At 40.4% G+C, this 87552-nt stretch carries 90 protein-coding genes (1 of these 90 cut by a window edge); 41 read left to right on the top strand and 49 right to left on the bottom strand.

The genetic code is table 11. The features are described from left to right. Nucleotides 1-424: 424 nt before the first annotated feature. On the bottom strand, nucleotides 425-1627 hold the full coding sequence (locus Q0058_RS10355; RefSeq protein WP_298223595.1) for a serine hydrolase domain-containing protein: 1203 nt from the start codon (nucleotides 1625-1627) through the stop codon (nucleotides 425-427). Nucleotides 1628-1823: 196 nt separating this feature from the next. On the opposite strand from Q0058_RS10355, the gene Q0058_RS10350 reads away from it, so the two are divergent. The 3 genes from Q0058_RS10350 (at nucleotide 1824) to Q0058_RS10340 (ending at nucleotide 7142) form a co-directional block, all read left to right on the top strand. Then, nucleotides 1824-3026: an NAD(P)-dependent oxidoreductase gene (locus tag Q0058_RS10350; RefSeq protein WP_298223593.1), complete on the top strand. Its 1203-nt coding sequence runs from the start codon at nucleotides 1824-1826 to the stop codon at nucleotides 3024-3026. Nucleotides 3027-3200: 174 nt separating this feature from the next. Then, on the top strand, nucleotides 3201-5300 hold the full coding sequence (locus Q0058_RS10345; RefSeq protein ID WP_298223592.1) for a glycoside hydrolase family 97 protein: 2100 nt from the start codon (nucleotides 3201-3203) through the stop codon (nucleotides 5298-5300). 186 nt (nucleotides 5301-5486) lie between these two features. Continuing rightward, nucleotides 5487-7142 carry an MFS transporter gene (locus Q0058_RS10340; RefSeq protein ID WP_298223590.1) on the top strand — a complete coding sequence of 552 codons (1656 nt, stop codon included), beginning with the start codon at nucleotides 5487-5489 and terminating at the stop codon, nucleotides 7140-7142. 72 nt (nucleotides 7143-7214) lie between these two features. On the opposite strand, the gene Q0058_RS10335 is transcribed toward Q0058_RS10340, so the two are convergent. The 4 genes from Q0058_RS10335 to Q0058_RS10320 form a co-directional block, all read right to left on the bottom strand. Beyond that, complete coding sequence (locus tag Q0058_RS10335; protein ID WP_298223589.1) at nucleotides 7215-7715, bottom strand: hypothetical protein; 501 nt, start codon at nucleotides 7713-7715, stop codon at nucleotides 7215-7217. Between the two features lie 15 nt (nucleotides 7716-7730). Beyond that, nucleotides 7731-9077, bottom strand: coding sequence for a cell envelope integrity protein CreD (gene creD / locus Q0058_RS10330; protein WP_298223587.1), 1347 nt, complete (start codon nucleotides 9075-9077; stop codon nucleotides 7731-7733). A 72-nt stretch (nucleotides 9078-9149) separates the two neighbouring features. Then, nucleotides 9150-9446, bottom strand: coding sequence for a transcriptional regulator (locus tag Q0058_RS10325; RefSeq protein ID WP_298223585.1), 297 nt, complete (start codon nucleotides 9444-9446; stop codon nucleotides 9150-9152). Between the two features lie 4 nt (nucleotides 9447-9450). Further along, on the bottom strand, nucleotides 9451-10074 hold the full coding sequence (locus Q0058_RS10320; RefSeq protein WP_298223583.1) for a hypothetical protein: 624 nt from the start codon (nucleotides 10072-10074) through the stop codon (nucleotides 9451-9453). A 117-nt stretch (nucleotides 10075-10191) separates the two neighbouring features. Here Q0058_RS10320 and Q0058_RS10315 point away from each other — a divergent pair, with 117 nt between their 5' ends. Beyond that, nucleotides 10192-11550, top strand: coding sequence for a M28 family peptidase (locus Q0058_RS10315; protein ID WP_298223581.1), 1359 nt, complete (start codon nucleotides 10192-10194; stop codon nucleotides 11548-11550). Nucleotides 11551-11596: 46 nt separating this feature from the next. Here the strand turns inward: Q0058_RS10315 and Q0058_RS10310 are convergent, their stop codons facing one another. The 5 genes from Q0058_RS10310 to Q0058_RS10290 form a co-directional block, all read right to left on the bottom strand. Next, nucleotides 11597-11860: a hypothetical protein gene (locus tag Q0058_RS10310; protein ID WP_298223579.1), complete on the bottom strand. Its 264-nt coding sequence runs from the start codon at nucleotides 11858-11860 to the stop codon at nucleotides 11597-11599. Between the two features lie 78 nt (nucleotides 11861-11938). Then, nucleotides 11939-12784, bottom strand: coding sequence for a hypothetical protein (locus tag Q0058_RS10305; protein ID WP_298223577.1), 846 nt, complete (start codon nucleotides 12782-12784; stop codon nucleotides 11939-11941). A 12-nt stretch (nucleotides 12785-12796) separates the two neighbouring features. After that, nucleotides 12797-13615: a 3-deoxy-8-phosphooctulonate synthase gene (gene kdsA / locus Q0058_RS10300; protein WP_298223575.1), complete on the bottom strand. Its 819-nt coding sequence runs from the start codon at nucleotides 13613-13615 to the stop codon at nucleotides 12797-12799. A gap of 167 nt (nucleotides 13616-13782) precedes the next feature. Further along, nucleotides 13783-14232, bottom strand: a complete 450-nt coding sequence (locus Q0058_RS10295; protein ID WP_298223573.1) for a 2-dehydro-3-deoxyphosphooctonate aldolase — start codon at nucleotides 14230-14232, stop codon at nucleotides 13783-13785. Continuing rightward, nucleotides 14222-14716, bottom strand: coding sequence for a DUF4199 domain-containing protein (locus Q0058_RS10290; protein WP_298223571.1), 495 nt, complete (start codon nucleotides 14714-14716; stop codon nucleotides 14222-14224). Before Q0058_RS10290 ends, Q0058_RS10295 begins: the two co-directional genes overlap by 11 nt. 95 nt (nucleotides 14717-14811) lie before the next feature. On the opposite strand from Q0058_RS10290, the gene Q0058_RS10285 reads away from it, so the two are divergent. From Q0058_RS10285 to Q0058_RS10275, 3 genes are all read left to right on the top strand, one after another. Continuing rightward, nucleotides 14812-15369, top strand: coding sequence for a YeeE/YedE thiosulfate transporter family protein (locus Q0058_RS10285; protein WP_298223569.1), 558 nt, complete (start codon nucleotides 14812-14814; stop codon nucleotides 15367-15369). A gap of 2 nt (nucleotides 15370-15371) precedes the next feature. Beyond that, nucleotides 15372-15785 carry a DUF6691 family protein gene (locus Q0058_RS10280; protein ID WP_298223567.1) on the top strand — a complete coding sequence of 138 codons (414 nt, stop codon included), beginning with the start codon at nucleotides 15372-15374 and terminating at the stop codon, nucleotides 15783-15785. 74 nt (nucleotides 15786-15859) lie between these two features. After that, complete coding sequence (locus Q0058_RS10275) at nucleotides 15860-16126, top strand: heavy metal-associated domain-containing protein (protein ID WP_298223565.1); 267 nt, start codon at nucleotides 15860-15862, stop codon at nucleotides 16124-16126. Nucleotides 16127-16191: 65 nt separating this feature from the next. Here the strand turns inward: Q0058_RS10275 and Q0058_RS10270 are convergent, their stop codons facing one another. From Q0058_RS10270 to Q0058_RS10240, 7 genes are all read right to left on the bottom strand, one after another. Further along, nucleotides 16192-16467 carry an ATP-dependent Clp protease adaptor ClpS gene (locus Q0058_RS10270; protein ID WP_298223563.1) on the bottom strand — a complete coding sequence of 92 codons (276 nt, stop codon included), beginning with the start codon at nucleotides 16465-16467 and terminating at the stop codon, nucleotides 16192-16194. A 13-nt stretch (nucleotides 16468-16480) separates the two neighbouring features. Then, complete coding sequence (prmA, locus tag Q0058_RS10265) at nucleotides 16481-17317, bottom strand: 50S ribosomal protein L11 methyltransferase (protein WP_298223561.1); 837 nt, start codon at nucleotides 17315-17317, stop codon at nucleotides 16481-16483. A gap of 71 nt (nucleotides 17318-17388) precedes the next feature. Next, entirely contained in the window at nucleotides 17389-18141 is a 753-nt protein-coding gene (gene tpiA / locus Q0058_RS10260; RefSeq protein WP_298223559.1) for a triose-phosphate isomerase, read from the bottom strand. Next, a complete protein-coding gene (locus tag Q0058_RS10255) occupies nucleotides 18141-18635 on the bottom strand; it encodes a TlpA disulfide reductase family protein (protein ID WP_298223558.1) in 495 nt (164 codons plus the stop codon). The genes tpiA and Q0058_RS10255 overlap by 1 nt, the downstream gene beginning before the upstream one ends. Before the next feature lie 89 nt (nucleotides 18636-18724). After that, a complete protein-coding gene (locus Q0058_RS10250; RefSeq protein WP_298223556.1) occupies nucleotides 18725-19069 on the bottom strand; it encodes a hypothetical protein in 345 nt (114 codons plus the stop codon). 9 nt (nucleotides 19070-19078) lie between these two features. Further along, a complete protein-coding gene (locus Q0058_RS10245) occupies nucleotides 19079-20179 on the bottom strand; it encodes a BT_3928 family protein (protein ID WP_298223554.1) in 1101 nt (366 codons plus the stop codon). A 47-nt stretch (nucleotides 20180-20226) separates the two neighbouring features. Continuing rightward, a complete protein-coding gene (locus Q0058_RS10240; protein WP_298223552.1) occupies nucleotides 20227-20769 on the bottom strand; it encodes a DUF1599 domain-containing protein in 543 nt (180 codons plus the stop codon). 114 nt (nucleotides 20770-20883) lie between these two features. On the opposite strand from Q0058_RS10240, the gene folP reads away from it, so the two are divergent. Next, on the top strand, nucleotides 20884-21708 hold the full coding sequence (folP, locus tag Q0058_RS10235; RefSeq protein WP_298223550.1) for a dihydropteroate synthase: 825 nt from the start codon (nucleotides 20884-20886) through the stop codon (nucleotides 21706-21708). A gap of 18 nt (nucleotides 21709-21726) precedes the next feature. On the opposite strand, the gene rlmH is transcribed toward folP, so the two are convergent. The 15 genes from rlmH to Q0058_RS10160 all read right to left on the bottom strand — a co-directional run bounded on the left by rlmH (nucleotide 21727) and on the right by Q0058_RS10160 (nucleotide 40530). Further along, complete coding sequence (gene rlmH, locus Q0058_RS10230) at nucleotides 21727-22200, bottom strand: 23S rRNA (pseudouridine(1915)-N(3))-methyltransferase RlmH (RefSeq protein WP_298223548.1); 474 nt, start codon at nucleotides 22198-22200, stop codon at nucleotides 21727-21729. A 3-nt stretch (nucleotides 22201-22203) separates the two neighbouring features. Next, nucleotides 22204-22386 carry a hypothetical protein gene (locus Q0058_RS10225; RefSeq protein ID WP_298223546.1) on the bottom strand — a complete coding sequence of 61 codons (183 nt, stop codon included), beginning with the start codon at nucleotides 22384-22386 and terminating at the stop codon, nucleotides 22204-22206. A 74-nt stretch (nucleotides 22387-22460) separates the two neighbouring features. Beyond that, the gene (locus Q0058_RS10220) at nucleotides 22461-22901 is read right to left on the bottom strand and encodes a GNAT family N-acetyltransferase (RefSeq protein ID WP_298223544.1); all 441 of its coding nucleotides are present in this window, start codon (nucleotides 22899-22901) and stop codon (nucleotides 22461-22463) included. Continuing rightward, nucleotides 22898-23371: a nuclear transport factor 2 family protein gene (locus tag Q0058_RS10215; protein ID WP_298223542.1), complete on the bottom strand. Its 474-nt coding sequence runs from the start codon at nucleotides 23369-23371 to the stop codon at nucleotides 22898-22900. Before Q0058_RS10215 ends, Q0058_RS10220 begins: the two co-directional genes overlap by 4 nt. Then, entirely contained in the window at nucleotides 23371-23901 is a 531-nt protein-coding gene (locus Q0058_RS10210; protein ID WP_298223540.1) for a hypothetical protein, read from the bottom strand. Before Q0058_RS10210 ends, Q0058_RS10215 begins: the two co-directional genes overlap by 1 nt. Before the next feature lie 119 nt (nucleotides 23902-24020). Then, nucleotides 24021-24557, bottom strand: coding sequence for a hypothetical protein (locus Q0058_RS10205; protein ID WP_298223538.1), 537 nt, complete (start codon nucleotides 24555-24557; stop codon nucleotides 24021-24023). A gap of 105 nt (nucleotides 24558-24662) precedes the next feature. Next, nucleotides 24663-27065 (bottom strand): thiamine pyrophosphate-dependent enzyme, encoded by a 2403-nt coding sequence (locus Q0058_RS10200; protein ID WP_298223535.1) that lies wholly within the window; start codon nucleotides 27063-27065, stop codon nucleotides 24663-24665. A 176-nt stretch (nucleotides 27066-27241) separates the two neighbouring features. Beyond that, a complete protein-coding gene (locus Q0058_RS10195; RefSeq protein ID WP_298223533.1) occupies nucleotides 27242-30073 on the bottom strand; it encodes an aminopeptidase in 2832 nt (943 codons plus the stop codon). Nucleotides 30074-30126: 53 nt separating this feature from the next. Further along, entirely contained in the window at nucleotides 30127-30855 is a 729-nt protein-coding gene (locus Q0058_RS10190) for a TIGR00730 family Rossman fold protein (protein ID WP_298223531.1), read from the bottom strand. Between the two features lie 206 nt (nucleotides 30856-31061). Continuing rightward, the gene (locus Q0058_RS10185; protein ID WP_298223528.1) at nucleotides 31062-32516 is read right to left on the bottom strand and encodes a T9SS type A sorting domain-containing protein; all 1455 of its coding nucleotides are present in this window, start codon (nucleotides 32514-32516) and stop codon (nucleotides 31062-31064) included. A gap of 123 nt (nucleotides 32517-32639) precedes the next feature. Continuing rightward, entirely contained in the window at nucleotides 32640-35468 is a 2829-nt protein-coding gene (gene uvrA / locus Q0058_RS10180; RefSeq protein ID WP_298223526.1) for an excinuclease ABC subunit UvrA, read from the bottom strand. A gap of 305 nt (nucleotides 35469-35773) precedes the next feature. Beyond that, the gene (locus Q0058_RS10175; RefSeq protein ID WP_298223524.1) at nucleotides 35774-37558 is read right to left on the bottom strand and encodes a chloride channel protein; all 1785 of its coding nucleotides are present in this window, start codon (nucleotides 37556-37558) and stop codon (nucleotides 35774-35776) included. Nucleotides 37559-37598: 40 nt separating this feature from the next. Continuing rightward, entirely contained in the window at nucleotides 37599-38267 is a 669-nt protein-coding gene (locus tag Q0058_RS10170; protein WP_298223522.1) for a DNA alkylation repair protein, read from the bottom strand. Nucleotides 38268-38269: 2 nt separating this feature from the next. Beyond that, nucleotides 38270-39949 carry a gamma-glutamyltransferase gene (gene ggt, locus Q0058_RS10165; RefSeq protein ID WP_298223520.1) on the bottom strand — a complete coding sequence of 560 codons (1680 nt, stop codon included), beginning with the start codon at nucleotides 39947-39949 and terminating at the stop codon, nucleotides 38270-38272. Further along, nucleotides 39946-40530 (bottom strand): acyl carrier protein phosphodiesterase, encoded by a 585-nt coding sequence (locus Q0058_RS10160; RefSeq protein ID WP_298223518.1) that lies wholly within the window; start codon nucleotides 40528-40530, stop codon nucleotides 39946-39948. The genes ggt and Q0058_RS10160 overlap by 4 nt, the downstream gene beginning before the upstream one ends. A 118-nt stretch (nucleotides 40531-40648) precedes the next feature. Between Q0058_RS10160 and glmM the strand changes: the two genes are divergently transcribed. Then, the gene (glmM, locus tag Q0058_RS10155) at nucleotides 40649-42037 is read left to right on the top strand and encodes a phosphoglucosamine mutase (protein ID WP_298223516.1); all 1389 of its coding nucleotides are present in this window, start codon (nucleotides 40649-40651) and stop codon (nucleotides 42035-42037) included. 166 nt (nucleotides 42038-42203) lie between these two features. Here the strand turns inward: glmM and Q0058_RS10150 are convergent, their stop codons facing one another. Together Q0058_RS10150 and Q0058_RS10145 are read right to left on the bottom strand one after the other, a co-directional pair. After that, nucleotides 42204-43106 (bottom strand): hypothetical protein, encoded by a 903-nt coding sequence (locus Q0058_RS10150; protein ID WP_298223514.1) that lies wholly within the window; start codon nucleotides 43104-43106, stop codon nucleotides 42204-42206. Between the two features lie 2 nt (nucleotides 43107-43108). Then, nucleotides 43109-43525, bottom strand: coding sequence for a DM13 domain-containing protein (locus tag Q0058_RS10145; RefSeq protein ID WP_298223512.1), 417 nt, complete (start codon nucleotides 43523-43525; stop codon nucleotides 43109-43111). Nucleotides 43526-43717: 192 nt separating this feature from the next. Between Q0058_RS10145 and Q0058_RS10140 the strand changes: the two genes are divergently transcribed. Beyond that, nucleotides 43718-45214 (top strand): aminotransferase class V-fold PLP-dependent enzyme, encoded by a 1497-nt coding sequence (locus Q0058_RS10140; protein ID WP_298223612.1) that lies wholly within the window; start codon nucleotides 43718-43720, stop codon nucleotides 45212-45214. 3 nt (nucleotides 45215-45217) lie between these two features. On the opposite strand, the gene Q0058_RS10135 is transcribed toward Q0058_RS10140, so the two are convergent. Continuing rightward, nucleotides 45218-46090, bottom strand: a complete 873-nt coding sequence (locus tag Q0058_RS10135) for a lysophospholipid acyltransferase family protein (RefSeq protein WP_298223510.1) — start codon at nucleotides 46088-46090, stop codon at nucleotides 45218-45220. A 105-nt stretch (nucleotides 46091-46195) separates the two neighbouring features. Between Q0058_RS10135 and Q0058_RS10130 the strand changes: the two genes are divergently transcribed. From Q0058_RS10130 to Q0058_RS10120, 3 genes are all read left to right on the top strand, one after another. Continuing rightward, a complete protein-coding gene (locus Q0058_RS10130; protein ID WP_298223508.1) occupies nucleotides 46196-46837 on the top strand; it encodes a rhomboid family intramembrane serine protease in 642 nt (213 codons plus the stop codon). Nucleotides 46838-46887: 50 nt separating this feature from the next. Further along, complete coding sequence (locus Q0058_RS10125) at nucleotides 46888-47625, top strand: SIMPL domain-containing protein (RefSeq protein WP_298223506.1); 738 nt, start codon at nucleotides 46888-46890, stop codon at nucleotides 47623-47625. Nucleotides 47626-47829: 204 nt separating this feature from the next. Then, on the top strand, nucleotides 47830-48702 hold the full coding sequence (locus tag Q0058_RS10120) for a T9SS type A sorting domain-containing protein (RefSeq protein WP_298223504.1): 873 nt from the start codon (nucleotides 47830-47832) through the stop codon (nucleotides 48700-48702). A gap of 54 nt (nucleotides 48703-48756) precedes the next feature. On the opposite strand, the gene Q0058_RS10115 is transcribed toward Q0058_RS10120, so the two are convergent. The 6 genes from Q0058_RS10115 to Q0058_RS10090 form a co-directional block, all read right to left on the bottom strand. Beyond that, entirely contained in the window at nucleotides 48757-49137 is a 381-nt protein-coding gene (locus Q0058_RS10115) for a hypothetical protein (RefSeq protein WP_298223502.1), read from the bottom strand. A 220-nt stretch (nucleotides 49138-49357) separates the two neighbouring features. Further along, nucleotides 49358-49939 (bottom strand): Maf-like protein, encoded by a 582-nt coding sequence (locus Q0058_RS10110; RefSeq protein WP_298223500.1) that lies wholly within the window; start codon nucleotides 49937-49939, stop codon nucleotides 49358-49360. Continuing rightward, nucleotides 49932-50861, bottom strand: coding sequence for a geranylgeranylglycerol-phosphate geranylgeranyltransferase (locus Q0058_RS10105; protein WP_298223498.1), 930 nt, complete (start codon nucleotides 50859-50861; stop codon nucleotides 49932-49934). The genes Q0058_RS10110 and Q0058_RS10105 overlap by 8 nt, the downstream gene beginning before the upstream one ends. Nucleotides 50862-50898: 37 nt before the next feature. After that, a complete protein-coding gene (locus Q0058_RS10100; protein ID WP_298223496.1) occupies nucleotides 50899-51807 on the bottom strand; it encodes a hypothetical protein in 909 nt (302 codons plus the stop codon). 10 nt (nucleotides 51808-51817) lie between these two features. Next, entirely contained in the window at nucleotides 51818-52345 is a 528-nt protein-coding gene (locus tag Q0058_RS10095; RefSeq protein ID WP_298223494.1) for an HAD family hydrolase, read from the bottom strand. Next, complete coding sequence (locus Q0058_RS10090) at nucleotides 52338-53087, bottom strand: Rossmann-like and DUF2520 domain-containing protein (protein ID WP_298223492.1); 750 nt, start codon at nucleotides 53085-53087, stop codon at nucleotides 52338-52340. The genes Q0058_RS10095 and Q0058_RS10090 overlap by 8 nt, the downstream gene beginning before the upstream one ends. Nucleotides 53088-53251: 164 nt before the next feature. On the opposite strand from Q0058_RS10090, the gene ccsA reads away from it, so the two are divergent. Next, nucleotides 53252-56389: a cytochrome c biogenesis protein CcsA gene (ccsA, locus tag Q0058_RS10085; protein ID WP_298223490.1), complete on the top strand. Its 3138-nt coding sequence runs from the start codon at nucleotides 53252-53254 to the stop codon at nucleotides 56387-56389. 77 nt (nucleotides 56390-56466) lie between these two features. Here ccsA and Q0058_RS10080 read toward each other — a convergent pair whose 3' ends face one another. After that, nucleotides 56467-57252, bottom strand: a complete 786-nt coding sequence (locus Q0058_RS10080) for an anti-sigma factor (protein WP_298223488.1) — start codon at nucleotides 57250-57252, stop codon at nucleotides 56467-56469. After that, entirely contained in the window at nucleotides 57252-57785 is a 534-nt protein-coding gene (locus Q0058_RS10075) for a sigma-70 family RNA polymerase sigma factor (protein ID WP_298223486.1), read from the bottom strand. The genes Q0058_RS10080 and Q0058_RS10075 overlap by 1 nt, the downstream gene beginning before the upstream one ends. 392 nt (nucleotides 57786-58177) lie before the next feature. On the opposite strand from Q0058_RS10075, the gene Q0058_RS10070 reads away from it, so the two are divergent. After that, nucleotides 58178-58756, top strand: coding sequence for a glutathione peroxidase (locus Q0058_RS10070; RefSeq protein WP_298223484.1), 579 nt, complete (start codon nucleotides 58178-58180; stop codon nucleotides 58754-58756). A gap of 3 nt (nucleotides 58757-58759) precedes the next feature. Further along, on the top strand, nucleotides 58760-59059 hold the full coding sequence (locus Q0058_RS10065) for a hypothetical protein (protein WP_298223482.1): 300 nt from the start codon (nucleotides 58760-58762) through the stop codon (nucleotides 59057-59059). A 40-nt stretch (nucleotides 59060-59099) separates the two neighbouring features. Here Q0058_RS10065 and Q0058_RS10060 read toward each other — a convergent pair whose 3' ends face one another. Further along, the gene (locus Q0058_RS10060; RefSeq protein WP_298223480.1) at nucleotides 59100-59597 is read right to left on the bottom strand and encodes a GNAT family N-acetyltransferase; all 498 of its coding nucleotides are present in this window, start codon (nucleotides 59595-59597) and stop codon (nucleotides 59100-59102) included. Nucleotides 59598-59603: 6 nt separating this feature from the next. Further along, nucleotides 59604-60791, bottom strand: coding sequence for a thioredoxin fold domain-containing protein (locus Q0058_RS10055; protein WP_298223478.1), 1188 nt, complete (start codon nucleotides 60789-60791; stop codon nucleotides 59604-59606). Nucleotides 60792-60918: 127 nt separating this feature from the next. On the opposite strand from Q0058_RS10055, the gene menD reads away from it, so the two are divergent. The 3 genes from menD (at nucleotide 60919) to ygiD (ending at nucleotide 64510) form a co-directional block, all read left to right on the top strand. Further along, a complete protein-coding gene (gene menD / locus Q0058_RS10050) occupies nucleotides 60919-62580 on the top strand; it encodes a 2-succinyl-5-enolpyruvyl-6-hydroxy-3-cyclohexene-1-carboxylic-acid synthase (RefSeq protein WP_298223476.1) in 1662 nt (553 codons plus the stop codon). A 65-nt stretch (nucleotides 62581-62645) separates the two neighbouring features. Further along, nucleotides 62646-63500 carry a S1-like domain-containing RNA-binding protein gene (locus tag Q0058_RS10045; protein WP_298223474.1) on the top strand — a complete coding sequence of 285 codons (855 nt, stop codon included), beginning with the start codon at nucleotides 62646-62648 and terminating at the stop codon, nucleotides 63498-63500. 173 nt (nucleotides 63501-63673) lie between these two features. After that, on the top strand, nucleotides 63674-64510 hold the full coding sequence (ygiD, locus tag Q0058_RS10040; protein WP_298223472.1) for a 4,5-DOPA dioxygenase extradiol: 837 nt from the start codon (nucleotides 63674-63676) through the stop codon (nucleotides 64508-64510). On the opposite strand, the gene Q0058_RS10035 is transcribed toward ygiD, so the two are convergent. Then, nucleotides 64507-64935 carry a PH domain-containing protein gene (locus Q0058_RS10035; RefSeq protein ID WP_298223470.1) on the bottom strand — a complete coding sequence of 143 codons (429 nt, stop codon included), beginning with the start codon at nucleotides 64933-64935 and terminating at the stop codon, nucleotides 64507-64509. The genes ygiD and Q0058_RS10035 overlap by 4 nt on opposite strands. A gap of 124 nt (nucleotides 64936-65059) precedes the next feature. Here Q0058_RS10035 and Q0058_RS10030 point away from each other — a divergent pair, with 124 nt between their 5' ends. The 11 genes from Q0058_RS10030 (at nucleotide 65060) to priA (ending at nucleotide 77105) form a co-directional block, all read left to right on the top strand. Next, nucleotides 65060-65893, top strand: coding sequence for a 1,4-dihydroxy-2-naphthoyl-CoA synthase (locus Q0058_RS10030; protein ID WP_298223610.1), 834 nt, complete (start codon nucleotides 65060-65062; stop codon nucleotides 65891-65893). A 98-nt stretch (nucleotides 65894-65991) separates the two neighbouring features. Continuing rightward, nucleotides 65992-66507, top strand: coding sequence for a PH domain-containing protein (locus Q0058_RS10025; RefSeq protein ID WP_298223468.1), 516 nt, complete (start codon nucleotides 65992-65994; stop codon nucleotides 66505-66507). Beyond that, nucleotides 66508-68007 (top strand): PH domain-containing protein, encoded by a 1500-nt coding sequence (locus Q0058_RS10020; protein WP_298223466.1) that lies wholly within the window; start codon nucleotides 66508-66510, stop codon nucleotides 68005-68007. It begins immediately after the preceding gene. Between the two features lie 114 nt (nucleotides 68008-68121). Further along, complete coding sequence (menA, locus tag Q0058_RS10015) at nucleotides 68122-69072, top strand: 1,4-dihydroxy-2-naphthoate octaprenyltransferase (protein WP_298223464.1); 951 nt, start codon at nucleotides 68122-68124, stop codon at nucleotides 69070-69072. 90 nt (nucleotides 69073-69162) lie between these two features. Beyond that, nucleotides 69163-69843 carry a metal-dependent hydrolase gene (locus tag Q0058_RS10010; RefSeq protein WP_298223462.1) on the top strand — a complete coding sequence of 227 codons (681 nt, stop codon included), beginning with the start codon at nucleotides 69163-69165 and terminating at the stop codon, nucleotides 69841-69843. A gap of 97 nt (nucleotides 69844-69940) precedes the next feature. After that, nucleotides 69941-71137 (top strand): hypothetical protein, encoded by a 1197-nt coding sequence (locus tag Q0058_RS10005; RefSeq protein WP_298223460.1) that lies wholly within the window; start codon nucleotides 69941-69943, stop codon nucleotides 71135-71137. Beyond that, on the top strand, nucleotides 71138-72169 hold the full coding sequence (locus Q0058_RS10000) for an o-succinylbenzoate synthase (RefSeq protein ID WP_298223458.1): 1032 nt from the start codon (nucleotides 71138-71140) through the stop codon (nucleotides 72167-72169). Nucleotides 72170-72236: 67 nt separating this feature from the next. Then, on the top strand, nucleotides 72237-73094 hold the full coding sequence (gene nadC / locus Q0058_RS09995; RefSeq protein WP_298223456.1) for a carboxylating nicotinate-nucleotide diphosphorylase: 858 nt from the start codon (nucleotides 72237-72239) through the stop codon (nucleotides 73092-73094). Between the two features lies 1 nt (nucleotide 73095). Next, entirely contained in the window at nucleotides 73096-74025 is a 930-nt protein-coding gene (locus Q0058_RS09990; RefSeq protein WP_298223454.1) for a YihY/virulence factor BrkB family protein, read from the top strand. A 164-nt stretch (nucleotides 74026-74189) separates the two neighbouring features. Then, on the top strand, nucleotides 74190-74627 hold the full coding sequence (locus tag Q0058_RS09985) for a DUF2147 domain-containing protein (RefSeq protein WP_298223451.1): 438 nt from the start codon (nucleotides 74190-74192) through the stop codon (nucleotides 74625-74627). 27 nt (nucleotides 74628-74654) lie between these two features. Then, complete coding sequence (gene priA, locus Q0058_RS09980) at nucleotides 74655-77105, top strand: primosomal protein N' (protein WP_298223449.1); 2451 nt, start codon at nucleotides 74655-74657, stop codon at nucleotides 77103-77105. On the opposite strand, the gene Q0058_RS09975 is transcribed toward priA, so the two are convergent. Further along, nucleotides 77102-77797 (bottom strand): LytTR family DNA-binding domain-containing protein, encoded by a 696-nt coding sequence (locus Q0058_RS09975; protein ID WP_166337326.1) that lies wholly within the window; start codon nucleotides 77795-77797, stop codon nucleotides 77102-77104. The two genes, priA and Q0058_RS09975, sit on opposite strands and share 4 nt — an antisense overlap. A gap of 169 nt (nucleotides 77798-77966) precedes the next feature. On the opposite strand from Q0058_RS09975, the gene rpsF reads away from it, so the two are divergent. From rpsF to Q0058_RS09930, 9 genes are all read left to right on the top strand, one after another. After that, nucleotides 77967-78311, top strand: a complete 345-nt coding sequence (gene rpsF, locus Q0058_RS09970) for a 30S ribosomal protein S6 (protein ID WP_298223445.1) — start codon at nucleotides 77967-77969, stop codon at nucleotides 78309-78311. 2 nt (nucleotides 78312-78313) lie between these two features. Beyond that, on the top strand, nucleotides 78314-78610 hold the full coding sequence (gene rpsR, locus Q0058_RS09965) for a 30S ribosomal protein S18 (RefSeq protein WP_136152299.1): 297 nt from the start codon (nucleotides 78314-78316) through the stop codon (nucleotides 78608-78610). A 12-nt stretch (nucleotides 78611-78622) separates the two neighbouring features. Next, nucleotides 78623-79066: a 50S ribosomal protein L9 gene (gene rplI, locus Q0058_RS09960; protein WP_298223441.1), complete on the top strand. Its 444-nt coding sequence runs from the start codon at nucleotides 78623-78625 to the stop codon at nucleotides 79064-79066. A gap of 166 nt (nucleotides 79067-79232) precedes the next feature. Continuing rightward, nucleotides 79233-79706, top strand: a complete 474-nt coding sequence (locus tag Q0058_RS09955) for a DUF6495 family protein (protein ID WP_298223439.1) — start codon at nucleotides 79233-79235, stop codon at nucleotides 79704-79706. A 74-nt stretch (nucleotides 79707-79780) separates the two neighbouring features. Next, entirely contained in the window at nucleotides 79781-81793 is a 2013-nt protein-coding gene (ligA, locus tag Q0058_RS09950; RefSeq protein ID WP_298223437.1) for an NAD-dependent DNA ligase LigA, read from the top strand. Next, the gene (locus tag Q0058_RS09945) at nucleotides 81777-82454 is read left to right on the top strand and encodes a lysoplasmalogenase family protein (protein ID WP_298223435.1); all 678 of its coding nucleotides are present in this window, start codon (nucleotides 81777-81779) and stop codon (nucleotides 82452-82454) included. Before ligA ends, Q0058_RS09945 begins: the two co-directional genes overlap by 17 nt. A gap of 79 nt (nucleotides 82455-82533) precedes the next feature. Further along, a complete protein-coding gene (locus tag Q0058_RS09940) occupies nucleotides 82534-83259 on the top strand; it encodes a lysoplasmalogenase family protein (RefSeq protein WP_298223433.1) in 726 nt (241 codons plus the stop codon). Between the two features lie 16 nt (nucleotides 83260-83275). Then, the gene (locus Q0058_RS09935; protein ID WP_298223431.1) at nucleotides 83276-83995 is read left to right on the top strand and encodes a hypothetical protein; all 720 of its coding nucleotides are present in this window, start codon (nucleotides 83276-83278) and stop codon (nucleotides 83993-83995) included. Beyond that, the gene (locus tag Q0058_RS09930; RefSeq protein ID WP_298223429.1) at nucleotides 83985-84665 is read left to right on the top strand and encodes a lysoplasmalogenase family protein; all 681 of its coding nucleotides are present in this window, start codon (nucleotides 83985-83987) and stop codon (nucleotides 84663-84665) included. The genes Q0058_RS09935 and Q0058_RS09930 overlap by 11 nt, the downstream gene beginning before the upstream one ends. Here the strand turns inward: Q0058_RS09930 and Q0058_RS09925 are convergent. Together Q0058_RS09925 and Q0058_RS09920 are read right to left on the bottom strand one after the other, a co-directional pair. Beyond that, nucleotides 84641-85552 carry a bifunctional UDP-sugar hydrolase/5'-nucleotidase gene (locus Q0058_RS09925; protein WP_298223427.1) on the bottom strand — a complete coding sequence of 304 codons (912 nt, stop codon included), beginning with the start codon at nucleotides 85550-85552 and terminating at the stop codon, nucleotides 84641-84643. The two genes, Q0058_RS09930 and Q0058_RS09925, sit on opposite strands and share 25 nt — an antisense overlap. Before the next feature lie 101 nt (nucleotides 85553-85653). After that, the gene (locus Q0058_RS09920) at nucleotides 85654-86433 is read right to left on the bottom strand and encodes a 5'-nucleotidase (protein WP_298223424.1); all 780 of its coding nucleotides are present in this window, start codon (nucleotides 86431-86433) and stop codon (nucleotides 85654-85656) included. A 48-nt stretch (nucleotides 86434-86481) separates the two neighbouring features. Between Q0058_RS09920 and Q0058_RS09915 the strand changes: the two genes are divergently transcribed. Beyond that, nucleotides 86482-87000: a hypothetical protein gene (locus Q0058_RS09915; protein ID WP_298223422.1), complete on the top strand. Its 519-nt coding sequence runs from the start codon at nucleotides 86482-86484 to the stop codon at nucleotides 86998-87000. A 1-nt stretch (nucleotide 87001) separates the two neighbouring features. After that, nucleotides 87002-87552, top strand: partial view of a 4-hydroxy-tetrahydrodipicolinate synthase gene (gene dapA / locus Q0058_RS09910; RefSeq protein ID WP_298223421.1) — the 5' portion only. Its footprint extends 325 nt past the window's final position; only the first 551 of its 876 coding nucleotides appear in the window; the start codon lies at nucleotides 87002-87004; the stop codon falls past the right edge of the window.

Raw genomic sequence — 87552 nt, 5'->3', positions numbered from 1 at the left:
GATAATTGATAATTGATAATTGATAATTGATAATTGATAATTGATAATTGATAATTGATAATTGATAATTGATAATGAAGCTGCAAATATACTATAAACAGTTGGAGTTGTAGGTCTAAAGAATCGTTAAATTCTGCAAAAACTAATTATCAATTATCCAATTAGCTCCGCTCAGTTCGGCAAAAGCCTCGGGTGTTAATTATCAATTAATTCAGGAGCCGGGAACCTGCTGTCCGATACAATCTTTTGCGTCGAACGCCACCGCAAAAGGATTTCCACTACCATCAGGGCTAGGGTTACATCTTATTCAGAACACTTACATTAAAAAGTAAATCCAAAACATACAATAAACAAAGAAGTTGTTTATAGAAGAATCGTTCAATACACCGTAAACTAATTATCAATTGTTAATTATCAATTAAAATCAATCTTCATCCCCAAACTCAAAAGGATAATCCCCAAAAACAGGAGCCAATTTCCGAACCGAATAAACATTCTTATTCGACTTGTTCGTGATCGCAATGATTGTCACATTTTCTTTGGTCAAAGTAATATACGATGACATATTCCCATGCCACCAACCATTGTGAAAATAGTATTTCTGCCCGGTTTCCCATTCAATCATACGCATGCCCAAACCATAATTCTTCGTGCCTTTGTGCTCGTTGCTGTAGCCTTTGTATATCTGGCAGCACAATTTAGGTTTCAAAAATGTCGGAGCCTTGCGCGCCATATCAAATTTCAGCAAATCCCTCGGTGTCGAATAAATGTTTTTATCGCCATACACCGCATCGAGATAATCATAAGCCAAACGCATATTGCTTGCTTTGTATGACGGCATTGCGGTTTGAAGGTCGCGGTCAAATTCAAAAACATAAGTGTTGGTCATACCCAGCGGTTTGAAAATCATTTCCTCCATGGCCTGCGGATAGCTGACTCCGGTAATCTTCTCGATAATCAAAGCCAGAATCGCATAGTTGGTATTGCAATAAGCGAATCGTGTATCCGTCGGAAATTCCAAACCGATATTTTTTTCTGCCAATAAGTTGGCAACATCTTGGTTCGTCAGTGTTTTGTGTCGGTCCCAAACGCCTTTGTCTTCCGTAAAATAAGCGTAGTTCCTTAATCCGCTTCTGTGATTCAACAAAGTACGGATTGTGATTTCCGGGTAAGGGAAATTATCAATAATCGTATTGACTTTCTGATCGAGATCGATTTTACCATTGTCAACTAATAATAATATCGCCGAAGCTGTCAACACTTTACTCACCGATGCAATATGCAAAGGTGTGTCGCTCGTAATCGGAATTTGTTGTTCTCTGTTGCCGATGCCTTGATAACGCTCGTAAATGATTTCTCCATTCTTGGCCACCAAAAAACTGAAATTGTTGTTTTCATTACTCCAATATTTGTTGCAGTATTTTTCTACCGCTGCCTTTTTGGTATCAATAAAATCAGCATCAACCTTGGCATACTTTACCTGTGAAGGTTGCATCGTAGGCAAGCCGCTGGCACTTAACACCGTTTCGGCAATGCCATCTTCTGACTTTTCCTGTCGAGAACACGTCAGGAATACGATACAGATTAAAAAAAGTTTTATATATAGAGTGTAAGACTTCAATGTCATAGGGAAAAGCTTTATTGACAAATATAGACAAACAAAGGTATGGCATTAAAAACCCGAAAAATGGGTTATAAACATTTTATTAACTATATAAAATGCCACAAATCAGGCATTACTCCGAGGATTATTTTTAAGAAAAAAAGTTTTGAAAACGTTGTAGTTATAGTTTACATTTGCGACCGTAAAAATATCCCCACACATGAAATTTGGCCTCATCAAAGAAAGAAAAAACCCACCTGACCGCAGGGTAGTATTCACCCCCGAAGAAGTTGCAAGACTCCAAAAAGAACATCCCGAAGCGCAAATTAAAGTTGAAAGCTCTGATATCCGTGTGTTTACCGATGAGCAATACAAAGCGCTTGGCATTGAAGTCACGGAAGATGTCTCGGATTGCGACGTATTATTTGGCGTAAAGGAAGTTCCAGTCGATTCGTTAATCCCGAATAAAAAATATTTCTTTTTTTCACATACTATAAAAAAGCAAGCCCACAACCGCAAACTGTTGCAGGCTATTCTCGATAAAAAAATAGATTTATACGACCACGAAACGATAGTTGATGCGCATTATAAAAGACTCATTGGTTTTGGCCGTTACGCCGGAATTGTCGGAGCTTACAACGGCATGCGCGCGTTCGGGCTCAAATTCGAATTGTTCTCAATTCCCAAAGCCGAAACCTTAGTAAGTAAAGACGATTTAGTCAACAAACTCAGACGCCAGGTGTTGCCACCAATCAAAATCGTTCTGACCGGACACGGAAAAGTGGCCATGGGCGCCAAAGAAATCCTCGACGGCATGCGCATCAAGGAAGTTTTGCCTGAGCATTTCCTTACCAAAATATATTCAGAGCCGGTCTACACGCAGATCGACGTGATGGATTATTACCAACGCAAAGACGACCAACCCGCTTCAAAAGAAGATTTCTATAAAAACCCAACCCAATACACTTCGAATTTTGAGCGTTTTTCCAAAGTGTCCGATATTTTCATGGCGGGACATTTCTACGGAAATGAAGGCCCTGAAATCCTATCCCGAGAAATGCTCAACGCGCCTGATTGCAAAATCAAGGTCGTAGCCGATATCTCGTGCGACGTGGACGGCCCGATTGCCTGCACCATTAAAGCTTCGACGATAGCCGATCCGTTATTTGGTTATTTGCCAAGTGAAGACAAAGAAGTTCCGTACACGCATCCGGCCGCAATTGTCGTGATGTCGGTGGATAACTTGCCTTGCGAATTGCCTAAAGACGCGAGTGAAGGATTTGGCGAAATGTTTATGCAACACGTGATTCCCGCATTTTTCAATGGAGATAAAGACGGCATTTTAGACCGCGCCAAGATGACCGAAAAAGGCAAGCTCACCAAAAGATTCGAATACCTTCAGGATTACGTGGACGGAAAATAGATTTTTTGAAAAAGTGGATTTGTGGATTTGGTTATTCGGTTATTTGATGACACGAATAACCGAATAACCAAATCCACAAATAACCAAATACCAGCTACAACGTTGTCGTAGTTTTAAGGCTGTTTTTTTCAAAAAGTAAAAGCTTAATTTTATCTTTAGCAAAATTTAAGCAGCATGAAAAAAGCACTCTCGATTGTATTCCTATTCTTGGTATTCTTCACTAACGCCCAATCCGTCCAATCGCCTTCCAAAGCCATTACGCTTGATTTTAAATTAGGCGAATCCGGGAAACCAACCTATAGCGTAACCTATAAAAACCAACCGGTGATTCTGCAAAGTGACCTTGGGGTCGTGATGAAAAACCTAGGCGACCTCGCAACAAACTTTACTGTAGAAGGCTCTAAAATAACTGCTTTCAGCGAAAACTGGAAACCTGTTTTAGGCGAACAATCGAGCATCAAAAACCAATACAATGAACTAACGGTTTCATTAATCCAAGCCAAAACCGGACGAAAAATCAATATTATTTTCCGCGCGTTCGACGAAGGTATAGCTTTCCGCTACGAATTCCCAAAGCAAAAAGACTTAAATTATTTTATCATTTCCGATGAAGTTTCCGAGTTCAACCTCACTGGAAACCACAAAGTATTCTGGATTCCGGGCGATTTCGACAGCAATGAATACGAATACAACGAAACGACATTCTCGAACATCGACACCAAAAAAATTAACCTTGATAATGGTATCGGCGTCAAAAGTATTGCCGGACAATACACCATCCAATCGCCTTTGATGATGAAAAGTGTCTCGAATTTATACCTCAATATTTTCGAAGCCGCTGTAGTCAATTATCCATTAATGCACCTCGATGCTGATGTAACAAATTATAAACTTAAGGCTCATTTGGTGCCGAATGCGATTGGCGATAAAGCGTATTTGCAAGCGCCTTGTGTTTCGCCTTGGAGAACGATTATGGTCAGCAGCGACGCCCGCGATATCGTGGGTTCCAAAATGATTTTAAACCTGAACGAACCTTCCAAACTCGATGATACTTCCTGGATCAAACCGATGAAATATGTCGGTGTCTGGTGGGAAATGCACGTCGGGAAATCGACTTGGGATTACGCAGGTTCACAAAATGCGCAGAACCAGAAAACGCAGGATCTGATTCCATCGGGAAAACACGGAGCGACCACAGCCAACACCAAACGCTATATTGACTTCGCCGCCAAAAACGGTTTCGATGGCGTACTCTTAGAAGGCTGGAACGTCGGTTGGGAAGATTGGTACGGCAACTGGAAAGAAGAAGTGTTTGATTTCACGACGCCTTATCCTGATTTTAATTTGAAAGAAGTGAACGCTTACGCCAAATCCAAAGGAGTCAAAATGATCATGCACAATGAGACTTCAGGTTCCGTAGGCAATTACGAAAGGCATCTCGACCGCGCTTTTGATTTGTCTCAGCGTTACGGTTATCCGGCAATCAAAACTGGTTATGTCGGAAGAATCATTCCACGCGGAGAATTCCATGACGGGCAGGCGATGGTCAACCATTTCAATTACGTAGCAAGACGCGCCGCCGATTATAAACTGATGATCAACTCGCACGAAAGTTCGCGTCCGACAGGTTACAGCAGAACTTATCCGAATTACATCGCTGCAGAAGCCGCACGCGGAAACGAATTCAATGCTTGGAGCAACGGAAATCCGCCGATGCACGAAACGATTTTACCGTTCACCAGATTGTTAGGCGGCCCGATGGATTACACGCCCGGCATCTTCGAAATCAAAATGAACGTTTACGACAAAACCAAAACCGCACAAGTGCATACGACTTTAGCGAAACAATTGGCACTTTACGTGACGATGTATTCGCCGTTGCAAATGGCTGCCGATTTGCCTGAAAACTACGAGAAATACCCCGATGCGTTCCAGTTCATTAAAGACGTTGCCGTAGATTGGGACGACAGCAAATACCTCGAAGCCGAACCCGGCGATTACCTCACGATTGCGAGAAAAGCCAAAGGTTCTGATAATTGGTTCTTGGGCGCGATCACCGATGAGAACCCGAGAAACACCGAAATCAAACTCGATTTCCTGACGCCGGGCAAAAAATACAAAGCGATCATTTATCAGGACAGCAAAACAGCGCATTGGAAAAACAACCCGATCAGTTACGAGATCAAAACGATTGAAGTCACTTCAAAATCAAAACTCCAACTGATTTTGGCCGCCGGTGGTGGAACTGCGGTCAGCATTATGCCGGTGAAGTAATTTTTCAGGAGCTGTTCCTGCTATCCACTCCCAATCTTATACGCCGAACAACGGCGTATAAGGATTTCCGTTACTATCAGGGCTAAGGCAGTAGTGCTGTTCATTACTTGTTGACTAAATAGAAATGGTGGTTGTTAGAGGTAAAATTATTTACACTATTTTTAGCCAAACTAACAAAACCTAACCATGAACTCAAACCAAGTAAAAACCAATTACCCAGCGCTGTATACTTTAATCAGCGTGTTCTTTTTCTGGGGATTTATCGCAGCGAGCAATGGCGTGTTCATTCCGTTCTGCAAAAGCTATTTCAACCTCGACCAGTTCCAGTCACAGCTCATCGACTTCGCGTTTTATGGTGCTTATTATCTCGGCGCTTTAGGATTGTATGTGTTCAGTTCGCTTTCCGGGAAAGATGTCGTCGGGCTTTGGGGTTACAAAAAAAGTATCGCTTACGGTTTGCTGTTTTCTCTGATTGGAGCCGTATTAATGATTCTTGCGGTCAACTTCGGAGGCTTCACAGCAATCCTTTTTGCTTTGTTCATTGTCGCTTTAGGTTTCTCTTTGCAACAAACTGCAGCGCAACCATTTGCAATTCTACTTGGTGATCCGAAAACTGGAATCACACGCGTCAATCTCGGTGGTGGAATCAATAGTTTCGGAACTATGATTGGGCCTATTGTCGTGACTTTTGCGTTGTTCGGAGTAGCGAGCGTCAGCGACGAACAAATCAAACATTTAGGCTTGAATACAGTAAGTTATTTATATGCCACTGTCGGCGGATTGTTTCTGATTTGCGCCTTAATCATTGGTTTGTCTAAAAGCGTTCCGGCCGGAATCAATTCCGAAAAAGTCGAACAAAGCAACAAAGCCATGACTACTTTGGCGATTATTACTTTATTATTGTTGGTGTGTTTTGCTCCGATTTTCGCAAGTTACTCGAACCTCAATCCTAATATTTCAGCACAAGAACTAGCGGATTTGGAACATTATAGAATGTATTGGCTCATCGGAGCTTTGCTTGTAGTTGTTGTCGGATTGTTGTTCGCCAACCAAAAAGCACAGAAGCAAAGCGAGGGCTGGGGTGCGATGCAATATCCGCAACTTGTTCTTGGGATGTTAGCAATCTTCACGTATGTTGGAGTAGAAGTGGCCATCGGAAGTAACTTAGGCGGCTTACTAAAAACTCCGGAATTCGGTAGCCTTCAAGCGTCAGACATCGGTCCGTATATTTCGATGTATTGGGGAAGTCTCATGATCGGGCGTTGGGCCGGAGCAATCAGCGCTTTCGATTTTAAAAACGACACCAAAAAATTGTTATTGATTTTGATACCTGTTGTGGCTTTTGGGATTATACTCGCCGTCAATTTCATCACAGGAAAAGACATCAGACCGTTATACTATTACATCATTTGCGTATTCATTCAGATTGGCGCGACTTTCCTTTCGAAAGACAAACCCGCCAGAACCTTACTCATTTTTTCCATTTTCGGAATTGCTGCCATGCTGATTGGTTTATGTTCTAGTGGCATGATTGCGATTTATGCTTTCTTAGCGGGCGGTTTGGCTTGCAGCATCATGTGGCCCGCGATTTTCAGTTTGGCCATCATCGGTCTTGGAAAGCACACCACACAAGGTTCCGCTTTCTTGATCATGATGATTTTGGGTGGTGGCATCATTCCGCCTTTGCAAGGAAAATTGTCTGATATCATCGGCATTCACCAATCTTACTTTATTCCTGTGTTGTGTTTTGCTTATCTTGCTTTGTTTGCGATTGTCGTGAAAGGCATCTTGAAAAAACAAAACATTGATGTGGATGCGATTGAAGTAGAAACTTCACATTAAAAGACAAACGCCATCAATATAAAAACCCCGAAACTCATAGGCATCGGGGTTTTTCTTTATTCAATCAAATCATCAGTCGCTTACTTTTTCAAAAACGAGATTGTCATCGCTGTTGGGATTGTTATTGGTGATGAATTTAAGTTTATAATCCATCAGGCCTTTGCTTATTTTCGCCACAGAGGAATGATGGTTACACGTAAACCAAATTTCGTTATCATACGAATGATACCTTCCTTTTTCGCACAAAACACGATTGATGTTGGACGTTTTTTCAAATACACCGTTTTCATACAATCTTAAAGTGGTTTTTCCATTTTTTGCAGCGCTGGAACTGGTAAGTTCATAATACCCCAGCAAATCATTTTCGTTTGGCTTTATGACAAGGTTCCAGAAGACATGATGGATTGCTACCGAAGCTATAATCGTAAATGGAATTATGAACATTTTAAACCCCAAACGGATCTGTTTTTTATTTTCCCAAAAGAATCCTGCAAACATCAATATTGGGCCAGCGATGAGCAGCAATAAGAGAATGAATGCGATTAAAAGTTGTAGTAAGATGAGTATCGGCATTTGATTTTTATTTGATTATTTACTCCAGTCAATTTTTCTCGAACAATACATAATCGCTCCTAAAATCATAAACAAACCTATGCTTCCGACCATCAGCGCATAGTTTTCAAGCTGGATGATGATGTAAATGAAACTGTATAAAACCGATAGCGATGCTCCGATAAACATCGGGAATTTCCGGTTCTTCAAAATGGCAATCGAATACAGGCTGATCATCAATACTACAGCAATCGCGGCGATCATGTAAGCGGTCGAAAAACTGCTGTGTTCCGTGATCGAAATCAGCAAAGTGTAGAACATGATCAAAGCCAAACCAATCATAGTATACTGAAAAATATGGATGCTGATTTTGCTGATCGATTGTATCAAAAAGAAAATTAAAAACGTCAGGCCAATCACGAGAAACCCATATTTGGCGGCACGTTCGTTCTGCTGGTATTGGTCTACGGGAATCACAAAATCGACCCCGAAAGCGAAAGGGCTCAGATTCGGCAGCGTATCAAAAACCTGTTGCGCAAAGGCGCGGTTGATGTGCAGGATTTTCCAATTCGCCTTAAAACCTTTGGCCGTGATTTGTTTGGTTTTGTCGTCGGGTAAAAAATTTCCGGTGAAGCTCGGTGACGCCCAGTTCGATTGCATTGCCACTTGGGTTGTTTTTCCAATCGGCACCATTTTGATCTGTTTGCTGCCGTTATAAGTGATGTCGAAATGGAACTTGGCGCCCAAAGCGAGCTGCTTTTTCAAATCGATGTAACCGGTTTCAAGCGATTCGGTGCTGTCGTTTGCGTTGCCACTGTAGACGGGTTCGAAAGTATAATCGCTGTTGCCCAGACGGATTTTGACTTCATTCTTGATACTTTTGAGATTCGTGGTTTGCACGACAATTGTCGCTTTATCCCATTGGATGTTTTCGTCGGCAATGTCGCGGCTGCTGAAATCGGGCTGTACGTAATGCCCGTCGAATTGCATCGCGCTGTTGAAAACCGCGGATTCGTAATTGTTCCTGTTGAGCACTTTGGTCGAAACATTCGCTTTTGCCTGAAGCGTTTCAGGAAAGAAATAGGCGTAACTCGTAAACACTTTTTTCTCCTTGACGCTTTCTTTGGTTTTCTCGTTGATCGAAACGGTTTCTTCAAAATTGGTGTACGGAATTTTGAGGATCGGTCCATAAAAGTAAACGCTTTTTCCCCATTTGTCATTGATTTCGGTTTTGACTTCTTCTTGGCGTTGTGATCTTTCTAAAATTAGGTTCTTCACAAATTCGAGCGGAATCAGTAAGACGAGTGTCAGCATCCCGACGAGCATCATTTTGGCGGTATTCGATTGGAAGATGGAGGTGATGGTGTTTTTTTGTGTTTCCATGTTTTTGTTTTTATTGGTGATTAATATTTAAAAAGTACTTTGTATTTCAAAGTTATTGTATAAAAAAATAGACTAACTTTTCTGGATTAATTTTTCGAGTGCTTCTATATGTTCCTGGAATGCTTTCCTGCCCGAAGCCGTGATGCTGTATTTGGTGTTCGGTTTTTTCGCAATGAATTGCTTCTCGACACTAATGTATTGCTCAAGTTCCAGCGCTTTGATATGCGAAGCAAGGTTGCCATCTGTTACGCCAAGCAATTCCTTAAGCGTATTGAAATCGGCGTTTTCATTAACCATCAAAACCGACATCATACCTAACCGTATTCTGTGGTCAAAAGCCTTGTTGATATTTTTTAGGATGTCTTTCACGATTTTAGTTTCTATCGTATTTGAAATACATGATCGAACCGTAAAGAATGTGTCCGACGCCAAATCCGATTGCCCAGAACAGTAAGCCATAACCTAAAAACCAAAGCGACAATAAGCCGAGTGCAATTTGCATCAAGCCCAGATAACGGATATCACCGAGCGTATATTTACTCGCATTGACACAACCCAATCCGTAAAAAATTAAGGTCAATGGAGCAACTAATCCAAAAATTTCTTTCTCAATTAAATACAGAATGAAAATTCCTCCGGTCGCAATCGGAATCGCAAAATTGATGACCAACCGTTGCGACACATTATTCCAAACGGGTTGATGCTGTTTTGCGGCCTTTCTGTAACTCAACACAATTCCGGTAACAATAGATAAGACAATCACGGCAACAGCAATACCAATCAATTTATAAACGGCTTCCTGCGAAATCACTAAATTGCTGTAATTCCCCATAGTCGAAGTGTCAAAATAAATGGTTTTGTAGGCAAACCAAGCTCCGATCAAAGAGTAGCCTCCCGCTAAAATTCCTGAAAGCCCACTCAAAGAAATAAAACGTGACGATTGCTCCATCATCGATTTGATGTCCTGTATGTCTTTTAAATAATCTTTTGTTTCCATTTTTAAAGTACTTTGAAAAACAAAGTAAATTAAAACCATTCGAATAAAAAAATAAAACTTCACTTTTTTTCAAAGCGAAGGAAATCTGGTTTATTTTTATGACATTAAATCTAAATAATGAAAAAAATTATTCTCACTGTTTTGCTGCTTCAAACTGGTTTCACTTTTTCCCAAAATCAAGAGAAAACCATCCGTGAAATCTACGACAACGCCTTAGCCCATTCCAAATGCTATAGCTGGCTTGACGATTTGTCGAATAAAATAGGAGCGAGGCTTTCGGGTTCCGCAGGCGCTCAAAAAGCCGTGGATTATACAAAACTGCAACTCGAAACTTTAGGTCTTGACCGCGTCTATCTTCAGGAAGTTATGGTGCCGCATTGGGTTCGTGGCGAAAAGGAAACCGCCTACATCAAAAGCATTAAAGAGAAAATCAATGTACCGATTTGTGCTTTGGGTGGATCGGTTGCTACGTCCAAAATCGGGCTTTCAGCGGAAGTTATTGAAGTGCATTCCATTGAAGAACTGGCTAAACTCGGAGCCGAAAATATCAGAGGGAAAATCGTGTTCTACAACCGCGCTTTCGAAACCGGAAACATCGAAGCCATGACATCTTATGGTCATGCGGTGGATCAGCGTTATGTCGGCGCACGCGAAGCTTCCAAATTTGGCGCTGTCGGAACGATTGTGCGTTCGATGAATTTCCGCCTCGATGATTATCCGCACACTGGAGCCCAGAGTTATGGCGACATTCCAAAATCGCAATACATTCCAACCGCCGCAATCAGTACTAACGGAGCGGAATTGTTGAGTAAGAAACTCAAAGAAAATCCAAAACTGACTTTTTATTTCAAGCAATCGTGCCAACAGTTTGAAGATGTTTTATCGTATAATGTGATTGGCGAAATCAAAGGCAGCGAGCATCCCGAAAACATCATGGTTGTGGGCGGTCATCTCGATTCGTGGGATTTGGCCGACGGTTCGCATGACGATGGGGCAGGCGTGGTGCAAAGTATGGAAGTGTTGCATTTGCTCAAAAGCATCAACTACAAACCCAAAAATACGATTCGCGCTGTTTTGTTTATGAATGAAGAAAATGGCGGACGCGGCGGGAATAAGTATGAAGAACTGTCAAAAGCCAATAAAGAAAACCACATTTTCGCACTCGAAAGTGATTCGGGCGGTTTCTCACCAAGAGGTTTTAACTTTGAAGGTGATGACGAAAGCTTCCAAAAAATCTTAAGCTGGAAACCGTTGTTCGAACCTTATATGATCCACCTTTTTGAAAAGGGACATACTGGTTCAGATATTACACCACTCACCGGAACAAAACTCGTAAAAGCCGGATTAAGACCGGATTCGCAACGCTACTTTGATTACCATCATGCAGCGACTGACAAATTTAATGCGGTCAACAAACGGGAACTTGAACTCGGAGCCGCCGCCATGACGACTTTAATTTATCTTATGGATCAATAGTAATGAAACAAAAAAAAGCCACTCCTAAAAGTGGCTTTTTAATGATTTATTTTTGTTTGTATCGTTTGTCCGGAGTTCCGTCTTTTTTCAAGACAACTTCTTTCGCTTCCTTATATCTTTTGTCCGGAGTTCCGTCTTTTTTCAGAACAACTTTAGTTTCTTTGGCTTTTGCATCGGCTTTCTTGACTTCTTTTTTGGCGTCTTTAGCAACAGCTTCTGTCTTTTGAACAGCTTTCTTAACGCCTTCTTGTGCTGAAGCAGTAAAGGCAAAACCTAAAACTGCAATCGCAGCTAAAAATACTTTTTTCATTTTTCTATAGTTTAAGATTGTATCGCTAATGTAGCAAACTATTTTTAATCGCAGACTTATCAAACGCTTAAAAAAATCTTAAACTTTGAAGATACCGCCAAACGCAATAATTCTCTGGAAAAAGAAAAATTCCTGAGACGCGCGATCCGCCGGATCCTTGGTCGTACGGATATCAGGCATGTTGATGTAACCGCCTTTGAGTTCGCCCTGAACATAGAAGTGCTTTAAGAAAGTCACATTGATTCCTGCCTTCAAAGAAACGCCATAACCCGACACATGGAAATCATCATGACGGTCTTTCCCCAAAAGTTTCGTATTGGTTTTAGGATATAAAAAACCACCGCCAACGCCTTCAGTGAGATTCACTTGAATTTTATCCGTATTGTTGATGTGGAAAATTTTCGACATATCGTCAAACCTTGAAAATTCCGTGTTCACGTAATTCAATCCGTCAGTATGTTCAAAGGTTAAGAATTTTTCGGTCAACAAAACCTGATCGTTGGGTAAGGTTTCATCATAAGTTCCCGCATTCGGATAATAACCGTTGATGTCGACCGCTTTGAGTTGGTAGATCACATATTTCATATGATCCAATCCAATCGTAATGCTGTAATGGTCGTTGAGGAAATAACCCAATCTTAAATTGGTTTCCGGAATAGTCATTCTTGCCGGATTCACATAATCAATATGCCATCCTTTAGGTTTGTCGTGCGCCGTAACGTCATAAATTGTAAAATCATAATCATCACCACGGAAATTGATATTTGATTTGGAATAACTATCGCGGTTGCCGCCCCAAGAAACGAAGAATTTCCCTTTGTTGTGCGCGGTATATTTCTCCTGAACTTTAATAGCTTCCTGAGCGTTACTTTTTAATGAAACGAACCCAAGAAGCAAAACGAATAATAGTAACGTTTTTTTCAATGTATGATGCAATTAGAATGAATTAATCGTTTTTCGAATCGCCACCAACCGCGTCATCAAGCCTTCAAAAAGATCGAGGTGCAGCATATTGGCGCCGTCGCTTTTCGCATGCGCGGGATCAAAATGGGTTTCGATGAAAATCCCGTCCACGCCTACAGCGATTCCGGCTTTTGCAATGGTTTCAATCATATCAGGTCTTCCGCCGGTTACGCCGACCATTTGATTCGGTTGTTGCAAGGAATGCGTCACGTCTAAAACGGTTGTTGCATAGTGTTGCATCGTAGGAATGCCGCGGAAATCCACAATCATATCCTGATAGCCGAACATTGATCCGCGATCCGTCACCATCACATTTTCATTATGACAATCAAGTACTTTCTGCACCGCGTGTTTCATACTTTCCGGGCTCATGAATTGTCCTTTTTTGAGGTTCACGGTTTTTCCGGTATTCGCAGCCGCCACGACTAAATCAGTTTGACGTACTAGAAATGCTGGGATTTGCAACACATCCACGTATTGCGCGGCCATTTCAGCATCTTCATTTGTATGAATATCCGTAACCGTCGGAACGTGAAAAGTCTCGGAAACTTTGCGTAAAATCTTGAGCGCTTTCTCATCGCCGATGCCTGAGAAACTGTCAATTCTGGAACGGTTGGCTTTCTTAAACGAACCTTTAAAAACGTATGGGATTTCGAGTTTATCGGTAATGCCTATGAGCTTTTCAGCAATGCGCATCGCCATCTCTTCGCCTTCAATCGCACAAGGGCCGGCAAGTAAGAAAAAGTTGCCACTGTCGGTGTGCTTAATTTGCGGAATATGTTGTATGTTCATAATCAGTTTTTAGTGCCGCAAAGATACTATAGGTTTGATGAATTTCAGATGAAGTTTTGGTTTTTTTTAGGAGCTGATCCGGCTATACGTTCCCAATCTTTTGCGGCGAACAACGCCACAAAAGGATTTCCACTGCTATCCGGGCTAGGGCAGACCGTTACAAAGAATTATTTCTTCAAAGTCAAACCCACGGGAACCATCAAAGTGCTTTTTTCGAGATAGTTCAAATGCAGTCGCACAGGTTCTCTTTGGCCTTCCCAAGTGATTTCATAAACATCGAGCAGGCCAACACCCATTTCAGTATTTTTGGTCGGGAACGGACAACAGGTTTCGATTTTCTTGTAAGTGATTTTTTCGCCTTTCGGTCCGGCCAAAGCGTTCAGATAACGTTGTTGGTTGATGTTTTCATCCTTAGCGTTTTTATAGAAAACGTTGATCGGATAATCCTTATCGTAACCGTATTTCGGGTCTTTGCTGAATTCGGTAATCACAAACGTATTGTTAGCATTGAGTTTCGGAATCAACGCGTGTTCATCCACATTTTTCAAAGTCGATTTGGTGCTTACACACGAACACATCAAAATCAGTAATGCGAAAATCAAAAGTTTATTTTTCATGGCGATAATCTTTAGTTTTAACTACTAACGCAACTAAGGCCGCGGTTATTACACCCATCGACAAAGCGCCGAAAATGCCTTGCAGGATATAACTTTTCATATTGAAAAAAGTATCCGCCTGTACCTGCGTCTGAATTTTATGCGACACCGCGTATCGAATAATATTCTCAAAGTAACGCGGTGTAATATAAGTGAAAGTGATGTATTGCACGAGCGGACTCAAAACCGCCACCACAGCCGAAAGCACCAATCCGCTGAGGAATCCTTGTTTCCAATCCATTTTGCCTTTGTAATAATTTTTTTTCTTGTCGAGCAATGCCAGAAAGTAAATCAAAATGGCGATGATTCCAAAGAAGTTCGTGTATATCGCTTGTTTGCTGATGTATTGGTCGTGCAGCCCAACAGTTTTCTCGATGATCATCCAGACCAAAGTGAGGATGCTGAACTGGATCGCCCAGCGGATTTCGATGGTAAATTTCTTCATAAAACGTAAGTCGGTTTCGAACTCAAAATTACTAGTTTATTTATATTTAACCCTAAAAATCAATTGAATTATTACATTTGTAAAAAACAAAAACTATGGATTTTTTATTTCATACGTGGCATTGGGCAGTTACCGGTTTTCTGATCGGGATCATCATGCTGACGCTCAATTATTTTGGGAAGGTTTTCGGGATGTCATCGAACCTCAGAAGTTTGTGTACGATAGCGGGCGCGGGCAAATTTGCTGATTTTTTCCGCTTCGATGTCAAATCGCAATACTGGAACCTGATGGTGCTTTTGGGCGCGATGATTGGTGGTTTTGTAGCGGTGCATTTTATGAGCGATCCTTCCAATGTCGATATCAATCCACAAACCATTGCGCAATTGCAAACCATGCACATCGATGCACCGAACGGGAAATTATTACCTGACGCCATCTTCGGAAATGCCGCTTTCGAATCCCCAAAAATGATTTTCATCTTGCTGATTGGTGGCCTTCTCATCGGATTTGGTTCGCGTTACGCCGGCGGCTGTACTTCAGGGCATGCGATTGCCGGAATGAGCAACCTACAACGCCAATCGCTTAAAGCGGTCATCGGATTTTTTGTCGGCGGGCTCATCATGGCGCACTTTATTTTCCCTTTAATTTTTTAATGATGAAGACACTCAAATTTATACTTGTAGGTTTTGTTTTTGGTGTTGTGCTTACAAAATCGGAAGCCGTTTCCTGGTACCGCATTTATGAAATGTTCCAGTTTCAGTCGTTCCATATGTATGGGATTATCATGGTCGCGATTGCGACCGGCGTGATTGGTTTGCAAATCATCAAAAGAAACCAGCTCAAAAATACCGATGGCGAAGTGATTAAAATTGCCGACAAAGAAAAAGGCTCTTTCCGCTATTGGATCGGCGGTTTGTTTTTTGGACTAGGTTGGGCGTTGGTCGGCGCTTGTCCGGGACCCATTTTCATATTACTTGGCGCAGGTTTTTTGCCGGTAATCTTGATATTGATCGGAGCTTTGTTAGGCACTTTCCTTTACGGCTTGGTGAAAGATAATTTGCCGCATTAATTATAATGTGATATGATATTTGTCAGTTCCCAGTTGCAGTAAAGCTGGTAACTTTGTACTATATCATCAGTATCATGAAAACTACGCTCAAAATCCAGAACTTAAAATGCGAAGGTTGTACTACAACGATAGCCAAAAAGCTCAGTGCTTTGCATGGCATTCACTATGTGAAAGTCAATTTGGGAACCAGCGAAGTGACTTTCGATTATGACAGCGAACTCAACCTGCTCGACGCAAAAGAAACCTTAAAAATTATCGGATATCCCGAAAGCGGAACTGAAAACCCTTGGAGTACCAAAGCGAGATCTTATATGAGTTGCGCTATGGGAAAAATGGGTTGACCTATTTTAAACTCAATTTCAGTGTAGCACTTTCAGCAATGGAAGTGCTATTTTTTTGTTTAAATCTAAACAATTTCTGCGCTCAAACCCGCTTCTAACAACTGCGTGCATTGCGGTTTCAATTCGTCAAACGATCCGGTTTTTACGGTACATTTTCCCTTGTAATGCACTAGTATCGCGCATTGTTCGGCCTGCTCTGAAGTATGGTTGCAGACGCGGATTAACGTATCGATAACGTGGTCAAAAGTATTGACGTCGTCGTTATACAAAACAATCTCATGGTTGATTCCGATGGCTTCTAAGACCGAGGTTTCGTCTTGTGTTTTTTCTATGGTGGCCATGTCTGAATTGGTTTTATTCATTTGCATATTTCAACGAGACCCAGTTGTTTCTCTGGAATTTCTTCACATAAGTCAATCCTTTTTCGGTACATGATGCATCGATGAACGGAATGTCTTCCTCATAAAATCCGCTCAAAAGAAGGATGCCTTTTGGCAGCAGACAGTTCACATAACTTTGCATGTCATTCAAAAGAATGTTGCGGTTGATGTTCGCGATGATCAGATCGTATTTCTGGTCAATCAGCATTGAAGCATCACCTTCATAAACGGTAATGTGTTTGCAGTTATTGCGCTCGGCGTTTTCAATCGAATTCAGATAACACCAGTTGTCGATATCTATTGCGTCAATCGGTTGGGCGCCTTTCATTTCAGCCAAAATCGCCAGAATCGCGGTACCGCAACCCATGTCTAAAGTTTTCATTCCGGCAACGTCGATTTCAAGCAAATGCTGGATCATCATGTGTGTCGTTTCGTGGTGGCCGGTTCCGAAACTCATTTTAGGTTCAATCACAATGTCAAACTCAGCGTCGGTTTTCGGGTGAAAAGGTGCGCGGACGTGACACTTTCCATCGACATCAATCGGTTCGAAATTCTTTTCCCATTCTTCGTTCCAGTTGACCTGTTCGATTTCTTCGATCGTGTAGGAAATGGTAAACTGTGGGGAATTCAATAAGTATAAATCATCCAAAATCGCTTCGTGCCACAATGGTTTCTGGATGTAAGCCGTAATCCCGAACTCACTTTCCACGAAACTTTCAAAAGGCAGTTCGCCCAATTCGGCAATAAGGATTTCTGAACCCAATTCCTTTGGCTCAATCGTAAAATGATAACCTAAATAAACGTTTGACATGGTTTTATTTTTAAAAAAATAGAGACTTGAATGGCGTCAAATCTCTATGCATCATAGTAGTTTCTTATATTTTAAATCGCATTGACAATTGCGGCAAAGTCTTCTGCTTTTAATGCGGCACCTCCAATTAATCCGCCATCAACATCAGGTTTTGAAAAAATTTCTTGTGCATTGTCGGGTTTCACGCTACCACCATACAAAATCGAAACATCTTCAGCAACATCACTTCCGTAAGTTTTTCTGATGGTTTCGCGGATGAATTCGTGCATTTCCTGTGCTTGCTCCGGGCTGGCCGTTTCGCCGGTTCCGATCGCCCAAACGGGTTCGTAAGCCAACACGATGTTTTCCCAAGCTTCTTTATCTAAATGAAATAATCCGTCGCGCAACTGGTTTTCAACGATATTAAAGTGTTGGTTGTTCTGTCTGTCTTTTAACTCTTCGCCGAAACAGAAAATCACACGCATTTGATGTTGTAAAGCCTTATCGACTTTAGCGGCAATGATTGCATCGGTTTCATGAAAAATCGCACGGCGTTCAGAATGGCCTAAAATCACGGTGTTCACGCCAATACTTTTGAGCATGTCGGCTGATATTTCACCTGTAAAAGCACCGTTTTCGCTTTGATGCATATTCTGTGCAGCGACACTAATATTAGTGAATTGCAAGTGTTCAACGGCAGAAGCGAGGTTGATGAAAGTCGGCGCCACAATAATCTCAACCGCTTTATCATTAGGCAATTTATCGATTAATGCGTTGAGTAAATCTTCAGTTTCCTCGGCATTTTTGTTCATTTTCCAGTTTCCGGCAACGATGTTTTGTCTCATTATTTTAGGGTTTTTAAAGTCGAATCTATTTTGTCAAAGTCCGTTTCGATGGCGCGGTACAATACAATTTTACCTTTTTTATCGACGATGATGTAACGTGGAATCCAATCTAAGTTGATGGCGGTTCCGAAAGCGCCTTTCATGCCGTCATTGACCATATAGTGATCGCCTTTCAGGTCGTGTTTTTCTATACCGGCTTTCCATTTGTCGGCGGTTTTATCCATCGAAATGAATACATAATCCACTTCTGGATGTTCGGCTTGCAATGCTTTCATTTTTGGCATCGCTTTCACACAATCGCCGCACCACGAAGCCCAGCATTCGATGACCACGGTTTTGCCTTGGTGTTTCGAAAGTACTTCCTGAAACGAAACCTGAGTGTCATTTGATGCAAGTAATTTCTCGCCTAATGCGTCTTTGGAAAATGAAGACTGTGCATTGATACACGAAATGGCAGCGATGAGTACGCAAACTGAGGCCAATATCTTTTTCATAGTTGTAATTTTATGGTGCAAATTTAAGCATCACATGGCGAAACAATCATAAAATAATGTTAGGATTCTTTTGGAAGTATAATCTAGCATTAGGGATTTTTTTCTTTTTCAGGCTGCTTTTCGATTTCCAGAAGTTCATCCAGAAATACGTGCTGTGTTCTTTTTCTTTTTTTAGGAAAATACTGTTTTTTGATGGTATAGATAAGCACCAGTATGGAAACCGCAATAATGGTACAGCCTAAAACGATGTTGAATGTGGCTCCGATCGGTGGTCTTTCCAATGCGGCCACGTAATTCAAGATATAATAACCCAGAAAAAAGGCCATAATACAAACCAGAATGATCCGGTTGTTTCTTTTTTTTCTTTCCCTTCTTGATCTTTCAATGCTGGCCCTGCTTTGGCTTCTTCTTTTGCTGATTGGTTGTTCAGTCATTGGCGTGAATTATAAATTTAAAATGGAGCTGTCGTTATAATGTACTTTCTGCACAATGGTTCCTTTGTTCAAAATAACGATACTCGGGTTGGCTCTTTCAATGGTTTTAAGCGTGGTTCCGTCGCAAAAATAGAAGTCGAAAGTATAGCCGAATTCTTTTTTGGCTTTTTCAATTTCTGCAGCGCCTGATGCGGTCATCGCGATGACTTTGTAGCCTTTGGCTTTGGCTTTCTGGTTCAAACCTTCCAAAATCTCCATGCCTTTTTTATCGGATTTCGCTAAATCATACGCTACGAACAGGAGTAATTTAGGTTCTTGCAGCAATTCGTCTTTGTAATCTGAGCCGTCAAGTTCCATCGTGAAATCATGGATTGGCGGTTTGTAGCCTTCCGAGATCACTTTGTCGATGCGTTCCACGAAAGTGGCTCCGGCTGGAATATTCATCAGATCTTTTTCGGTGAAATTCTTATTGACGCCATTCACTTTATACACGAAGACCATTTCCACGACTGATTTTGGCGCACCTTCAGGAATTTCCATTGCTTTTTGGATGTTGGTTCCTACTTTATACGCGCGGAAATCTTTCAGCGGCAAATGATACAAAACCCAATAGCCCATAAACGCACACAATACGACGGTCAAACTCACCAACGCATTGCGGAAATTCGCATTGAACAGCGGTTTTACTTTTTTGATGTTGAAGAACAAAATCAAAATGAAAAACAGTAAAACGACATCTTTGGTAAACGATTGCCAAGGCGTCAGTTTTAAAGCATCGCCGAAACAACCGCAATCGGTCACTTTGTTGAAATAAGCCGAGTAGAAGGTAAGGAACGTAAAAAAGACAATCATCAAAAGCAAACTCCAGATTGTAAATTTAGGTTTGAAACCGATCAGCAACATAAAGCCCAAAACGGTTTCGAAAATGACGATGAATACTGCAATCGCTAATGAAAATGGGATGAATACAGGTAAGTTTAAAACGGTTTCCCCAAAATATTCCGCGAGTTTATAAGAAAATCCGACAGGATCATTAAGTTTGATTAAACCGGAAATGATGAACAATAATCCGACAAAAATTCTTGAGAATTGCACGAGTACGTTTTTCATAAATAGTTGGTTAGCGGTCCGTAAATATAAGGTTTTTTATAAGAATGTTAAGCGGCGTTTCCCATAAGGATCAAAGCGAAAACTGCGTAATTGATCATGTCCTGATAATTGGCGTCGATGCCTTCCGACACGAGTGTTTTGCCTTTGTTGTCTTCAATCTGCTTGACACGCAATAGTTTCTGCAGAATTAAATCGGTTAATGAACTGATTCTCATCTCGCGCCAGGCCTCGCCGTAATCGTGGTTTTTGGCTTCCATCAAGGCTTTGGTTGTGGCTATTTTTGCGTCGTATAAAGCGGTGGCTTTTTCGGTATCGAGATCGGGTTGGTCGGCGATGCCCAATTCCAATTGGATCAAAGCCATGATCGAATAGTTGATGATGCCGATGAATTCGCCTCTTTCGTCCTCGTCAATCTTGCGGACTTCATTTTCCTGCAGGCTTCGGATGCGTTGTGCTTTGATGAAAATCTGATCGGTCAGCGATGGCAATCTCAAAATGCGCCAAGCACTTCCGTAATCAGTCATTTTATTGATAAAAAGGCTACGACAAATGGCAATCACCGTATCGTATTCCTGGGCAGTATTCTTCATTATTATTGCTGTATATTTGTAATCGAATTTTTTAACCACGTTCGGTATGGCCTAACGGCCTCGCGTCAAAAATAGTTTTTTTTTTTGAATGTTTGTCGACTAAAACGAATAACCATGACAATTAATTGCCTCGGCCAGCTCATCGATTTAACCCGCCCTAAAGTGATGGGGATTCTCAATGTGACGCCTAATTCTTTTTACGATGGCGGTCAGTATGTTACGGAAAAAAATATACTGGAACAAGTCGAAAAAATGCTGGTCGAAGGCGCTGATTTCATCGATCTTGGTGCCTATTCAAGCAAACCCAATGCGGCTTTTGTAACGCAAGATGAAGAATTGGAACGGCTACTTCCGGTCGTAAAATCCGTTTTGAAACATTTCCCGCAAACCTTACTTTCTATAGATACTTTCAGAAGCGAAGTGGCGAAATCCGCGCTCGATCATGGTGCCGCGATAATCAACGATATTGCTGCCGGAACTCTCGATGAGAAAATGATGAAAGTCGTTGCTCAATATCAAGTTCCGTATGTGATGATGCACATGAAAGGCACGCCGCAAACCATGACAACCCTCGCACAATATGAGAACATCGTCAAAGAAATGTTGTTTTATTTTTCGGAGAAAATCGCCGCCGCCAGAAGTTTCGGAATTAATGATTTGATTGTCGATCCCGGATTTGGTTTTGCGAAAACGCTCGACCAGAATTATGAAGTGCTGCAAAAACTAGAGTTGTTTCAAATATTGGAACTGCCAATTTTGGTTGGTGTTTCCCGAAAATCGATGGTTTATAAAGTACTGGAATCTTCGGTTCAGGAAGCGCTCAACGGAACCACGGTTTTGAATACAATTGCTTTAACAAAAGGCGCCAAAATCCTTAGAGTTCACGACGTTAAAGAAGCAATCGAAAGTGTAAAATTGTTCAATCGATTAGAGATTTAATTATCAATTGTCAATTAATTATTGGTGGTGATAAGGTTCGTTTTTCAAAATCGTAAAGCCGCGATACAATTGCTCAATAAAAAACAAGCGCACCATCTGATGCGAAAACGTCATCGGTGACAATGAAATCTTGCCTTGCGCTTTATCATAGACCGCTTGAGAAAATCCGTATGGACCGCCAATGACGAATACTAAAGTCTTGATTCCGGAATTCATTTTCTTTTGCAATTCGGCTGCAAAATTTACGCTTGAAAAGGTTTTTCCGTTTTCGTCAAGCAATATCAATTGATCGGTTGCCGAGATTTTGGCTAAGATGAGTTCGCCTTCTTTTTCTTTCTGCTGGGCTTCTGAAAGGTTTTTGACGTTTTTGATGTCGGGAATGATTTCGAGATCGAATTTGATGTAGAACGACAAACGTTTCTGATATTCGTCCATCAAAGCCTGAAGTTGGTTGTGATCGGTTTTCCCGACCGCGATGAGTCTGATATTCATAGCTTATTCGTCGTCGTTATCTTTTCCGAAAACTTCCCTGACCAATAAAGCTGACAAAGCTCCAATGGCAAATATCGATAGGAATTCAACGGTTCTGATATTTTCCGTGCCTTGCAAGCGGCCATAATTTCCCAGTGCAAGCAGCAGCAAAACCGTGAGGATGATTTTTCTTTTCTTAGCATTCATGTGGATGAAATTTCCCCAAAAGTACTAAAGATTAAACCAACTTAAATAAGGTTTTCCTTAAATCCTTATGCTTTTTAATCTTGCGAATGCCAAGAATCAAAAGTTATTTCAAATTTAATTTCGCCTTTGCCGTGCGTTCCGGTTTCAATCCAGCCGGCTTTTCTGTAGAAACCTTCCGCTCTCGATTTTGGCTCGGTGCCCAACCAAACCGTAGTTTTTGTCTGTTTGAAATACCAGTCGAGCATCACGTCATGAAGTTTTCTGCCGATGCCTTTTTTCTCAAAATCAGGATCGATGAACAGCGCCCAAATATTATGGTCTTTGAGATCAACAATGGAGAATCCGACGATGGTGTTTTCCATTTCGCAAACCCAGCCTTTGCCGCGTTGTGTGATAAATTCGACGCAATCTTCCTGCGTGACCAAATCCGGATTTGAAAGCGTGTTTTCTTTAACGGCCAGACGTATTACCATAATCCGAGGAATGTCGTCGATTAAAGCTTCTCTAATGATCATAAATATTTCTTTAAATATTGTTCCAAGCTTATTTGCGCTTGTTGTTTGATTTTTTGTTGCATGAATGCCGACCAGCCTAGCAGTAAACCTTTAAATCCGAAAGCTTGACGCGACCATTTCCACAAATCGAAAGTATCGGTGTGTTTGATGATCAGACCGTCTTTGAATTCAAAATAGGCGTGAATCACATTGATCACTTTGCGGTTGGTTTTGCTGAACAGGTAAGTGGCAACCCAAGTCACGGAACCTGAATTTTCATTGGCCTTGACATTGTGAAATTCAATTTTCAGATTGCCTTTGCTGCGCTCGATGAGCATTTTCCACATCAATGTAGCTTTCTCGAAATTGAGCTTTCCGAAAACCGGATCTTCAAAAAGCAATTCCTCATGATAACACTGCGCCATAGTTGCCGTGTCTTGATTCGCAAACGCCGTGTAGAATTTTTCGATAAGTGCTTTGTGGTTGTTCATTATTGATGGTATAATGCAGTAATGTCCAGATTCGTCTCGTAACTTTTTTTGGAGTTGTCATAAACCGTTGCAAAATACTTCTTTTTATTGACAGCCGTAAAGTATCCATTTTGACCCGAAAATTTGCTTTTTTTGCCTTTGATTGAAAATCTTATGGCTTGTATTTCCGTTTTTTTGAGGCGGTTCATTTCAGCTGTCGTCAAAATATAATACGAAATGATCTTATTGCCGTTGGTTTCACGGATGTTTTTGTCGGTGCAGACCAACGCAGTCAAATCGGCAAGATCGATATAAACATTACCGGCGATGGCATACGATTGTTCATTGGTTTCAACCACTATTTTTAGCAAACCGCCTTTTTCCGTTTTGGCGATTTGAATTTGGGTGATTCCTGAATAGGCGTAGTTTTCACAAATGAAATCCCAGATTGGCGTTGCCGTGTAAGATTTGGCATGCAACACCATCGTTTCTTGTCCGAATGCTATGGACGATAGGAAACAACAAAAAAGAAGTATTATTTTTCGAATCATGAATGTATCGGAATTTGACGTGAGGCATTTCTGTTTCAAATTTATAAAAACAAAATTTTTAGCCACGGATTCCGCGATTTTATAACTTAAATTTATAATTTGATTCGGAAATACGCGTCTTAGCTTGTTTTTTTATTTTCGGATTTTTTCGGATCGGGTTTTGCTTTTGCCGCATCAGCTTTCAAAAAATCATCTTTCCAGTCTTTTGAATTCACAGCTGAAATCTGGTTGTTTTCATTGACTGTAATCCGGAGTTCCTTATGGGCAATTTTCTTTTCGTAGAGCGCTTTATAGCGGTAGATGATTTTGTTTTCGGGATAATTCCTGTAGGCTTCCACAAATTGCAAATCCTTGAAGTCACCGTATTTTAATTTGAATTTCAAACAGGTTTTCGTCAATCGCTCGATGGTCATGTTTTTGCGGACTTCGGGCGTGGCTTCTTTATCAGACAACGGCTTGAATTTAGAAGTGTTGCACGTCATCAGGATTTGTTTGCCCAAAGCGGTCATCCTTTCTTTCTGTTCGACATCGACCTTGTCATCGAGAATTTTCTCCATTTTATATTTGGGCGCCGTTTCTGTTTTTGAAACCGAGTCTTTCTTTGATTTACAGCCGATCAAAAAACATAAAGTCAGTAAAAGCAGTATATTTTTCATAGCCTTCCATTTTTGGTTCAAGGTATAAACGGCTTTCCGGGTTTTATATTGGTCATTGTTCAAAAAAAATCCCAAACTTTCGAATGGGATTTAAGATTTATGAGGTTAATATAACGCCGGATATTGTTTCGGATTCATCTCGCTCATCATCGCATAGACTTTTTCATAAATATCCTCGACCGATGGTTTGGAGAAATAATCGCCGTCAGTTCCGTAAGCAGGTCGATGTTCTTTAGAAGTAAGCGTTTGCGGTTTGCTGTCGAGATAATCGTACGCATTCTGAACTTCGAGAATATGTTGCATAATGAATGCCGAAGCGCCACCGGGAACATCTTCATCAATGACCAAAAGTCGGTTCGTTTTCATGATGCTTTTGACGATATCGTGATTCACATCAAATGGAAGCAAAGATTGTACGTCGATGATTTCACAATCGATGCCTTTTTCGAGCAATTCCTTAGCGGCTTGTTCGACCAATCGCAACGTCGAACCATATGAAACCAAAGTGATGTCGTTACCTTCTTTCAAGGTTTCCACGACACCGATTGGTGTTTTGAATTCGCCAAGGTTGTTTGGCATTTTTTCTTTCAATCGATAACCATTCAGACATTCAATCAATAAAGCAGGTTCGTCGGTTTGTAATAAAGTATTGTAAAAACCTGCCGCTTTGGTCATATTTCTAGGCACCAAAACGTGGATACCACGCAACGCATTGAGGATCATTCCCATCGGAGAACCCGAATGCCAGATGCCTTCGAGACGATGGCCGCGTGTTCTGATGATTAGTGGTGCTTTTTGGTTTCCAAGCGTTCTGTATTGTAAAGTCGCCAAATCATCACTCATAATCTGGATCGCGTACAACAAATAATCAAGGTATTGGATTTCCGCAATCGGGCGCAATCCACGCAATGCCATTCCGATGCCTTGCCCTAAAATCGTAGCTTCACGAATTCCGACATCGGCTACGCGCAATTCGCCATATTTTTCCTGCATGCCATCGAGGCCTTGGTTGACATCGCCAATGTTTCCGGCATCTTCGCCAAAAACAAGTACTTCGGGATATTTCGAGAAAATAGCATCGAAGTTGTCGCGCAAGACCATTCTTCCGTCGGCATCTTCAGGATTTTCGTCGTAAGTTGGTAGTACCTCTTTAACGGAAAATACATTTTTATTGGAAGTCGAATATAAATGCGAACTGAATTTCGGCTGGATTTTCTCTGAGTAGTTTTTAATCCAGTTCGATAGCGAAGGTTTGCCGCTTTCGTTGGAAATCATACGCAATACTTTACGCATCGCCACCAAAATATCTTTGCGGTTCGGCTCTTTGATCGCTTTTAAATCGTCAGCAAATTTCTGGATGAAAACTTTATTATCGCTGGAATTGGCAATCGATTCCAACAAATCACAAGCTTCTTTCTGCTCGTCTTTGATTGGATTTAAATAGGCACTCCAAGCGGCTTTTTTGCCTTCGAGTACTTCTTTTTTGGCGTTAGCGTCAATAGCGTCAAGTTCGGCTTCTGTTGCGATATTATAAGTGACCATCCAGGATTTCATTTGTCGGATGCAATCGAATTCGGCTTCCCATTCCAGACGCTCGGTATTTTTATAACGTTCGTGCGAACCGGATGTGGAATGCCCTTGCGGTTGCGTCAACTCCACAACGTGAATCAAAACCGGAACGTGTTCTTCGCGTGCCATCTGCGATGCTTTTTCAAATGTTGAAACCAAGTCAGCATAATCCCAACCTTTTACGGTCAGGATTTCATAGCCATTATGGTCTTCATCACGCTGAAAACCTTTCAGGATTTCGGAAATACTTTCTTTTGTAGTCTGGTGTTTGGCATGCACGGAAATCCCGTATTCATCGTCCCAAACGCTGATGACCATCGGAACCTGCATCACGCCGGCCGCATTGATTGTTTCAAAAAATAAACCTTCTGAAGTACTGGCGTTGCCAATCGTTCCCCAAGCCACTTCATTACCATTCACTGAAAAATTCGAAGTGTCGATGCCGCTGACGTTGCGGTATATTTTGGAAGCTTGCGCCAATCCCAAAAGTCTTGGCATTTGGCCTGCCGTTGGAGAAATATCAGCGCTTGAATTTTTTTGTTGGGTAAGGTTTTTCCAGGAACCGTCTTCGTTGATGCTTTTCGTAGCGAAGTGTCCGCCCATTTGTCTTCCGGCTGACATCGGATCAAAATTGATATCGGTGTGGCCATACAAACCGGCAAAAAACTGTTCAATGTTGAGCTCGCCAATGGCCATCATAAAGGTTTGGTCGCGGTAATAACCCGAACGGAAATCGCCATTTCTGAAAGCTTTCGCCATCGCCAATTGCGGCACTTCTTTTCCGTCGCCGAAAATACCGAACTTGGCTTTGCCGGTCAATACTTCGCGGCGGCCCAAAAGGCTGCATTCACGGCTAGTAATGGCAATTTTATAATCATTCAGTACTTCTTTTTTGAAGTCTTCAAAAGACAGCACCGGACTGGTTTCAACTTGTGTCATAAAGTGATTTTATTTCTTAGGAAAACAAATTTAGTTAAAAAAGGCTGTCGTTTTGACTTTACCTCTAAAAATATATTTTTTCGATATTCTCAAACTCGCAATGGAATTTCAAGCCTGTATTGGTTATAATGCAAAGAAAATTTAGATTGATTGATAAATCAACACAGATTTAATTCTTAAAACCATTTTCTTGTAAACAAATTCACTAAAACTTTTGGGTCTAGAGTGAACACAATCCTGATTTTTTGGCTGTATTGCGATTGCGTAATTTCCCAGCCATTGTTGGAGTAGACGGGAAAATAAAATTCAAAATAATCAGGGACAAGATTCAATCGGATCCCGCTGTCATACACCCATTTTTCTGCAATATCGCTGTTTTTGACCAATCCTAAATCGCCGTAGACTTCAATCCAGTTCCAAACGTTGAAACTCGCATTGGTAGTCACGAGCCATTTATTGACGTTAGCCGGCATTATTTTCGACTTAAATCCGCCTTCGCCCATGATAAACTGCTGGCTGAAAATGCCGCTTTTCTCCGATCTTCCGAGCAATTCTTGTTCAAAAAGGTAATCGTTGACACCCGACAATCCGAAATCGAAAGTATTGTTATTATTGGATTTGTTGTATAAAAATGATCCGGCATACAACCTCAAATTAATCTGACGGTTGTTGTTGAACAATCTTCTGTATTGGATTTCACCTGACAATTTCCCAAAAGAACTGGAAAGTTGTGTATCGGTCAGGTAACTAAAAGTATTCACCAATTCCTGCTTGCTGTTGATGTATTTGAAACTAAACACTGAGTAATCCTCCAATTTATTGTCAACGATGTATTTCGTTTCCTGCTTCTGCACAATATTATATCTAAAAAGCAATGCCTGACGGTCGTTTTTTCTGAAATCGTTATCGCGAATATTTAATGTGATGCTCGGATTGATTTTAAAATACGAAGCATCAGGAGCATAATTGAAATGGGAACCGTTCAATCCATATCTCACGTAATACAAACGGCTGTCTCGGATATACTGGCTGAAAGCGACTGATGATGTACCACGTAAAGAACCCGTATTTGGCGAATAAACCGGATTCACATCATAATTGAAAGGCTTGGCCAGCAAGGTTTTATTGTGAAAACGCAAGCCCGGCGCCAAACCATCGTAGTAATTGTAAGTGATCGACGGTACGAAAACAATCTGATTGTAGTCTGGGTTTTCCAAATCTTTAAAAAAGTTGAATTTATACGGACGGTCGTTGCCTAAAAAGCTGTGCAGCGATTTCCAGTTGTTGCGGCGGTTGAATTCGGGCACTTCATTCTCATAATTCAAAACGAGTTTGTCAGCGCCTTGTCTTTCAATCGTGAAAGTGCTGTCTTTGCTGATGTTTTCAAACCATTTCTTGAAGATGATTTTTTTGTTTTTGATGCCGTAAACCGGAATCGGCACGTTGGTTCCCGTTTTGTTTTTGATCGTGAACGTAACGCTGTCTTGGGTTTTTGAAGCTTTCCCAAACGTATAATCTACAATGTCGCGCGTGTCGATGATTGTTTTGAAAAACCAGTCGATGTCTTTGGGCGTTTGCTGTTTCAATAAGGATTCAAAGTCTTTTGAGGAGCGCAATTGTTCCGTATTCAAAGTGTAAAAATTGCGGATTGATTTGGGTACGATGGAGTCATTCAAAAAGCGGTCAAGATATTTCAGACTTAATCCTGCGCGGTATTTGGAAGCGATTTTTTCATTGAAACGGATCAAGGTTTCTTTTGAATTGCCGAGTGGCTGGTCAAGGTTTTTGCGCGCCATCAGCAGGTAATAATAGCTGTATTGCTCATTGAAATCCTGATTGATGATGTTGAAGCTTTTAAGCAATTTGAGCTTCGATAAACCGCCCATCATCTTCATCTCCGGACGAAATTCATCAATATAATTCATCATCGTATACACTTGAATCCCGTCGTAAATCCATTGGTCTTTTCTAGGATCGAGGTGCATAGCATTCTTAAGATAATTGTTGAGATAGGTTTTGAGGAACTTGAGTTCGTAGACAAATTCGTCCTGAAACACATTGATGAACGAAGGCAATTGGTTGAGCCCGTAATATGGATTGCGTTCGTAATCGACTTCGGAAACAGTGATTTTTTCGTAAGGATATTTACCGATATTTTCATTCACGTAGCCTACAATCCGATCAATCAACAATGCTTTTTGAATATCGTTTAAGTTGTTGTCTTTCAAATTTGTAACAACTTCTACCTGATCGTTTTTATAACTGTAAAATTTTGATTTTGGTTCGATGTATAAACTGAAATCCGTGCGTTGTTTTCCGCTTAAAATGAGTTTGGTAACTTCACCGCTTTTCACTTTACTGATTTCATTCAAATCAGAATTCAAATCATACTCGTTAGGAATTTCAATCGCAAGTTCATAATCGCACAATCCGTTCGCGGCATCATCCAAATCGGCATTGCTATACTTCGCGAACTGATGGTTTTCATAACGCGCCGGACTCAAATACCATTGTTTTAAGATAAAACCTTTTTTGTCGGTATAGCCATACCGCGTAAAACGGTCGCTTGGAATTTTAACGTAATAGGTGAGATGAAGGTTTTTCTTTTGGAAAGGCAGCAACTTTTCAGGAAGTGGAATTTCAATCAAATCGACTTGGTTTTCCGAACGCCGCCACGATAATGCAGCATTTTGGGTATCTAAAATCACTACGTTATTGGTACCGCCCAATTCTTTTTCACTAGCAAAATGAAAAGCACGCACAAATTCATCCGAAAACCTCCGGCCTAGAAGCGAATTCTTATAGGAATAGGCGTTATTCCAATCGTTGAGCACCAAAGTACTGATAGTGTCGTTGGTCTGATTGAAATAGGTGAGTTCCTGACTTACCAGAAGCGTATTCGTTTTCACGTCAAGCTTTGCGTTGAGCTTTGATATATGCTGTGCGTATTGCCGGCACGAAGCCAGCAACAACAAGCAGTACCATAAGAATTTAAAGTATGATTTCAATTATAAAGGTTCAGAATTAGGATGTTCATAACGAAATCAAACGCAGAATAGCGCTAAAAATTGGGACTCAAGTCGTATTTTTTGTAGAATTTATCCAGCACGTCAAGCACTTCGTCTTCCGTATCTACGATTTTAAACAGATCAAGGTCTTTTTCGCTGACGGTTTTTTCGCGTTCCACCAAAACCGTTTTGACCCAATCAATCAATCCTGCCCAAAAAGCAGTTCCAACCAAAATGATAGGAAACTTAGCAATTTTCTTAGTCTGAATCAACGTCATCGCCTCAAACATTTCGTCTAAAGTTCCGAAACCGCCCGGCATCACGACAAACCCTTGCGAATATTTGACGAACATCACTTTGCGCACAAAGAAATAATCAAAATTCAGATTCTTATCGCGGTCGATATACGGATTGTAATGTTGCTCAAAAGGCAACTCAATGTTCAAACCTACCGAAGTTCCACCACCGAAATGCGCGCCTTTGTTGCTCGCTTCCATAATTCCGGGGCCACCGCCGGTAATGACGCCATAACCAGCCTTGCTGATTTTGAACGCAATTTTTTCAGCCAAAAGATAATACGGATCATCAGGTTGCGTGCGCGCCGAACCGAAAATCGAAACACACGGCCCGATACGGCCCATACTTTCATAACCATTGACAAACTCCGCCATAATCTTGAAAATCGCCCAGCTGTCGTTGGTGCGGATCTCATTCCACGTTTTTTGTTTCAGTTTGTCCTGAATCACTTTATCCTCGTCATTGTCAAAATCTTGTAATCTCATGTTTTTAATTGATAATTGATAATTGACAATGGATCATTGACAATTATGGTGTTTTAATTATTTTTAGTAGCTATTCCAGCTATTCACTATATCTTTTGCGCCACCCGAGCCTTGGCGAACTGACGAAGTAAACGCCGGCACAAAAGGATGTCGTTGCTATCTGGGCTAGGGCTTCCGCGTTAATCGAGAAGCGTGTGCTAAAGTAGTTATTTTTTTAAAAATTTGATTACTTCGCTCGCATTTCCTTCATCAAGTACCAGATTGTATACTCCAGAGGTTAAATCCGAAACATCAACCGCAGCAATATTACTTCCATTTTGCGACTTAACGAGCTGCCCTAAAGTGTTGTATATCTTGATGGATTTTGCATCACTACCGGGAATCAAAGAAAAATTTAAAACCGAACCCACCGGATTTGGAAATACCGAGGTCACGGGCATTTCAAAAGTATTGTTGGCGAGCATTTCAGCAGAGAACTTAGCCACAAGAAAATCGTCAGAATCGTGATTTACACCGCCACCTTCAAGCATATCGGAAGTCGAATAGCCTACGGCCAAAAAGCCATGGTCTGGCGTTTGCCGTATATCGTTAAACAGGTCAATACCCATTGCACCTATATATTTCTGCCATAGTAAATTCCCTTCTGCATCCACCCTAAAGAGCCATGCATCATCATTTGGGTGCGGTCCGATAATGTCACCGTCATTATTAGAACCCGTGAAGCCCGAAGCTATAAAACCGCCATCAGGTAAAGCGGCGACGCTTTTGACAAGGTCGGTGTTTGAGCCACCATAAGTTTTTTGCCAGAGCATTTCACCATTGGGAGTGGTCTTGATCAGCCATGCATCATCAGTATTGCTATGGCCTGCTAAAATACAGTTTCCGTCTGCGGCAATCCGCATGTCATAAATCCTATCGCCCAAAGCGCCACCGATGTTTTTTTGCCAAATCAAATCCCCATTAGCCTCTAATTTTAAGATTGTAGTGTCAAAAGAAGACATTTGGCGGTCCATAAAAGCTACCAGATATTCGCCTTCGTTGGTCTGCATGACGCTTAAGGCTTCTTGCTCGTAATTCCCTCCAAAAATCTTCAACCATTGTTGGTTGCCATTCGAATCTACTTTTAGGACGATGGCATCACAATCTCCACTATTGACATTAGTCTTTCCAGCGATCACATAACCGCCATCCGCCGTGTTCTGGATGTCAATGCCGTAATTTATTCCGTAAGTTTTTTGCCATTGCAGGATTCCTGAGCCATTGAGTTTCATCACCCAAAGGCTGTCATTGTTATCCTCACAAACAACATCGCCATTGCAACTCCCGACTGTTCCGGTTATCACATAACCGCCGTCATTACTGAGTATGATGCTTCCGGGATAATCGGTATTGTTACTTCCTAAAGTTTTTTCCCAAGTGATATTGCCTTGTGCATCAAGTTTTACAACCCAAAAATCGATATAACCCGGCGTATCGGAAATATCGCCATCATTTGAAGATGTGTCGCCTAAAATAATGCAGCCGCCGTCAGGAGTAATCTGGACTGACAGTGCTTCTTCCGGACTCGAGCCGCCTAAACACTTTGTCCATTCAAGGGTTGGGGCTTGTGCCCATAAAATTGGGGATAAAAGCAACGAGAGAAATAAGTAAACGTTTTTCATGCAGTAAACTTAAAAAAGTAATTCCTTTTTCAAACAATCCACAATGAATTTTTATTCCGGTCATTTTCAATAACCCTAAAAACGGCAATGCGCCTAATCCGTCAAATCCGTGGCTAATTTTTATTATAGCTCTTTTTTCAAAAACGCCGCCGTATAACTTTTCTTATTTTTAGCCACTTCTTCCGGGGTGCCTTCAGCCACAACAGTTCCGCCGCCTTTTCCGCCTTCCGGGCCAATATCGATGATATAATCCGCAAGTTTGATGACGTCCATATTATGTTCGATGATTAGGATCGTGTTGCCTTTATCGACGAGTTTGTTGATGACTTCCATGAGTACGCGGATGTCTTCGAAATGCAAACCTGTTGTAGGTTCGTCGAGAATGTAAAACGTATTTCCGGTATCTTTTTTAGACAATTCCCCAGCGAGTTTGATGCGTTGCGCTTCACCGCCCGAAAGCGTTGTGCTTTGCTGTCCGAGGGTAATGTAGCCCAAACCGACATCCTGAATTGTTTTAATCTTGCGATGAATTTTCGGAATGTTTTCAAAAAAAGGAACCGCTTCATCGACGGTCATATTCAACACATCAGAAATCGATTTGCCTTTATATCGGATTTCCAAAGTTTCCCTGTTGAATCGTTTGCCTTGGCAAGTTTCACATTCCACATACACATCGGGAAGGAAATTCATTTCGATGGTGCGCACACCGGAGCCTTCACAGGTTTCGCAACGCCCGCCTTTGACATTGAAACTGAAACGTCCGGCTTTATAACCACGAATCATGCTTTCCGAAGTCATCGTAAACAAAGTCCGGATTTCAGAAAACACTTCAGTATAAGTCGCAGGATTAGAACGCGGCGTTCGTCCAATCGGGCTTTGGTCAATGTCGATCACTTTATCGATATGTTCCAAACCTTCGATTTTTTTGTACGGTTTTGGTTTCTTGACGCCGTTGAAATAAAATTCATTCAGAATCGGATATAAAGTCTCATTAATCAACGTCGATTTTCCGCTTCCCGAAACGCCTGTCACGCAAATCATTTTCCCTAACGGCAGGTTGATTGAAACGTTTTTGAGGTTGTTTCCCGTGGCTCCTGAAAGTTTTAGGAATTTTCCGTTGCCTTCACGTCGTTTTTTCGGGATTTCTATTTTACGCTCTCCGTTCATGTATTGCGCGGTCAGCGTATGGTGTTTTAAAGTTTCGGCTGGCGTTCCGATGCTGATGATTTCGCCACCGTATTTTCCGGCGCGTGGGCCAATATCAATCACGTAATCGGCGCGTTCAATCATGTCTTTGTCGTGCTCCACAACAATTACGGAATTGCCAATATCGCGCAGTTGTTCGAGTGAACGAATCAGTTTTTCGTTGTCTCGTTGGTGCAAACCGATGCTAGGTTCGTCTAAAATGTATAAAACCCCAACTAGTTGCGAGCCGATTTGCGTAGCCAAACGAATACGTTGCGCTTCGCCGCCGGAAAGCGATTTGGAACTTCGGTTGATCGATAAATAATCCAAGCCGACATTGACTAAAAAGTGCAAACGGTCTTTGATTTCTTTGATGACTTCCGTCGCAATTTGCTTTTGTTTTTCGGACAACGATTTTTCGAGTTTGTCGAACCAATTAGTTAAATCTGAAATGTCCATCGCCGATAAATCATTGATGTTTTTTTCATTAATTCGAAAATACAGCGATTCTTTTTTAAGCCTTGAGCCTTCACAAACCGGACAAGTCACTTCATCCATAAATTCCTTCGCCCAACGTTTGATGCTCGTCGAGCCGCTTTCGTCGTGTTGGTTTTTGATGAAATGCGAAATGCCTTCGAACTCAATTTTATATTCTTTGGTGATGCCCATCGTTTTGGATTCGACCGCGAATTTTTCCTTGCCGCCATGAAGGATGATTTCCATCGCTTCTTCGGAAATTTTTTCGATCGGATCGGTAATCTTGAAGTTGAATTTCTCGCCTATGATTTCGAGTTGTTTGAAAATCCAGGAACTTTTGTATTCGCCAAGCGGAGCGAAACCGCCATTTTTGATAGACAGTTTCGGGTTTGGGATGATCTTTTTAATATTGATTTCATTGATCGTACCCAAACCGTTGCAATGGTCGCAGGCGCCTTTGGGAGAATTGAACGAAAACAAATTAGGCTCCGGATTCTGATACGAAATTCCCGTAGTCGGGCACATTAAATTCCTGCTGAAAAAGCGTATTTCCTGCGAATCATGTTCTAAAATCATTAAGATGTTTTCGCCATGATGCATCGCAGTTTGGATGCTTTCGGCAAGGCGTTTTTCATTTTCGGCAGTAGCTTCCACCAACATTCTGTCAATCACAATCTCGATGTCATGGGTTTTGTAGCGGTCGAGTTTCATGCCCGGCGTGATGTCTTTAATCTCGCCGTTGATGCGCACTTTGAGGAAACCTTGTTTGGCAATCTGCTGGAACAATTCGCCATAATGCCCTTTTCTGGCGCGAATCACGGGCGCTAAAATATTGATACGTTTTCCTATAAAATTTTCAGTGATCAGCTCCTTAATCTGGTCATCGGAATACGACACCATTTTTTCATTGGTGTTGTAACTGTAGGCGTCGGCGGCACGTGCGTAGAGCAATCGCAGGAAATCGTATATTTCTGTAATTGTCCCAACGGTAGAACGCGGGCTTTTACTTGTTGTTTTTTGCTCAATGGCGATGACTGGTGACAATCCGTCGATTTTGTCTACGTCCGGGCGTTCCAATCCGCCGAGGAATTGTCTTGCGTAGGCAGAGAAAGTTTCTACGTAGCGGCGTTGTCCTTCGGCGTAAATCGTATCGAAAGCCAACGATGATTTTCCCGAACCAGAAAGTCCGGTAATCACCACGAGTTTTTCCCTCGGAATCGAGATGTCAATGTTCTTGAGATTGTGGACGCGTGCGCCTAAGACTTCTATCGTATTTTCGGTATCTAGCATGATTTTTTGGCAAAACGCAAAGGTAGGTTTTCAATTGATAATTGACAATTGATAATTGATAATTAAAAGAGAACGATCAATAAATTAACAATTAATATTTTTCAGGAGCTTAATCCAGCTGTACACTCTTATCTTTTGCGTCGAACGCCGCCGCAAAAGGATAACCGTTTCCATCTGGGCTAGGGCAATAAACTACAACGAACCCCTGTTTTCCAATTATCAATTATCAATTATCAATTATCAATTATCACCCGAGGCGCAGCCGAATTGTGCGGAGCGTAGCGGAGCAAATTATCAATTATCAATTACTCAATAGTCATCGCTCTCAATTTTTCGCGATAAGCTTCAAGCGCATTGGCTTTGGAAATGAAGCCGTAGTATTTCCCGTTCTTTAAAACCGGCAAGTAATTGACCTGCGTCTTTTCGAATTTTTCCATGACGGTTTCCATGTTGTCGGTCGGGTAAACGATATCGATGGGCGGAATCATGACTTCTTCTACGGGCGTATATTTGACTTTGAAATTGCTGAAGATAATCTCACGTATGTCATTGAAATGCACGATGCCCAGCAGTTTTTTGTCTTTGTCAATGACGGCAAAAATCACTTGGTTGGAATGTGAAATCAGATCGACAAGTTTCTCTAAATTTGCGTCTAACGTGATCGTGAGATAATCGGTTTGGATGATCTGTTCGGTTTCCAGCGTGGAAAGGATATTTGTGTCTTTATTGTTGGTAAAAGCTTGTCCTTTTCGCGCGAGATTTTTGACGTCTAAGGAATGTTTTTCGAATTTTTTTGAAATGGCAAAACTAATCGAAGAGACCATCATCAGCGGAATCATCAGATCGTAACCGCCGGTAATTTCAGCAATGAGGAAAATCGCGGTCAAAGGCGCATGGAATAATCCGCTTAGAATTCCCGCCATGCCGACTAAAGTAAAATTACTAATCGGCAAATGTGTAAGACCAATGGTGTTTAAAGTTTTGGAAAAAAAGAAACCTGCGTACGAACCTAAGAATAGAGAAGGAGCGAAGTTCCCTCCATTTCCGCCGCTTCCGAGCGTAATTCCCGTAGCAAAAACTTTGAGCATCATCGTGAGCCCGATGAAAATAATCAAGGCCCAAGTGTTGTGTCTGAAACTGCTGAACAAGGTATTTTCAAGCAATTGCCCGGGATCGCTTTCGGATAAAGTTCTGATGCTTTCGTAACCTTCGCCAAAAAGCGTCGGAAACACAAAAATGATGACCGCTAAAATTGAAGCGCCAAATAATGCTTTTTTGTAAGGTTTGAAACGAAGCCGTGTAAAGAAATGTTCAACACGTTGAAAGTTTCTCGAATAATACACCGCAATAAAACCCGTAAACAATCCCAATAAAACGTAATAAGGAATATTGTGGTAATTGAACGATTGTTCTTGGTTGAAAGTTAATAAAACCGTCTCGTCTAAAGTAATTGCCGAAACCAAAGCGCCTGTAGCTGCTGCAATCATGATGGGTGTGAAAGCGGAAATGCTCACATCGACAAGCAATACTTCGATGGCAAACAAAACTCCGGCTATGGGTGCGTTGAACGCTGCTGCAATTCCGGCTGCGACGCCACAACCAATCAGAAGTGTTCTGTCTTTATAGCTTAGTTTGTAACGTTGTGCGTAATTCGATCCGAAAGCTGCTCCGGTAATGACAATCGGGCTTTCCAAACCTGCGGAACCGCCAAGACCAACGGTTAAGGAACTCGTGACGATTTGCGCATACATTTGTTTTCTCGGGATGATACTTGCTTTTTTTGCGACGGCGTAAAGAATTTGTGAAGTACCTTTTTCGATCGAGCCGCCGAGTAATTTCTTGACGACAAAAACGGTAAGCAGAATCCCAACGATGGGCAGAATACTATTGATGAAACTCAATTTGAGGATGCCATTCACGGAAGTGGCAATCGAGAACACCTTATGGGCAAACGATTTCAGGATGATCACCGCAAACGCCGCAGAAATCCCGACCAAAACACTCGACAGGAAAATGAACTGCTTGTTGGTCAGTTTGGTTTGTGACCAGGCAATGATGCTTTCAATTTTGAGAATGAGTTTTTTAACCATTGTGTTTTGAAGAAACGGCTAATTTACGACTAAATTGACTTTACGAAATATTTTTTAAGGCTTCTTTTGCACTTAACGGCTTTAATTGGTTTTGTGTCACAAAGGTTTTGACGGCTTCTGGATAAAATCTTCCGTATTCGCGCAACGCCCAACCAATGGCTTTCTGGAGGAAAAATTCTTTGGAATGGGAATGTTTGACGCATTCATCGAAAAGAAATTTTGCGTCGGTTTTCTGTTTGTAGCCCAATTGAAATAAAATCGCCGCGCGGTTGAGCCACATATTTTGGGAATCCGAAAATCGTTTGATGACGCTTTTGGTTTGCTCAGGAAATTCTAGTAAATATTGGCCTAAAATAAACTTGGAAATCGTGTCGACAGAATCCCACCAGGAATGCGTTGTGATGAGTTTTTCAATCAGATGAATGTCGTCTTTCTGAAAGTTTTTCTTGAGGTTTTTGATCAGGATTTCTATGCCGCAATAATGCATTTCGCGTTGCGGAAACGTATACAATTGTAAGGCAATCTCACGGGAATTTTGCTTGACTTCTTCATGATTGGCTTTCCAAACCTCGTGAAACAACAAGCGCCTTTGATCAGTTTTGATGCCGTAGAACTGAAAATGGTTCTTCATGTAATTTTCCATAGGAATGGCCAGTTCGCGCGAACTATTTTCCTTGAAAACGTTTTCTAATTCGGTAATAAATGTCATAATTAAAATCCTTTTGCAGTATCATCGCCTCTTGGGTCTGCGCCGCCTTCAAATTTTCCGTCAGGCCATTTTAAAATAGCATCGACTTTTCCGATCACCGGCGCGCTCTTTTCATTGGTAAAATAGCCTTTTTTGCGAAGATTGAACAATAAATTTGGAGCAAAGCAATTAGGCTCGAACAATATTTCATCAGGCAACCATTGGTGGTGGAATCTCGGCGCGCTGACCGCTTGCTGCATGTTCATTTTAAATTCTGATACATTCAATATCGTTTGCAATACCGAAGTGATGATTGTAGAACCGCCCGGCGAACCTAAAGCCATAAAGAATTTTCCATTTTTCTCTACGATGGTGGGCGTCATGGAACTCAGCATCCTTTTTTGCGGCGCAATGCTGTTGGCTTCCGCACCGACCAAACCGTAGGAATTAGGAACGCCTGGTTTTGCACTGAAATCGTCCATTTGGTTGTTGAAGAAAAAACCCAGTTCGTCAGAATATAATTTCGAACCGTAAGCGCCGTTCAAAGTTGTGGTCGCTGCAATGGCATTTCCTTCGGCATCTACAATAGAATAATGGGTCGTTTCATTGCTTTCAGAAATCGTAATGTTGCCATGCGAAATTTCAGAGGATTTGGTGGCTTGTTTCCAATTGAAATTTTTCATTCTTTGTTTTAGGTAGTTTTCGCTAACCATTTGATTTTTAGGAATCGAAATAAAATATGGATCGCCTAAAAAATAGTTTCTATCGGCATAAGCACGACGTTCGGCTTCGGTCAACAATTGGATGTATTTTTCGCTGTTGTGCCCGTATTTTGCTAACGGATACGGTTCAATCATCATCATGATTTGTTGCAATGTAATACCACCAGAAGAAGGCGGCGACATCGATATGATCTTTAAATCCTTATACTTAAAAATAACGGGTTTGCGCCACACGGCTTCATACTTCGATAAATCTTCCGGAGAAATAATGCCGCCTTTTTGCTGAAGAAAGGCTACTATTTTTTGAGCAGTTTCGCCTTTGTAGAATTCGTCTTTGCCGTTTTTTAGGATGCGTTCCAAAGTATTGGCGAGCGCCGGATATTTGATCGTGTCGCCAATTTTATATGGCTTCGCATACAAAGTCTGGTTGCCACTAACCGCAATAATGTCTTTTTGGTTGTTTTGAATTTGTTTCAGTTGCCTTGCAGTGACAACAATTCCTTTTTTTGCTAAAGCGATCACAGGCTGCATAATTTCTTGCATCGAAAGTTTTCCGAATTTCTCATGAACGGCAAAAATTCCGGCAATCGTTCCGGGAACACCAACCGCCATAGCTCCATTGACACTAAGGTTTGGGATCACTTCGTTGTTTTTGTCGAGATACATATTCTTACTCGCTTGCATCGGAGCTTTTTCACGATAATCCAACGCGCCGGTTTCGCCATTATTTAAGCGATAGACCATAAATCCGCCACCGGCAATATTTCCCGCATACGGATAAGCGACCGCTAAAGCCAATTCCGTAGCGACCATAGCATCAAACGCGTTACCGCCTCTTTTCATGATGTTAACGCCGATTTGAGAGGCTTCTTCGCGGGCAGAAACCACCATCGCTTTTGAAGCTATCAAGCCTTGTTGTGCTAGAAGAATAGAAGTAAAGCCAATGAAGGCAAGGAGAATGAATAGTAACTTCAATTTCATAACTCCAATAGTTTTTGATCGACATGTACTTTCAAATTGACGAAGAACGTTTTAAATTCCGATTCGAAATCTTCATAAAATTCCTTTAATTCTTCGACTGAATATTGCATTTTAGAGACATTATTGGTGCGACGGTCCATTTGGTATAAAATCCGCGCGATGCCTTGTTCGTATTGATAGTTTACTAGCCAGTTATGCTCGATCATATAAGGCATCAAGCCTTTGGTTTTGTCGGTTAAATGTTCGTAGTGAATTTCAAGCGATTTATAAAAGCGCGATACAAAATCCTCGAGTTTTTCATCAGAATATTCCGACCAGTTCTTGGCTAAAAAATGATCGTAAAAAACATCGACAATCACGCCAGCGTAATGATGGTATCTGGCATGCAACCGGTGTGTGCTTTTACGGAATTCAGGATGTGCATCGGTAAACGTATCAATCGCTCGATGCAAAACAATGCCTTTCTGAATGGCTGCAGGCAAATGTTCGTAATGTTTCCCGCGAATCCCGTCCGCCATAAAGTTGCCGATTTTGATCAGGTCGTTGTCGCCGGAAAGATAGATGTGTGCGAGGAAATTCATACGCCCAATTTAGGAATTTTAAATGATGAATTTTAAATTTTAAATGACTTTTAAACCTCAATGATTATATTTGCTGACAATTCAAAATTTGACATTCAAAATTCAAAATAATTTTCAAATGACATTAATCAAATCAATCTCGGGAATCCGAGGAACCATAGGCGGTAAAGTTGGCGATAATTTAACTCCGGTGGATGCCGTAAAATTTGCTTCGGCTTACGGAACATTCATGAAAACAAACAGCAAAAAAGAAAAACTCACCGTGGTTATCGGCCGTGACGCGCGTATTTCAGGGCCGATGATTCACAATTTGGTGGTGAATACTTTAATTGGTTTGGGCATTGATGTCATTGATTTGGGATTGTCAACTACACCAACGGTGGAAGTGGCTGTTCCTTTAGAGAAAGCCGATGGCGGTATCATTCTGACGGCTTCGCACAACCCGAAACAATGGAACGCTTTGAAATTGCTCAACGAAAAAGGCGAGTTCCTAAGCGGTGCCGATGGTGCGAAAATCCTCGAAATTGCCGAAGCGGAAGCTTTTGATTTTTCCGATGTGGATTCGTTGGGTGACATTACGATCAACGATGCTTACATGGATATCCACATTGATGAAGTTTTGAACTTGCCTTTGGTCGATGCGGAAGCGGTGGCGAAAAGAAAATTTAAAGTGGTTGTTGATGGCGTGAATTCATCTGGCGGTATTGTAATTCCGAATTTATTGGAACAAATGGGCGTTGAAGTCGTGAAATTATACTGCGAACCGAACGGCCATTTTCCGCACAATCCCGAACCTTTGAAAGAACATTTGGGCGATATCTGCAAATTGGTCGTAGAAGAAAAAGCTGATTTCGGAATTGTTGTCGATCCTGATGTTGACCGTTTGGCCTTCATTTCCAACGATGGCGAAATGTTCGGCGAAGAATATACTTTGGTGGCTTGTGCCGATTACGTATTAAGCAAAACGCCCGGAAATACGGTTTCCAATATGTCGTCTTCAAGAGCTTTGCGCGACATCACCAATAAATACAGCGGTAGTTATCAGGCAAGCGCTGTCGGCGAAGTGAATGTAGTCGAATTAATGAAGAAAACCAACGCAATTATCGGTGGTGAAGGCAACGGCGGAATTATTTATCCCGAATTGCATTACGGTCGTGACAGCTTGGTGGGTGTGGCTTTGTTCCTGACACATTTGGCTAATTTAGATGTTACGGTTGCAGAACTCAGAGCGAGTTATCCGCAATATTATATGAGCAAAAATAAAATCGAACTGACGCCACAAATTGAAGTCGATGCGATTCTGGAAGCCATGACCGAGCAATACAAAAACGAAGATATTTCCACGATTGACGGAGTGAAAATCGATTTTGCTACGGAATGGGTACATTTGAGAAAATCGAACACCGAGCCGATTATTCGTATTTATACCGAAGCGCCGACACAAGCACAAGCCGATAAATTGGCGTTGAGAATCATTGATGAAATCAAAGCAATAGCTGGAATTTAGGAGATTGTAAGACTGTGAGATTTTAGGATTGTAAGATTAGGAGTTCATGAAAATCAGGTGCCTAGCCCTGATGGAAGTGGTTATCCTTTTGTGCTGTTGTTCAGCGCAAAAGATAAGAACGTACAGCAGGTTCCCGGCTCCTGAAAAATCTCAAAATCTCACAGTTCTAAAATCTAATTTTATATATCACACCAGCCGTAAACGAACGCGTCAAACCGTCGGGGCGAATGTCGCGGACGACAAATGGTGTGGCTACAGTAAATTCGAGCGCGTTGTTTTTATTGAAATGGTATGCGCCGATCAAATTCCCATTGATCGTTAATCCGTCTGAACCTTCTATGTTTTCACGTTTTCCGAAAATGCTTTCAAAGCTGTCTTCTCCTAAATGATAAAGGAATAAAACATTAGGTTTGAAACTCCATTTTTTATCGTGTGTTTGGTAAGTGTAAGTCGTGCGGAACAAAGCATCAGGTTTTCGCCTGAACAAATTCGTCGACGGAAAATCATCGGTTCCGGAATATTCCTTAAAGTAAGAATTGCTGTTGATATTAAAAACCGGCAATTGCAAACCGGCGTTGAAATCCCAGTTTTTGTAGTTTAAATTCGTCCCTAGAATCAAATCGAAAGTGCCCAAACTCGCCTGATAATCGAGCGGTAACGAATAGCCGTTGATTTTCAGATTCGATCTTGTAAACGGAAATTTCGCCCCGAAAAGCGTACTCCATTTGGTGGTTTTTTTTGTTTTCCAGAGGTAATTTCCAATCAGATAAGCATCGCCAAATTGTCCGCGCTTTCCGAAATTACCGCTCGCTAACGAATAAGTGACTTTGGTGCTCAATGCGAATTGCGCATTCCATTGGCGTGTGTAAGTCACGTAAGGGGAAAAATACTTGACGTCTGCTTCTCCGGCTCCGAAGATGCTTCCGAATTCCAAGCTGTTTTTTGGTGCTTTTTCGATATCCTGAAAGCTGTTTCCAACCGAACAGATGCCGGCATCGCTGCAACCTTGTGCTTTGATTGTTCCGATATTCATCAAAAATAATACGGTGAGTAGAAGGGTTTTTTTCATGATTAATTCGAGGTTAAAGGAGCAATGGCAAACAAATGATTGTATTGCTGACAATGGATCAGCACGTGCGAATAATCGCTTACATTCACTTGTTGCGGCACATCATAAACCGTCGCGGAAGTTAAATTGCCAAGATTGACAAATTCGCTCGGAACGGAAGATTTTGACAAATAGACTTTTAAATCCGGGCCACTGGAAACGTCGAAATTTTCTAGTTTTACACGATATTGCGTGCCTTCCAGATAGATTTTCGCCTGACCGCTTACGTTGATTCCCGAAGTAGGGGAAAAATCACCGGAATATTTGAGGATGGAAGTCATTTCAATAGGTTTGATAACTTTGTCGTGCGTGAGTGCGCCTTCTTCCTGACAAGCGGTGAAAGCCAGGAGCAGCGTTGCAATTAAAATGGTTTTCTTCATAACTTTTCAATTTTTATTCAAAGTTATTTAGGCGACGCTTTGGGTTTTGTCGTGTAGTTTACATTTCAATGAAAGTTTTTAAAAATAATCTTGTGACCTTATAATATGATAATCTTTTAAAAAAAAATCAAACGTTTTCGTTGGCGCCAAAAATCTAAAAAAAATGTATCTTTGGCATCAAATATCATCGCTATGAATGCCAACGCAACAGCCACTTTGCCTACAGAATTAGAGCAGTATTTCCAGGAATTCCGCAAGAACATCGTCGGAATCGACCAGGAATTTCTTTCGCCTTTCGGAACCAAGAAAATCATCTATACCGATTGGACTGCGAGTGGTCGTTTGTACCGTCCGATTGAGGAAAAAATGCTGCGTGATTTCGGACCTTTCGTAGCCAACACGCATACTGAAACCACCGTTACCGGAACCGTAATGACTTTGGCTTATCATGAAGCGCGACATATCATTAAGCATCACGTGAACGCCAATAACGATGATGTGTTGATTACGGATGGAACGGGAATGACAGGCGTTGTGAATAAATTTCAGCGCATTTTAGGATTGAAAGTTCCTGAGAATTTAAAACCACATACCAAAGTGCCACAGGAAGACAAACCGATTGTTTTCATTTCGCACATGGAACACCATTCGAACCAGACTTCATGGCTTGAAACGATTGCTGATGTTGTTGTGATTCCTGCTTGTGAAAAAGGCTTGTTTTGTCTTGATCAGTTTACGGCTCAGGTCAATAAATATCAGGATCGATCTATAAAAATTGCTTCCATTACTTCCTGTTCGAATGTGACCGGAATCAAAACGCCGTATCATGAAGTCGCTAAAATCATGCACCGAAACAACGGATTGTGCTTTGTAGATTTCGCTTGTTCGGGGCCGTATGTCAAAATCGATATGCATCCTGAAGATCCTGAGAGTTACCTCGATGCGATTTTTTTCTCGCCGCATAAATTCCTTGGCGGACCGGGAACTACTGGTGTTTTGGTGTTCAATAAGAAATTATACCGCAATATGGTGCCCGATAATCCTGGTGGAGGAACAGTGGCCTGGACGAATCCTTGGGGCGAACACAAATTCATCGAAAACATCGAAGACCGCGAAGATGGCGGAACACCGGGTTTTCTGCAAGCCATCAGAACGGCTTTGGCGATCCAGCTCAAGGAAAAAATGGGTATCGATAACATCCTTAAAAGAGAACACGAACTCGTCGATTATATTTTTTCTGAATTGGGCAGCATTCCGAATATTAAAATACTGGCGGGTCAACACCAAAATAGATTGGGCGTGATTTCGTTTTATATTGATGATTTGCATTTCAATCTTGGCGTGAAATTACTCAATGACCGTTTCGGAATCCAGACACGTGGCGGTTGCAGTTGTGCCGGAACTTACGGGCATTACTTATTGAATGTCGATCAGGAAACCTCGCATACTTTGGTCTGTCAGATTGATTCAGGTGATCTGATCCAGAAGCCGGGTTGGATTAGAATGTCGATTCATCCCACAACTACAAATGCTGAAATTCAATATGTTTGTGACAGCATCAAAATATTGGCGGCAAACCATGAAGTTTGGGGTAAAGAGTATCAATACAACAAAAACTCCAACGAATTTTTACATAAAAATGCGCAACCACTTGAAAAAGCCATGGTGAAAAAGTGGTTTGAATCTTAATTCTTAATTTCTTCTGTGTTTCCAGCGTTTGTGCGTCCATAAGTAAAATTCGGGCGCTTCATAAATCTGTTGTTCGACGAGCGTCAGGAACTTGTCTGTGATCTGGTAATTAGGAACAGATTTCACGTCTTCGGAAAGCAGTTCAAAGCTCGCTTCATAAAAACCTCTTTTGACTTTTCGGGTTCTGAGGAAAATGACATTCATATCGTATTTCTTGGCCAGCATTTCGGCGCCGGTATGCACGGGAACTTCAATGCCCATGAATGTTCCCCAATGATAAGTTGAGGAAATTTTAGGCGATTGGTCGCTTGCAAAACCGTAAATACTCAATACTTTATTCCTGTAATTGTTGCTGATGACCGGAATGGTTTCTTTGGTGGTGATCAGATGTGCTTTGAAACGCGAACGGATGTCTTTGACCAGTTTGTCGAAATATTTGTTGCTGATGCGTTTGTAGATGCCTACGCCTTTGAATTCGATATGGTGGTTCATCGAAACGGCCCATTCGTAACTCGCGTAATGGGCGCACATTAACGCGATACTTTTCTGTTTGGTTTCGAGTTCCTTGTAAACTTCAAGGTTGGTGAATTTATAACGGCGCTCGATTTCCTTTCTCGAGATGGTCATGGTTTTGGCCATTTCAAGGAACAGGTCGCACATGTGGTGGAAAAATTTCTTTTCGATGACACGTCGTTCTTTGTCTGACAAATGTGGTAAGGCAATTTTCAAGTTTTCACGGACCGTTTTTTTGCGGTAGCCTATTACATAATAAACCAAAGCGTAAATGCAATCTGATAAAAAGTAGAGCAACCGAAAAGGCAGCATCGAAATTGTCCAGAGAATCGGATAAATAAGAATATAGACTAAAAACTGCATCAAGTGGATAATTTCGACAAAGATACATTTAAAACGACATTTAAAAAACCGGGTTTAACAAAAGCTATAGAAACAATTTCTATTTTTACCAAAAAATAACCCATCATGAATTACACACTTCTTCTCATCATTGTCATCAATCTGTTGGTCAGTTTCAAAGGTTTCGGTGATGAATATTTTTTTAGGAAGTACGAATTTCACATCGGCAGTATCCGCGCAGGCGAGCACATTCGCATGATCACATCGGGATTTTTGCATGCTGATTTCGGGCATTTGTTTTTCAATATGTTTACGTTGTATATGTTTGCGCCGGTCGTGATCGGGTATTTCGGCAGTTTTTCATTTCTGATTGTTTATCTGGGCAGTCTGATTTTCGGCAGTTTACTCACGTTGCTGTTTCACAAAGACGATTACAGTTACCGTGCTATTGGCGCTTCAGGAGCTGTCACAGGTGTTTTATATTCGGCAATTTTGTTGCAGCCTGATATGAGTTTGTATTTGTTTTTCATTCCGATTGCAATTCCCGCGTATCTTTTTGGAATCGGTTATTTATTGTATTCGATTTATGGCATGAAAGCCAAGAACGACAACATCGGGCATACCGCGCATTTCGGCGGCGCAATCGGCGGTTACCTGATTACAATTCTCAAGCAACCCGATATGCTGACCAACAATACTTTTATGGTGGTTTTGCTGGCCATTCCGATTGTGATTCTTTTTGCATTAGCCAAAGCCGGAAAGCTATAATGGCATACGTTTTGGTAAACCCGAGTTTCAAAATTTTAAAAACCTTTATTATGAAATCGCAGATTCACGAAAACAAAAAAGACAATTATTTAAGCTTGAGTAAAAAATCAGCCTTAATTTTATTCGCATTATTTACAACAATGATCCATTCTCAAGAAATGAAACAAATCCCAACCATTAATGTTTCCGGTGAAGGAAAGATTAAAGTAACTCCAGATCAGGCCGCCATTTCCATTTCCGTGGAGACCAAAGGCGCTAAAGCGGTAGACGTCAAGAAAGAAAACGACACTAAGATTGATGCCGTTTTGAAATACATCAAGAAAATGACTATCGCCAAGGAAGATTACCAAACCCAACGCGTTTCGTTGTATCCGAATTACGATTATGAAAAAAAGAAAACCAGTTACATCGCCACGCAAACCGTATATGTGTTGTTGAAAGACCTTAATAAATACGATGTGTTGATGGACGGTTTGGTTGATCTAGGCATCAACAGGATTGACAACGTCGAATTCAAATCCTCTAAAATAGACCAATTGCAATCCGATGCTAGAAAGTTAGCCATCAAGGACGCGAAAGCCAAAGCGGAAGATTTCGTTTCGGTATTGAACCAAAAAGTAGGGAAGGCATTGACGATTTCAGACAATTCGCAAGTCAATTATCCGCCGAGACCAATGTATGAAATGAAAACCATGGCGATGGCCGACGGCGCGGCACCAAGAGAAACCTTAGCTACAGGAGAAATCGAACTGGTGGTCAATGTCAGTGTAAGTTTCGTTCTGGAATAATCAAAAAAAATATATTTTAAAAAACCGTTTCATCATTTGAAGCGGTTTTTTTTGCTTTATGATTTTAGTCGATGCCTCTTAAAAATGCTGTTCAACGTTTTTCTAAGTTAGTTGCAGAAAAAAAAAGGTTAGTCAGATTGTTGTCTTTAATATTGTACTCACAAATCAGGAAGATCCCAAGTCTACTTATTTAAAACTTAAATTATGAAAGCTAAACTAACCTTTACGGCTATTTTGTTATGCGCTTTTTTGCAAGGCGCTTTTTCCCAGAGCTACATTCCGATGCTCAACAATTCCACCTGGATTCTTAAAGATTTCGTTTCGTGCTGCAGGCCATCGGAAACCAAAACCATTGAGGCCGGTGAAGATGTTGTGATCGGTTCAAAAACCTACAAAAAATACATCGACCCGTTTTCAGCTCCGGGCAACAGCAATCATGTTGTTTATTTGAGGGAAAATAAAGAGGACAGAAAAGTATACACTTTAATCAACGGAACTGAAGTATTGCTTTACGACTTCAATTTGTCTACGGGAGATACTTTCGGAATTTTTGACGTCACTTCAGATTATGTTATGCTCAACGGAGAAAATCACAAAAGAATCCAACTGAGTCATTTTGATGAAAACTACCAGATTACTTTAACGCAAACCTGGATTGAAGGCGTGGGCAGTATCGCACATCCGTTCCGACCTGCGTTCAATATGTATAACGGTTTATCCGCAAGTGGTGGGCATTCCGTGAATCTGGTTTGCAGTTTCCAGGATGGGCAGCATGTTTACGGTAATGAAGATTGCACTTTACAGTTTTTAAGTACCTATCAAAATGTTGTTTCAGCTGCGGCGATTGCATTTTCTCCAAATCCATTAATTAGCGAACTTACGATTAGTTCAGAGTCGTCGCTTCAGAATGCCACGTTCAAACTTTATAATATTCAAGGGCAATTGGTAAGGGAAATCAATAATCTTTCAGGGAATTCGATTACTGTGAATAGGGAAAATCTAAGTTCAGGATTGTATTTCGTTCAACTGTTCGAAAACAACAAATTGATAAAAGACACAAAATTGTTGGTGGAATAAAAAGACTATCCGACTCAAAAATAAAGAATGGTTCTCCTAAGAAAAAATCAATTATTAATTCTTAGAGAGGGCCATTTTTTTGACGCGCTCATTGGTGATGTAAGGGTATTTTTTCTTGTGTATCTCCACAAACTGGCAAGGATAATCATCATCATAATCTGTAATGTATACGGTTGATTTGTTGTAAATTGAATAACCTCTGTAACCTTCCGGTATTTCTTCAGCCGTGATCCATTCACCATTTTCTTTGTAATAATAGATGTTTTTGAAAGTGTCAAAATAGGCCTCAAGATTCGGAAAATAATAGTACCTCAATTGACAATTCGTAACTGGATTGAAAAGTGGTGTTGAATCAGTCTCAGTTTTTGCTTTTTGAGCGAAACCAGATTGGAAACATAACAGCACTATAACAATCATCGATAGTGTTTTTTTCATGATACTTGTTTTATTCGGAAAACCGAAATTGGTTTGATGCAATGTATCGTTCCTTTTCATAACTAATTGACGATGTAAAAATAATTAAAAATTTTAATAAAAATAGATAAAGTGTAAAAAAATATCGATGAAATGCATTTTTTTTAATTTAAAGTAATCTTAATATTACAATTTAACAATATTATGTTTACTCCTTTATGTTGTATTCATTGAAGTGGATTTATAATTGCTTCAGGTATTGATAGACTTTATCGACCGGCATTCCCATCACATTCGGATAAGAGCCTTCAATTTTGGCGACGCCGATATAACCAATCCATTCCTGGATGCCATAACTTCCGGCTTTATCATAAGGTTTGTATTTATTCAGGTAATATTCGATTTCCGCATCTGAAAGCGCATACATCGTAACTTTAGTGACTTCAGAAATGACTTCCGTTTTGTGTTTGGTCTTAAAACAAACCGATGTAATGACCCAATGGGTTTTGTCAGATAATGATTGCAGCATCTTAAAAGCATCGTCATAATCTTTGGGTTTCCCGAGGGCTTTGTTTTCATGCCAGACAATCGTGTCGCTGGTCACGAGGATTTCATGGTCGTTGAGTTCACCTTCAAAAGCATCACTTTTAAGCACGGCTAGATAATCTGTAATGTCTTCTTCGGTCAGGTTCGGCGGATAAATTTCCTCGACTTCCTTGAGCCGGATTTCAAAATCGAGATCCAGGTCTTTGAAGAATTGTTGCCTTCGCGGAGAGCCTGAAGCCAGTATGATCTTGTAATTTTTGAGTTTTTCTCTAAGCATGGTGTTTAATATTGTATGCCACGACAGCAATGGAAATTATGCCAAACAAAAGCACCAGTTTTAAAACTTTGCTCAAATGCTGAAAATCCTTTTTGGTTTTGGCTGACCAGGATTTGATTGTAAAATAGAGTAGTGGCCCGACCACACATAATAAAGTGTAAATCATCGTCGCGTATAAATTGCCCGCGGCGAAGTATTCATTCGTATAATATAAAAGCACTACGAGTGGAATAAAACTCAAACCGAATACGACACGCGAGGTTCTTTGCACACCCAAAACAATAGGCAACGTAGTCATGCCTTGGTTGTAATCGCCATTGACATCTTCAAGATCTTTGACGATTTCGCGGATGAAATTGATCATGAACGCAAAAATCGCATAGTCGATCAAAATCGAAAACAATACCGACATTTCTCTTTGATTGCCTTCGTAAGTCGCCGGGAACAAATCATAAATCCCAATGATGATTACGCTGAATGAAAGCAACAACGCAATAATAATGTTTCCAATCAAAAGCGTTTGTTTCAAGCTCGTCGCATACAAGTAAAGCATTGCTGCAATCAGTATAAAAATCGTCGCAAATCCCGGTTTCATAATCACATTAGATAAATAGAAACCGATACCAACACCAGTAATGTTTAATGCTACATATATATTGTATGCCGCAGCTTCTGAAATTTTATTGCCAATAATGATTCGATTCGGCCTGTTTTCGGAATCGGTATCCTGATCAAAAACATCATTGATGACATAACCGCCAGCCGCAAGGAGCAAGGTCGAAAGTACCAACAATATATATTGCCAGTCGGCCAATGACAAAGGAACATTTTGCCATTTCAGAAAACCGTAACGGAAAAGCAATTGCATGAACGCCAGCATCAAAAGATTCTGGTAGCGTATGAGTTTGAAAAATGAAAACATTATTTAATGATATTTTTTTGAGTAAATAAAACAGCAATTATTCCCATATATAATTTAAAGTCATATAATTTGGATCATTTGGAAACTCACTAAAAACTATTGATAGCGGATAATTGTCAGCATCAAAGGTGTAAGCATAGGTTTGTTTGTAAGAATAATCGTTGAATTGATACCATTCTATTTGTGTGGCATATTTGTTTCCCTGATTTTTAACCAATGCTTCACGAAAGTTATCAAAACTGGCAGATCTCGATAGAAGGTCATGATAAAAAGTAACCGTGCTGTTCAGATCGATTTTCAGGGTATTACCATAAATAACAGATAAGTTGATGTTATCCGTTGTCCTGTCGAACGAACCTTCATTGATAGGACCAGACCCTGAAATGCAATTGCCATCAGCATCATAACCAAAGGTCATATCATCGCACAAAATACCGTTTCGGGTAATTTTAATAGAGCTAACTTTTCCTTGCGGATTCAATCCGAAAACTACGATTTCAGGGTATGAATCTGATCGCGTGCGTGTTATAGTGTTAGCGCTATAAGTAATGTCAAAGGTTCTGCTGTATGAAGGCAATCCGGTTTCCGTAGTTTCTTGAACAACCGTTGCGATTTTACCATCCGTATTGTAGGTGTAACTGGTAATTTTCTTTTCGTCCAGAGTATTCGTTGCGGTATACCAATAGGATTCTTCACGCTCCAATTGGTTTGACGCATTGTAAACATACTTTTGAGCAACATTTCCCGTAGCATTGTCGTTGATCTCAGTAATGATTCCTTCAGTATCGTAGACAATATCCTGAGTATAAACGCTTCCGTCTGCATTATGATAAACCAATTGGCTGACCCGCTTGGGTGCCGGATTGTTATTGGTACTCGAATCATCTGACGAACACGATAAAAATAACCCAAAACAAACGGCGAATAGTAAATTTAATTTTTTCATAAAATGTTATTTAGTCGTGTTTTCCATCGTAATACAAATGCCATTTGCCCTGCACTTTCATCACTTGTTCGATGACTTCACGCACCGCGCCCCGACCTCCGTTTTTGTGCGAAATGTATTTCGAGATCGCTTTAATTTCCGGACTCGCATCTTGCGGACAAGTCGGTAAACCCACGAGTTGCATCACATGGTAATCGGGAATGTCGTCGCCCATATACAAGACTTCTTCCGCTTTGATGCTGTACAATTCAATATATTCCTTGAAAGTTTCGACTTTGTTCGGTGACGCCAAATGAATATCCGTAACGCCAAGATTTCTCAAACGAATTCTCACACCTTCATTGTTTCCACCCGAAATGATGCAGACGTTGTAACCGCTTTCGAGAGCCGCTTTCATCGCAAACCCATCGCGAATGTTCATCACACGCAACATCTCACCGGTTGGCGTTACGTGCACGGAACTGTCGGTCAAAACGCCATCAACGTCAAAAATAAACGTCGTGATCTGGTTCAGGATTTCCTTATAATTCTTATTCATGTTGTTGTATGGATTGGGTCAATAAAGTATAAATCGCTTTTTGATTTTCGTCATTCAATAAGGCCAAATGGCTGTCAATCGTTTGCTGGTCTTTTCTCTTAGCTGGGCCAGTTTGTGCTTCAGCGGGCGAAAGTACTAATATTTTTGCTGCCGTTTCTTCAATCAATGGTTTTAAAATATCGAAAGACAATTGATGCTCGTTACAAAGATCTGCGCCAATCTGATAAAGATGGTTCGTAAAATTGCTTACAAAAACCGCCGCTACATGCAAAGCTTTGCGTTGAACAGAATCCATCACAAAAACATGATTTGAAATGGATTTCGCTACCGAAGAAAGGATTTTAAAATCATCTTCGTTTTCACTTTCAAGACCAATCGGAATGCTACTAAAATCAACCGCTTTATTTTTTGAAAAAGTCTGCACCGGATACAAAACCGCTTTCCGGTTGTTGTCGGCCAATGCACTCATGGGAACGCTTCCCGATGTATGCGCAACCAATTTATTGGCAAAAGGAATTTTTTTGGACACTTCAGCAATCGCTTGGTCAGTAACAGCAATAATGTATAAATCCACTTCGCGCAGTTGTTGGAAATCCGTAATGATTTCAACCGATGGAAAATTTCCGATACTTTCAGGATGCCTTGCCAAAACCTGAACCAACGCCACCGCTTCAGTTTTCACAAAAGCCGAAATCAGATGTTGCGCGACATTTCCGGAGCCGATAATGCTGACTTGAATCATGGCGCAAAATTATCGAAAAAAGTTTATTTTTCAGTATTTAAAAGCAGTTTTGTATTTGGGTCTACAAATCTTAAATATCCCTTAAAACCTCATAAAATCAAATTTGTTACTCAACATTTTTACCTACTTTTGCGTGACTTTTTTAATACACTAATTCCAACCCAATGGAAAAAAAGATGCTTTCCTTTTTGTTCTCTACACGTTTGATGGCTTTTTTGTTTCTGGCTTACGCTGTAGCGATGGCTACCGGAACTTTTATTGAAAGTGAATACAACACTGATACCGCGAGAATACTAATCTACAATACCAAATGGTTCGAAGCGATTCATGTGTTTTTCCTGATCAATTTTATCGGGAACATCAAAAGATATCAGTTGCATAAAAAGGAAAAATGGGCGACATTGTTGTTGCATTTGTCTTTTATTTTCATCATCATCGGTGCCACGATTACAAGATACATCAGTTATGAAGGCATGATGCCCATCCGAGAAGGCGCTACAGAAAATAAAATCTATTCCGACAAAACCTTCCTGACCATTTTCGTCGATGGCGAATATAAAGGCGCGATGAAACGCAGGATTTTCGAAAACCCGCTGTTGCTTTCACCAGTTACCGATAATAGTTTTTCGATTGATGAAGAATTTGCTGATATTCCATTCGAAATCAGTTACAAGAATTACCTGATGGGCGCGACGGAAACTATTAAGGAAGATGCCAAAGGAAACGTTTACCTCAAAATGGTCGAATCGGGCGGCGGTTCCAGACACGAACATTACCTTCAGGAAGGCAAGATCGAAAACATCCACAACACGCTTTTCAGCTTAAATAAATTTGTAAAAGGCGCGGTTAACGTTAACACCACTGGAAAAGAATACACGATTCAGACGCCATTCGACGGACAGTTTATGCGCATGGCGGATAAAATGCAAGGCAAAGTCATTAAAGATGCGACACAACCTTTAATGCTTCGTTCTTTATATAACGTAGGCGGAAGCCAGTTCGTGTTTCCTGAAGCCGCAATGAAAGGGTTCAAAATCTATAAATCGAACAACGATTTCAAAGCGAAGAAACATGACGATGCTTTGATTCTGACTGTTAAATCACAAGGTAAAGAAAAAGAAATTACACTTTTAGGAGCCAAAGGAAAAGCCGGAGAACCGCAAGTATTCAGTTTAGGTAAACTCGATTTTACGTTAAGTTTCGGAAGCAAAGTATACGATTTGCCGTTCCAAATCAGACTGAATGATTTCATCGCGAGCAAATATCCCGGAACCGAGAAAAGCTACGCCGCGTTTGAAAGCAAAGTTACGGTAATCGATAAAGCCAAAACTACCGACGCCCGAATTTACATGAACCACATTCTCGATTTCGGCGGCTATCGTTTCTTCCAGTCGTCGTTCGATCCGGACGAAAAAGGAACCGTACTTTCTGTGAACCACGATTTCTGGGGCACATGTATTACTTATGCGGGTTATTTCATGTTGTTCTTTGCGATGCTGGCGATTTTGTTCACCAAACATTCGCGCTTTGCCGATATCAAACGCAAACTCGAAGTCGTCAAAAGCAAAAAATCCAAACTGATAACAATCCTGTTACTGTTTTTAAGCTTTAACGTTTTTTCGCAAAACCATGCAAGTCATGCGCCGACGATGCAGCAGATTGATTCGTTGCTTACAAGATATAAAGTAACCGAAGCACACGCCGCAAAATTCGGAAGATTGGTGGTGCAGGATGAAGGCGGACGTATGAAACCCGTGAATACTTTTTCTTCGGAATTGTTACGCAAAGTCAGTAAGAGCGATACTTATAAGGATATGAATTCCGATCAGGTTTTTCTTTCGATGGTGCAATTTCCGCGGGTTTGGTTTGAAGTGCCGCTGATTTACATCAAAAACGGAAACGACAGCATTCGCAAAATTATCGGTTTGGATGCCAAAGAAAAATACGCTCCGTTCATCAAATTCTTCGATGATAAGGGCAATTATAAGCTTACGCCTTATCTTGATGAAGCCTACAAAGCCGCCACACCAGATCAATTTCAGAAAGATTTCATCGAAACAGACAGGAAAGTCAATTTGCTCAATTCAGCTTTGAGCGGAGCTATTCTGAAAATTTTCCCGATTCCGAACGATCAAAACAACAAATGGATTTCTTATCTCGAACTCGATCACGCGAACATCCACGGCATCGATTCGACGTTCACCAAGAACATTCTTCCATTATATATGAGTGCTCTCGACAGCGCGACCATCAGGAAAAATTACGTTAATGCGAATTTCTTTTTGCAAAGCATCGAAAATTACCAGAAGAAATTCGGGAAAGCGGTGCGTCCGAGCGAACAAAAAATCGATTCTGAAATTACTTACAACAAATACGACATTTTCAAGAAACTCTACTATTTGTATATGCTGACGGGCGTTTTGATGCTGCTTTTCACTATCGTCAACATCTTTTTTGAAAAGAAAGGGATCCGATTAATCATCAACGGTTTCCATATTTTGATTGGTGTTTTGTTTCTACTGCATACCGCCGGACTTGCCGCGCGCTGGTATATTTCAGGCCATGCGCCGTGGAGCGATGCTTATGAAAGTATGATTTATGTGGCTTGGGCGACGATGTTTTTTACGCTGGCTTTTGATATCAAATCGAAATTGACGGTAGCTTCGGGTACTTTCGTAGCGTCGATGATTTTGATGATCGCGCACTGGAACTGGATGGATCCTTCGATTGCGAACCTGCAACCCGTTTTAAATTCGTATTGGCTGATGATCCACGTGGCGGTAATTGTCGCGAGTTACGGGCCTTTCACTTTAGGAATGGTACTAGGCGTTGTTTCTTTAATACTAATGCTGTTCACGAATGAAAAGAACAAAGTCAAAATGGATCTGAACATCAAGGAAATCACTTACATCAACGAAATGGCTTTAACCATCGGACTTGTAATGCTTACGATTGGAAATTTCCTTGGCGGGCAATGGGCCAACGAAAGTTGGGGAAGATACTGGGGTTGGGATCCGAAAGAAACTTGGGCGCTGATCAGTATTATGATTTATGCTTTCGTAATCCATGCGAGATTTGTTCCGAGTTTGCGCGGTAAATGGATTTTCAATCTGATGAGCATCGTAGCTTTTTATTCGATCATGATGACGTATTTCGGAGTGAATTTTTACCTGACCGGAATGCATTCCTACGCGAGCGGTGATAAAGTAGTGACACCATCTTTTGTATATTATTCCGCAGCTTGCGTCGCGATTTTAGGCTTGTTTTCGTACTTCAGTTACCGAAAGTATTGGAAGAAATAATTTTTTGATTCACAAAAAAAGGTTCCATTTGGAACCTTTTTTAATTATCAATTATCAATTGTTAATTATCAATTAATCTAGACTTTTCCTAAAGTATACAATTGCTCCATAGTCGGCGATGCGCTTCCGCCAGCCGGCTCTAAAGTAATTCCGAAAGCTTCGGCGCCATTGGCTTTGCTAACTGCAAATATCTTTTGACTGTCTTTTGAGAAGTCGGCTAACAAACCGATGCTGGTTGGTGTTAACGGATTCAGTTTTAAAGCCCAAACCTGATATACTTTTCCTTCCGGTGGTTCCGGTAAACCCGCGGCATCTACATAAACCACTTGGGTTTCTTTGTTGTAATACACTTTCGCGTAAGATTTCGGAGAAACGGCTTGTCCGCCCAAAGTCACTATAGTATTTTTCACATCGCGAACTACTGCTAAAGCATCTTCAGTTTGCTTGTATTTGATTTCTGAATTGACGAGTGCTTCCTGCAGTTTCATTTTTTCGCCTTCGACGGTCACAACCTGCATTTTCGTTTTGTTCAAAGTGGTGTATTGATAACCAACACCGAATAATAAAACGACCGCTGCGGCCCAGCCGATGTATTGGAACCTGTTGTTTTTGGTTTCCAGCGGGATGACTTTGCTGTGTTTTAGTTCGAGTTTGGTTTTGATTTTTTCAAAGTTTTCTACCGATAAGAACGGACAAAAACTTGAGGAAAGATTCACTATCGATTTCTCGATCGCAATGATTTCGTTATCGATTTCTTTATGCTCTTTGGCCAGTTTCGCGATTTCCTCGTTTTCACTTTCGCTGAGCAAGCCGTAAACATAAAGTTCTAAAGTACCTGATGCAATGTATTCGTTTGGGGTCATTATACAATTTTTAAAAAAATTCGTAGATCATTGATGCAATTCCGGTTCTGGGTTTTTACCGTTCCTAAAGGAATCTGCAGTTCTTCCGAAGCTTCTTGCTGCGTGTAACCTTTAAAGAACAATAAGTCAATCAAAGCGATGCATTTGGGTTTGAGTTTCTTGACAAATTCCTGAATGCCGATCGTGTCGATCTTGTGGGTCAATTTGTTGCTGTCGTCGAGTAGATGTACGAAATTATCCGCAGACAGGTTTTTCTGACTGTTGTTGTAACCTTTGGAACGCAGCTTGTCAATCGCGGAATTTCTCGTGATGTTGATCATCCACGTATACAAACGGCCTTTTGATTCAGAATAACTGTCGATGTTTTTCCAGATTTTAACGAACACTTCCTGCAAAACGTCTTCGGCTTCTTCGCGATCCTTGATCAGATTGGAAATCACGGCAAAAAGACTTTTGGAATACATGTCATAGAGCATCGTATAGCCTTTTTCGTCCTTTTTATGGATTAAAATTAAAACTTCTTCTTGTGTCATACCTATTTTTTTGAAACACAAAGCTAAACAAAGTTTTGCTAGCATGATTCACCGCATTATAATTATGTAATGTTCAGCAATAATTTCATGGCTTTTTAAAACCGTAAAGACAACAATACCGTATTTCAAATAGTAACACAGAAGTTAAGCGCTATGAAGCAAACTCAATAAAACCCGATTTGTTCCAATATAAGCTCATGATTTTAAATGAATCATAAAAACCTAAGTGGATGGATTTCCACAAATTATAAACTCTAAGATTGTGTTTTGTTTGTTTTATTGTGTTGGATGAAAGCCCGGGATTTTTTTCTGGGCTTTCTTTTTGGCATAACTTTATCAAATGTGAACCCTGACTTTATCCCTTTTTAATTAATTTTAGAAAAAAATTACTCATGAAAACATTATTCTTAGCGGCAGCCAGTGCTTTATTGTTTCTGAATTGCCAAGGCCAACCTAAACAAACCTTCCAATCCACAGCAAAAGTCATGGAAAAACAAAACATTTATCAGTTTAAAGTTGATGATTTATCAGGCAAAACATTAGATTTCAGCAGTTTGAAAGGAAAGAAAATCCTGATTGTCAATACAGCATCCAAATGCGGATTGACGCCGCAATACAAAGAACTCGAAGCGCTCTACAAAAAATACAAAGCCCAGAATTTTGTAATCGTCGGTTTTCCAGCGAACAATTTCGGACAACAAGAACCCGGAACTAATAAAGAAATCAGCACGTTCTGCGAATTGAACTACGGCGTGACTTTCCCGATGATGTCAAAGATTTCTGTCAAAGGAAATGATATGCATCCGTTGTACCAATTCCTGACGCAAAAATCTAAAAACGGATTGCAGGATTCAGAAGTCGAATGGAATTTTCAAAAATATTTAATCAACGAAAAAGGCGAATTGGAGCAAGTCATCAAGCCGCAAACCTTACCAAGCGATCCGGCGATTGCGAAGTGGATTCAGGGATAAAAAATGAAGCAACACAAAAAGAACATTCCGCACATTCTCAATACTTCTGCGACTTTACTGGGTTTGTGTTTTGTGGTTTTGACTTCATTGAAAGTAAACAAGTTCAGTGAAGGATCGATCATCGACGAATTGACTTCTTTCGCCATCATCATGTTTTTGGCGAGCTGTGTGTTTTCTTATCTTTCGATTCGAAGTACCGATTTGTCGATGGTGAAATTTGAAAAAGTGGCGGATACCGTTTTTCTTTTAGGCCTTTTATTGCTGTTCGTGATTACGATGCTGATCACGTTCAATTTTATATAATCACCATTGATGCAGTTTCAACAATTGTATCAGTGGTTTTTTATTTCAAAATCAATTGCATGAATTGTAAGTCGAGCCATGTTCCGAATTTGAAACCGACTTCTTTCAAAATCCCATTTTCAGTGAAACCGAATCTTTTGTGAAATGCGATGCTGTCTTTGTTGGCTGCATCAATTCCGCCAATCATCACATGATAACCTTCAGATTTTGCAAGTGCAATCAGTTCGGTGAGCAGTAAAGTTCCGATGCCTTTTCCAATGAATTCCGGCGCCACATACACAGAATGTTCGACCGTATATTGGTAACCGATTTTTTCCCTGAAAGTGCCGTAAGTGCCGAAACCAATCGCGTTTCCGTTTTCAACCGCTACAATGATCGGGAAATTTTTAGACTGTTTATCCTCAAACCATTTGATTTGCTCGTCGAGCGTTTGCGCTTCATACAAATAATTCGAAGTGGTGTGTAAAATAGCATGGTTGACAATGCCCAAAATATTAGGAACATCTTCCAAAGTCGCTTTTCTAATTTTGATGCCCATAGGAAATTATTTCTGAGTCAATTCGGTCAACAAATCATCAGCTTCTTTGGTTTTCCAGCCTAAAGCAGCATTTCTGTCTCTGGCTTTGGTCGCCCAGATTAAGGCTTCTTTATTCTCTTTAATCTTCTGATACAATCTTGCTAATATGACTTGCGTATCGTAAGTATCGTTGAGCGCTAAGGATTGGTGTGCCCAGCGGATGGCGTATTTGAGGCTTTCGGTATCGGCGACGTGTTTCCAGTAATTAGCGGCAATTTCCATTAGTGTTTTGGCATCCTTTGCCGCGAATTCATCAGCGGATGCTTTGGTGACGGTTTTGTATTTTTTCCAATTCAGTGTTTTCTCAGCAATACGCATATCAAAATCGAACAACAGCGAATCATTCTTTCTCGTATGAATCGTTTGTGCAATGAGACGCTTTTTTTCATAACCGATTGTATCTTTAAATTCTACAGGTAACGTCAGTAATTCCGTAACAATGTTTTCGATTTTGCGCTGTACGCGTTTGGGCGAGGCGACGGCTTCGAATTCCTTCTGGTGCTGCAACACATATTGAAATTCACGCGATTGAATATCCGTAACACCATTGGCGATGATTTTCCAATTCGTACTGCTGACGAGTTGCGCATCGCTTTGTGTAGCTAAATATTTTTGTGCGATGGGCGACAATAGAGAACGATCACGTCCTTTATTAAGCGCCGACAGATAAGCCAGACATTTATCGCCATTGCTGACGTCCGCGAGAAACTGCTGTTCCAAATACACGATTTGTTTCTCTTTGGTCAAAGCGTTTTTGGCTTCGGTAACAAAAGCTTCTGATTTGAATTCGCCGCTCGTGTTGTAAAGTTCTTTGCCATCTTCATCGAGAAACAAAAAAGTAGGATAGAAGCGGATGCCGAATTTTTTCTTGAAGAAATCGCCTTCGCCTTTTTCGACGTCCTGCCAGGCCGGAATGAAATTTTTATTGATAAAATTGACGACCAAAGTATCGGTGAACACTTCGCTTTTCATCTTGTTGCAATGCGCGCACCAAGTGGCATAAAGCATATAAAATACAGGTTTGTGTTCTTTTTTGGAACGTTGCAACACTGATTGGTATCCACTTTCGTCAAACTGAATTTTGTTTTGGGCACTCAAATCAGTGGCTAAAACCAACGCAAGAAAAGTAAGGAGCAATGATAGTTTAATTTTCATTTGTGGTGATTTTCAATTTCAAAAGCGGTTTCATGCGAACAAATATATTTGGTTTTTTTAGAATCTACGTCTTAAAGAAGTGCTAAATTAGCGGCTTTGTTGTAAATTTGTTTTCACTTTATCCATAATGAATTATCCAAAAATACCTTTAGCCCAAAGCATCATCCAGATTTGTCTGGCTAAAGGCGTTACACAAATCGTGATTTCACCGGGTTCTCGCAACGCACCGCTGACTTTAGGTTTCGTAAGCAATCCTGAATTCACTTGTTACAGTATTGCCGACGAACGTTGTGCCGCATTTTTTGCGATGGGAATGGCCCAACAGATCAACAAGCCTGTGGCATTAGTTTGTACTTCGGGTTCCGCAGTTTTGAATTATTATCCTGCTTTTGCTGAAGCATTTTACAGTCAGATTCCATTGATTGTGATATCTGCGGATCGTCCATTTAGTAAAATTGATATTGGTGATGGACAAACCATCCGTCAGATGAATGTATTGCAGAACCATTCGTTGTTCAACGCCAACTTGACCGAAGGTGAAACGGATGAGAATGATTTCAAAATCAACGAGGCGATTACTATTGCACACAGACAAAAAGGACCAACCCATATTAATGCGCCATTTGAAGAACCTTTGTATCAAATGACACGGAAGTTGACGGTCGATCCGACGATTTCGGCTTTTGGTAAAGTGTTCAAAAATATTTCGATTGAAGATATTATCGCCTGTACGAACATTTGGAATTCTGCCAGAAAAAAACTGATCCTGATTGGTGTTAATGGTCCTAATGAAATTGAGCAGGAAACCATTGATATTCTGGCAAACGATCCTTCTATTGTTGTGATGACTGAAGCGACATCGAATGTAAATCATCCAACTTTTTTGAATCATATTGATACCATCATTACGCCTTTTAAAGAAAAAGATTTTTTGGCGTTCCAACCTGAAATCTTAATCACTTTTGGCGGCATGATTGTGTCGAAACGCATCAAAGCCTTGCTCAGGACTTATCGCCCGGAACACCATTGGCACATTGATCCGTTGCGTGCTTACAATACGTTTGGTGCTCTGGCGCATCATTTTGAAGCGAATCCTAATGATTTCTTTCACCAGATTTTGCCTTTCACCAAAACGGTAAAAAGTGATTATGCGCAAACGATGCAGAAAATTAAAAATGCGCGTGAAGTCAAGCATCAAAAGTATATGGAGAAAGTGGGTTTTTCAGATCTCAAGGTTTTTGAAATCACGTTGTCTGCTTTGCCGAAGCAATCGGTTTTGCAATTGAGCAACAGTTCGGCGATTCGTTATGCGTTGCTGTTTGATTTCGATCCTAGCATTTCGGTATTTTGTAATCGCGGTACGAGTGGCATCGACGGAAGCACATCTACAGCGATTGGAGCAGCGGTAGGCAATAAGAAACAGACTACTTTAATCACCGGTGACATTGGTTTTTTATACGATAGCAACGCCTTATGGAATCAATACATCCCGAAGGATTTCAAAATCATTTTGATTAATAACGGCGGCGGCGGCATTTTCAGGATCCTGCCCGGACATCAGGAAACCAAAGTTTTCAATACTTTTTTCGAGACTTCACATTGCTTAACGGCCGAACATTTGGCGAAAATGTACGGTTTCGATTATACGATTGCGAGCGATGAAGCCAGCCTGAAATCGGGATTGACGGCATTGTTCGACCAAAATTCAAAACCAGCCATCTTTGAAGTTTTCACACCAACACTCGATAACGATAAAATTCTCCTGCAATATTTCAAGGAATTGGTGTAGTTACTTCCTACCTTTGCAGCGCTGACCTCAAAAGCTTAGCACCTCAGAACTTAGCACTTTTCAAAATGATTGAAATAGGAAAATACAATACGCTTACCATATTGCGCGATACCAAAGTGGGTTTGTTTTTAGGCAATCCGACGGAAGATCCTGATGGAATCCATGATATTTTATTGCCGAATAAATACGTTCCGCATGAGTTTGAAATTGGCGATGAACTTGCGGTTTTCGTTTACTTAGACCATGAAGAACGTCCGGTTGCGACGACTTTGGAACCTTACATTTTGTTGAATGAATTTGCGTTACTGCGCGTCAATTATGTGAATCAGGTCGGCGCATTTATGGATTGGGGCATGGAAAAAGACATCCTCGTTCCGTTCAAAGAACAAGCGCGCCCGATGGAAAAAGGCAAACGCTATCTAGTGTTTTTATACATGGATGAAAAAACCAACCGACTTGTTGCTTCTAGTAAAACCAACCAGTTTCTATCCAATGAAAACCTGACGGTCGAAAGAGGCGAGGAAGTTGATTTGATCGTATCGCATATTACCGAAATCGGCATCAATGTCATCATCAACGAATTGCATAAAGGTTTGGTGTATAAGGATGAAGTTTACGACGATGCCATTAGAACCGGAGATCGTCTCCGAGGTTATATAAAAACGATCCGCCCTGATAATAAAATTGATGTTTCGCTGCAGAAATTAGGCTATGAGAATATCGAACCCAATGCGCAGAAAATTCTCGACGAACTCAAAGCCAGCCGGGGTTTTCTGAGACTCAACGATAACAGCCATCCTGAAGATATTAAGACCGTTTTGAAGATGAGCAAGAAGACGTTCAAAAAAGCGATTGGCTCTTTATATAAGGACAAATTGATTGCTATTAAAGATGACGGAATTTATCTCGTCTCAGAATAGTATTTGATTCTTCTGAAAATAAACGCCAATTGTTCAAACTGCAATTGGCTTTTTTTATTTAATATTATTTTAATTGGGAATGATTTCTCTAAAATAATTTTATATTTGTATATACAAATGTTTGGGTTTTGGAACGAAAAGATTTTATAAAAACACTAATAGGAGGCATGGCCATGGCATCATTACAACCGTTCTATAACTGGACGAAAGATTTGACCGAAGAAGAAACTAAACTTCCTGTATTGTTTATTGGCCACGGTTCGCCAATGAACGGAATCGAAGACAATGAATTCTCAAGAACCTGGATGAAATTCGGAAAGGAAATCCCAAAACCTAAAGCCGTTTTAGTAATTTCGGCGCACTGGCTCACCAACGGAACTTATGTCACCGCGATGGATTATCCGAAAACGATTCACGATTTTGGAGGTTTTCCACAAGCTTTATTTGATGTGGAATATCCAGCAAAAGGAAACCCAGAATTAGCAGAATTTACTTCAAATCTGATCACTTCCACAAACGTTGGTTTAGACCACGATTGGGGTTTAGACCACGGTACCTGGACTGTCGTTCGTCATATGTATCCCGATGCTGATATTCCGGTGCTGCAGTTGAGCATTGATTACAACAAACCGCCGCAATACCACTTTGATCTGGCCAAACAGTTGCAAGCGTTGAGAAAAAAAGGCGTTTTGATTATCGGAAGCGGTAATATGGTACACAATCTCGGCATGGTCGCCTGGGACAAATTGCAGGAACCAGAATACGGCTTCGATTGGGCGCTAGAAATGAACCAATTGTTCAAGGAAAAAATTGGCAATCGCGATTTTCAATCGTTGATTCAATATGAAAAACTCAATGCCGCTGCAAAACTAGCCATACCAACGCCCGATCATTATTATCCTTTGCTTTATACTCTAGGATTACAGGATGACAAGGATGACATTTCGTTCTTCAATGACAAAGCTGTCGGCGGTTCGCTGACCATGACTTCGGTAAAATTTGGGACTTAGTTTGTAACCTCGATGTTAGGATTGATTTTCAACAATTCGTTGAGGAAAACATCACTTTTGTCAGGCGATACGTATACATCTTCGTATTGGTCATAAGTAATGATGAAACCTTTGGTGTCAAGCGCCGGTTTCATGGTTACCGGAACATGCAAACCTGAAAAATATTTGATTTTCTGGATTTTTTCAATGTCAATTCTACCACGAAAGGGTCCCGAACGATACAAAAGAAAATGTTGTTTGATGACATAACGCGTGTCGAGCAATATCCATACAATCAAAGCGATCACGAGTGAAAGCAATACAATTGGCAACGTCGAAAGATGTTCCTTTTCTAATCCGATGGCTAAAAGAACAATCATGCTAATCACAATAAACCAAAGAATGGCTACGGTGTAAATGTTTTTGGTAGAAAGAAATCGATTCATGGGGTTTGAGTGGTTTTCATTCGTAAATAATCGGTTGCGGACGATTCATTTAAATTTTTTAAATTCAGGGTCAAATATAAAAAATCCTTTATTTTTACGCTAAATTAATACAAATACTGATATGATTGACTGGAAAACGGTAAAAGAATTTGAAGATATCACTTATAAAAAATCGAATGGCGTGGCGAGAATCGCTTTCAACCGCCCGAATGTGCGCAATGCCTTCCGACCAAAAACGACTTCTGAGTTGTATCAGGCTTTTTATGATGCGCAGGAAGATACGTCGATTGGCGTAGTTTTGCTTTCTGCCGAAGGACCGTCCACTAAAGACGGCGTTTATTCTTTTTGTAGTGGAGGCGACCAGAACGCACGTGGCCATCAGGGTTATGTAGGCGATGACGGACAACACAGATTGAACATTTTGGAAGTTCAAAGGCTTATTCGTTTTATGCCAAAAGTGGTTATAGCGGTGGTTCCGGGTTGGGCAGTTGGCGGCGGGCACAGTCTTCATGTGGTTTGCGATTTGACGTTGGCGAGCAAGGAACACGCGATATTCAAACAAACTGATGCTGATGTGACCAGTTTCGATGGCGGATATGGTTCTGCTTATTTAGCCAAAATGGTCGGTCAGAAAAAGGCGCGTGAAATTTTCTTTTTAGGCCGTAATTACTCCGCTCAAGATGCTTTCGACATGGGTATGGTAAACGCTGTGATTCCACATGAGGAACTTGAAGATACGGCTTATCAGTGGGCGCAGGAAATTTTACAGAAATCGCCGACCTCAATAAAAATGCTGAAGTTCGCTATGAATTTAACCGATGACGGCATGGTCGGACAACAAGTGTTTGCTGGCGAAGCCACGCGTTTGGCCTATATGACGGAAGAAGCCAAAGAAGGGCGTAATGCCTTTCTTGAGAAGCGGAAACCAAATTTTGGCGATAATAAGTGGCTGCCTTAAAATAAAACAATCATTTCATAGGATGTCATAAATATATTTGTGTAAATTCGTCAAAACACCATCAGACTTTCAAAAGAATTGCAGCAACGCTAGACCCAATGGAAAATTTCACCAACGAAACGATTGATACGACTCAGCTTCCCAAGTTTGAGGAAGTTGTGCTTTCTAAATTGCATCCCGCTTACTGGAAAATCATCTTAATTCAGATTGCTTTGGTATTCATAATCATTAGTGTTGGTTTTCTTCTTTTGGTCAATAATGCTGAAGAAACTATTCCATTTCAATGGCAGATTGGTCTGGGAATTTTGTGCTTCTTTTTGCTGGTTGTGTTATTTTCCAGAATCGGATTCAACAAAAAAGGATTTGCTTTTCGCCAGCACGATGTACTTTTTCGTCATGGCATTATTGCTACTAATACACTTGTAATTCCTTATAATAGAATACAACACGTCGCTTTACATGAAGGCATCATTTCTCGTTATTATGGCTTGGCAAAGATCGAGATTTTTACTGCAGGTGGAAATTCAAGCGATATTGAAATTCCTGGTATTGAAAAAGAACAGGCAGAAAACATCAAACAATTGCTGATGGGCAAAATTCAAAAGGAATTGTAAATGGAACTCTTCAATCAACCACAAAAGCAATCCCCGGTCGGAATATTGGTGCTTTTTTTCGATACGCTTTACCATTACCTGCGGGCGATTTGGCCGATTTTGGTCGTTTGGGTTTTTAAGTTTGATGAAGTGAATAAAACCTATTTGCTGCTGGGTATCGCAGCGGTTGTGTTGCTCGTTGCAGTGATCGCTTATCTCAAATACCTCAATTTCACGTTCTACATCGATGCCGATAAAGAGGAATTCATCATCAAAGAAGGCATCTGGAGCAAAACAAGAACTACTATACAACTTCACAAAATTCAACAGGTTAACATTACGCAATCCTTGATTCAGCGCGTTATCGGTGTTTATGCACTTGATGTTGATACCGCTGGAAGTGATGTCAAGGAAGGAAAAATCAAAGCTATTTCGCACGAACTCGCCTTAGCCTTAAAATCAAAATTGCTTCATAACGAAAGAAGAAGAAATACCGTTAACCCTCAAACAATTCCAACTGAAGCGAACCTTGAGCAAAGCCATCCGTTCATCAGCATCAGTCTTTTGAGTCTAATTAAGATGGGAATCACTTCCAATTATGTCAGAAGCTTTTCACTGCTTTTGCTTTTTTTCTTCACCGTACTGGATTATGCCGAAAAAATATTGGGTGTGAGTATCTGGGACGAGAAGGATTTTGAGCATTATGTCGATACCGAACTGCTGATCCGAAGTTTTACCTTAGTGCTTTTGTTTTTGTTTCTTGTAATTATCATGATTAATTTAGCACGGATTATCATCAAATATTTCGATTATAAAATTACCCGGCAACAAGGTTCGCTTTTGATTTCTTTCGGATTGCTTAACACCAAAAGCACCATCATCAAACCTGAAAAGGTTCAGATTACGGCGGTTTCACAGAATTACTTTCAGAAGAAGATGAATATTTTGCATCTCAAAATCAAGCAAGCATCACACAACGAAAAGGAAGAACGCAATGCAGCTATAGAAATCCCTGGCTGCAACCGCAATGAGAAAGACGCCATCCTGAAACTGCTGTTTCATAAAATCCCACAAAAAGGCGTCATGCTTAAACCCAATTACCGAAAGCTAGTTTTTGCCATTTTTCTTACGATTGGCTTGCCTCTGATGGGTTATCTCATTTTTAGAAATAATATTCCGACACTCGCAAAAGAATACGATTATGGTGCCTGGATTTATGTTATTTTTGTAAGCACGATTCAGTTCTTCAAATTCAGAAATAACAGGCTGTTCATTCACGATGATTTTATCATCCGACAAAGCGGTGCCTGGGATATCAGCAATGAAATCATCGAACCGAGTAAAATACAAGCCATCACAACCTCACAATTGTTCTGGCATAAAAGCGTCAACATCGGCTCGATCATATTGCATACAGCAGGCGGAAATATTGCTTTTCAACTTGGGAATTATACAGCAATCAAACAATATGTAAACCTTTGGCTGTATGAACTCGAAAGATCGGACAGCAACTGGATGTAGTTCAATGAAAAATGAATAGTTAATAATGAATAATTGAACGCTCCGAATTATAAATAAACTCAAACCTTAACAATTGACAATTATTAATTGTTAATTATTAATTATCAATTAAATATGAAACATTGGATTGAAGCCGCAAGAGTCAGAACTTTACCGCTCTCAGTATCAGGAATCATCGTCGGAAGTATGTATGCTTTGTCTTATCCTACCGATGAAGTGCTGACGCCCACACAAGTATTCAACTGGCGCCTTTTTAGTTTTGCGATCCTGACCACTTTGGGTTTGCAGATCTTATCCAATTTCGCCAATGATTACGGCGATGGGATGAAAGGAACTGACAACGCAGACCGCGTCGGGCCCAAACGCGCCATTCAAAGCGGCGTGATTTCTCCGCAGGCCATGAAACGGGCCATCATGATCACGGCAATATTGACGATGCTTTCGGCCGCATTGCTGGTTTATTTTTCTTTCGGAGAAAACTATCCGGTATATTCCATTTTCTTTCTTACGCTTGGTGCGGTAGCTATTGCTTCGGCAATCCGTTACACCATCGGTAATACCGCTTATGGTTATAAGGGTTACGGCGATTTGTTTGTTTTCGTATTTTTTGGACTGGTAAGCACTTTAGGTGTCAATTTTCTTTACTCCAAACAACTCGATTATGTGTTGGCATTGCCTGCAACCGCTATAGGATTCTTAAGCGTGGCGGTGCTCAATCTCAACAACATGCGCGACGAAGCTTCTGACAGAAAAGTAGGGAAGAATACGATTGTAGTCAAGATTGGCGGTGCGAAAGCTAAAATCTACCATTATTTTCTGATTGTTTCGGCTATGGTTCTGATGTTGGTTTTTGCGGTTCTGAACCATTTCCATTTTGACCAGTATCTTTTTGTGATTGTCTACATTCCGTTAATCAAACATTTGGTCACGGTATACAAAAATAAAGACCCGAAAGCACTAGACCCTGAACTCAAAAAAGTAGCGCTAAGCACTTTTGCGTTGTCGATATTGCTATCGCTTTGCCTCATTTATTTCCTGTCTGATATCCTAGTCAATAATTCTTAAAAGCTATAGGCTGTAAGCTTTAAGCTGTAGGCCAAAATCAATTAACTAATCTAGCTTAAAGCATAAAGCTTAAAGCATAAAGCTAAAAATATGAAAATCACTTTCTACGGACATGCGTCACTGCAAATCGAAGTCAGCGGTAAAACCATTCTTGTCGATCCGTTTATTTCCGCGAACCCAAAAGCGGCGCACATCAACATCAATGAATTGAAATTCGATTACCTTTTTATCACGCACGCACACCAGGATCATACACTTGATGTGGAGCATTTGATGCAGTTCAACCCCGAAGCTGTGATCGTTTCCAACGCAGAAATCGCCACTTATTACATGCTTAAAGGCTACAAAGCGCACATGATGAATCACGGCGGAAGCTGGAAATTCGATTTCGGTTTGGTGAAATTCGTCAACGCCATCCATTCAAGTTCTTTTGCCGATGGCACTTACGGAGGAAATCCCGGTGGTTTTGTCATCGAAGGCGAACACAAAAACATCTACATCGCCGGCGATACCGCACTGACTATGGATATGAAACTCATTCCGATGCGCACCAAACTCGATTTGGCGATATTGCCGATCGGCAGCAATTTCACGATGGATGTGGAAGACGCGATCATCGCTTCCGATTTCCTCGATTGCGACAAGGTTTTAGGTTACCATTACGACACTTTCGGTTACATCGAAATCAACCACGAAGACGCCATCCGCAAGTTCTTCAACAAAGGCAAAGACTTAATGCTGCTCGATATCGGGCAAAGCATCGAATTGTAATTTTTTAGGAGCTGTTTCTCGCTATCCGTTGCAAGTCCTCGCTGCGCTGCGGGCTTTCCACTACTATCGGGGCTAGGGCATTCCGTAATCCATCAATATGCATCACAAATTCACTTTCCTACTCTTACTAATCGCCAGTTTTTCTTCGGCCCAAACCGACGGTTATTGGGATAAGACGCGTGCCACTTCCAAAGAAGTCATCATCAGCGCACGCGAACGCATCATCATTCCGCTCGAAGAATTGCCTCAAGGAACCACAGAAATCGTATACAGAATCACACTTCTAGACGAAAACCAACAACTTTCCAACAGTTTGGTTTCGATTCTTAAAGCGATTCCGGATCCAACAGGAATCAGTCAGGGTTCGGCCGGAGCGGTTTTTCTTTTATCCAAGATTGCGGGCGATGACAAATGCAAATACGCAATCTTCAACAACAAAGAGTTGGCATTCGATTACAAAAAAGAAGGTAATGTAGACAAAGCTTGTCTGTATCAAAACAATCCCGTAAACAAAGATGCCAAAAGGCTTTCCGTTACCAAGTCAACTTGCCTCAAAACCGGTTTGATGTGGTTCGGTTTCGAAAACAAAAACTGGATCATGAACCAGCGCATCGTTCTCGAAGTCGTTCCTTGGGTAGACAATAAACTCAGTCGCGGCTGGAGCATTGAAAACCGAAAAAATGTTTTGAGCATATGCAAATCAACTGATTTGGCGAAAAAACTTCCCAATGCACAAGCTGATGATTATTGCGTTTGCGTTTTGGATAAAATTCAGAACCAATATAAGTTTCTTGAATATCAAAGTTTACTAGCGGCCGAAAAAACAAAAGCGTTCAAAGACGGCGGTTTGGCTTGTTATACCGAAACGCAGGCATCGGCTACGATTTACGACAACAACCGATTGCAGGCTTCTCAATTCGCTTCCAAAGGCCAATACGGACAAGCCATCGCTAAATTATTGCCGATTATTGAAGAGCAAAAAGCAAAGGTTTCGGATTACGATGCGCTCGGCCTTAATTACATCTATACCAAACAATACGACAAAGCGCTTAAATACTTGAAACTCGGCGAACAACTTGATCCTTCGGAGCTGTCTCTGCAATTGCATTTGGCGCATGCGAATTTGTTTAAAGGAAATTATAGCTTGGCCAAATCCATTTACAAAAAATTCAGCGACCAGAATGTTTCTGACAGCACCAGTTGGAGCGATCAGGTCAAAGCGGATTTTGTTTCCTTTGAAAAAGCGGGCTTGCCAACCAAGGATTTCGAACGCATCTTAAACACCATCCGATAAATGAAGGCGAATTACCAGCAATATATTTTGGAATTCAAACGACCTTCAGGAACGTCACGCGGCGTCATGACCCAAAAAGAAACCTGGTTTATCATTCTCGAGGAAAACGGCAAAATAGGAATAGGCGAGTGTGGCTTACTTCGCGGTTTGAGTATTGACGACCGAGATGATTATGAAGAAAAGCTTGCTTGGGTTTGCCAAAACATTCATTTAGGGAAAGACAAACTTTGGGAATCGCTGCTCGAATTTCCGTCAATCCAGTTTGGGATTGAGATGGCGTTTCAGTCATTGGCTTCCGAAAATCCGTTTGAATTGTTTCCGTCCGAATTCACCAAAGGTCAAAAAAGTATTCCGATAAATGGTCTGGTTTGGATGGGCGACGAAGCTTTTATGAAGCAGCAAATCGAAGAGAAACTTGCCGATGGATTTCACTGCATCAAACTCAAAATTGGTGCGATAGATTTCGATAAGGAATTGGAATTATTGCACTTTATTCGTCAAAATTTTAGCCCTGAAGAAATCGAGATTCGGGTCGATGCGAACGGCGCTTTTGATTCAAAAGAAGCTTTATTTAAATTAAATCAAATAGCTGGTTTTAAATTACATAGTATCGAACAACCTATAGCGAAAAATCAGCATGACATCATGTCAGAGCTGTGCAAAACCGCTCCAATTCCTATTGCTTTGGATGAAGAGTTGATTGGTGTGTTTTCTTTCCAGGATAAAGAAATGTTATTGCAAAAAATCAAGCCGCAATTCATTATTTTGAAACCTAGTTTTATCGGTGGATTTCGCGGAACCCAAGAGTGGATTTCATTAGCAGAAAAATACAACATCGGTTGGTGGATTACTTCAGCATTAGAGAGCAATATCGGACTTAACGCAATCGCACAATGGACGTATTTGCAAAACAATCCGATGCCTCAAGGATTAGGAACCGGCGCTTTGTACACGAATAATTTCGATGGGCCGCTAACGGTTTCAAATGGACAATTATGGTATAAAGGCACGCATTGGAGTTTCAATTTGTAGTTTAGACTAAAATATCATTTTCAAATCCACGAAATAAATTCTATTTTAGCCAAACAATAGCACTAATATGATATCGGAAGCGCAATTTCAAAACGAGTTAAAAATCATTATCGAAAACGGTATCCGTGAGGATATTGGCCCTGGAGATTATAGCTCATTGGCCTGTATTCCGGCATCTGCAAATGGCAAAGCCAAACTGCTAGTCAAAGATCAGGGCATTATCGCCGGAGTAGAATTTGCCAAAATGATTTTTCATCACGTTGATCCGGAATTGGTTGTGGAAACTTTTATTAATGACGGAACCGTGGTGCAATACGGCGATATAGTCTTTCATGTTTCAGGAAGCTCCCAATCGATTTTAAAAGCGGAACGGCTCGTGTTGAATTCGATGCAACGCATGTCAGCCATTGCAACTAAAACCAACAGTTACGTGAAGTTGCTAGAAGGCACAAAGACCAAAGTGCTTGATACACGTAAAACTACCCCGGGATTCCGAGCTGCTGAAAAATGGGCAGTCAAAATTGGCGGTGGAGAAAATCACAGGTTTGCACTTTATGACATGATCATGCTCAAAGACAACCACAACGATTTTGCGGGTGGAATTACGATGGCAATAAATAAAACCAAAACTTATCTAAAGGAAAACCAACTTGATTTGAAAATCATTGTTGAAGCCAGAAACCTAGATGAAATTAAGGAAATTCTCCAAAATGATGGCGTTTATCGCATTCTGATTGACAATTTCAATTATGACGATACGCGTGAAGCGGTTAGACTTATAGGAAACAAATGCCTCACGGAATCCTCAGGAAACATCAACGAAAAAACGATCCGTCATTACGCGGATTGCGGCGTAGATTATATTTCGTCCGGAGCATTGACGCATTCGGTCTACAATATGGATTTAAGTCTCAAAGCACTGTAATATGAGCAAAGAAATAGAAACTTATATCGAAAGAATTCCATTTGTGCGCAGCATCATTATTGGCTTGAAAAGAGTCAGGCTGCCTTGGCTGCACGGAGTGTCGCTGTATGATTTGTTGGAACTGTATATCATTGGCATTACAGAAGGCGCTGTTTCTTACCGTGCCGGAGCGATTGCTTTCAGTTTCTTCATGGCGTTGTTTCCGTTTGCGCTGTTTATCCTAAATCTAATTCCATACATTCCCATTGAAGGATTTCAGGAGGATTTCATGCAGTTTTTGTCTGAAGGTGTGCCACCAAAAACTTATGATGCGATTGCCGCGATCATCAATGATATTTTGCACAACAGTCACTCGGGATTGCTGTCCACGGGATTCGTGTTGTCGATTTTTCTGATGGCCAATGGGATGAACGCTATTATGGGCGGCTTTGAGACCTCGAACCATATCATCATTAAAAGAGGCTTTTTTAGGCAATACGCAGTAGCAATTGGTATATCATTAATACTTTCAATGTTACTTTTGGTAACGGTTGCTATGATTGTTGTTTTTGAAGTAGTTATACAAAAAACAATTATTCAAGATGTGCTCAGCGACCGGATTCCATTGATCATTCTAGGCCGATATGCTTTTGTGATTTTAATGATATTGCTGACGACTTCAATACTGTTTAAATTCGGAATCAAGCACGACCGCAAACGAAGATTCATTTCAATAGGTTCGGTATTCACAACAATATTGATTATCATTTCGTCCTACGGTTTCGGAATTTGGGTGGTAAGATTTTCAAAATACAATCAATTATACGGCTCTATCGGTACGTTGCTGATTATGATGTTTTACATTTGGATTAACTGTATGATACTGCTGCTCGGATTCGAACTCGATGCTTTGATCAATAAAATCAGACGGCAGAAACAAGGCGAACAATAATTTTTGATTATTTTTTAGGAGCTGATTCCTGCTGTTCGCTACACCCGAGCGAAGCGAATTGACCGAACACTTATGTAAAGTCATTAACTTTGTGAGGTAATCTTTTCCTTGCTAAAGAAGCAAGAAAAAGGATAACTGCTGCCATCAGGGCTAAATACAGGATTATGAAGAACTTTTTATTTTGCATCATTATATTCATCTTTTCGAATGTGCTTCAGGCGCAGAACCTCGCTATTGTCGGCAAATGGAAAACCATCGATGACGAAACGGGCAAACCGCTTTCTATTATAGAAATCTATGAAAAACACAATAAGATTTACGGAAAAGTCATTGAAATCTTCAATCCGAAAAACAAGAAAATTCCCAAATGCGAGAAATGCGACGGAGAAGATAAAAACAAACCCATATTAGGGCTGGTGGTCATCAAAGGCTTAACCTGGGAAAAAAACGAATACACCAACGGCAAAATCCTCGATCCAAAACACGGAAAATTATACAAATGTTCCATCTCCTTTGAAAGTAAAGACAAATTGAAAGTCAGAGGATATATTGGTGTTGAACTTCTGGGCAGAACGCAATATTGGGAACGCGTCAAAATCTAATACCAAGCCATCACTAATCCTATCGGAATGCCTTTTTTTGCTGAAGTCATCTTACCGTTGTCGTTGTCTAAAACCTTTACTTATAGTATTTCGGAGCGGGAATTCCATTTTCTGAAAAAAGGAATGCGTGTCACGGTACCGTTCGGAAAAAGCAAAATTTATACAGCGTTGGTGGTTGATCTTCATCAGAATGCGCCCCAATTGTACGAAGCCAAAGAAATCCATCAGATTCTTGATGAAACCCCAATAGTCAACGGAATACAAATCACGCATTGGCAATGGATTGCATCGTATTATATGTGCGCCATCGGAGACGTTTATCGCGGTGCCATGCCGAGTGCATTATTGCTCGAAAGCGAAACTGTCATAGCAAAAAAGGACGAAGTTTATCTCGACCAAAGCCAGCTTTCCGATGAAGAATATTTGGTTTATCAGGCCTTACAACATCAATCCTCGCTGAAAGTTCACGATATCATTTCAATATTGAATAAGAAAAATGTTTTTCCGGTTCTTCAAAAACTGATTGACAAAAATATTTTGGTTTTACAGGAAGAAGTTTCGGAAATCTACAAACCGAAGTTGGTTCGTTATATCCGATTGCATGCTGATTTCGCAACAGATGAATCTTTGTACCAATTGCTCAACAGTTTGAAAGGAGCGAAACAAACGGAAATTTTGATGCAATATTTCCAGATCAATGCCACTGAAAAAAAGCCTGTTTCCGTAAAACAACTGACCGAAGCGGCAAATTCGTCTTCTACAGTTATTAAAGCCTTGATTGATAAAAATATTTTTGAGGAATACTATCTTCAGCATGATCGCGTCAATTTTGAAGGAGCGCTCAATGAGAATGTTTTACAACTGAGTAAAGTCCAAAATCGTGCTTTCAACGACATTCAAACCCAATTCTTATCGAAAGATGTTTGTCTTCTGCATGGCGTAACCTCGAGCGGAAAGACAGAAATTTATATACAACTCATAGAAGAATTTTTAAAGCAGGAAAAGCAAATCCTGTATTTATTGCCCGAAATCGCTTTGACTACACAGCTGGTCGAAAGATTACGAAGTTATTTTGGCAATAAAGTCGCGGTTTACCATTCCAAATACAGCAACAACGAAAGGGTGGAAGTGTGGCGCCAGGTTCAGGAAGTTTCTGTGAAAGCACAAATCGTGATTGGTGCTCGTTCGGCTTTGTTCCTCCCATTTTCTAATTTAGGACTTATCATTGTTGATGAAGAACACGAACAGACTTTTAAGCAACAAGATCCGTCGCCACGATATCATGCGCGTGATGCGGCGATTGTTTTGGCAGGTTATCATCGTTCCAAAGTATTGTTGGGTTCTGCCACGCCAAGTATAGAAACTTATTTCAATGCCCAAAGCGAAAAGTTTGGATTGGTCGAAATTACCGAACGTTTCGGAAAAGTACAGCTACCAGAAATCACTTTGGTTGATCTTAAGGATAAATATTTCCGTAAGCAAATGACCGGGCATTTCAGCGATGCATTGATTGAGGAAATTGCTTTGGCGCTGTCTTTAAACGAGCAAGTAATTTTGTTTCAAAACCGACGGGGTTATTCTCCGGTGGTTGAATGTATGACTTGCGGTCACGTTCCGCAGTGCCAACAATGCGATGTGAGTCTAACGTATCACAAGCAAAAGAACCAATTGCGTTGTCATTATTGCGGCTATTCGATGGCGAATCCAACGCATTGCCATAGTTGTTCGAGTCCTCATTTAACTACTAAAGGATTCGGTACGGAACAAATCCAGCAGGAATTGAATGCTTTGTTTCCGAATGCCAAAACCGGCAGAATGGATCAGGACACGACACGTGGAAAATTTGGCTTCGAAAAAATCATCGACAGTTTCAAAAACCTCGAAGTCGATATTTTAGTAGGAACACAAATGCTTGCCAAAGGATTGGATTTTGATAATGTAAGTTTGGTCGGAATCATGAATGCCGATAATATGTTGTATCATCCGGATTTCCGTGCGTTTGAAAGAAGTTTTCAGATGATGACTCAAGTTTCAGGAAGATCTGGGCGTTCTGAAAAAAGAGGAAAAGTGATTATTCAAACCTATAATCCGAATCATAATACCATCCAACAAGTGACGCATAACGATTATTTAGGAATGTATTCTGAACAATTGTATGATAGGAAAATATACCAATATCCACCGTATTTCAGGCTCATAAAACTTACCTTAAAGCATCGCGATTTCGAAAAACTGAAAGAAGGTTCCATTTGGTTATATCAGGTGATGCAGCAGAACTTAAAAATTCCAGTGCTTGGGCCGGAAGAACCGCCAATCGGAAGAATCAGGAATGAATACATCAGAACCATCCTTATAAAAATCCCACAAAACCAGTCTTTACAAGGCACAAAAAAAACCATCCAGAAAATACTGGATAGTTTTGATGCTGTTTCGCAATTCAGAGCTATAAAAATAGCCGTGAATGTTGATTTCTATTAAGCGATGGCTAACGCGCGAACAAGATCTTCTTTCTTGTTTCGGCTCAAAGGTATTTTTGTGATTCCGATTTCGGCAAATTTACTGTTGAATCGTTCTACCTTGTCAATGTTAATGATGTAAGACTTGTGTACCCGGATGAATTTGTCTTTCGAAAGATCTTTCTCAAACGACTTCATCGTAGAAAGCACCAAGTTACTGTCTTCTTCGGTCACTACTTTTACGTAATCACCAAAAGCTTCAATCCATTTGATTTTTGAAGTGAACACTTTTAGTTTTTTAAGATTACTCTTAATAAAGATGTGTTCTCCGTCTTCTTCTTGGTTTTCCTTTTTCAATAAATGGAAATCCATTGCACGTTTTACAGAAGCATTGAAACGATCGAGTGCAATCGGTTTTTGTAGGTAATCCGTTGCGTCATAATCGAATGCTTTCATAGCGTACTCGGCTTTCGACGTGATAAAAATGATTTGTGGTTTAGTTTTTAAACCATCAAGAAAATCAAAACCGCTAATGACTGGCATCTCGATATCGAGAAAAATCAGGTCTACGGTATGTACCGACATGCAATTCTTTGCTTCGATTGCATTTGAAAAATCTCCAATTAAGTGTAAATTTGGATGATTATTCACTAACTTTGCGATGATCATCCTTTGGATTGACGAGTCATCTACAACAACACAATTTAGTTTCATAATATTATTTATTATAGATTTGGTAGGACGAAAGTAAAATGTTTTTTCGAATCAACCTAATCTTTATCGGTTTTTTTTGCATTTTGACGAGAAAAAATGCATTTTTCTTGTTTATTTAAAAAAAAAGATTACTTTTGCAAAATTATTAAAATTTATACCTATAAGTATTATGAATCATTATGAAACTGTTTTCATTTTAAATCCCGTTTTATCTGATGTTCAGGTAAAGGAAACAGTGAGCAAATTCGAAGAATTTCTTACGTCCAGAGGAGCAGAAATGATATCAAAAGAGGATTGGGGCCTGAAAAAAATGGCTTATGAAATCCAAAACAAGAAAAGTGGGTTCTACCATTTATTCGAATTCAAAGTAGCAGGAGAAGTGCTTATCGCATTTGAAACTGAATTTAGACGTGACGAAAGAGTAATGCGTTTCCTGACTGTAAGTCTTGACAAACACGCGATCTCTTGGGCAGAAAGAAGAAGAACTAAATTAAAAGCAGCGAAAGCGAACTAATCATGGCAAATCTACAACAATCCGCTTCAGGAAAAAAAGATGGAGATATCAGATATCTTACACCTTTAAACATTGAAACTAACAAAACTAAAAAGTATTGTCGTTTCAAAAAATCTGGAATCAAATATATTGATTATAAAGATGCAGACTTCTTATTGAAATTCGTAAACGAGCAAGGTAAAATCTTACCACGCCGTCTTACAGGAACTTCACTAAAGTACCAAAGAAAAGTGTCCGTAGCTGTGAAAAGAGCAAGACACTTAGCGTTAATGCCATATGTGGCTGATTTACTAAAATAATAAGAAGCGAAAATGGAAATTATATTAAAAAAAGACGTACAGAATGTAGGCTTTAAAGACGATGTCGTATCTGTGAAAGCAGGTTACGGTCGTAACTTCCTAATTCCACAAGGATTCGCTCACATGGCGACGCCTTCTGCTAAAAAAGTTTTAGCTGAGAATTTGAAGCAAAAAGCACACAAAGAAGCTAAAGTGGTAAACGATGCAAAAACATTGGCAGAAACTTTAAAAGCTATCGAAATAAAAATCGCTGCAAAAGCAGGTGGTGAAAAATTATTTGGATCAATCACGAACATCGATATTGCTGAAGCTTTAGAAAAAGCAGGTCAGACTATCGATAGAAAATTCATCACAAGCGGAATCGTAAAACGTACCGGTAAATATACTGCCAACGTTCGTTTGCACCGTGATGTTATCGTAGAATTGCCATACGAAATCATTGCTGAAAAAGCATAATTCGTAAATTATCATACTAAGAATCCCGATGAAAGTCGGGATTTTTTTTTATTTTTTTAGGAGCTAATCCGGCTATCATTCCAATCTTTTGCTTTTTAAAGAAAAAGCAAAAGGATTTTCCCTTCTATCCGGGCTAGGCATCCGATTTCATACAAAATTTATTACAATGAAGTATAACAGACTCACCAAAGAACAATTCGAAGAACTCCACCCAGAATTCATCAACTTCCTCGCAACCCAATCGATCGACAAAGCCGAATGGGACAAACTCAAAGCCGAACAACCCGAAGTCGCCGAACAAGAGCTTGACGTTTTTTCCGATTTAATTTGGGAAGGCGTTTTGTCACGCGCTATTTATTTGGAACATTTTTCCAAAAACCACATTTTCCTGTTTCATTGTTTTGAAAAGCACATCGAATCAATCATTCTAAAATCGCTCGTTCCCGAAACCGATTTCCTGACCAAAGAAGGTTTGCAATGGCTCAGCGACAATATGTTCACCGAAACCATCGAAATGAAAATCGGCAAGAAAGAATACGGCGAAGACCGCAACGCCGCGATTTTCGGATTGGTGCAGCAAGGTGCCTTTCTGAGCGACGGCCAATTATACCAACAAATCAATTCGATCATTCAATCGTAACTTTTTGGGAAACTCTTTTATAAATTGGTTATTTTAGTACACGATTTCAAATACTAAAGCAGCCAATTTTTTTTATGGATATCCTTCAGACCATTCAAAACCTTAGAGAAGAACTCAACCTACACAACCATAATTATTATGTGTTGGATGCACCGACGATTTCAGATCTTGAATTCGATCAAAAACTCAAACAACTTCAGGCGTTAGAAAACCAACATCCCGAATATTTTGACGAAAATTCGCCAACACAAAGGGTAGGAGGAACCATTACGAAAAATTTCCAAACGGTTGCGCACGATTATCGTATGTATTCGCTCGACAATTCGTATTCGAAAGAAGATTTGATCGATTGGGAAAACCGCATCCAGAAAGTGCTCGGCAATGTTGAAATTGAATATACTTGCGAACTCAAATACGACGGCGCTTCCATCAGCATCACCTACGAAAACGGAAAGCTTAAATGTGCCGTGACACGAGGCGATGGCTTCCAAGGTGATGATGTGACAAACAACATCAAAACCATCCGGTCGATTCCGCTTAAACTTAAAGGAAACAATTATCCTGAGAAATTCGACATCCGCGGCGAAATCATTTTGCCTTTGGCGGGTTTTGAAAAAATGAACCAGGAACTCATCGAAATCGGTGAAACGCCTTATTCTAACCCAAGAAACACTGCTTCAGGAAGTTTAAAATTACAGGACAGCACCGAAGTTGCCAAACGCCCGCTTGATTGTTTGTTGTATTTTCTAATAGGAAATAATCTTCCGTTCCTTTCGCAGTATGACGGATTGCAAACTGCAAAAAGTTGGGGATTCAAAGTGCCCAATGAAGCTAGACTTGCCCATAGCCTTGACGAAGTTTTCGCCTTCATCGACCATTGGGATACGCACCGACACAAGTTGCCATATGAAACCGATGGTGTAGTTATTAAAGTCAACAGATTCCAATATCAGGAAGAGTTGGGTTATACCGCCAAATCGCCGCGCTGGGCCATCGCTTACAAATTCAAATCGGAACAGGTTTCCACTATTTTGAATTCCATTTCCTACCAAGTCGGAAGAACCGGAGCGATCACGCCTGTGGCAAACTTAAAACCAGTCCAACTTGCGGGAACTATCGTAAAACGTGCGTCTTTACACAATGCAGACCAAATTGAGAAACTTGATATCCGCGTCGGTGATACTGTTTTTGTTGAAAAAGGCGGTGAAATCATCCCCAAAATCATCGCAGTTGATTTGACCCAAAGACCTGAAAATACTGAGCCAACACAATACATCACGCATTGCCCCGAATGCCAAACCGAACTCGTGCGCACCGAAGGCGAAGCCAATCATTACTGTCCGAATTTTTATGGTTGCCCACCGCAAATCATCGGTCGCATCCAACATTACATCTCAAGAAAGGCGATGGATATTGAAGGTTTGGGCGGCGAAACTGTAACCTTGCTTTTCAATAACAACCTCGTTCACAATTATGCTGATTTGTATGAATTGACTGTAGAACAAGTATTACCGCTCGAAAGAATGGCGCAGAAATCCGCTGAAAATCTGGTGAACGGCATCGAGAATTCCAAAAAGATTCCTTTTGAAAATGTTTTGTACGCTCTGGGAATCCGCTATGTTGGAGAAACTGTCGCAAAGAAACTTGCAAAACACTATAAGAACATCGATGCCTTGCAGCAAGCCAGTCTGATGGATTTGATTTTGGTCGATGAGATCGGCGACAGGATTGCAAGTTCTGTGATTGAGTTCTTTGAAAATGAAGAAAACCAACGCATCATCAACCGATTGAAAGCTTATGGGATTCAGTTTGAGATTGTCGAGAAAATCAATCCGAACGCCACACAAAAACTCGTTGGCAAGACTTTCGTGGTTTCAGGTGTGTTCTCGATTTATTCGCGCGACGGCCTTAAGGAAGCTATCGAAGACAACGGCGGTAAAGTCGGAAGTTCGATTTCCGCTAAAACCGATTACGTGATTGCTGGCGAGAATATGGGACCGGCCAAACTCGAAAAAGCCAACCAACTCAAAATTCCGATCATCACTGAACATGATTTTATACAACTTTTGAATGATGCTGAGCACTAAACAGATTGCGCTTGGGTTATACGTGTTTTGCAGTATACTCGCTGTCATCGCTACGATTGTTGATGATGATCTGATGATACTGTTGGTCAAACCGGCCGTAATTCCTGCAATCCTGTATTATTACCTCACAATTAAAAAAACTAAAATCAATTGGTTTTTCATATCGGTGTTGCTGCTCAATTTTATAGGCGATACCATTGTGTTGCTCGAAATCAAAGACCAGACTTTGATTATTATGATTCCTTATTTCATTTCGTATCTGCTGTTGCTTCGGTTTTCGATTCTGGACTTGAGAAAAATGAGAATTATAAAGTCCGGGATTTTACTCGCAGCGCTGATTTTTGGTTTTCTAATGTATGTGCTTTACGAACTCGTCCAAATGTTTGCCGATACCAATCCTGAACTGATTGTTCCGGTGATTGTTTACGGTATTGTTCTGGGATTGTTTGGCTGTATCGCCGTTTACTGTTATTACGCTAAGATTACGGCCTTTACGTTCTATCTGTTGATGTTTGTGATTACGAGCATCGTTTCGGATGTTTTCTATATGTTGTTTCATTTTCTTTTCCAGATTCCCTTTCTAAATTATTTTGAGTTTGCAACGCAACTGGTATCTTATTATTTTGTAGTCAAATACTTTGTTTCGAGGAAAAATGATTAGGATAAAAACAGTATTTTTAGATTTATTCAAAAATTAGATTAAATTTATCCTTAATTAATTTTGCATTCCAAATTAAATTATGAAAAATAAATACTTGCGTTTTAAGACCAGTAAGTTATTAAAACCATTCGTTGCTTTTTATTTTTTTATAGGATTTGTTGAAATCATTGCCGAGCTTTTCAAAGATTATTTTTTTATCTCTGCTTCAAAACCACTGTTAATACCGATATTGATAGCAATCTATTGGCTTTCTTCAAAAAGCAGAAACCCCATATTTATTATAGCACTGCTCGCGGTCTGGATGGCCAATATCCTACTGATTTCGAATTCAATGACTTGTTTTATGGTTGGAACGTTTTTCTTTCTGATCTATCGCATATTGATTATCTATCTCGTGCTTAAAACTATAAAGTTCCCAGGTTATATTCCGATGGTTATTGGTGCGTTACCGTTCCTTTTTATGTATTTATTTGTAGCGAACCTTTCCCATAACGAATTGGGTTATCGTTTTTATATGTTCATCATACAAGGTATGTTTATGATTTTTTTCGGAAGTCTGTGCCTTGGGAATTATATCATAAAATCGAATACCTCCAACACTTATTTGCTCATCAGTACGATGCTTTTTACAGTGATACAATTCGTTCTGGTGATTAAAATGTTTTATGCTGATTACAATATATTCCAGCCTTTGGCGATGTTAATGTATGTCTTCGGACAATACTTGTTGTATCTTTTTGTCCTCATTGAAGAGAAAAAACGCAAACGCTACCAGATTATCAACAAGCTAGGATTGAAAGCTTAATTTAATTTTATGAAAAATGTTTGAAACCACTTCAAAAAATAAGATTTCCTATGCGTTCAATATCGCATATTTCGGACTGGGACTGGTTCAAACGATTGCAGAACTCTTTGAATTAAATCATATTGCCCTAACGCTAAGAATGGTTTTGCCTATTTTATTGTTATCGTTATACCACATCAATTCCACCCAAAAAAATATATTGTTTTACAGCATAATGGGTTTGCTGCTGCTTAGTAATATATTGTTTTTTTATACAAACCAACCTCTCTTTTTCTACGGTGTTTTGGCGTTTCTGCTGCTTAGAATCTTATCATTAGTCCAGATTTTTAAATTGACTAAGCATATCAATTACCTTCATATTACCGTGGCTACGTTTCCTTTTTTGTTGATTTTTTTCTATTTGATTTCTGCCACAAATGAAATTTCAGAGCTTGAATTTAATCTTTTAATCGTGCAAAGTATACTGATTTCTTTGCTGGGTGGTATTTCGGTGGTCAATTATTTTGAGAATGACAACAGACAGCATTCGTGGTTGCTGATCAGCACTTTGCTTTTTGTCGGATTGCGTTTTATTGTTTTTATCGAACGCTATTTTATTTTCAACGCATCACTAACCATCTACAGACCAATAGGAATCATATTGACTATCTTTGCTTTTTATACTTTTTATAAATATGTAATCGCTGCAGAATCTGAACAGCATAAGCATAATACCACTAAAAATCATGAACCGTGAACTCAAAATAAAGGGTTTTACTGCTTTATACTTTACGATAGCTTTCGTCTTATTGGTCGCGGAATATTGTAAACTGACTTCGCTGTTATTCTTTTTCAAACCCTTACTGATCCCAAGCCTTGCGGTATTGTATCTGATCAGCTCGCGCGATAAATGTTATGGGTATCTTATCGCTTTATTTTTTGCTTGCTGTTCCAATGTCTTTTTACTTTTTACCGATACGCAATTGTTGTTTTACGGCATTATTGCTTTCCTGTTTTACCGAATCGCGACCATCGTAACCATCTTCAGAAAAGGCGACAAAATTGTTTTACTTCCTGTAGTGTTGGCTACGGTTCCGTTTTTGTTTATTTTCTCGTATCTGATTTATGTGATGATCAGTCCGGACAACCCGAATTTTTATCCGACGATCATCAACGATATCATCATCTCAATCTTTAGCGGTTTAGGATTGGCTCATTACGTGATGAATGACAGCAAACAGAATTCCTGGCTCATCATCAGTACTTTGCTGTTTACTTTTTTGGTAGTGCTTTTTATGGTAGAGACTTTTTATATTCCCAATGATGTATTCAAACCTTTATCGGCTGTTGTGTTTTCATTGGCGCATTATGCGTTCTATTTGTTCGTCATCGAGTCAGAACATCAGACCACAATCGATTTGCCCTGAGCGATTTTCTCTTTATCCGTGTCAAAATAAAAATCAACACGGCCTAAATTTACGCCATAGCAACCGACCTGATTTACCAAAACATCTTCGCCCGCGGCATTTTTGAGCACCGTAGGTTTGTCTAAAAAAGTATGAGTATGACCGCCGATAATCAAATCAATATCCTTAGTTAAGGAAGCCAGTTTCACATCGCAGATTTTATCCGGATCATTTTTATATTCGTAGCCAATGTGCGACAAACAAATCACCAAATCGCATTTTTGTTCATGTTTTAAAATCCTTGCCATATCCTGCGAAACGCTGACAGGATCATTATATACCGTTTCCTTATAATTCTTCTTGTCGACCAAACCATCAAGCCCGACACCCAAACCAAAAACGCCGACCTTAATGCCGTTCTTATGGAAAATCTTATAAGGTTTCACAAGTCCGTTCAAAACCGTATTGCTGAAGTCATAATTCGCCGAAACGAAATCAAATTTTGCATTGGGCAATTGCGCGTAAAAGCCGTCAATGCTGTTGTCAAAATCATGGTTGCCCAAAGTCGCCAGGTCATAACGCATCATGCTCATCAGTTTAAATTCCAGCTCGCCGCCATAATAATTAAAGTAAGGCGTGCCCTGAAAAATATCCCCAGCGTCCAAAAGCAGAACGTTCGGGTTCTCCGCACGAATCGATTCAATCAAAGCCGCACGTCTGGCTACACCGCCCATATTCGGATTCTTCGGATGCGTCGGCGGAAACGGATCGATATAACTGTGCACATCGTTCGTATGCAACACCGTCAGCTGTTTCGTTTTACTGCTTTCAAAACTACTCAGCGACAGGCCCAAACCCATCAAAGCCGTGGTGGCCGCCGTTTTTTCTATGAATTCTCTTCTTTTCATCTTGTGTTTTTTTAGGAGCTATTTCCCGCTATCATTCCAATCTTTTGTTCTGAACGCCAGAACAAAAGGATTTTCCCTTCTATCGGGGCTAGGACTTTCCGTTATTTTTCGACTGTAATCCTGACATCATTAATCAAAGGAACCGTATCGACATCCGTAAAATAATCAATCAGGATGTGTCTTAATTTATAATCAAGGTCATACTTATGGATTCCTTTTTTGAAGAAATTCATATTATCGCCGCCATTCGAAAGGTAATCGTTTGTGCCTACATAATAAATCTGGTTCGGGAAAAATGGTTTTCCTTGTATTAAAATATCTTTCGCCTTATTGTCTTTTCCAATGGTGAAAGTCATCCCGTTGAGCGGATGCGGTTTCTTTTCGGTAATAATATAATCGAGCATTTCCTGAATCTGTTCGCCTTTGAGCGCAATCACGACGAGGCTGTTTTCAAAAGGCATGATCTCATAAGCCGTTCTCGCCGTCACATTGCCTTGCGGAATAATCGAACGAATCCCACCATGATTCAAAAGCACAATATCGATTGATTTTTTTTCACGCGCCATAAAAACCGGATTGCCTTTGAGCATCACCACATCGGAAAACAGATTGCCCATCGGGGTTTGCCAGGCGCCATTTTTGTCTAAAGTCTGCGGCGCAGTAGCGAGTACGGTGCTCAAATCTTTATCGATATGTTCGCGGTAAGGTTTTATAAATTCTTCAATGCCAGCCACTTCTTTTTGCTGGTCCGTGATTCCGATTTCTTTGCCTTCAATCCTCGTAACATACTGTTTTTGTTGCTGGCAGGAAACGCTGAAAATAAATGTTAAGAATAAAACAAAATACGACAATACAACGTTATAGTTTTTTAGTTTTACCATCCGAAATGAAACTTATTTAATTAATTTTGTAAACCAAGTAAAAGTAGTATGTTTTTAAATTATTTAAAGAATTTTTTTACCCAAAAAACCGTAAAGAAAAATCTTTCTAATGTAAAACATATCGCATCACAATCTGCCATAGAAACCGTCGGGATTGTTTTTGACGAAAGCTACTTCAATGAAAGGGAAGCGCTCGTGCAGGAACTTGTAGCTAAAGGAATACACGAAAGCAACATCAAAGTATTGGTGTTCAAAGACAAAATAAAAAAGAACGAGCAGTTTGATTATCCTGTTTTCAGCAACAAAGATTTAAGCTGGACAGCCACTTTCGACAAATCGGAAGTCAAAGATTTCACTGCGCAGAAATTCGATTTGCTGATTAATTATTATGACACAGAAAAATCAGCATTGCTGTTGGTGTCAAACCAGTCTAAAGCGACTTTCAAAGTAGGTTTCGCTTCGATCGACAAAAAACTGAACCACTTCATGATTGATACCCATGCCGAGAATTACAAAGTGTTTATCGAGGAGCTTTTCAAATACCTAAAAATATTAAACAAAATATAACATGCAATCATTAGTAGGAACAGGAGTTGCCCTAATTACGCCTTTTAAGAAAGATCTTTCGGTAGATGTTGAAGCGCTCAAAAAAATCGTCCATTTCCAAATTGACAACCAAATTGAATATCTGGTAGTTTTAGGAACAACCGCCGAAAACGTAACTTTATCAGCTGCTGAAAAAGATTTGGTGATTCAGACGGTGATTGAAGCCAACAATAAAAAACTTCCGCTCGTACTTGGTGTTGGCGGCAACAATACGGCAAAGGTTATCGAAGAATTAAAAACCCGTGATTTATCTGGTTTCGATGCGATTCTTTCCGTTTCTCCTTATTATAATAAACCTACTCAGGAAGGCATTTACCAGCATTTCAAAGCGATTGCCGAAGCTTCTCCGTTACCAATAATTTTATATAATGTTCCGGCAAGGACTGGTAGTAATATATTGCCAACAACGGTGATTCGTTTGGCCAATGATTTCAAAAATATCGTAGCGATTAAAGAAGCCGCAGGCGATATCGTTCAAGCCATGAAATTGATTCAGAACAAACCAAAAGATTT

This window comes from Flavobacterium sp. (assembly GCF_027484705.1).
GTDB lineage: Bacteria > Bacteroidota > Bacteroidia > Flavobacteriales > Flavobacteriaceae > Flavobacterium.
Note: the sequence above shows the minus strand (reverse complement) of the source record. Positions and strands in the feature narration are given on the sequence as shown.

Bases quoted from the DNA above. Each gene is read 5' to 3' on its own strand.
- Q0058_RS10355 (WP_298223595.1), bottom strand. From the start codon at position 1,627: ATGACATTGAAGTCTTACACTCTATATATAAAACTTTTTTTAATCTGT.
- Q0058_RS10350 (WP_298223593.1), top strand. From the start codon at position 1,824: ATGAAATTTGGCCTCATCAAAGAAAGAAAAAACCCACCTGACCGCAGG.
- Q0058_RS10345 (WP_298223592.1), top strand. From the start codon at position 3,201: ATGAAAAAAGCACTCTCGATTGTATTCCTATTCTTGGTATTCTTCACT.
- Q0058_RS10340 (WP_298223590.1), top strand. From the start codon at position 5,487: ATGAACTCAAACCAAGTAAAAACCAATTACCCAGCGCTGTATACTTTA.
- Q0058_RS10335 (WP_298223589.1), bottom strand. From the start codon at position 7,715: ATGCCGATACTCATCTTACTACAACTTTTAATCGCATTCATTCTCTTA.
- creD (WP_298223587.1), bottom strand. From the start codon at position 9,077: ATGGAAACACAAAAAAACACCATCACCTCCATCTTCCAATCGAATACC.
- Q0058_RS10320 (WP_298223583.1), bottom strand. From the start codon at position 10,074: ATGGAAACAAAAGATTATTTAAAAGACATACAGGACATCAAATCGATG.
- Q0058_RS10315 (WP_298223581.1), top strand. From the start codon at position 10,192: ATGAAAAAAATTATTCTCACTGTTTTGCTGCTTCAAACTGGTTTCACT.
- Q0058_RS10310 (WP_298223579.1), bottom strand. From the start codon at position 11,860: ATGAAAAAAGTATTTTTAGCTGCGATTGCAGTTTTAGGTTTTGCCTTT.
- kdsA (WP_298223575.1), bottom strand. From the start codon at position 13,615: ATGAACATACAACATATTCCGCAAATTAAGCACACCGACAGTGGCAAC.
- Q0058_RS10295 (WP_298223573.1), bottom strand. From the start codon at position 14,232: ATGAAAAATAAACTTTTGATTTTCGCATTACTGATTTTGATGTGTTCG.
- Q0058_RS10290 (WP_298223571.1), bottom strand. From the start codon at position 14,716: ATGAAGAAATTTACCATCGAAATCCGCTGGGCGATCCAGTTCAGCATC.
- Q0058_RS10285 (WP_298223569.1), top strand. From the start codon at position 14,812: ATGGATTTTTTATTTCATACGTGGCATTGGGCAGTTACCGGTTTTCTG.
- Q0058_RS10280 (WP_298223567.1), top strand. From the start codon at position 15,372: ATGAAGACACTCAAATTTATACTTGTAGGTTTTGTTTTTGGTGTTGTG.
- Q0058_RS10275 (WP_298223565.1), top strand. From the start codon at position 15,860: ATGAAAACTACGCTCAAAATCCAGAACTTAAAATGCGAAGGTTGTACT.
- Q0058_RS10270 (WP_298223563.1), bottom strand. From the start codon at position 16,467: ATGGCCACCATAGAAAAAACACAAGACGAAACCTCGGTCTTAGAAGCC.
- prmA (WP_298223561.1), bottom strand. From the start codon at position 17,317: ATGTCAAACGTTTATTTAGGTTATCATTTTACGATTGAGCCAAAGGAA.
- tpiA (WP_298223559.1), bottom strand. From the start codon at position 18,141: ATGAGACAAAACATCGTTGCCGGAAACTGGAAAATGAACAAAAATGCC.
- Q0058_RS10255 (WP_298223558.1), bottom strand. From the start codon at position 18,635: ATGAAAAAGATATTGGCCTCAGTTTGCGTACTCATCGCTGCCATTTCG.
- Q0058_RS10250 (WP_298223556.1), bottom strand. From the start codon at position 19,069: ATGACTGAACAACCAATCAGCAAAAGAAGAAGCCAAAGCAGGGCCAGC.
- Q0058_RS10245 (WP_298223554.1), bottom strand. From the start codon at position 20,179: ATGAAAAACGTACTCGTGCAATTCTCAAGAATTTTTGTCGGATTATTG.
- Q0058_RS10240 (WP_298223552.1), bottom strand. From the start codon at position 20,769: ATGAAGAATACTGCCCAGGAATACGATACGGTGATTGCCATTTGTCGT.
- folP (WP_298223550.1), top strand. From the start codon at position 20,884: ATGACAATTAATTGCCTCGGCCAGCTCATCGATTTAACCCGCCCTAAA.
- rlmH (WP_298223548.1), bottom strand. From the start codon at position 22,200: ATGAATATCAGACTCATCGCGGTCGGGAAAACCGATCACAACCAACTT.
- Q0058_RS10225 (WP_298223546.1), bottom strand. From the start codon at position 22,386: ATGAATGCTAAGAAAAGAAAAATCATCCTCACGGTTTTGCTGCTGCTT.
- Q0058_RS10220 (WP_298223544.1), bottom strand. From the start codon at position 22,901: ATGATCATTAGAGAAGCTTTAATCGACGACATTCCTCGGATTATGGTA.
- Q0058_RS10215 (WP_298223542.1), bottom strand. From the start codon at position 23,371: ATGAACAACCACAAAGCACTTATCGAAAAATTCTACACGGCGTTTGCG.
- Q0058_RS10210 (WP_298223540.1), bottom strand. From the start codon at position 23,901: ATGATTCGAAAAATAATACTTCTTTTTTGTTGTTTCCTATCGTCCATA.
- Q0058_RS10205 (WP_298223538.1), bottom strand. From the start codon at position 24,557: ATGAAAAATATACTGCTTTTACTGACTTTATGTTTTTTGATCGGCTGT.
- Q0058_RS10200 (WP_298223535.1), bottom strand. From the start codon at position 27,065: ATGACACAAGTTGAAACCAGTCCGGTGCTGTCTTTTGAAGACTTCAAA.
- Q0058_RS10190 (WP_298223531.1), bottom strand. From the start codon at position 30,855: ATGAGATTACAAGATTTTGACAATGACGAGGATAAAGTGATTCAGGAC.
- Q0058_RS10185 (WP_298223528.1), bottom strand. From the start codon at position 32,516: ATGAAAAACGTTTACTTATTTCTCTCGTTGCTTTTATCCCCAATTTTA.
- uvrA (WP_298223526.1), bottom strand. From the start codon at position 35,468: ATGCTAGATACCGAAAATACGATAGAAGTCTTAGGCGCACGCGTCCAC.
- Q0058_RS10175 (WP_298223524.1), bottom strand. From the start codon at position 37,558: ATGGTTAAAAAACTCATTCTCAAAATTGAAAGCATCATTGCCTGGTCA.
- Q0058_RS10170 (WP_298223522.1), bottom strand. From the start codon at position 38,267: ATGACATTTATTACCGAATTAGAAAACGTTTTCAAGGAAAATAGTTCG.
- ggt (WP_298223520.1), bottom strand. From the start codon at position 39,949: ATGAAATTGAAGTTACTATTCATTCTCCTTGCCTTCATTGGCTTTACT.
- Q0058_RS10160 (WP_298223518.1), bottom strand. From the start codon at position 40,530: ATGAATTTCCTCGCACACATCTATCTTTCCGGCGACAACGACCTGATC.
- glmM (WP_298223516.1), top strand. From the start codon at position 40,649: ATGACATTAATCAAATCAATCTCGGGAATCCGAGGAACCATAGGCGGT.
- Q0058_RS10150 (WP_298223514.1), bottom strand. From the start codon at position 43,106: ATGAAAAAAACCCTTCTACTCACCGTATTATTTTTGATGAATATCGGA.
- Q0058_RS10145 (WP_298223512.1), bottom strand. From the start codon at position 43,525: ATGAAGAAAACCATTTTAATTGCAACGCTGCTCCTGGCTTTCACCGCT.
- Q0058_RS10140 (WP_298223612.1), top strand. From the start codon at position 43,718: ATGAATGCCAACGCAACAGCCACTTTGCCTACAGAATTAGAGCAGTAT.
- Q0058_RS10135 (WP_298223510.1), bottom strand. From the start codon at position 46,090: ATGCAGTTTTTAGTCTATATTCTTATTTATCCGATTCTCTGGACAATT.
- Q0058_RS10130 (WP_298223508.1), top strand. From the start codon at position 46,196: ATGAATTACACACTTCTTCTCATCATTGTCATCAATCTGTTGGTCAGT.
- Q0058_RS10125 (WP_298223506.1), top strand. From the start codon at position 46,888: ATGAAATCGCAGATTCACGAAAACAAAAAAGACAATTATTTAAGCTTG.
- Q0058_RS10120 (WP_298223504.1), top strand. From the start codon at position 47,830: ATGAAAGCTAAACTAACCTTTACGGCTATTTTGTTATGCGCTTTTTTG.
- Q0058_RS10115 (WP_298223502.1), bottom strand. From the start codon at position 49,137: ATGAAAAAAACACTATCGATGATTGTTATAGTGCTGTTATGTTTCCAA.
- Q0058_RS10110 (WP_298223500.1), bottom strand. From the start codon at position 49,939: ATGCTTAGAGAAAAACTCAAAAATTACAAGATCATACTGGCTTCAGGC.
- Q0058_RS10105 (WP_298223498.1), bottom strand. From the start codon at position 50,861: ATGTTTTCATTTTTCAAACTCATACGCTACCAGAATCTTTTGATGCTG.
- Q0058_RS10100 (WP_298223496.1), bottom strand. From the start codon at position 51,807: ATGAAAAAATTAAATTTACTATTCGCCGTTTGTTTTGGGTTATTTTTA.
- Q0058_RS10095 (WP_298223494.1), bottom strand. From the start codon at position 52,345: ATGAATAAGAATTATAAGGAAATCCTGAACCAGATCACGACGTTTATT.
- Q0058_RS10090 (WP_298223492.1), bottom strand. From the start codon at position 53,087: ATGATTCAAGTCAGCATTATCGGCTCCGGAAATGTCGCGCAACATCTG.
- ccsA (WP_298223490.1), top strand. From the start codon at position 53,252: ATGGAAAAAAAGATGCTTTCCTTTTTGTTCTCTACACGTTTGATGGCT.
- Q0058_RS10080 (WP_298223488.1), bottom strand. From the start codon at position 57,252: ATGACCCCAAACGAATACATTGCATCAGGTACTTTAGAACTTTATGTT.
- Q0058_RS10075 (WP_298223486.1), bottom strand. From the start codon at position 57,785: ATGACACAAGAAGAAGTTTTAATTTTAATCCATAAAAAGGACGAAAAA.
- Q0058_RS10070 (WP_298223484.1), top strand. From the start codon at position 58,178: ATGAAAACATTATTCTTAGCGGCAGCCAGTGCTTTATTGTTTCTGAAT.
- Q0058_RS10065 (WP_298223482.1), top strand. From the start codon at position 58,760: ATGAAGCAACACAAAAAGAACATTCCGCACATTCTCAATACTTCTGCG.
- Q0058_RS10060 (WP_298223480.1), bottom strand. From the start codon at position 59,597: ATGGGCATCAAAATTAGAAAAGCGACTTTGGAAGATGTTCCTAATATT.
- Q0058_RS10055 (WP_298223478.1), bottom strand. From the start codon at position 60,791: ATGAAAATTAAACTATCATTGCTCCTTACTTTTCTTGCGTTGGTTTTA.
- menD (WP_298223476.1), top strand. From the start codon at position 60,919: ATGAATTATCCAAAAATACCTTTAGCCCAAAGCATCATCCAGATTTGT.
- Q0058_RS10045 (WP_298223474.1), top strand. From the start codon at position 62,646: ATGATTGAAATAGGAAAATACAATACGCTTACCATATTGCGCGATACC.
- ygiD (WP_298223472.1), top strand. From the start codon at position 63,674: ATGGCATCATTACAACCGTTCTATAACTGGACGAAAGATTTGACCGAA.
- Q0058_RS10035 (WP_298223470.1), bottom strand. From the start codon at position 64,935: ATGAATCGATTTCTTTCTACCAAAAACATTTACACCGTAGCCATTCTT.
- Q0058_RS10025 (WP_298223468.1), top strand. From the start codon at position 65,992: ATGGAAAATTTCACCAACGAAACGATTGATACGACTCAGCTTCCCAAG.
- Q0058_RS10020 (WP_298223466.1), top strand. From the start codon at position 66,508: ATGGAACTCTTCAATCAACCACAAAAGCAATCCCCGGTCGGAATATTG.
- menA (WP_298223464.1), top strand. From the start codon at position 68,122: ATGAAACATTGGATTGAAGCCGCAAGAGTCAGAACTTTACCGCTCTCA.
- Q0058_RS10010 (WP_298223462.1), top strand. From the start codon at position 69,163: ATGAAAATCACTTTCTACGGACATGCGTCACTGCAAATCGAAGTCAGC.
- Q0058_RS10005 (WP_298223460.1), top strand. From the start codon at position 69,941: ATGCATCACAAATTCACTTTCCTACTCTTACTAATCGCCAGTTTTTCT.
- Q0058_RS10000 (WP_298223458.1), top strand. From the start codon at position 71,138: ATGAAGGCGAATTACCAGCAATATATTTTGGAATTCAAACGACCTTCA.
- nadC (WP_298223456.1), top strand. From the start codon at position 72,237: ATGATATCGGAAGCGCAATTTCAAAACGAGTTAAAAATCATTATCGAA.
- Q0058_RS09990 (WP_298223454.1), top strand. From the start codon at position 73,096: ATGAGCAAAGAAATAGAAACTTATATCGAAAGAATTCCATTTGTGCGC.
- Q0058_RS09985 (WP_298223451.1), top strand. From the start codon at position 74,190: ATGAAGAACTTTTTATTTTGCATCATTATATTCATCTTTTCGAATGTG.
- priA (WP_298223449.1), top strand. From the start codon at position 74,655: ATGCCTTTTTTTGCTGAAGTCATCTTACCGTTGTCGTTGTCTAAAACC.
- Q0058_RS09975 (WP_166337326.1), bottom strand. From the start codon at position 77,797: ATGAAACTAAATTGTGTTGTTGTAGATGACTCGTCAATCCAAAGGATG.
- rpsF (WP_298223445.1), top strand. From the start codon at position 77,967: ATGAATCATTATGAAACTGTTTTCATTTTAAATCCCGTTTTATCTGAT.
- rpsR (WP_136152299.1), top strand. From the start codon at position 78,314: ATGGCAAATCTACAACAATCCGCTTCAGGAAAAAAAGATGGAGATATC.
- rplI (WP_298223441.1), top strand. From the start codon at position 78,623: ATGGAAATTATATTAAAAAAAGACGTACAGAATGTAGGCTTTAAAGAC.
- Q0058_RS09955 (WP_298223439.1), top strand. From the start codon at position 79,233: ATGAAGTATAACAGACTCACCAAAGAACAATTCGAAGAACTCCACCCA.
- ligA (WP_298223437.1), top strand. From the start codon at position 79,781: ATGGATATCCTTCAGACCATTCAAAACCTTAGAGAAGAACTCAACCTA.
- Q0058_RS09945 (WP_298223435.1), top strand. From the start codon at position 81,777: ATGATGCTGAGCACTAAACAGATTGCGCTTGGGTTATACGTGTTTTGC.
- Q0058_RS09940 (WP_298223433.1), top strand. From the start codon at position 82,534: ATGAAAAATAAATACTTGCGTTTTAAGACCAGTAAGTTATTAAAACCA.
- Q0058_RS09935 (WP_298223431.1), top strand. From the start codon at position 83,276: ATGTTTGAAACCACTTCAAAAAATAAGATTTCCTATGCGTTCAATATC.
- Q0058_RS09930 (WP_298223429.1), top strand. From the start codon at position 83,985: ATGAACCGTGAACTCAAAATAAAGGGTTTTACTGCTTTATACTTTACG.
- Q0058_RS09925 (WP_298223427.1), bottom strand. From the start codon at position 85,552: ATGAAAAGAAGAGAATTCATAGAAAAAACGGCGGCCACCACGGCTTTG.
- Q0058_RS09920 (WP_298223424.1), bottom strand. From the start codon at position 86,433: ATGGTAAAACTAAAAAACTATAACGTTGTATTGTCGTATTTTGTTTTA.
- Q0058_RS09915 (WP_298223422.1), top strand. From the start codon at position 86,482: ATGTTTTTAAATTATTTAAAGAATTTTTTTACCCAAAAAACCGTAAAG.